Origin of the sequence: Paraglaciecola chathamensis S18K6 (assembly GCA_000314955.1) — a bacterium.
Lineage (GTDB): Bacteria > Pseudomonadota > Gammaproteobacteria > Enterobacterales > Alteromonadaceae > Paraglaciecola > Paraglaciecola chathamensis.
The window spans coordinates 57,672-173,014 of sequence record BAEM01000033.1 but is presented as its reverse complement, the minus strand read 5'-3'; the positions used below and the strand labels follow the sequence as shown (position 1 = coordinate 173,014).

Here is a 115,343-nt window from a genome sequence, read left to right as displayed (position 1 = left end):
AAGCAGGATACGAACGCTGCGTATAAGCACAAGATACAATCACTACGTCGATATCATCTGCGCTTTTATTTGCCGCTTCAAGAGCCAATTTAGCAGCATTAATTGCCATTTCAGCTTGGTCAGATAACGCTTCTTCTGAGCGCTCGGGAATGGCAGGGCGCATACGATTAATATCAAGAACGCCATCTTTCATATAACAATAACGGCTGCGTATGCCCGATGCTTTTTGAATAAATTCGGCACTGGACAACGGCTTTGCTGTCACAGAACCCGACTCAATCTCATCCGCGTTTTGCTGATTAAACTGCGTAGCATACGCATTGTAAGCATCTACTAACTCTTCGTTTGAAATGCTGTGTGGAGGATTCCATAATCCTGAACCACTGATCACTACAGAATTTGTCATGTTTGTTTTTCCACTTGAAATATCCCCTTAGCTTATCGCTTTGCCAATGAAATGTCATGAATGTTCAATTGTTTAGCAAGCTAGGGGGACGTTTTGTAGCATTTTAATGAGCCACATCGTGTGCCACAGCAGAGTTCTCAGGGGCGTTAGCCTATTCAAAGTGGATAAAAAAACTGTAACAAACAACAAAAAAACAGGTGCTAAGTTGGTATAAATAAACAAAAACACCTGATTGTTTTAGCCAGCAAAACATTATTTATCGACGGCAACCTGATTAAAAGCTACCGGAGCACCGTAAGTAATGTAGCACCAAGGCTAGCATCAGTATCTCAGGCCACTGTCTGTGCATCATGCTGATGGCTTTCATGAGCAACCTCATGCTTTAAGGTCAAAGTAATTAGTAAAATCGCCCCAATACATCCACCGACTAATAACACAAATCCCCCGTCCCAACCGAAATGATCGACTGTGTAACCCAAGGCAATATTCGCGACAACCGCGCCACCTAAATAACCGAATAATCCGGTGAGGCCAGCAGCAGTACCTGCGGCTTTTTTAGGCACCAATTCTAGGGCGAATAAACCAATCAGCATCACAGGGCCGTAAATAAGAAAACCGATTGCCATTAACGCTGCAATATCAATAGTGGGATTACCTGCAGGGTTCAGCCAATAAATCACTACAGCCACAAGTACTAACACCATATACAAGATTGCCGCAGGTGCGCGGCGCCCTTTAAACCAACGATCGCTTATCCAGCCGCACAGCAAAGTGCCAGGAATGCCTGCCCACTCATATGCGAAATAGGCCCAAGAGCTTTTGTCGAATGAGAAGTCTTTCACTTCGTACAGATAGGTCGGGGCCCAATCAAGCACTCCGTAACGAATTAAATATACAAACGCATTTGCGACTGCAATGCACCATAACAATTTATTATTCAGCACAAATTGCATGAATATTTGCTTGGCTGTGAGCTCTACTTCGTGGTTTTTTGAATACTGGGCAGGGTAATCATTACGGTACTCTTCTATCGGTGGTAATCCGCAAGACTGCGGGGTATCTCGCATCACAAAGTAGATAAACACAGCAATCAAGGTTGCCGCGGCAGCGGGCACATAAAATGCGCTGTGCCAGTCATTAAACCACGCCATACCTAATATAAACAAAGGCCCGATTAAACCGCCCCCTACATTGTGGGCAATATTCCAAAAGGATACCGTTTGCCCCCTTTCATTTCCCGAATACCAATGCACCATAGTGCGCCCGCAAGCAGGCCACCCCATACCTTGAGCCCAACCGTTGAGAAACAGTAGAATGAAAATACTGGCCACGCTCTGGGTAGCCCAATCAGCAAAGCCGAACAGAAACATCACGCCTGAGGATATCAACAAGCCAGTCATCAAAAAGTAACGAGGGTTGCTACGATCAGACACACTGCCCATTAAAAATTTACTCAGTCCGTAAGCAATCGATACGGCCGACAACGCAATACCTAATTGCCCTTTGGTAAAGCCTTGCTCTTCAATCAGAAAAGGCATCGCCAATGAGAAGTTTTTGCGCACTAAATAGTAGCCAGCATATCCCACAAAAATACCAATAAAGACTTGCCAACGCAGGGCTTTATATTCTTTATCTATTTTTTCTTTAGGGAGTCGAGGTTGGTGTGAAGCAGGTTTGAAAATACCGAACATAGGTTTACTTTTACTTATAATTTTATTAATTAAACCAGATGTTCGGCGTTAATGATATGTTATGGATACGACAATTGTGTGGCTTTTTAGCCAGTAGCGCCGGTTCAACCTTCATTATATTGGCGCTGCACAAAAACAGCTTTCAACGATTTTAGGCGCTTACAGCCTGAAACTTGCGCATTTTATTAACCTTTAACGCTAACACTAACGCACAAAGACAACCAACAAACATAATGCCCGCCACAAATAGAAAATAGTATCCAAAGCCATCTTGCCCTGCATCTAACATTCGCCCCGAAATCGAAGCGAAGAATATATCTGGGGTAAATCCAAGTACGGATATGATCCCCACCGCTGTGCCTGTTGCTCCCATACGTATCTGACTCTCATCCACCAGTGCGAAGTAAATTCCCCGTAAGGCGAAAACCGCAAAAAAAGTAAATAACAGCATCGCCAACACTAGGGTTATTGCCGCGTCAAAATGTGTCATCCAGGCAATACCTGCAAACGCCAGCCCGAGTGCGGTAAATAAAAAGTAAGTCATTTTACTGGTGCGTAAGCGATCGGCGAGAATTCCAGCGACGAGCGCCGCCACCGGGCGCATATAGCTTGAGAACGTAATAAATTGCGCGCCTTCTACTTGCGACCAGCCATAATGTTGCACCACAAATAGGCTGTAATTATCCAGCGCTTTATAACCACAATAGGCACAAATGACGATGCCCCCTTGCAACCAAACCAAGGGGTTAATGAGCGTTGAACCAAGTGATGATGCTGATGAATTTTGCCCTTGTGGTTGGAAGTCATCTTTTGCGCCCGACTCAGTTTGCACACTAACAAAAAACCAAGTTAGGCCTGCGGCAAGTGCCGTCAAAACCGTGTAATAGATAATAAGCAAACGCATAGCATCAAATGCTTCACCTGCGTCACTAAAGTCACCTTGAGGGTTAAACGTGCCGAAACTTAACAGTAATATTCCCACACTCGCGAATAAGCTCGCTGCTAAGCCACGTCCACCGTCGAGCAAACCAAAAGCAAACCCCTGGCGATGAGACGGAGCCGAAAGCCGTGTGGCTTTGATCATAGCTGCCCAAAAAACCAAAACAGTGGTAGCCCCCCAGTAAGCGAAAAGTAACGTGAGTCCAAAATGGCTGGGGCCGCTAAGTAAATATAGCCCGCCTAGCGCCGTTGCCAGCAGAGAAAAACTCATTAATCGATTTGGGGGGTATTTGTCCGCGATGATGCCACCAGGGAAATAAGACAACATGGCCACAACGCCATACACCGCAAAAATATCACCTAACTGAGTATTGGTAAGCCCAAATGCCTGTAAAAAGGTAGGACGAAAAAAGCGCGCTAAATGAAACGGCAATGCAAAAATGAGCTCCCCCGCCAATATGATAATGAGCATGTGCCCCATTACCGATGTCATCTTGCCTTCACGAACCATAATCAATTAAACGCCTGTTAAATAAGTTTCGGTAGGGTTCCTGTTTTTGCCAATACTGTCAAGAAAGGTGGCAGCACCATAGCTTCTAAACAGTCTGAACTCACTGAGTAGCGTCGCCCAAAACACCCATATTGGGTATTTCAAAGTTGAGTCGCAGCACTGTACAAGGTAAACTGCGCGCCAAAAACAGCTATCCAATCTCTACGCTCTATTTTCAATGGAAATTAGCGTGACTGCCTCAATGGACTCATATGCAAAACACACACTCTAGATGGATTAAAATATTCATCGCCGTCATTCTTGTATGTTCCGGTTGCGCGACCATAGCAAACCTTGATTTCAACAAGCTTTACGGCCACGAAAACACTGAAAACCGTGAAGCAGCCAGTGTCACCCAAGCTTCTCTTGAAAGCCCAGCAACCACCTTTTATCAAACAAAAGTCGCTCCCGTAATCGAAGGGCGTTGCGTGGTATGCCATGCTTGCTACGATGCGCCCTGTCAGCTAAAAATGAGTTCACCCGAAGGGATTGAACGAGGAGCCAATAAAGAAATGGTTTACCATGGCTCACGTATTCTTGCCGCTACGCCCAATCGTTTGTTCATCGATGCATTAGGCGCCGAGCAATGGCGTGATCGCGGCTTTTATCCTGTTCTAAATGAACGTGAACAAAGCCCAAGAGCCAACACGCAATCGTCTGTTTTAGCTAAAATGCTAATGCTTAAAAAGCAACATCCGCTACCTGATGAAAAATTGTTGGACGAACGGTTCGATGTCTCCATCGATCGCAGCCAACAATGTCCTACCGTTGCTGAATTCGACGGCTATGCGAAAAGCCAAGCCTTCGGTGGCATGCCTTACGCATTGCCAGAGCTAACTGATACCGAGCATAATATTCTAATGTCATGGATAGACAGCGGTGCATACATGCCTGCCCGCGCGCCGTTAACTGACGCGCAAGCACAAGCGATAGATTCGTTAGAGCAATTTTTAAATGGCGACAGCTTAAAGATGCAGCTGAGTGCCCGCTATATTTACGAACATTTGTTTAGCTCTCATTTGTATTTCAGTGAAATAACCGAGCCTGGCACACAACCTACTTTTTTCAACCTCGTACGCTCTAGAACCCCTTCAGGGCAAGCCATTGATGTCATTCCTAGTCGTCGCCCGTTTGACGATCCAGGTGTAAAGCGGATTTATTATCGCTTGCAGCCCGTCATGTCGAGTATCGTTAACAAAACGCACCAACCCTATGCTATTCATAAGGAACTTACTGATAAATGGCAGAAATGGTTTGTTGATGCCGACTACAGCGTCACTGAATTACCCAGTTATAAACCAAAAGTAGCTGCGAACCCGTTAACCGCGTTCACGCAACTACCTGAAAATGCACGCTATCGCTTTATGCTAGAGCGGGCACAAAATACCATAATGGGATACATCAAAGGGCCTGTTTGTCGAGGTCAAGTCGCACTAAATGTGATCAATGATCGCTTCTGGGTATACTTCGTTAAACCTGAAGTGGTTGATTCGCCAAAAATCAGCGATTTTTACCAATCGCAAAAAGATAACCTGCGCCTACCGGCTGAGCACGAAAGCACAGCCTTAGCGGTGACTTGGCTTGAATATGCCTCTCGTCAAGGTGATTACATGCGCGCAAGGCACGAATTTATGGCCACAGCATTGGAAGACGGCCAACACTTTACCGAAAACGATATATGGGCCGGCGACGGTGACAACGACAACGCGACTTTAACGGTGTTTCGTCACTTTGATAATGCCACTGTGATTAAGGGCTTAGTGGGCAAACCACCTAAAACGGCTTGGGTGATTGATTATGCCTTACTTGAGCGTATACATTACTTGTTGGTTGCCGGCTTTGATGTATATGGAAATTACGGCCATCAGTTAATGACACGCCTGTATATGGATTTTTTACGCATGGAAGGTGAATCAAACTTCTTAGCGTTTTTACCCCCTGACACACGTCGCAAAGAATTAGCTTCTTGGTATCAACACGCAGGGCCAGAATTAACTGAGTTTGTTGAAGGAAAAATAAACCCATTTGACCAGCCTAGTGGCATGCAATTTAGCACCAAGGATCATAAAAAGGAATTGTACAGTATCTTTGCTGAGCACGTGAAAGATGTACAACCCAGCCGCTACAGGCTACAAGACAGTGAGTTAGGCGACAACAGTAAAGCTCTGCTGGGACAACTAGCAAACATCAAAGGCACCAGCGCCTCGATTTTACCTGAATTAAGTATGATCATGGTCCAGCCCACGGATAGTGACGAGCCTGAAATTTTCACCTTGGTACGCAACAGCGCACACTTCAATGTCAACAGCTTGTTTTCTGAAGATGCAAACAGAGACTACGCTAAGGATGATGTGACCTTAGTGCATGGATTACTCGGTAGTTACCCTGATGTATTCTGGCGAGTCAAAGAAGCTGATTTAGCCAAGTTAGTAGCCAAAGCTCAACAGATCAAAAGTGAACAAGATTACCAAGCATTCTTAGATTTATTTGCAGTGCGGCGCACAGCAAAAGATTTTTGGCAATTCAGTGATAAACTCAATCAAACGTTTATGCATCACAGTCCGATTGAAGGCGGCCTATTAGATTACAACCGATTAGAGAATCGCTAAGGCGCGTAATCGTTACCAATTAAAACGATTCAGGGGCTGTTTTACAGCGCCCTGAATACAAATCCTAAATACAAATTAAGTGAGGCTATGAAAGAGGCTCACTTAATTTGTTGCTTACGTCTGCGCATTCCCGCAAAGCTAAGAGCAAATGCTCCCACAAACAAACAGGCAAAAGTTGAAGGTGCAGGCACCGGAACATCTCCAACGATAATATCGATGGAGCTTCTAGCGAACTCAACGCCATTTGCATCCAACACAAGCAGATTGTAAGTAAACATACCTTCTGTTGCTGCGTCTAAGGTACCGCTAAATCCAAAGCCACGGTTTTGTGAGTTTTGGGCCACGCTGTAGTTCCCATAAACAGCAGCATAATTGCCCGGATCTTCAATCCCTTGTCCATTACCCGTCGTGCTGTCTCCCAATGAGTTATCTGTTTTAAGGGTGATCATATCTGCACTGCTAAATTGAGTACCTGCTGTTGGATCTAAGTCATATTCAAACAAATAGGTGAAATCATCTAACGTGGCCCCAGATGAGTTAGCATCAACATTTACCGCATACTCGAAGTTAAACACTGAACGATTAGCAGGAATTGAACTTAAGGTAGGATCAAAGGTATACGTGCGATCGCCGTCGTAGTTAAAGGTATTTTCTGGGGCGCCAGAAGCGTTATATCGCAGTTTACCGCGCAGTGCGACTTCAACCCCATTGACGGTTTCACCCGTCCACGAACCATTGGCATTGCCACTACCAAAGATAACGTCCGGTGTGATATTACCTGTACCATTTATTGGTGCTGCCATCGCATTAAACGACAGACTCAGTACTGCAGTTAAACTCAGTAATTTGATCACTTTCGTGGCCAAGTTAGAAGGTGTTTTTTTGCTATTATTTTTCTGCATGTGACATTCCTCTTGATAAAGTCACATGCAGTCGAGCAAGATCGACACCATAATTAAATAGAGTTAACTTTCAAATAGTTAACCGAGGACGAAAATTGCGCACTAGCCAATTGTAAATTAATTTGACATTTAATTAACATTTATCACTATCAACACAGTATTACGCAGTGAATATGGACTGAGTCAAAAAATTCACCATTAGACTAAGGTCTAAGTTCAAATAGTGATATTAAGGCTTATCAGTTTGTAATGCTTCTTGGCGTTCACGTTCATACTCTTCAAAACGTTTTGCTTCTATATTTTTACAGTCTTTAAATTGAACATCCGACAGTGCTGCGCGCTCGCACTCACTCTTTTGATAAGACTGCCCTACTTTATATAATTGTTTGTTGGTACATGCCGATAGGGCGAGTAGCAATAAAACTAACGTGGCCGAACGTTTTAGGTAGCGTGGATTTGCGTTCATCATCAATATCCTTTTATCCGTATCAATCTAAGCTTACAGCCCATAAGGTAAAGCTAACCAGCGTTAGAAGCTGTGATGCTGGCAAAAGTTCAGATTACATTTTCAGCATTATTCCCACACATAAGCATGTAACTTTATCCTGGGCTAATGTGCTCTGGTAACATCTCCTTGCCAGCGCAGGGCTAGAAAATCGATAAACGCACGCACCACGTTTTGTTGATGATCACGGGACAGATACACCGCCCATAAATTATGTCCGGGCGCCCGGTACTCGGGTAAAACCTGGGTTAACGCCTGACTGCGTAAATATTGATTAGCCAAGTCACAGGGCAAATTGGCTACGCCTAACCCGCGCAAGGCGGCCTTTAGAATGACGCCCATTTCATTGGCCTGAATGTTTCCTGACACCGAAACCTTCTCATCGCTGGTGGCTGACACAATGCGCCATTGATGATTGCTACTATGAATAAGGCAATTATGCGCGGCTAAGTCACTTGGCTGCTCAAGTGGTGAATCCTGTGTAACCTGTTTTGCAATATAATCAGGTGAAGCGCACAGCACGCTATCGATATGCATGAGTCTTCTTGCAATCAATTGTTGGTGCGGTTGGTCTATGTAACGCAAAGCAATATCAACTCGCTCCTCAACTAATTGGGATAACCCATCAGATAACACCATCTGAATCTGCGCTTTAGGATGTAATGCAACAAATTCTTCTACCGCATCGAACAGCAAGTTTTGCCCTAAACCGATAGGCGTGGCAACACGGATAGTCCCTACTAATTCATGGTTGTGACTGTGAGCACGGCTTTCAAGATCCACTACTGAGCTAAGGATTTTTTTAGCAAATTCAAGCGCTTCTTCGCCTTGCAAGGTTAGGCTCACTTTGCGCGTAGTGCGATGAAACAAACGCAAATTTAACCACTGCTCTACGTCTTGCACATGCCGTGTAACCTGTAAGCGACTCAGCCCAATGATCTCAGCAGCTTTAGTAAAGCTTCCACAATGCGCGACCTCTACAAAGCTTTGTAACGATATGATCCGATCCATTAGCATCCTAAATTGAACTAATTATTATCATAAATGAATATTTATCACTTAAACCGGCACAAGTAAACTGGCTTTACTTTCTTAACGCAATACAACAAATAGTCGGAGTTTGATAATGAAAATAGCAGTATTAGGAGCAACAGGTTGGGTAGGCAGCGCGCTAGTAACAGAAGCCAAAGCACGAGACCACGAAGTGATCGCAATAGTACGTGACCCAGCTAAGTTAACCGCTAAAGGTGTATCAACACGTGCATATGACTTACATAGCAACGGCGACTTCGCACCCGTTGTTGAAGGGGCTGACGTGGTCATTGCCGCAATTAGCGGGCGTGCAGCCGGCAATCACGAACTCGTGGCACAAACCGCCGAGCGTTTGTTGGTCGCGTTAGCTGATACAGGAAAACGCCTGTTGTGGGTCGGCGGCGCAGGAAGCTTAGAGGTCGCGCCTGGTGTAGCGCTTGTGACTTCATCTGAGTTTCCTGTCGAATATAAAGACGAAGCGATAGCACAAGGCGAAGCACTAAAGGTATTTCGTAGCAGTAAATCGAACACCCAGTGGACCTTTGTCAGTCCTGCAGCCGTGCTTTATCCAGGTGATAGTGAAGGCGATTTTCGCATAGGTGGAGATGCATTTTTCACCAACAGTGATGGTGAAAGTAAGATCTCGCTAACTGATTATGCCAAAGCCATGATCGATGAAGCACAGCGCGGTGAATACATTAATCAGCGCATTAGTGTGGCGTACTGATTGCCTGTACATTCAACATAGCGCAACACAAAAAAGTCGCTCAACACGTCACACGGTCGAGCGACTTTTTGATGCTTTACAGCAAGCTTACTTCCATATAACGCCGGATGTTTACTCTTGCACTTTGTCTTTTTTCGGCCCTAAGTTTTCAACGACTTGTCGAGCATCAAAACTGGTACTGGCATCGGGCTGAGCGCCTTTACCCATTTCTATATTTAAAATACTCTCAATTTCACTCTGCTCAGAACCGCCAATGAACACCCCAGTTTCAAATTGACTACGAGGAAATCGTGATGTACGACACGTAAGCGCACCGCAATCTGTAACCGTGGCGTAACGTCGACTGAAGCCAACTTGTGGGCTAACTTGCACGTGTTCTTTGTCTACTAAGGTTTCTCTGTCTGTTACCACAAACCAATCGTATTCTTGCTCTAAGGTTAGCTCTGCTGCACGTAACATGGCGTAATCCATGGCTTTCGATTTGTCCGTCCCGCGAGCTTTAAAATTTACCCGATATTGAGTATCGGTAAATTTACTCTCGGTATACCCGAAGCCCCCTCGAGTGGCCTCGCGATAATCCGGTTGGCTGGCGCAGCCACTAATGAATAAACCGCTGAGTAACAGTGCGCTAAGTAATAGGATGTTATTCGATTTCATTTTCTGTCCTTTTGCATTCGGCGTTAGCCAATATTGCGAATAATGCCCCTGTCGAACTGGGCGTTTCATGACTTTCTTAGTAACCAGTATACCATTGAAGTACAAAGTAGATTTACGCGTTAACTCTTGGCAAAGTTCATTAAGTGACTTGCTAATCGTCCAAATGATTACTTTTTTTCATCTTTACTGTTTTAGCAAAGCGAAAAATACAAAAATTCATAATCGATAAAATGAGCGCTATTTCATAGTTTTGGTAGGCCACGGCAATCCCGATCGCCCCAGTGTTCCAAATCCCTGCGGCAGTGGCCGTTCCACTTGCGCCGTCATCTTGTTTGAAAATAGCGCCACCTCCGATAAAACCGATCCCGGTGATAACGCCGTACATCACTCTTGCTTCGGCTTCTCCGTCTCCTTCAGCGTAGGCGTTCATTGCGATGAGCATAAACGCACATGAGGCTAAAGCCACCAGCGGAAAAGTGCGCAAACCGGCACCTCTAGAACCACTTTCTCGATTTAATGCGATGGGTAAAGCAAACAAAAATGCGAGACCCAACTGAAAAAAGTGATAAATAACGAGTTGTATGTCGATCTCAAAATTAATTAAATGGTCGGGAATAATATCCATACGGTTACCAGCCTTGCTTCTCAACGTTTCTTATTATTGCGCTGCTGGTTAGAAAGCAAAACCGAAGCCATATAAATTTTAATTACAAATCAATAACTTAAAAATTATAAAGCGAAAAGCACAGCGTAATTCGAGCCAGTAAATGTAAATTTTACCGCTGTATTTACTCTTTTGGTTGTGTCAGTTCGGGGCCATTATAAGAAGGTGCGCACGTTTTAAACGCACTCCTCAGGAGCACTCGCGCTTAGGCTTAGGTGATTAGGGTAGCCCCTGAACTTATAGATAAATAAAGGGGCAAAATAGTGACTTATTCGCCCGCAGCTAAACGCTCAAAGCGTAAGCCTTTGGCGGTGCGATTAGGAAAGCCTTTCCAGTAGGTATGCTCTGGCTTAGGGTTACCTTGCTCGTCGAGCGCATAAACGCCGTCATTAGCATTCGGCACAATATCCAAATAAGCCGCTTTGCTAACATCGTTTTTCAAATACTTATCAAGCCACGCTGTCACAAAATGCTGAGCAATATTGTTCATACGTGCGTTGTCCCATACGGCATCGATGTAATGTTCGCTGATGTTAAAACCCAGCTCTTTGTCAAATACATAAGACTCTTCTGGCGCGGGCATTACAGCGCCCGCGTTGTGATTAGCATTGTCATAGGTAAGCAGTGAACGGTTCACATTGGTTGCTCCTTGCCAAATGGCACGAACGCCATTTTCATAACCTGATACGTCATCTTGCGAGCCAGCCACTAACAACATAGGCACACTGATTTCTTGAAGCGTATCATGACTAAACATGTGGTAATTCATTCCCCAAGGTGCGAATGCGATTACCGTCTTCAAACGTTTATCAGTACTGGCTTTTATACCAGTTTGATGACGTTTCAGCGTACCGAAAGGTGCGCCTTGCTGACTCATTGCCGCTTGTTCCGTTACTCCCGCCCCAGCGTTAATCACAGCACCATAACCACCCATGGAATATCCAATTAAGCCAGTATCCGCGGTGTCAACTAAACCATATAAGAATGAGTTTTTGTCTTTCGACATCTCCTCAATTTGCCCCAACACAAAAAGCTGATCCACTGGGCGGTTGACCAAGGTTGACGAAAACGCCGCTTTAGTACGATAAGTAGAATCGGTGTGATCAATAGACACCACCACATAGCCCTTTGAGGCAATATTTTCAGCCAAGTGCGACAGCAAAAAACGATTTCCCGGGTAACCATGAGAAATCAGTACTAGCGGGAATGCTTTGTCAGTCATTTCTGGCTTAGCATCACGCACAGCCTTACCGTGCAAAGCGACTTGGGTTTTACCATCACGCATATAGGCTTTAAGGGTCGTATTGCCCGTGCTACTTTTTAGCGCGGGATACCATACTTCAAGCGTAAGCGGCCTATCATATCGCGGAAGCGTTGCGGGCTCAGGTTCAGTGGAATCGAGTTTTAGCATTTCAATTTGATTTGGGTTTGTCACCTCAAGCTGACGTACACCAATGCTGTGAGTACCATATGCAGCAAGCTCTGGGGCATCAGGGCGCTGGGTATCGATTCGGTTTTCAGCAATCGATGCGCCACTCAAACTCACGGTAAACACCACAAAAGCACTTTTAAGCCACTTGCCATACGTTTTATGGTTGCCCATACGCGTCAAACTCATTTCCTACTCCAAAAAATCTAAAAGGCCATTATGCCCATGAAAATAAGACACCTTGCAGAAAAAAACATGTTTTTTGCAAAGCATCCAAATAAAAGAAAAAGCGTCCTGCTGACTATGACGTCTTAGGTCGCATGATCATACATGTAGCAGAAGCATAGGCGTAAATTTTACCCGCCCCGTCAACTAACCTTCCCTCAGAAACGCCCAGTGAATTAGACATACTAATCACTTTGCCCTGGGCTATTAACGGCGTGTCTTTGGGTACCGCTTTCAGCATTTTTATATTTAAATCGATGGTACCGTAACCTATACCCGCTTCTAACATGCTATGCACTGCACAAGCCGTCACGGAGTCCAGTACGGTTGCGGCAAACCCTCCATGAACACCTCCTAACGGGTTGGTATGCCTATCATCAGCAGTCGCTTCAAACACTGCGAGGCCCTTGTCCACCGAAACAAACTTCATTGGAATGGTTTGCGCCATACTAGGATGCGGCAAGTCACCTCGCGCCACAGCCTGCATCAGTTCAAGACCTGTCATGCTTTCAATATTCATTTTTATACCTTTGTTCGTACTAACAACCAACTGGATCTATTGGGCAAATCACAACAGTATCTTGCCTAACGGTTCGACATAATGATTCAGCTAACAATTTATGGAACGAGCGCATCTATTACCAATCAATGTGGGTGATAGGCATTTATATCAGTGAATTAGTTAAACACTCGGCAATTGCGGTGGCGACAGCACAAGCCCCAAAACAAAAAAGCCGCTACTTCGAAAGAAATAGCGGCGATATAACACCTTATAGGTTGACTAACTCAACCTGAAGTTGCATTGCAAGGCGACAGCTTAAAAAGCATACACTTGAGTGTTTTGCAGTAAACGTTCCTGACTGATTTTGTCTTTTACGCACGCTTGAATATCACTGTGCTTGAATACATATACCCGGTCTTGGCTGCTTTGCTGAGCATGCCTATCTGATGAATCAAAATCACTCAGCACAAAATTTACATATTCTTTGTCATCAAGTGCTTTAAGCCCAGCACCATAGCGACATAACACCTGGCCTAAATTCTGTTCAAAGTTGGCTAAAAAGCGCTTACTTTCTTGTTCGGCAGCCTCTTTTCGTTGTTGTAATTGCGCTTGGCGTTCGGTCTCGGTTTTCGTTTTGTATCGTTCGATCTCTGTGCGCTTTGCTTGAAGCTTTTTAAGCTCAGTGTTTAACTCGCCCAACTGCTCTTCGATGTCCTCTTTACGCTCGTTATCGCTGTTGCTTTTCTCAAACTCTAAATCGCGACGACGGCGCTCATATTCGCGCTGTTCCCAGGAAATCTCTCGTAGCTTTTCACCGAGGGAGCGCAATTTACTGCTAGACTCCCGAGATAAATACTCCGCTCGTTCCATGGCTTCTTCTACCGCATCCTCTATTTCATCTTCGTCCATGTGAATGTCAATATCCCCGTCCTTAAGATGAAACACATTCGGCGCGATCGGCGCAACAGGCACAGATGGGTGACCATCGATAAAGGCAAATACTTGTCTGTAACCATAGCTGTTCATCGTCATTTTAAAGACCACACCTTGGCCATGCAGATACGTATAATCAATATTCCTAACACTCAAACGCCCTCTGGCGCTGTCTTGCTTGAGCGCCGTTTGCAAAATGCTGCTCATAATCTCTAGCTCACCGGTTAGTGCATTCATGTCAGTTTTTGCGGCAATGGGCAAAGCCCACATACTGGCAACTAAGGCGCTAAGAGCACAAATACGTTTAGACATTTTCATAGGGTTACCTCTACTGTTGCGTACCGTCTACTTTGATGCCATTCGCATCCAAGTAAACGTCTTGTTGTAATTGATTGAGTTGGCGAGCATAAAAAAGTTGGTCATCGCTACGCTGTTGATTCACGAACTTAATAAGTTCAGCGAAGTCTTCACGACGCTCTTTGCGACTAGAGGTCAAAAGGTAATTCGTTAGTTGACTCGCACTCTCTAGCTGTTGCTGCTGCAGCGTTTGCGCATACAAGCTAAATGCCTCTTGTTGATTCTGCTTAAAGGTATCTAACTTGCTATCGATCAGTTTGGACATTGCTAGTTGAGACTGTTCGTGGCCAAATCGAATGCGCAGCTCACCGCTTGTCAAAGAGACTTGGGTGCCCGTTAGCACGAGTACAATGGCAAGTGCTGACATGGCAAACGATACACTTGGCAACCATGCCCACCGCTGACGTCGAGCTGAGTACTCAAACGGATTTCGGCTATCCACTCGTTCTTGGCTATTTACCCGTTCTTGACTATTTGCCCGTTCTTGGCTACTTCCTCGTTCTTGACAGTCAAACGTCTTGCCTCTGTCCCATTGGGGGACATCAAAGTCTTGATATCCGTCAGCGTGCAGTTTAATCGTGCTCGCGGCTTCTACTTGCTGTGCGAAATCATCGTCTTGTACGCAGCGCTGTTCAAATATGGTGCGCTGTTCAGGTGTAAGGTTATCTTCTAACCACAAAGCCAGAAGTTCGGCGTTGTCATAGCTCGACATAATCCACCTCCATTAAGGTTTTCAATTTTGCTAACGCGCCATACAACCGAGACTTTGCCGTATTAACAGACATACCGGTTTGTTGGGCGATTTCTTCAAAGGTAAAATGACCAAAAAATTTCAGTTCAACCACAGACTTTTGCGCCAAAGGAAGCTGTTGCATTGCACTGACCAATTGCGCATTGCGTTGAGTATTTTCGATAAGTTGCTCTGCTGGCTGTGCAGTGCAGGGAATTTCCGGCGCATCATCCAGCCCTTGCTGTGGGCGTTTTCGCCGGTAAAACTCAATACAGCGATAATGGGCGATACGAAATAACCAGCCTTTAAAGCTTCCCTCATTTCGATAGGACGACAAATTCCGAAATACCGAAATAAACACGTCTTGCATTAGGTCGAGCGCGTCGGCGTTGTTTCCAGTCATGCGCAGCCCGTAATGATAAACGGGCTTTTCATAGCGTTTGAGTAAGCTGAACCAGGCTTTCTTTTGCCCTTTCAGTGCTTTCTCTATTAGCTGTTCGTCGCTCTTCTCAAACACCAAATTTTTTCCCTATTGTGTTGACTCAATATTAAGTCGAGACGTGGGTTTAAAAAGTTTGATTAAAGTAGAATTATTTTTTCAGGGTGGGGAGCGGTGTCAAAGGAGCCAACAATTCTGCTAGATAGCGAAACAAACGAACACGGGTGGTTGCGTTGCGCCACACCAAACCAATTTCCCGATAAGCACTGTCTTCTGCAGGCAAAGACACCAGCTTGGATGTACTCAGAATATGATTTTGTATCGCTAGTTCAGGCATAAAGGTGAAGCCGAGTTTACTGTTAGCCAGCTGCACTAAGGTATACAAACTGCTGGCAGCCAATGTATTGACCTGCTCTTTGTGACGCAAGTTACAGGCACTGACCGCGTGGCCGGTCATGCAGTGCTCTTGTTGTAGCAAAAATACGCTCTTAGCCGGCAGTGCTGACACATCCATTGGCATAGGTAAGGTATCAACTAAGTCCGAATGTGCAATTAGATGGAAGGGATCATGACCGATAACCAATTGTTTGCAGCCTGGGGTTTCCATGGGCAAGGCTAACACCAATAAATCGAGTACCCCTTCATTCAACTGACTCAGTAAATTGGTGGTGGTATCTTCTTGTAGTTGCAACGATATATCAGGCAAATGCTCTTGTACCGCACCAATTAACCCTTCAAAAAAGAACGGGGCAATCGTGGGAATAACCCCTATTTTCAAATTTCCCGATTGCCAATTTCCTGCCGTTTGGGCGAAATCCACCAGCTCATTTGCCTCGTTTAGCAAACGGCGGCTGCGCTCAACCAACTCCAAACCAAAAGGGGTGAACACAAAGGTTTTATGTTCTCGTTCCAGTAACTGACAGCCAAATTGCTCTTCTAAATTCTGAATAGCAGTACTAAGAGTTGATTGACTCACATGGCAGTGATCAGCAGCACGGTGAAAGTGTTGTTCTTGATGGAGTGTGACGAGGTAATGTAGATGCTTTAGATTAGGCCATTTCATATAAAACTCATTAACAAAAACGATTGATTCGCCAAGTTTAAATCAAATATGCAGACGTTTCTCGGCGATCTTGCATTCTTTTTGCCAACGATTAAGCCCCGTCGAATTGGTATTAGCTACCTCGCTATCTTCGGCAAAAGGGTTAAAAGCCAATTTGCCCTCTAATACCCAATACATTCACCGAGAAATTGTCTGGCGCTCCCTGCTCAATATCAAGGGCATCTGAATAAGACAAATGACCGTAATTAAGTATCAGGCGCACGTCATTTACCGGTGTCCAAATCAGGGATGCCATATAGGCATCTTGCGTTCCACCGACTATGCCCGCATCGACTAAATCGAGTCTGTCAAAACGAAAGTTAACTTGCCAAGCGCCTAGCCCGCCGTTACTAACAGGTTGATTCACCTTAACGCCTTTAAATACCCCACCTTCGTATTCACGTTTATCTTGTGTGATAAAAAATCCCGCTTCGATTGAGCCCCCAAAAAAGGTCGGATCCGCATAGGCTGTTCGCGTGACGTTTAACCAATGAGTCTCGCCAACGAGATGAAAACGCCCAGCAATAATCGCCGCTTCAAGACCAAAACTCGTTTCATCGCTGGCTCCAACAATTTCCTCGGTATTGATAAAGCGCGTATCAACACTATGTATGTGCGGTCGTTGGCGATAACGAACGCTATCTATTTCATCACCTAAATCACGGATATGAACTGAGCTACCGAGATGGATAAGCGCGTCGTGAATAGTCGTTGCGTAGCTAACACGGCCATCGACACTAAATGAATTATTTCCGCCCCCGATATCGTCGATGTTATCAGTGAACACTCCCCCCTCAAGCAAAAAGTCGTGCAACTTGTAAGTAGCCGAAAGGCCGACTCTGCGCTCAAACCCAAAGGCATCAGTATACGCTGCACGCTCTGTGAAACTGGTATCGTTACTGCTCGACAGCTCTTCGAGCCCCTGAAAGGTATTGTGTTGCCCTAGGGTTAACGTTAAATCACCCTCTTTAAAGCTCACAAAGGCATCGGTGAAGATGACATCATCAGCATAATCAGCGATAACTTTATAGCCAAAACCGCCCGGAGCAGTTCCCTGAAGGCCAAAACGAAGACGTCGCGCTTCGCTGCTACCACCGTCTTCGGCGTTAGTAATACTTGAAGGGACAGAGGATAGCTCATTGAAATCATAAAGCGCCCTCCCCCTAGGCTTAACACTCCATCCGCTGTTTGGCTTTTCATCTAAGATAACCTGATCGCTAGCGGATGCTCCAGTCACGGGCTCCAATTCGTCTTCAAGGTCGACGGTTTGTGTGTTTTGTTGTTTGAGAGTCTCGGGGGTAGCCTTGCGCTCACTATTTTGCGCACCTACAGCAGCTTGCGTTGCCATCGCGAATGGTTTGCTCGTAAAAATAACGTTCAGCAAACAGATTAAAATTGGGTAAGTTTGACTCTTCATACAAATGCGAATAAAAATCCTATTATGCGATAACAAAATCTCTTCGAACCCCAGATGCTTGCCACGTTTAGGTTCGCTATTCACCTGTGTTTTAACCCTAGCATCTCGTGAGGCTCGCTAAAACGCTTTCGTCACTGACAACATCAAGGCAGATTTTGTTTCGTCATTAGTTAAATGAGTAGTCAGTCAACACGCTCGAATTAAGCCGAGCACGAATAAGACAGGCCCTCAAAGTATTTGCGCGCAATGTATGATATTTTCAAGGGCAATGCATCAAAAGATGACAAATTTGTGACATATTTATGACTAAGGAATTTAGCTAGAAGAGGTTTTAATCTATAAGGCTTTACAGTGAACATTTACCGCTATTAAAAATAGCTAAAAAAGTAAGAAACATCAGTAGCCTCTAGATTACCTACCAAAAGCACATAATCTAGCGACTGATTTATGGCTAAGATTTATTTAATCTTTTCTCTATTTCATGCACGCTCGTATGACGAACATCATATCCTTTAACCAGATAAATAATATGTTCAGCAATGTTACGGGCATGATCGCCAATGCGCTCTATAGAACGCAGAGCCCAAAGAATATTCATTACCCGGCCAATAGAGCGTGGATCTTCCATCATATAGGTAACGATTTCTCGCATGGCTGACTTGTACTCTCTGTCGACCTGCGTATCTGCGCGGGCAACGTCTAACGCCTTGTCAGCGTCAAACCGAGCGAACGCATCAAGTACTGAATTCACCATTTTCTGGACTAACGCCCCCATATGGCGAATTTCTTCGTAACCACCAGGCGCTGCACCATCATCACTTAGAGCAATGGCCATCTGGGCAATTTTCTGTGCTTCATCGCCCATTCTTTCCAAGTCGCGGGTCATTTTCGTCACCGACAGCACCATACGTAAGTCAGATGCTGCAGGTTGGCGACAAGCTAAAATCATGGTGCAGTTTTCATCGAGTAACACTTCTCGGCGATCAACATCATTTTCGACTTCCAGCACATGTTCCGCTAAAGGTCTGTTGACAGATTCAATGGCTTTGACTGAATCAATAATTTGCTGCTCTACTATCCCGCCCATTTCAAGGACTTGGCTTTTCAGCGCTTCTAAGTCAGAGTCAAAGCGCTGAGAAATATGGCGTTCCATACTGTTCTCCTTAGGTTAACCGAATCGGCCTGTAATATAGGCTTCGGTAAGCTCATGCTCTGGATTGGTAAATACACGACGCGTATCATTCACTTCGATTAGTCGTCCCATATGAAAATAAGCAGTTCGCGTAGATACTCGCGCTGCTTGCTGCATTGAATGTGTGACAATTGCAATGGTGAAGTTTTGGCTAAGTTCAGCCATCAACTCTTCAATTCTAGCCGTCGCTATTGGGTCGAGAGCCGAACAGGGCTCATCCATTAAAATCACTTCTGGACTCACCGCTATGGTGCGAGCGATACACAAACGTTGCTGCTGCCCACCCGATAAGTCAGTGCCAGGTGAAAACAAACGATCTTTCACCTCATCCCACAGGCTCGCTTTACGCAAGCTATCTTCCACTATCTCGTCTAGTTGTGCCCGACGTGACACCAAACCATGTATTTTGGGACCATACGCGACATTCTCATATATCGATTTTGGAAACGGGTTTGGTTTTTGAAATACAATCCCAACACGAGCGCGCAGAGGCACCACGTCTTGCTTACGATGATAGATATTCTTTTCATCAAGGGTGACTTCTCCCTCAACCTTGCAATTATCTATGGTGTCGTTCATACGGTTTAAACAACGCAAAAAAGTTGATTTACCACAACCGGATGGCCCAATCATCGCCATAACTTCATTGCGGTTTATATCTAAGCTGACGTCATGAATGGCTTGTTTATCGTCATAGTACACATTCAAATTACGCACTGACATCTTGGCTTTTTCAGAAAAGGGGTTCCCCACTGTTCTTTGCCCAAGTCCATGTTGCGCAAAATCTAAAGGTTGCCCAGTCTCAGCCATGGGGTCAAATAATCGGTTGTAACCTGAATTCGAATTCACTACCTATTCCTACTATTATTGGCCGCGGCCAAGACGATGACGCAACCAAACCGCTAGACCATTCATCGTAATTAAAAAGGCTAATAACACCATAATGGCAGCAGATGTGCGCTCAATAAATGCTCGCTCTGGGCTGTCGGCCCACAAAAAGATTTGTACTGGCAAGGCGCTCGACGGATCTAATAAGTCTGCCGGAACATCCACAATAAAGGCAACCATACCGATCATCAACAAGGGAGCCGTTTCACCCAGTGCTTGAGCAAAACCAATAATAGCGCCAGTTAGCATACCAGGCATAGCGAGAGGCACAACGTGATGTAAAACGACCTGCATTTTAGATGCCCCGAGCCCAAAAGCTGCATCACGTATGGATGACGGAACCGCTTTAATGGCCGCACGACTTGATATAATAATGGTTGGCAAGGTCATTAAGGTCAACACTAATCCCCCCACGAGTGGAATTGACCTGGGCATATCGAAAAACCCAATAAAGATAGCCAAACCCAGCAAACCGAAGATGATCGAAGGCACGGCGGCCAAGTTGTTTATGTTCACTTCAATAAAGTCAGTTAAACGGTTTCTCGGCGCATATTCTTCGAGATATACCGCAGCCGATATCCCTATCGGAAATGATAAGCCGATTGTCACGAGCAGCATGTACAACGAGCCCATTAACGCACTACGGATCCCCGCTTGTTCTGGTTCCCGAGAATCACCTTCAGTAAAAAAGGTTGTGTTAAACGTTTGCCGTACTTGGCCATTTTCGACCCAGCGCTCGACCCACTTTTGCTGCTGAAGACTTAGCCGGCCACTAAAGCCTTGGCCGTCACGTCCTATGCTTTTAACGTAATTATCTACATCGTCATCAGCCGTCAGCCAAATCGAAACCGTTTGGTTGAGAGTTTCAGGCGCATTTTTTAACACCGTCTTTAAGCTGTACACTGCGCCTGTACTGACTAAACTCAACAATTGGCGCTTCTCAAGCGCAGGCAGCTCAGCGTCTAACAAAGCGCCATTATCACGCAACAGGGCATTTTCAATAACAGCGTCGTAATTTGCGTTATCTAGCTGAGTTTTAGATGTTGGGTCCGTTATTTGTAGTTGCTGAGCATTAAATCGAACCTGCAATTGAATCTGTGTTTGAAAAAAAGCGCCGTGTCCCTTGCCGATAATATCGCTGAAAAGAATCAATAAGCAGGCAAAACCAAATAAGATTGCCCCAATACCATAGAAACGAAAACGCCTTTCAGCACGCTTGCGTTTCGCAAGATTACGGTTCACTAGATCCATGGTAGTTAGGCGTTTGCTAGCCGAGGATTTAACACTTACCTTACTCATGGTTATTCATACTCTTCTCGGTATTGGCGAACCACGTACAAAGCAACATAATTAAGTACCAAAGTGACCATAAATAACATTAGCCCTAAAGCGAATGCCGATAAGGTTTTAGGACTATCAAATTCTTGATCCCCTACCAATAAAGTGACGATTTGCACTGTGATGGTTGTCACCGACTCAAGTGGATTAGCCGTTAAATGCGCGGCCAATCCAGCCGCCATGACGACTATCATGGTTTCACCAATCGCCCGTGACGCCGCGAGCAATACTCCGCTTATTATGCCGGGCAAGGCTGCCGGGATAACCACCCTCTTTATGGTTTCTGACTGTGTTGCCCCTAACCCCAAAGAGCCATCACGTAAAGATTGTGGCACGGCTTTTAATACGTCATCTGACAATGACGACACAAACGGAATGATCATGACCCCCATCACCAAGCCTGCAGCCAACGCACTTTCAGACGACACCTCGAGCCCCAAAAAACCGCCGCTATCACGAATAAACGGAGCGACCGTTAACGCTGCAAAAAAGCCATAAACCACCGAGGGGATCCCGGCCAATATTTCCAGCATGGGTTTTACCACAGCCCTGAGTTTTGGCGTGGCATATTCAGACAAATAAATAGCTGACATTAAGCCAACGGGTACAGCAATTAACATAGCGATAAAAGAAATCAGCAAAGTACCAACAAACAGAGGTACCGCGCCAAACGCGCCCGACGCCCCAACTTGATCAATTCGTAACGCGGTTTGCGGGCTCCAATGGGTCCCAAAGATAAATTCAAAAAAACTTATCGATTGGAAAAAACGCAATGATTCAAATAATACGGATAACACAATCCCTATCGTGGTCAGAATAGCGATACAGGCACACAATAATAGTGTCCACTGAAACACACGCTCAACCTGCTGACGCGCTTTTACTTTGGGCTTTATCCAAATCCAGCTTAGTGAAAAAGCACATACCAAGCTGATTAACACCACCACAGTGAGACTAAGCTGACTAAGTTGCTGCCATCGCAAGTAATCTTGCCCGGCTTGTATTAGGTAATCTGGTGTACTGCTGCTTATGAGTGCATTGGGATATAGCGCAAGATTAATCACTGTATTGACCATTAAGTCAATTTCACTTTCAGGTAAGTTTTGTGCATTTTCAGGCAATAAATTTACAATGGCCGCATGAACCGCATAACCGTCAAGCAAACTCCAGCTTAGTACAATGAACAAACAAGGTAGAGCACACCACAGCGCGCTAAGCAGGCCATAGTAATATGGTAGAGAATGAAGCGTACCTTGTTTGTTACGCGAAGCGATATCCGAGGCGCGATTGCGACCTAAAATGTAAGCTCCTGCAGCACATAATAAGGTGATGATAATCAGTGTGGGGGTTTCCATAGAGCGCATATCTTAACTACTAATGACCATTAGGGCGCAGAGCGTTCATACGCTGCTCTATCGCCTGACGTTGTGACTTAGGCAATGGGATCATCCCCTTGCGCAACAGATAACCACTTTCGCCTGACGCTTTATTACTCACAAACTCTCTTATAAATGCTTCTACCCCAGGGATCATACCGATATGTGCTTTTTTAACGTACATGTATAGCGGACGAGAAATTGGATAGTCACCACTGGATATAGAGCGAAACGAAGGTAAAAAGCCATCTATTTTGGCACTTTTAATACGATCTCTGTTCTGGTCAAGAAAGCTGAAACCTAATAAGCCTAATGCGTTTGGATTAGCATTAAGTTTTTGCACGATCAGATTGTCATTTTCGCCAGCATCAATGTAAGCGCCGTCTTCGCGGAGCATACGGCACAAGCGTTTTTGTTTATTTAGCAAAGCTTTTTTTTCTTTTACATCACGCTTAACTGCGCTTTGTGGTTGGCTCATTTGTGCCAACCATTCAAAGGTATGGCAGCCATAATCTAAGACCAATTCAGAAAAGGCATCGCGCGTACCTGATGTTGGCGGTGGGCCAAATACATTGATCTTTATCTTAGGCAAACTTGGCGTAATATCGTGCCAAGTCTTGTATGGATTTTCTATCGTCGTTTTACTACCGTCAGGGTTTGGAACACGTTTAGCGAGAGCAAGATAAAGTTCACGTCTTGTCAATTCAACGTTAACGCCTAATTTACTTTGGGCAAGCACTATCCCATCAAAGCCAATAAGTATTTCAATCACCTCATGTACCCCGTTTTGTTGGCACAAGTCTAATTCGGAGGCTTTGATGCGACGCGACGAGTTTGCAATATCCGGGAACTTCATTCCTACCCCTTGGCAGAATAGCTTTAATCCACCGCCTGACCCCGTAGATTCAATTTTAGGCGTACGAAACACTGAAGATTTGCCAAAACGCTCTGCCACGACAGTGGAAAACGCATACACAGTAGATGAGCCGACGACATCAATATAGTCACGCATAGCCGTAGCTGGGGCACTAAACATGCTCCAGAAACAGACTAATATTGACCAAATTGCACTCGATTTCATTCAACCACTTTACTAATTTAACGAGATTTGGCGCTTATAATATGACACTTTTATAACGGTTATATTACAGTCGCAATCATGTGCTCTATTTTTAAATTTCAGGTATAAAAAAACAGAACCCGTACCGACCTTTATCCAAGAAAAGTACGTAAGTTCTGCTTTTTAGGTGACGATTCACCAACCTTTCGGTTTATGGTGCAAAAATACCTTTAAGCACAAAGAAGAATAATATCGACAACCCTGCACCTGCTGGCAGTGTAACCACCCAAGAAACAACGATGTTTCGTACAACTCCTAGGTTAATCGCAGCGATACCACGGGCCATTCCTACACCTAAAACCGCGCCAACCAAGGTTTGCGTGGTCGAGATAGGTAAACCAGTACCAGAAGCTAACACTACGGTACACGCTGCAGCCAGTTCAGCGGCAAAGCCTCGGCTTGGCGTTAAGTGGGTGATGCCGTTACCAATGGTAGCGATTACGCGATGACCAAATAATGCCAAACCGGCCACGATGCCTAAACCACCTAAAGGTAGTATCCACCATACTAATCCTGCTTTATTACTGATTTCACCGTCACTATGGATAATACTAACAACCGCAGCCAACGGCCCAATGGCGTTAGCGACGTCATTCGAACCATGTGCAAACGCCATACAACACGCGGTGACAATCATCAAAATGGCGAATATTTTTTCAACATTTGCGAAATGGGTACGCTTGTCAGCTTTTGAGTCATATTGCACACGACTTATTGCGTACTTACCTACAATTCCTACTAAGATTGCGATGGCAATAGCGATGTAATAACCATCGGCTGGCTCAATATGTAAACCAACGTGCTTCAACCCTTTTTTGATCGTCACTAACGACATAACGAAACCCGCAAGGCCCATATAAAATGGCACATAACGTCTCGCGTTATCAAACGGCTTGTCGGTATCAAAAATCAATTTCTGTGCGCTTTGGAATATCAAAAAAGCAATAAAACCCGATATCGCAGGTGTTATAACCCAACTACCAACAATCCCTCCTACCGCGCTCCATTCTACAGCATCGGCACTTACGCCTACTGCTGCAAAGCCGACCAATGCACCGACAATAGAGTGTGTGGTAGAAACCGGCCAGCCCAAATAAGACGCAAAGCCTAACCAAATGCCCGCTGCGAGTAATGCAGATATCATCCCGTAAACAAGTAATTCAGGGCTATCAATGAAGAACGTAGAGTCCAATATACCTTTGCGGATGGTAGAGGTTACCTCGCCCCCCGCTAAGTAAGCGCCAGCAAATTCAAACACCATAGCAATCAATATCGCTTGTTTGATGGTTAGCGCCTTGGAGCCAACAGATGTGCCCATGGCATTGGCTACATCATTTGCACCAATACCCCATGCCATGAGGAAACCGACTAGAGCAGCTACCACAATAAGTGTGAAGCCGTATGTTTGTAAAATATCCATTAATGCTATCTCTTAATTGGCCAACATGAGTTCGAGTCTTGAACCAACTCGCTCTGAAATATCAGCCAACTCCCCAACCCATTCAATAATGCTATACAAGAACATTACATCAACTGGGTTGAGCTGTGACTCCAGATCCAATAACTCTCTGCGCACAGCAACTTGCATTACGTCAGTGTCATCTTCTATTTTATCTAAATCGACGATCATATCTTCTACTAGGCGCACCTCGCGGCCGCGAAACCCAGTTTCAAGTAAATCATCAAGCTCGTTTATTACGCGTTTGGCTTGCTTGGTGGCATCTAGGCAGCGCTCCAAGTAGGTCATGAAACTTTCTCGCATGACCACTGGAATGTCCATACGGCGACCTAAAACTCGACCAGAAATATCCTTAGCTTTATTCGCAATTTTGTCTTGCTGGGTTAATAGCTCAAGGACATCTTGCCGCTGAATAGGCATGAAAATACCACGGGGCAGACTAATTCGAAGATCTCGTTTAAGCGTATCGGCTTGCTTCTCTAGATTAGAAATTTCTTTCTGAAATAGAGCTGCTTTTTCCCAATCACCTGCGAAAACAGAATTAAAAAATGGAAGCAGCCCTTGGCTACATTTATTCACCACTTTTATATGATCTTCAAGTGGCTTTAGGGGAGATTTTGCGAAAACCCCAAGAAATGTGTTTGTTGGCATACGTTAAGTATCTCTATGGTTTAAATACTACAATTCGAATTTAATCGTCGCGCATGATACCTGAAGAAAAATGACAGTAACATGACAGTGACGTGCTTTTCGTATCAGTTTTACAACACATGGTAATAATAGCGCTCAATTGCCAATACAATAAACTGTCACATTACCCCTGACTAATTGGGGTAAAAATAGGAGGTTTTATTTATTCTATCAATTGATTATTAAGGAAAAATTACAAACATTCCGCCTGATAGTGCGCTATGCTAAATCTCAATACTCAGAGCATCACTTTAACGCGAGGTTCATTAATATGAAATCATTGATTTTTACACTTGTTGGAAAAGACAAGCGTGGCTTAGTCGATTCACTTGCTCAATCCGTGTTCAAATTGGGCGGAAATTGGCTAGGCAGTAACTTGTCATATATGGCTGGTCACTTCGCAGGCTTTGTCGAAATTCAATTACCTGAAGAAAAACAAGCCTCCTTAATAGAGCAATTTTCTACTCACCCTGACTTATCAATAAACTTGGTTGAAGGAGACAATAACCTTCCTCCTCAAACTCACAGTGTGCAAATCGATATTATGGGTAACGATAAACCCGGTATCGTGCAAGAACTCACCGCCATTTTAAACCGTTTTAATCTAAATATAATCAAGTTTGACTCGACCTGCGATAGCGCCCCTAATTGGGGAGGGTTATTGTTTAAAGCCAAAGCCTTAGTGGCTGTCGAAGAAGGGTTTGATTTAGATGAGCTAAGCGATGAATTAGAATCCATTGCAAATGATTTAGTCGTTGATATCAGCTCAACGAGCAAAGTCTAGCTTCTTCTAGGGCTTTGCTTGTAGGTAAAGCCCGTATTTTCAAAGACAAAAGTGTACGATGGTGGGATATAGCTGTCATAAATTCGTCATACACAATTGACACTATATCGCACAAATTTTTCTTATTTGACATTAAGATACAATGACTGCTCAACCTAATATCTATTTTTCTCGCGAAATCAGCTGGCTTTCGTTTAATCAACGCGTACTTCAAGAAGCAGCCGATCGCAAAAACCCTATTGTTGAGCGGATTCGATTCCTCGGTATTTACTCAAGTAATATGGATGAGTTTTACCGCGTTCGAGTGGCGGATGTTAAACGAAAAATTTACATCCACTTGGATGAGGGAGAAACAGAAAAAGCAGACAAAACCAAGCTACTCATGGAGCAAATCCAAGAAAAAGTCGTTGGCATGACAGAGGATTTCGAACGCGTCCGTGAAGATGTGGTTGCTCGTTTAGCGCGCTACAATATCTTTTTGCTCGAAGATGAAAAACTATCGGAATACCAAACCACCTGGTTAAAGAACTACTTTAAGAATAAAATTTTGCGTCACATCGCACCAATTTTACTGCATAGCAAAGTAAACCTTGTATCCCGTTTAAATGACTCAGCAACTTACCTTTATGTCGCCATTAACAACAGCGGCAAAAACACCCAATACGCTACAATCGAGGTACCGACTAAATCCCTGTCACGCTTTGTGGTCATCCCTCCGGAAAATAGCCGTAAGAAAAAATACATTATCTTGTTAGACGACATCATTCGCCACAACCTTGAGAGTATATTTAAAGGCTTCGTGGACTTTGAATCAGGTGAGGCCTATTCCTTTAAGATGACCCGGGACTCTGAATATTCTATTAACGACGAGATAGATGAAAGTTACGTCGATAAAATGTCAGAAAGCATGAAGCAACGATTAATCGCTGAGCCCGTTCGCGTAGTTTATGACGAGCAAATGCCAAGCGACATGGTGCGCAACTTAAAGAAACGCTTAAAAATATCATCATACGACAGCTTAATTGCAGGTGGTACTTACCGTAACTTTAAGGATTTTATTGGCTTTCCAAACGTTGGGCGAGACTATTTAGAAAACCCCAAATTACCCGCTGTCACATCAAGTGATTTCGCAGCACATAACACGGTATTCGACGCTATCAGCGAAAAAGATATACTGCTGTATTACCCTTATCACCGTTTTTTACACGTAACGGAGTTTGTGCGCCAAGCGGCTTTTGACCCTAAAGTTAAGCAAATAAAGTTGAATATATATCGCGTGGCGAAGAATTCGCGCATTATCGATTCCCTTATTGATGCTGTCGATAACGGTAAAAAAGTCACTGTGGTGGTTGAGTTACGGGCTCGCTTTGACGAAGAAGCGAACATTAGCTGGTCTAAAACCATGACCGATGCCGGCATTAAAGTCGTATTTGGTATGCACGCGCTGAAAATCCACAGCAAGTTATGCTTAGTCAGCCGTGAAGAAAAGGGTGAGCTGATCCACTACGCTCACTTCGGTACAGGCAACTTCAACGAAAAAACCGCTAAAATTTATACTGATTTCAGTTTATTTACCCGCAATCAAGAATTGGCATTAGAAGCAGAAAACGTTTTTAACTTTATTCAACAGCCTTATCGTCGCCAGAAATTCCAGCATTTACAAATATCCCCTATTAACGCCCGAACCAAGATACAGCTTTTGATTAGACAGGAAATACAGAACGTCAAAGAAGGCTTGAGCGCTGGGATTACGCTAAAATTGAATAACTTGGATGACCAACTGTTAATCGATGACTTGTACAAAGCCAGTCAAGCTGGGGTAAAAGTACGTTTGATCATTCGCGGCATGTGCTCTCTCGTACCTGGGGTTAAAGGCTTAAGTGAAAATATCTCTGTTATCAGCATCGTTGACCGCTTTTTAGAACACCCGCGCGTAATGGTATTCGAAAATGCCGGTGACAAACGTGTGTTTATTTCATCTGCAGATTGGATGACCCGTAATATGGACTTTAGAATTGAGGTGGGTTGCCCAATCTATGAGCCGAAACTTATCAAGCAAATTCTAGATATTCTCGAAATTCAATTTCAAGATACGCTGAAAGCCCGTATTATTGATCAACATCAGTCCAATAAGTATGTGCGCCGTGGCAACCGTAAAAAGTTACGCTCTCAAATAGAAACATACGAATACATAAAGCAGCAGGAAAAAAAGAAAGATGCCCAATGATAATGCGCCATTTGATGGTGTGGAAGTAAGAGACACCAGCAAAATTGCCGCATTAGATATTGGCTCAAACAGTTTCCATTTAGTGGTTGCAAGAGTCGTTGCAGGCTCAGTGCAAATATTGCACAGAGTCAAACAAAAAGTACGTTTAGCCCAAGGTTTAAACAGCGATTACCAGCTTGATGATGAAGCACAGCAGCGTGGCTTAGATGCATTAAACGTAGTCGCTGAAAGCCTGCAAGACTTCCCAGCTGAAAATGTACGTATCGTTGCCACTTACACACTACGCAAGGCACGCAATGCCAAAGGCTTTATTCGTGCTGCACGAGACATTCTACCCTACCCCATTGAAGTGATAGGGGGAGCTGAAGAAGCTCGCTTAATTTATTTAGGCGTCGCCCATACCAACCATGACAATGGCCAACGTTTGGTGGTCGATATTGGTGGCGGCTCTACAGAGTTTATTATCGGGCAAGGCTTCGAGCCCAAAATGTTGCGCAGCTTGCAGATGGGCTGTGTAAGTTACACTAAGAAATTCTTTAAAAACGATGAACTAAAAAGCAAATCATTTGAACGCGCCATAACTGCCGCCCAGCAAGAACTGGAGATGATTGACAAAGCCTATTTACGAGCCGGTTGGAAAAGCTGTATCGGCACCTCAGGCACTATTCGCAATATTATTCAAATCGCCCAAAATGACAGTGTGAAATCCACTGAAGGCAAAGTCACCCTGTCACAACTGACCCGTTTGATGAAAATATGCTGCGAAGCAGGCACAGTAAATAAACTCAATATCAGCCAAATGAGTGAGGATCGTAAACCCGTTTTCGCTGCGGGCTTAGCCATTTTGATTGCGATTTTTAAAAGCTTAGACATCGAGCATATGGTGTTTTCCACAGCGGCCCTGCGCGAAGGGGTTTTATACGAAATGGAAACGCAATTAACCCACCCAGATGTGCGACAGCGCTCAGCGGAAAGTTTGGCCACACGCTACGATGTAGATATTGAGCAAGCTAGACGTGTGCATAGCGTGACCATGGATATCTATCAGCAATGTAAAGACAGTTGGAATATCGCCTCAAAAGAGCTCAAGAGCATGCTAGGTTGGTCGGCGCTGCTCCACGAAGTGGGCTTGCAAATTAATACCCATGGTACTCAGCGTCATTCTGCGTACATATTGCAAAACATTGATCTACCTGGCTTCAATCAAGAACAACAAACCTTAATGGCAACACTCGTGCGTTATTATCGTAAAAAAATTCGCCCAAGTGAGATTGCTGACTTCACGCTGCATCCGGCGGATCATGTACACAAATTAATTGCGATTTTACGTCTCGGCGTACTGTTAAACATAAAACGCCAAGATGACATACTGCCGCCCATAGACATAAAAGTAAAATCGGCTAGTATCCGCGTTACATTTCCTGAAGGTTGGCTTGAAAACAAGCCCATTTTTAGTGCTGATCTCGCCACAGAAGAGCGCTACTTGCAGGCGCTAGATCTACAATTGCGCTATGAGTAAGACCTGCTTTCACATCTGAGCTGTAAAGCATATAACAGAAAATAAAAGCATAACCCCTTGTAATTGTTAATAAAAAAGCCTTATAGTTAACCCGCTATATTGTATATATCGATATGGTATTTCAAATCGTTAACTGCGTTTTAATATTTAATAACAAGGAAGGTATATTATGAAGGATCTTTTCTTCTTCGATTCAATGCTCACCCCAAAAATCATCACTTTCGTTTACTGGCTGATGCTATTAGCTGCTGTGGCGTCTGGTGTCACGACTATGTTTAATGCATACAGTGGAGGCTTTATCAGTGGTTTGGGTATACTCATTGCTGGTGTAATAGGTGCCAGAATATGGTGCGAGTTGTTGATCGTATTATTTAAAATTCACGAAAATTTGAAAAAAATCGCTGACAGAAACGAAACCAGCGAGCTTTAATACACTTTAGGCGGTTGCCAACTGGCAGCTGCCTTTTTCTACAGCTAGGACTCCGTAAAACATGCACGATCTTACCGCTCAAATAGCCTTCATGCTTGAAATAGACAAACTCAAAGCGGTGTACCGCAAGACTGTGGTTGAAGCTGATAACAACCGTCACGAAAACAGCGCAGAGCACAGTTGGCACATCGCCTTGTTAGCCCAAGTCATGGCTGATTACGCTAGTGAGCCAGTAGATATATTGCGCGTGACAAAAATGTTGCTTATTCACGATATCGTGGAAATTGATGCAGGGGATTTATTTGCATTTGCAGAAGTTCAAGATCATCAAGCACAAGAGCAAAAAGAATTAGACGCAGCCAAACGTATTTTTGGTTTACTGCCAGAGCCGTCAGGTCAAGACATGCTGAATCTTTGGCTTGAGTTTGAACAAGGGCAGTCAGCGGATGCCCAGTATGCCAAAGCAATGGATAGAGTATTACCTGTTCTGCAAAACATGAGTAATCACGGCGGTAGTTGGAAAACTAACAAGGTTAAAAAAAGCCAAGTGTTAAAACGAAATACGTATTTACAAACCATCGCCCCAAAGCTGTGGGATTACGTTATCGAGCAAGTGGATATTGCGGTGGGTAATGCTTGGCTGGTAGAGGATTAACGTCCTAAATACTGATCAATCAAGTCAGCTAGTTTTTCGTGAAAATGCGCTTCGAATGTATCTAGTTCTTGCTCGAATGCGCTTAGATATTGCCGCGCCTTAGTGTGATCCAGGCGTTTATTATTGGTTTTATATTCTGTTTCTGGCAAGCTTTTGTCATAACGAGGCACAATACGCCAACGTACAAAATCACTATACAACGAAGAAACATGTTGTTTAGCAAACTGGCAAAAACCTTCAATATGCTCGCTTCCGTCGGGCCCCAAGCATCCGGGTTCAACTCTAAAAGTCACCGCTAATTTCTTGTACAATGGCAAAGGCAAAGTGACTTGCATATTAGCTCCGTATTTTTATACCAATTCCATTAAATTTTCGCTGAGTGGTTAATTATATATTGTAATTGGTATTATTTAACGTTTTGATAAATATGAATTTATGATGTTAAATCAGCTGTTAGTTTTTAGATTACACTAGCAAGCATCATCAAATCTACTAGGCAAAGGTCTAGAGCGGTATTGACTATCGCAAAAACAAAAAAACCAAGCGAACGCTTGGTTTTTATACCGTATTTAGCAAATCATTAGCTCACAGAAGCTTGATATATACCTTCGATGGCTTCGTCTAACGTGGCGTTAAACTCATCATCTGATTGCTTAGCATTCACCCCTTCCGTTAGTGCGCGAGAGAAGCTGGCAATCATGCCTGTATTTTGTGATAAGCGGCGGTTCGCTTCCTGACGATTATAACCACCAGATAACGCAACCACTTTCAACACTTTAGGATGTTCCACTAACTCACTGTAGAAGTTTGTTTCTTCTGGTAGAGTCAATTTAAGCATTACGGTTTGATCAGCGTCTAAGGCATCAAGCTGGGCTAAAATAGCCGCTTTTAACAAGGCTTCAGCTTGTGCTTTTTCAGGGCTATTGATATCCACTTCAGGCTCAATAATAGGCATCAAACCCGCTGCTAAAATTTGCTTACCCACTTCAAACTGCTGGGCAACGATAGCGTCAATACCTGCTTTGTTGCCAAGTTTAACCACTGAGCGCATTTTAGTACCAAATACGTCCTGTGCGTTGGCTTTAGCGAGCAAACTGTCTAAATCGGCGATGGGTTTCATCAATTGAACACCATCAGCTTCATCTTGCAAACCTTTGTCTACTTTCAAGAAAGGAACCACGTTCTTTTCTTGCCATAGAAAGTGTGCAGATGATTTGCCGCTAATTTCACGATCTAATGTATTTTCAAATAAGATCGCGCCCAAGACACGCTTTCCGTTAAAGGCCGGGCTTGTCACAATACGCGTACGCATCAAATGAACTTGCGTGAACATCTCATCATCATTTGTGTATTCAGTTTCTTCAACACCATATAAGCGCAAAGCTTTAGGCGTACTGCCACCACTTTGGTCAAGGGCCGCGATAAATCCATTATCACTTTTTATTTTTTTTAGCATATCCAATTGTGCTTGTGATGCCATGAGCAACACTCCTTAATTGTGTTGTAAGCCGATGGGCATAACGGCTTGTAGGTTACAAAGGTTAACGGAAGCTTATGCTTCTCTTGTTATTTTTCGTGAAGTTATTAAGCCCCCCGAGCCTCTAACATAGTGACTGCGGGTAGCTCTTTACCTTCTAGAAACTCTAAAAATGCTCCACCACCTGTGGAGATATACGATATCTTATCTTCGATAGCGTATTTGTCTACTGCTGCTAACGTATCACCACCACCAGCAATAGAAAACGCGTTACTTTGCGCAATTGCCAAAGCAATGGCTTTGGTGCCTTCGCCAAATTGATCAAATTCAAACACGCCAACAGGGCCATTCCACACAATAGTACCTGCATTTTTAATTAATTCTGCAAGTTCAGCAGCGGTTTTAGGCCCGATGTCAAAAATCATATCATCTTCGGCCACATCACTTACGTCTTTTAACGTCGCTTGCGCTTGCTCAGAAAACTCTTTACCTGTCACCACGTCAACAGGGACCGGAATATTGCCGCCAGCGTCTTTTGCTGCCGCAAGTAAACGATTCGCTTCAGGGATTAAATCAGCTTCATATAAAGACTTACCCACATTGTTACCCGTCGCAGCAATAAAGGTATTGGCAATGCCGCCACCCACGATAAGCTGATCCACTTTATTTGATAAAGACTCAAGTACCGTTAACTTAGTCGATACTTTAGAGCCGCCAACAATCGCTAGCATAGGTCGTGCTGGGTTATGTAACGCCTTACCAAGAGCTTCAAGCTCGCCTGCTAATAATGGGCCGGCACACGCCACAGGCGCGTATTTGCCCGCACCATGGGTTGATGCTTGAGCACGATGAGCAGTACCAAAGGCATCCATCACATACACATCGCACAGGGCCGCATACTGTTTAGATAACACTTCATCGTCTTTCTTCTCGCCTTCATTGAAGCGTACGTTTTCAAGTACGACTAGCTCGCCGGCTTTCACTTCAACGCCGTCTAAATAATCTTGTGCTAGGGTGACAGAGCAATCTAATACGTCGTTTAGGTAATCAACCACAGGCTGTAATGAAAAGTCTTGATCGAACTGACCTTCAGTTGGGCGACCTAAATGCGACATGACCATCACTTTTGCGCCCGCTTCGAGTGCGTGTTTAATGGTTCCTAGCGATGCTTTGATACGGGCATCTGATGTCACTTTACCGTCTTTTACAGGTACGTTTAGATCCTGACGAATAAGTACTCGTTTCCCTGCTAACTCTAAATCAGTCATGTTGATTATTGACATATTTCCCCCATTTGACGTGTTAAACGTGAATTACAAATTAAAAATAAATTGGCTAACGCTTTTAATTGGCTAAAGCTTTCATTAGCTAAAGCGATAAATTAGCTGGCTGTTGTGTTAAGTGCCAATCGGTTCATTACATTGACGGTATCAATCATACGATTTGAAAAACCCCATTCGTTGTCACACCATACCAGCAACTTTACCAGTTGCTTATGACTCACTCGGGTTTGTGTACCATCGACAATGCACGAGTGCGCATCGTGATTAAAATCGACTGACACCAAAGGCTCTTCCGTGAAATCTAATATACCGCTCAAACGCCCATTTTTGGCGGTCTTTAAAGCTTGATTGACCTCTTCTATCGTGACCTTAGCATCGAGCGTTACGCTTAAATCCATCGCAGTCACATTGATAGTGGGCACGCGCACGGCAATCGCTTCAAATTTCCCCGCGAACTTGGGCAAAATGCGCTCTATTCCCCGGGCTAATTTAGTGTCTACTGGAATGATTGACTGACTCGCTGCTCGCGTACGACGAAGATCAGGATGATAAGCATCAATCACTTGCTGGTCATGCATGGATGAATGGATAGTCGTGATAGTGCCACTGGAGACAGAAAAGGCTTCATCAAGCACCTGAATCACAGGCACGATGCAGTTAGTGGTACATGAGCCAGCAGACACTATGCTGTCACTGGCTTTTAGAGATTCTTCGTTGATCCCCATAATAATGGTTGCATCAACATCTGGTCCACAAGGCTGAGAGAACAACACCTTTTTCGCCCCTTGAGCGATATGTTGTTCACCATGGGCGCGCTCGTTATTGACACCCGTACATTCTAACACCACATCAATATCAAGCTCGCCCCAAGGCAAATCTTCAATATTAGCCTGTTGCAATAAGGTGATGTGGTCACCGGCTACCACTAGCTGTTGTTTGTCTAACACAACAGGAAAACGGAAACGCCCGTGGGCAGTATCATATTTTAATAAATGTGCTACGCCTTCTGGCTCGGCGAGTTCATTGATCGCCACAATTTGAATTTGTTTGTTTTGCCCCGTTTCGTATAACGCACGTAGTACATTGCGACCAATACGACCAAAACCATTAATTGCTACTCGTATCATTTGGCTCTTACTGAAATTTAAAACACTCTTAAAACGCTATTTAAAATACTAAAACTGCGTCACTAAAATGACTAAGGCGCTCGAAAGCGCCTTAGATTATAGTTTTATTGTTTCAACTGAAAGGCATTTCCTAACAATTCAACAATCCTTGTGCTTTCTCAGCCACAGCATCAGCCGTGATACCGAAGTGCTTAAGCAGTGCCGCACCTGGTGCAGACTCACCAAAGGTAGACATGCCCACTACTGCACCATCGAAACCAACATACTTGCTCCAGTAATCTACATGAGCTGCTTCAACCGCTACTCGAGCAGTAACTGCTCTTGGCAGTACTGATTCACGATAGCTGTCATCTTGCTGGTCAAACACAGAGGTGCTTGGCATAGACACAACTCGCACAGCAACACCTTTGGCGCTAAGTTGCTCAGCGGCTTCCATGGCAACGCCTACTTCAGAGCCCGTACCAATTAAGATAACTTGAGGTGTACCTTCGCAATCTTTTAGCACGTAGCCGCCTTTAGCCACGTTGGCTAATTGCTCAGCATTACGCGCTTGAGCAGGCAAACCTTGACGACTGAAGACTAGGGCACTTGGGCCATTTTTACGCTCTAAAGCGGATTTCCATGCAACGGCGGTTTCAGCGCCGTCACATGGACGCCACGTAGCGAGATTCGGGGTTAAACGCAAGTTAGCCAATTGCTCGATAGGCTGATGCGTTGGGCCGTCTTCTCCTTGACCAATTGAGTCATGGGTATACACGAAGATATTAGGAATGCCCATCAATGAAGCCATACGAACCGCATTACGTGCATATTCCATAAACATAAGGAAGGTCGCACCAAATGGACGGAAACCACCATGCAAACCAATACCGTTCATGATGCCGCTCATGCCGAACTCACGCACACCGTAGTATAAGTAATTACCGCTGGCATCGTCAGCTGTCACGCCTTTAGAGTTTGACCAAAGGGTTAAGTTTGAACCAGCTAAGTCAGCTGAGCCCCCTAAAATTTCCGGCATGATCGCAGCAAATGCTTCAATTGAATTTTGTGACGCCTTACGACTTGCCACATTTTCCGCTTTTTCCTGAGATTGCTCGATGAACGCTTGGGCTTTTTCTGCGAAATCAGCAGGTAAATCACCGTTTAAACGACGCGTTAATTCAGCCGCTAATTCTGGGTGAGCTTTCTCGTATGCTGCGAGTTGTTCATTCCACTCTTGCTCTAACTCAGAGCCTGATGCTTTTGCATCCCACCCTGCATAAATATCTTCTGGAACTTCAAATGCAGCATGAGGCCATTTTAAAAATTCGCGGGTAGCGGTGATTTCATCAACCCCTAAAGGCGAGCCGTGAGAGTCATGGCTACCTGATTTATTCGGTGAACCGAAACCTATAACCGTTTTACAGCAAATCAATGTTGGCTGAGTGGTATTGGCTTTTGCTGTTTCAACCGCTGCTTTAATCGCTTCTGGATCGTGTCCATCAACATCAGCAATGACCTGCCAACCATAAGATTCAAAACGCGCAGGCGTATTATCCGTAAACCAGCCTTCTACATGCCCATCAATAGAAATACCATTGTCATCCCAAAACGCAACCAACTTGCCTAGGCCTAACGTACCCGCCAGAGAGCACGCTTCATGAGAGATACCTTCCATCAAACAGCCATCGCCTAAGAAGCAATAAGTGAAATGGTCAACAATATCGAAGTTCTCTTGATTAAATTGCGCCGCCAATACTTTTTCGGCTATCGCCATACCAACCGCATTGCTAATACCTTGGCCTAACGGGCCTGTTGTGGTTTCTACGCCAGGCGCATAACCATACTCAGGGTGACCTGGTGTTTTTGAATGCAATTGACGGAAATTCTTTAACTCTTCAATCGGTAATTCATAACCCGTTAAATGCAGCAACGAATAAACTAACATCGAACCATGGCCGTTAGACATAATAAAGCGGTCACGGTTAGCCCAATTTGGGTTCGCAGGATTGTGCTTTAAAAAATCGTTCCACAATACTTCGGCTATATCTGCCATGCCCATAGGGGCGCCTGGGTGTCCTGAATTAGCCTGTTGTACTGCATCCATACTAAGCGCACGTATTGCGTTAGCGAGTTGTTGACGTGAAGGCATGTGGTCTCCTGATTATTAATGACTGGTTGACGCTCGCTGTTAAAAGAATCCATCAAAATGTAAGCTAGCGATCGATAGCGCTACATTCTGGCTTAGGGCTGGCCTAACTGCAACGACAAAACTTAACGAAAGCCCATTTGTGATTGACTTTTTTTATTGGAACGGTTCGTTTACGCCCAGCCGTTTGGACGTCTAGAAGTAAAGACTGGTATTTTTGATCTTAATCAGTAAAATGTCACTATATTCATCAGACCATTTTATTTTATAAGGATCCTACATGACTAAGCATCTTTTTACTTCTGAGTCGGTATCCGAAGGGCACCCAGATAAAATCGCAGATCAAATCTCTGACGCAGTACTCGATGCCATTCTCGCGCAAGATCCCAAAGCTCGGGTCGCTTGCGAAACATACGTAAAAACTGGCATGGTCATGGTAGGCGGTGAAGTCACAACCAATGCATGGGTTGATATCGAAGAGCTCACTCGCAATACCGTGCGTGAAATAGGCTACACCCATTCAGATATGGGTTTTGACGCAGATTCATGTGCTGTGCTAAATGCCATCGGTAAGCAATCGCCTGACATTAACCAAGGTGTAGACCGCACTCGCCCTGAAGATCAAGGCGCTGGAGATCAGGGGTTAATGTTCGGTTACGCCAGTGATGAAACCGACGTACTGATGCCTGCACCTGTAACTTATGCACATCGCTTGGTAAAGCGTCAAGCTGAAATCCGTAAAAGTGGTCAACTAGATTGGTTGCGTCCTGATGCGAAGAGTCAAGTTACCTTCGTCTACGAAGACAACGTACCTGTCGGCATTGACGCCGTTGTTCTTTCAACACAGCATTGTGATTCTGTTAGTACTGAGCAGTTACGTGAAGCCGTAATGGAAGAAATCATTAAGCCCGTGTTACCGGCTAAGTGGCTCACAGCACAAACAAAATACTTCATTAATCCTACCGGTCGTTTTGTGATTGGTGGCCCAATGGGTGACTGTGGCCTGACGGGACGTAAAATTATCGTGGATACATACGGCGGTATGGCGCGTCATGGCGGCGGTGCTTTTTCCGGTAAAGATCCATCAAAAGTAGACCGCAGCGCAGCATACGCTGGGCGCTATGTAGCGAAAAACATTGTTGCCGCTGGTCTAGCAAAACGTTGTGAAATTCAAATTTCTTATGCCATTGGGGTGGCTGAGCCGACCTCTATTAACGTTGAAACCTTTGGTACAGCTCAAGTATCAGACGAAGCCTTGACAGCATTAGTGCGCGAGCACTTTGAGCTTCGTCCTTATGGTTTAATCAAGATGCTTGATTTAGAGCGCCCAATTTACCAAGCTACTGCTGCCTATGGTCACTTTGGCCGTGAAGAGTTTCCTTGGGAAAAAACCGACAAGGCCGAGGCCTTGCGTGCGGCTGCAAATTTGTAGTCAGAAAGAAGTTTGCTGACAGCAGTTCAGCTGTTAATCCAAATAGCCAGAAAAACGTATCATGCTAGTGCTGATACGTTTTTTTTTGCTCTAAGGACTTCATGAGTATCTCAAGAAATACTCAGGCGCTGCTAAAGAGTTACTCGGGAGTTACTCGGGAGTTACTCAAGAGTGGCTATTAACCCAAACGACATAACAAGGTAGTATCACACTTATTCCATTTACATTAATTTACAGGAAGTACGCTATGACATTTTCGTTAAATAAAGTACTCACCGCCGTCTGTGTTTCCACACTACTATTAACCAGCTGTGCTAAATCACCATTAGGGCGCAACCAACTCAAGCTGTATTCATCTGATCAGTTAGCTAATATGGGCCAACAAACCTTTGATGGCATGAAATCAGAACAAAAAGTCTCACAAACCCCAGTTACAAATCAGTTCGTATCCTGTGTAGCCGATGCCATTACCAAGCATGTGCCTCAATCTGTGTTTTCTGGCGAGTGGGAGTTGGTGGTATTTGACGAGCCTCAGGTCAACGCTTTTGCGCTTCCAGGCGGTAAAATTGGTGTATATACCGGATTACTCGAGGTGGCCGAAAACCAAGATCAGTTAGCGGCTGTTATCGGGCACGAAATCGGACATGTCATCGCAGAACATGGTAATGAAAGAATGTCTAGTAGCACACTGATAGGCATAGGTATGGAAGCAACCAATCAGTTACTACAAGCCAATCAAATTGCCAATAACAATATGATCATGGCAGCCATTGGTATGGGGGTACAAGTAGGGGTGCAATTACCTTTTAGCCGAACGCACGAAACCGAAGCAGACCTTATTGGCTTACAGTTAATGGCCAAATCAGGCTTTAACCCTCAGCAATCCGTCAATTTGTGGGAAAACATGGACAAAGCCAGCGGCGATAACCGCCAAGCAGAAATCTTATCAACCCACCCTGCTCCGCAAAGCAGAATAGAAAAGTTAGGTGAAAACATGGCACCCGCTTTGGCTATGTATCGCCAGACGAGTGAGCGCCCACAGTGCAAAAAGTCATAGAGTTTGCAACGCCTAAGCACTTAGCAACAGACATAAAAAATGCCGCTGAATAAGCGGCATTTTTTTAAGGCACAGAAGTTTATTCTGCGTCTTTGTGAAGATGCACATCCATTTGCGGGAATGGAATTGAAATACCTTCTTGGTCGAAACGTAATTTAACCGCTTCAGTAAAGTCGAATTTAACTGCCCAGAAATCCGCCGCTTTTACCCAAGGGCGTACGACAAAATTAACACTGCTATCAGCAAGCTCAGCAACAGCAATCGTTGGCGCTGGATCTTGAAGTATACGAGAGTCTGCAGCGGCTAATTCTTTTAACACTTCTTTGGCACGCTTAAGATCTGCGTCGTAACCAATACCCACTACCATATCAACACGACGTGTTTCTTTCGCAGAGTAATTAGTGATAGTGCCGCTATAAATTTGCCCATTAGGTACGATAATTTCTTTATTATCACCACTGGTCATAATAGTCGTGAAGATACTGATGCTTTTAACCACACCGGCTGCACCGCCAGCTTCAACAAAATCACCTGCTTTAAATGGACGAAATACCAATAACATAACGCCAGCAGCGAAGTTTTGTAATGAACCTTGTAAAGATAAACCGATGGCTAAACCAGCGGCACCTAAGATAGCGACAAGAGACGTTGTATCAACACCTAATTCGTTTAACGATGCGATGATGACGAACAGCATGAGTATCGCGTTCAATATCGCTTTGATAAAGTCAACCAACATATCGTCGTATTTAGAACGCTGCATTACCTTGCCGAACACGTTAATAATAATGCCAACGACTATTTTACCTACGATATAAATCAAGATGGCCATTACGATATTAATTCCCCAAGGAATTACGTAAGTGTCCATCATTTGGGACATCTGTTCTGAGTCAAATTCAAACATATATTTCTCCATTTGTTTCATTATTTTTCAATGGCTACTCCGATTCCTCAAGCCACCACACCTAGCATAACCGTGCAGGTATTATTCAATATTACATATCGATTAAATAACACTAATTCAGTGCTTTTTAAGCACGCTTAATATACCTGTAATTTTAATTAATTATATTGTTTTTGTTTACAACTTTTGGCTACTACCCTTTAGTTGTAAGCGTTTAATGAAATATTGTTGTCTTTTTTGAACATGCTTTAACGTTGATGATATACTCATCGGGTCGATTCGCTCGACTAGGCATAATATTTTTAAAGGAATTGAAAATGATGCTACTCGTAATACTTGCGACAATCGTTGCAGCACTCTTGGCTTATTCGTTATTTAAAGATACGGGTAAGAATACAAAACATGCACGCAAGGGGGCTAACGCCATAGCTCAGACGTCATCTTTAGGTGCTGGTGAGGTTGCAGAAGTAAACTAAATTAAATACTCGATAGGCTTGAACCCCCTATCGAGTATTGTTCTCGCAAAATCCCCTTAATTTAATCCTCTTATTAAATTGCAGTTTACCTGCGCCGACACACTTCCCTCATACAAAGACTCCTTGATACCATAGGCGCAAACTGACTAACTGTTTGAACTATGCGAATTTCAAGAATTTACCACCCGGGGGCTCTGCACTCAGATCAAGAGCTGGAATTAACATCCGACGCCAGCAATCATGTTGCTAATGTTTTACGCTCAAAAGTAGGTCAACCCGTTGTTCTCTTCAATGGCGATGGCAATGAATACAGCGGTGAGTTTATTGATGTTTCAAAGCGCAAGGTGCGAGTGCAAATCGACGCAAAACTCAGTATCAGTCTTGAGTCGCCGTTAAGCATCCATTTAGGCCAAGGTATTTCACGCGGCGACAGAATGGATCTAGTGCTGCAAAAGTCAGTTGAACTCGGAGTGGCTGAGATAACACCACTGATCACTGAACGCTGCGGAGTAAAACTAGACGCACAGCGCTGGCAAAAGAAACACGCCCAGTGGCAAAAAATTATCATTGCAGCATGTGAGCAATGCGGACGAAATGTTATCCCGACACTGCACATGCCTACCGAATTTCAAAGCTGGGTGAATCAATCCACTCCGGCGCTGCGCTTAACACTGCACCCTAGAGCCGAAAAGAGCTTTCGTCATACGGCAGTAGGAAGTGACGGCGTGAGGCTGCTTATTGGCCCTGAAGGTGGCTTTTCAGATCAGGAGCTATACCAAACAGAGCAAGGCGGATTCCACACGGTACAACTAGGGCCACGCGTTTTACGTACAGAAACCGCTGCAATCACCGCTATTAGCGCCCTTCAAGCGATTTACGGCGACTTGTAACCATTAACACTTTCTTTACTTGAGGCCTTAATGTGCTATTTTGAGCATTCCAAACGCGATGAAAATACGCTAAATGGCAATACAAAAAACAATGTGCATTGACGATGCATTTTAAATCAAAGAGGTTTAGGCTGTCGCTCTGCATGTAGATAGCCTTAGATGTAAAAACCCAGATGTTGAGGTAAGGTAACGTGATGAAGCATATAACGATTAGAGCGCATAACCTTGGCGACTGATATCTTCAAATCACAAGTGCTTGATGCCCTTTTATCTAAAAGCTCATCCGCTGTAAGCAGCTTGGTCATATTGCTGCAAGAAACCCTTGAGGCGCAATACACTGTGCTATGGCGCACTGAGCAATACGTTAGTGTGTCAGTTGAACTCGCTTTAACAACTCCCCCTACGCTAATCGATGCCATTTTGGCGTTAAATGATACTCAAGCGAAAAGTGCTCCTCATTGCGTGCTTAAACACAGGCGCAGTGAACTGACAACGCAAATTAGCGGTCATGCTGATTGGGCCCAACTGCATAGCTGTGCAGCAGATTTAGCCATTGAAAACTGTTTAGCACTACCCATTACAGACAACGTAGAAAGCATACTGGGGGTTGTCACCCTGTTTAATGTTGCGCACACCGAGTTGACCGAGCAACAACAAAAGCGCATAGAAATATTATGTTCTGCTATTTCTCAAGTACTCCAACAAGTCGCATCTGAGCGACATTTGAAATCACTGCAGGATGCCCATAACGCACGCGCTGCTGAGCAACGAGTAGAACTGAATGAATCGAATTTATTGCTCAAAAAAGCCATTAATCAACGCAATCGTATTCAAGAGCAATTAGTTGAAATGGAAAGCATGGCTGCATTAACCACTATGCTATCTAGCTTAACCCATGAAATGAACACGCCTCTTGGAGCTGCTATCACTGCCACTTCGCATTTGCAGGAATTGAGCGCTCAATCTGAAGCGAAATTTGAAAATAGTAATCTTAAAAAATCTGATCTGAAAAAACTTTATCAAGACACAACAGACGCGCTCGCTATCGTGCAGCGCAATGTATTGCGCGCAGATCAACTCATGCGTAATTTCGAGCAACTAGTTAAAGACCAACATCATCATACTTCTCGTGAGATAAACCTTTGTCATTACATGACGGAAGTATTGTTATCCCTTAAACCAAAACTAAAAACCACTCAGCATCGATTTTGTTTAGATGTTCCCAGTGATTTAACGCTCGTGTGTCACCCAGGAGCAATTGGCCAAGTTTTAACACATTTGATCTTAAACTCGATTGAACATGCCTTTACACATGAACAGTCGGGCAAGATCAGTATTCAAGCATATAAAACCCACGTCGATTCTGGCGCTTCATTAACCATTATTTATTCAGATAATGGGCAAGGTATGGAGCCAGAGCGCGTCGCTAATCTGTATAAGCCGTTTTTCAGCCTAGTTAATGGCAGTAGCGAAAATGGGCTTGGCATGCATATCTGCTACAACATAGTGGTAAAACTCTTAAAAGGCACAATTGACTGCCATTCTTCAACAAACAATGGCGTGCACTTTGAAATCAATTTTCCATTAAATACCAATCCGCATTAATAAGTGACCGCCTCAGAATGCGTCCAGCGGTTTTTGATTAAGGCGTCGCTATGTAGTAATGGTATAACACACCACTAAGCAAAAACGAGCTTGTTATTCAAAATTGCAACTCGGTCCTGCACGCTCATTTGTATGTACTGCTTGCCTCCCACGCTATCTAACAGGGCCAAGGCCCTTTCTTTGTCATCTTCGTTTAATAGCTGGAATGTGTCTAACACCCTTTGCAACTTATACTGATGAAAACTAGATATTGCCCGTTGCTCTGAAACGCCGCCAACATGAAAGCTGTGTTGCCCTATACTACGTGGAATAACCTGCTCATCAGAATGCGTTTTTCGCCACTCACTCAGTTTACTCTCTGTGTCACTTAGTACCGGCCATTGTTGCTCAAACATGTCTTGTAGCAAAGGCAACAAGGTATCAGGAATATCATCGTCAGCGATAAACTCCCCTAACGGCACATTCGATTGATTCATTCGTTCAACCCAAGCAACTACATGGGGCGCTATGCGTTTCATCAGCTTGCCCGGAGCAGGATCTCGATATAGGTGAGCGTATAATGGCCCCATTAATGCAAAATCCCCGACACACGGGCGACTGCCCAATAAATAGTCATGCTCAGCAAAATGACGATTCAAATGATGCAGCACGGTGTTTTCATACCAGTTTTCTATACTGGGAATGGTTTGCGCAGTGATACCTAATATCGGGACAAAACCACTGAATTTTTTCGCCAGTTTCTTGCCAAAATACGCACGAATAAAACGCGGGAATTTGGCGGCAACCACTTGGCCAAACTCTTGATATATAAAAGGGAAGTTCTCTTTGTTCCAGCGATAATGCATTGCTGGGATAACCAACCATTCGTCACTCCACAAGGCGAATAATTCGCTGACTAAGTTCTGCGTAGACCCAGTTGAAATAACCGTTCTTTGTGAGTTATGCGTTTCTAAATATTCGATAATACGGGCGGTATCTTGTAGGTATTGACCGTTAGGTGTTTTCACAACCGGAATAAACGTCACACCTGTATTAGGACGTATTATTTTTTTATACACGCCGATAGTACTAAGAACCTCTTTGAAAGGCAGTTGCTTAAAGCGTAAATAAGCGCGAATTTTTCCCGTATAAAGAGAGACTTCAGAGCCATACAGAGTATACATATTCAATTACCCACAAAAAATGAAGGTATTAGACTAATACGTAAGTGCGACAGTTATTATTTTGTTCATTGATAGTAAAATATAACTATCCCTTGAGCATTTGTTTCACATCAGGCGCTACAGCGTAACAGGAGCGCCTCTGCGGAATAAGGCGCCCGCTGCGGAATAAGGCACCCGCTGCGGAATAAGGCGCTCGCTGCGGAATAAGGCGCCCCGGCGAGTAATAGAGAGCATCTGAGTAAATGGCCTCGCATCACCAAGCCATACAAAGGTTAGTACTGTCGAATAAACTCGTTCATTGCCTCAAGCATTTCTGCATGCTGTGGGTTCGCACTGGGAATACTGCAAGGTAAAATCTCAGTCACTTGGCTTTCGTCAAAGTTCATCTGTTTAATTTGCGCTTCGTTTACCACAACGTCGGCATGACATACATCAAACTCCTTATCCACAAGAAATAAAGTGTTCTGCCCTTTATTGTATGCCATTAAATCTTTGACACCAGAAATGGGCGTAGTGTTGTCTGCTTCAGAGTGCGCCGCGAAAATAGCAATATCTAGCGGCTTTTGCTGCTTTATCAAATCACGTACCGAGAATATGACATCGGTCAACTGAAACGCGGAATAACGCGCCACACTGGGATACTTAAACGGGTTAGGGCCCATAGATTGATAATCGCCGTCTAAAGTTTTGGCTAACCACTTAATACCCCATATGCTCGCCATGGTTTCTACACTTGAATCTAGGGCCAGTGCACCTGAAAAAAGCAATAACCCTTTCACTTCCCCCGGATGCTCCAGAATGTATTCGGCAGACAACGCACCGCCAGTTGAAAAGCCCCCTAAATACAACTGTTCGCCAAACTCAGGAGCCAGAGCAATCATTTCTTGTACGTTACTGCGCCAACGCGCCGCTAATTCAGGATCTTGCATATCTTGATCTGCATCTTTTTTACCATGCCCAGGTAAAAGCGCGACTAAAACGTTGTGGCCTTGCTTATGTATAGCTTGCGCCACCGTTGTTAGAAAAAAAGGGGAATCACTTAGGCCATGAAAGAGCACGAATACTTTTTCGGTTTTATGAGTGTGATGCAGCACAAAGGGAGCATTGCCTTCGTTTTTCAATTGACTCGAGCAGGTAGCATGACGCGATTCGGTTTGAGATTGACAGCTTACTACGCCACCGAGCTCAGTTTGGTACAACTGATCAAAGTGAGTTAAACCAGTGTCGAGCGAGGCATCCGCGTGAGAGGCGAACGAAACGCTAACAGCGGCGATTAAAAAGGGTAAAAATACTGAGTGAATCAATCTCATAGGGTACACGTCTGAGCAGTTAGTCTTAGCCTTATCATATCTGGCAGCGCCAATGATTGCTACGCTTAGAATGTAAGCAACTTCCATAAAAAAAGGGCTAACATTGTTAGCCCTTTAAGCATCTATTTAATAATAAACTTACTTGTTAAGGAAGGTAGCTAAATCATCACTACCACCAATGTGTTGGCCATTGATGAAAACTTGCGGCCATGTGTCATTGCCTGAAATAGCTTTCATACCTGTGAAAGTGATTTCTTTACCCATGACTAGCTCTTCAAACTCATAACCTTTTTCTGTTAGCAACGCTTTGGCTTTTGCACAGAATGGGCAGCCTGGTTTGGTAAAAATTGCCGCAGGAGCTGGTTTTGTTGCATTAGGGGCAACGTATTCCAGCATAGTATCAGCGTCAGATACTTCAAACGGGTCGCCAGGTAAGTCAGGCTCAATAAACATCTTGTCTACTACGCCGTCTTTTACCAACATAGAATAACGCCAGCTGCGCTTGCCGAAACCAAGGTCAGCTTTGTCTACTAATAAGCCCATACCATCGGTGAACTCACAGTTACCATCAGGCAACAAGCTAATGTTTTGTGCTTCTTGGTCTTGTGCCCAAGCATTCATAACAAAGGTATCGTTTACAGAAACACATACGATTTCATCAACGCCATTGGCTTTAAATACTTTCGCCAGTTCATTGTAACGCGGTAAGTGTGTGGAAGAACACGTAGGCGTGAACGCACCTGGAAGAGAGAATACTACGACCGTTTTTCCAGCAAAAATTTCATCCGAAGTGCGTTTTTCCCACTCGTCATTCACGCGAATTGGGAAAGTTACATTAGGGACACGTTGACCTGATTTATCTTCAAAGTTTGGATTAGACATAATATCTCCAGTTGTTTAAGGGGTTAATTATTTTGATGGGGCTAATATAGCTCAGCCGATTGAATATAAAAAACAATTAAAATCTATCGATGAAATCTAATAAAGCGATTAAGGGCAGTATGCCCTCTCACACCGATGTACTTTGCCTAGCATCACTGTTTAAAAAAGTCATCGCTTTGCTCACTGAGCATCGCTTCAATCTCTTCTATATCAGGTAATTGTGACATTTCTGCGTCTTTCGACGGACCACAAGGGATCGCTTTTTGTTCATCAGCCCACTCACCTAAATCAATAAGTTGACATTTTTTACTGCAAAAAGGCCTAAATGGACTTGCTTGATTCCACTCAACAGACGTTTTACAAGTCGGGCAATTGACCTTCATCACCAGCTCCTTTCTTCAACACTTATTATGACTAACAACAGGCTAACTTACAGGTCACCTGTTCATCAACTGTGGTGCCACCTTGTATATTCGGTGTGAACAACATAAACCGAATAGCGTAGCGATATTTGTTGCCACTTAACATAGGGTAATAACCTTGGTCTGTAGCGCTTATCACTCGGATCAGCTCATTCTTGTCATCAGCGACCCCTTGATAAAACCCTTTAGCTGCTTCTATTGTACTAAAGCGCCCTCGTTCACGTAAAAATGCCAATATGATTTGTAAACCTCGGTCGATCAAATCGATCTCAGACATCCACCCTTTAATATCATTTTGAATACGTTCGTGAGGTTGCTGTAACCAGTAATGCAGGCTGGGTAAATCAAAGCTGCACGTTCCACCGGGTATGGCAAAACGCTGACGAATAGCCGCTAAAAACCGATCTTCCTTAAGATCGGAGCCAAACTTTTTGGCACTTTTGAGCTCTTCGCGCAGCCGAAGAATTTGTTGTAGCGCAGATTGCAACGCATCATTATCAATATTCGGATGCTGAGACCATAACACCAAGTTTTTCTCATGCGCCTCAATATCTTTCAACACATCAGTGCGTAAATCTAAGCGTTCGAGCAAATCTAGTAAGGTGAATAAGGAAGATAAAAAGTGGATATATTGCCCATTTTCAGTGGCTTGTTTCACCTGGTTTAATTGTTGAAAAAGTTGCTCTAGGCGCAGATAGGTTCTGACCTTTTCATTGAGCGGAAATTCATAAATAGCTTGGGGCATCACTCTCTCAAAAAGTTGTGTGAATATAGGTAAGCGAAACGACACTAACAATTTGACAACTAAATAGGCAAATTGTTTAGTTTTAGATTTAACCCGTCGACACTGCTAAAAGACGTCGTTTATCAGCGTTAAATCAAGACTGGGCGACAGCGTTGGCAAACTGTAAATAACGCTGATGGAGCGCTAGTACTTGTTTTGTCAACTCACTTTCGTTGCCACTATTATCTATCACGTCATCAGCAACCTCAAGTCGTTGTTGACGGCTCGCTTGCGATGCCATAATAGATTTTATTAATGCTTCTTCTGCTTTATCTCGCGCCATGCTTCGGGTTAGCTGAATTGACTCGGGCACGTCGACGATTAAAACACGATCGACATTTTTGTAACTTCCGTTTTCAATCAGCAAGGGTACGCTCAACATACAATACGCTGACGTAGCATCTATGGTCTGACGCAAGGTTTCTTGCCTAATCAAAGGATGCAGTAGTTCGTTCAACCAACTTTTGGCCTGCTCGTCACTAAAAATAATTTCTCGTAACGCTCTTCTATTCAAACATTGGCCTTGATCCAGTATCTGTGAGCCAAACTTATCTACAATGGCACGTAGGCCCTTCGTTCCAGGGGCAACAACGTCTCTGGCAATAACATCTGCATCGATAATATCCACATTCAGTTTGGCAAATGCATTGGTCACCGTTGTTTTGCCACTACCAATGCCACCACTAACACCCACAACAAACTGACTCATAAACCTACCCACTGCCAATATTTAGTTGAAATCCAATCCCCGTAAAGCAGGGTCAACCAACCGGCAATCGCTAAATAAGGACCAAACGGGATCGCCTGTCCTTTATCTTTGCCCTGAAAACTCAAAACACTTATGCCGATCACTGCCCCAACCAAAGAGGACATCAAAACGACAATGGCTAAATACTGCCACCCCATCCACGCACCCAGCGCGGCAAGTAACTTAAAGTCACCGTAACCCATGCCCTCCTTACCCGTAAGCAGCTTAAAGGCCCAGTACACAGACCAAAGGCTCAAGTACCCAACGGTTGCTCCAATGATCGAATCGGCACTGCTTACGGCTGGGTTTACTATGCTAAATAGTAACCCCATCCACAGTAGCGGTAAGGTGAGTTGATCCGGTAAAAGCATGGTATCAATATCGATAAAAATCAGCGCCACTAAGATCCAGGTCATTACAACACCCGCTAACGCTGACCATGAATAGCCAAAGTGCCACGCAATCCATACTGAGCAAAGTGCTGTACCTAACTCGATAAGCGGGTAACGAATAGAAATAGCATTTTTACATTGACTGCACTTTCCTCTGAGCAGCAGCCAACTTATCACAGGGATATTTTCCCAGGCGCGAATTTTATGCTGACATTTAGGACATGTAGAATCAGGTTTAATCAGATTGAAGGGGGTTGACTCCGTCGAGTCAGTATTCGAGCCTAGAGTGGATACATCTGTTTCAAAATGCGCTTGAAAGTCCGCTTTCCAGCTTCGCTCCATCATAACCGGTAACCGATAGATCACGACGTTCAAAAAGCTGCCTACCATCAAGCTGACGATGAACACAAAACTGAGAAAAAATAGCGGTGAGTCAGCCATCAGCTGAAAAATAGCATCCATTACACAAAGCTTTTAAAGGCGATTAATGTGGGCTAGCTTGCCAGAAAAGGTCATACGAAACTAGGCCTTAGGATACTTTGCGTAACCGTTGCTGGCTTTTTAACCTTAAACTACATTGCCCATTTCAAAAATAGGGAGATACATAGCGACAATTAAACCGCCAATGACCACGCCTAACACCGCCATTATCATAGGTTCAAGTAAGCTAGTGAGACCATCTACCATATCATCAACTTCTGCTTCGTAAATGGTGGCAATTTTGCTCAGCATATCATCAACAGCCCCGGCTTCTTCACCGATAGCCACCATTTGGGTCACCATATCGGGAAACACTGCTGTGGCGCGCATAGCAGTATTCATTTGTGTACCACCGGCCACCTCTTTTTTAACAAACAAAATAGCGTCCCGGAAAACCGCATTTCCCGAGGCGCCTGCAGCAGAATCTAACGCCCCTATTAACGGCACGCCCGCAGCAAATGTCGTCGCTAAGGTACGACTAAAACGGGCCACTGATGCTTTTTTAAGGATTTCGCCAATCACGGGGATTTTTAGCATTTTGCTGTCAAGGCTGTCTCGCAGACGTTTTGATTTTTTATAGGTTTTGCTAAACAAAATCCCAGCCACCACTAAACCTGCAGCGACAAATAATCCGTAATCTTGCAGAAAACGAGATATGGCTAAAACAAATTGGGTGAAGGCCGGCAACTCGGCACCAAAACTACTAAAAATCTCTTCAAACTGCGGCACCACAAATATGAGCAAGATAGTGGTTACGATAAAAGCCACCACTATTACCGCCACAGGATAGAACATGGCTTTTTTAATTTTCGACTTTAGCGCTTCTGCTTTTTCTTTGTAGGTGGCGATGCGGTCATAAATGGTTTCTAGCGCACCGGATTGCTCCCCTGTGGAGACCAAATCACAGTATAAATCGTCAAATTGGTCTGGGTGTTTACGCAGCGCGGTTGAAAAGGGATTACCGGCTTTCACTTCGCCCCCAATTTCACCAAGCATTTTACGCATATTGGGGTTGTTATGACCGGTCGCAATCATGTCTATGGTTTGAATCAAGGTCACACCGGCGCTTAGCATAGTGGCAATCTGACGAGAAATAATACTGATGTCCACTGGCTTGATTTTTTGCCCACCGAAGAAAGGCTTTGCCAGCTTTTTCACTTTCTTGGCTGAAACGCCTTGTCGGCGCAGTAGGTTTTTTGCCTCTAAAACCGATACCGCACTGATCTCCCCTTTTACAGTTTGACCTTTACGGTTCGCTCCGCTCCAAGCAAAGGTAGTGGTGGCTTTAGGCATAGGGCACTCTCTTAAATGAAAAAGCCCAGCGAAAGGCTGGGCGAAAAAATCATTACACTAGCGGATTAACATAAGTTAGCAGCAGTACAGCCGCCTGATGTCGCCCAATTAACAGAGCCTGCTGCAACGGTACCAGTAAGCACGTAAGTTTCAGCTGCGGTCACGCCCGACTGTACATTAGCGTTAGGTGTTACTGTCACAACATAACCAGCGGCTTCGGTTCCAGTGATAGCGACTGAATTGACTAAATCACCTGACGCCCAACCGGCTTGATCTGCAATATCGTCACAGTTCGCCGGGATACCGGTTTGCACACAAATCTCCACCGCTGTTTTAGCTGGGCCTGCTGCTGATACCACTTCACTGAAACCCGCTTTTGCTGTGTAGGTTTGATACGCAGGTAAAGCAATCATGGCCAAAATACCGATAATGGCGACCACAATCATTAATTCAATTAAAGTAAAACCACCTTGTTTTTTTGTCGCTACTGTATTCATATCAATTGTGTTCATGAAGCTCTCCTGCACTCGTTCGGTGCATATGTCGTTAAGTTGGCCTTAGTCACCAATTTGTAACAAGGCGTGTTGTAATTTCAAAATTAGTATAGAACGCTCCGACCATCTGACAAGTATGCAGGGCTATACCTAGGTGTATGAAATTAGTAACTTAACTATTTGAGCTGGCTCATTTGATAATCATCACAGTGGATAACAAAAATTACCCTACCACGCGCAAGGACAAATCAATGGCCTGCACATGTTTGGTGAGCGCACCACTGGAAATATAATCTACTCCCACTTGCGCCAATTCAGCAATGCGCTCCTTGGTGATATTGCCAGAGACTTCTAGCTTACTTTTACCCTTGGTTAACACCACCGCTTGACGAGTATCATCTAGGGTAAAATTGTCTAGCATGATGATGTCAGCATTGGCATCTAATGCTTGGCTGAGTTCATCTAGGTTTTCAACCTCAACTTCCACTGGAATGTCTGGATGCATTTGACGGGCTTTTTCGATGGCGTTGGCAATCGAACCACACGCTAAAATATGATTTTCTTTGATCAAATACGCATCGTACAGCCCAATACGGTGATTTTTACCGCCACCGCAGGTAACAGCGTACTTTTGTGCTAAGCGCATACCTGGCAAAGTTTTGCGTGTATCTAATAATTTGGTTTCACTGTCGCCGAGGGCCTTCACGTAATCCGCCACAACGGTTGCTGTACCACTGAGGGTTTGTAAGAAATTGAGCGCGGTACGTTCTCCCGTTAAAATCATCCGCGCATTACCACTGATTTCACATAAAACAGTGTCGGCTTTAACGTGCTGTGCATCCTCTACTTTCCAGTCAATTTTAATGCCTTTATCAAGTTGTTGAAATGTGGCATTTACCCATTCTTTTCCCGCTACAACGCAGTCTTCACGGGTGATGATATTCACTTTAATATGCTGCGGCTCTGGAATAAGGTTCGCTGTAATATCTCCGACGATGCACTCTGAGCCGCCTAAATCTTCGAGTAATGCAGCCTTAACGGCTTGTTGAATAGCGTGTTGTAACATATTGACTCTTTATATAAATATGAAATATTAACCAATGAAGAAAGCGTGAATTCCTGCGCAAGTTCTATCACTCGCTACGCAGTATCAGTTGCTCACCTCGTTGAGCGAATTCTACTTGTTTCAGGGCACTCATCCCAAGCAATATCTCATTGCCCATCATGCCTGGATTTAAATGTGCAGAGACGTTTCGCAAAACAATCCCACCAATTTGTAACTCATCAATGCTGGTTTGAGCAACGCGTAAGCGCCCATTGGCCGTTTGCACCCATGCTTGCCGGCCGGGCGTTAAGCCAAGTGAAGGCCCAAGTGCGCTGGGAATTGACACATTTGTAGCACCTGTATCGAGCATAAAGACAACAGGCTGGGCGTTGATCAAACCACTGGTGACATAATGGCCATAGCGATTTTGCTGCAGTTGTACCTCTATACGCTCACCGCGTATCTGGCTTTTTGGAGAGCTATTCGGGTTCAACTGCTGCGCAAGTTGTTTGTGAAACAATAAGGTCAATAGCCCAAGTCCAGCGGCCCAGGCGAGTATCAACATCCATTTCCCCATGGGGCTTTGGCTCGCTTGAGCGGCCTGCGATGATCCATCTTTTGACATATTCGATTCGACTTTTACCGTGTGACGTTAAATAATACCAACCTTATTGAGATTTAACAGGGCTGCTGTGTTGTCTTCCCCATTGCCAAACGAATTTCCCTACGCATTTACCATCAACCAGCACGAGCTGCTCGATGTACGCCAACTCACGACCACACATAAAGATCAACGCCCTGATCCCCGCGATATTTCTTTGCTGGTTATTCACAATATTTCATTGCCGCCTAATCAATTTGATACGCCCTACATTGAAGACTTTTTTGCCGGCAAACTTGACCCCAAGGCGCATCCGTATTTTCAAGTGATACATGAAATGCGCGTATCTGCACACTGTGTTATCAAACGTGATGGAGAACTGATTCAATTCGTGCCCTTTGATGAACGTGCTTGGCACGCCGGCCTTTCTAGTTTTCAAGGACGCCAGCGATGCAACGACTACGCAATAGGCGTTGAATTAGAAGGGGCTGATCACATCCCTTACACAAATCAGCAATACACTGCTTTGCTCAAATTAAGCCAAATACTTATGCATACTTACCCTAAAATCACCCTTGGGCGAATAGTAGGCCATAATGATATTGCTCCTGGGCGTAAAACCGATCCAGGGGTTGCGTTCGACTGGCAACGCTTTCGGCAAGGTTTGGGTTTGCTTTAAAACGTAAAAATAACAATAACTAAAACAAAAAAAGAGGAATTAAACATGACCTTGATCAGTTTACTGCTGGTACTGTTTGTGGAGCGTGTTACAACGAAATCCCGCTATTGGCAGGCGGATTTCTACAGTGCAAAATACTTAGCAGGCTGGCAAAGACGTGACGGATTAGCGGGGGAAACCTCTGTACTCTTACTGCTGCTTATCATCGCGCTTCCTGCGATTATTGTATTTTGCATACTAACCTTTGCTGTTGGGCAGATTATCGCGTTCATTCTTAGCACGGGTATACTCATGGTATGCGTGGGCTGCCCTAACGTTCGCGCCACGTATAAATGTTATCTACAAGCGGCTAATCGCGGTGACATTGAAGCCTGTAGCTTATACGAAGATCAAATCTGTGAAAATCAGAATATCCCCGCCACTTTCGGTCAAAATCTCGTCTGGCAGAACTATCGCCATTATGCTGCTGTGATTTTATTCTTTGTGATATTCGGTGCCGCCGGCGCTGTATTTTATGTATTGGCGCGGGCCGTTCAATCGCAAATCGGTAACGAAAACCCACACGCCAATCAAATCATCCACGTACTGGATTGGCTTCCAGTACGCATTACCTCCCTTGGCTTTTTGTTAGTTGGGCACTTTTCTAGAGCACTGCCAATTTGGCTAGGACACTTCTTTGCAGTCAATCTTTCTGCCAAAAAATTGCTTGTTGATGTCACCCAAGCGGCAGAAGAAATAGAACCAGATGAGCGCGATTACACAGAAGAGCCCTGCACCTTAGTTAAATTAGCAAAAAGAAATATTTTGTTCTTAATGGCTGTTATTTCAGGATTAACCTTAGGTGGCTGGCTGAGCTAACAACTCAGACCAGTCAGTGCAAAACGGCTAAAACTCCCGCAATTTGGGTAGTCCGTCAGCTTTTTTTTACTTTATTCAGCACTTTTAAAGCAATTAGACATTTACCCAATGGCGATACTGCTCTAAGCTATTGGGTTAATTGGTCTTACCAATTGTCCAATTTGTATATTTAGCGTCTAAATGTACGGTTTAAAAGACAGGAGCGGTGAAGCGACATGCAGCATGTTCGTACAAAAAAATTGTCTGACGAAATAATGGAACAAATAGAATCCATGTTGATCGACGGCACTTTTCTTTCTGGACAAAAAATGCCGTCGGAACGTGAACTTGCACTCAAGTTCGCTGTGTCACGCCCTTCCGTTCGAGAAGCCATACAAAAATTGGAAGCCAAAGGATTAGTTGAACGAAAGCAAGGCGGTGGTACGTTTGTAAAACGCCGGATGAACACCTTGATCACTGACCCGTTAATGGCCCTGTTAACCACTCGTCCTGAAACGCAATTTGATTTATTGGAATTTCGTCACGCCCTCGAAGGAATGGCTGCTTATTATGCTGCGCTACGAGGACAGCAAAGTGATTACGATGCGCTGCAAGATGCACTAGAAAACTTACCTAGCGCAACCCAGCAAAGCGATCACAATAGAGAAGCTGAAGCACTGGTTGAATTTTATCTTACGATGGCTGTCGCAGCACATAACGTGGTGTTGTTACATGTTATGCGCAGCTTCGAAGCGCTATTGAAAGATAATATTTATCGGAACTTGGTTTTTTTATCCGCTTACCCTGAAGCTCAACTGATGATTAACTCTCAGCGCAAAAACATCGTGCAAGCCATCATTAAGCGCGATCCTGAATTGGCGCGTGAGGCAAGTAACGAACACCTTGGATACATTGAAAAAACTTTGTTAGACATTAACCGTCAAGACATGCGTATGCAAAGAGCGTTACGCAGAATAGAAGTAAAAGAGTAATCGTTTTAAGTAAACAATGAATCGCTTTTTGTCTTCAATTAACGCGAAAATCGCCACACTGAAGTCAAAAATAAATTTAATAAACAACTTTTAATATAGGAGAGCACCATGGCTGATATGATGCATCCGGATGTGGATCCACAAGAAACGCAAGAATGGTTAGATGCCCTTGACGCAGTACTAGAAGAGGAAGGCATTGACCGTGCGCACTATTTGCTAGAAAGCTTAATCGAAAAAGCCCGTCGCAGTGGTGCTCACTTGCCCTATGATGCGACCACAGCATATATCAATACGATCCCAGCAGGTCAAGAACCTACCATGCCTGGCGATCAAACCATTGAAGCTAAAATCCGCAATGCCATTCGTTGGAATGCGATGATGATGGTGCTTCGCGGCTCTAAGAAAGATTTAGAGTTAGGCGGCCATATTTCAAGTTTTGCCTCTTCAGCCATGCTGTACGATGTTGGCTTCAACCACTTCTTCCGTGCACCTAACGAAAAAGATGGTGGTGACTACTTGTTCGTACAAGGTCACGTTTCACCAGGCATATATTCACGTGCGTTCATTGAAGGGCGTTTAAGCGAAGACCAACTTGATGGTTTCCGTCAAGAAGTCGATGGGCAAGGCGTATCGTCTTATCCGCATCCGAAATTAATGCCTGATTTCTGGCAGTTCCCAACTGTATCTATGGGCTTGGGCCCGATGCAGGCGATTTATCTAGCACGCTTCCTTAAGTATCTTACCAGCCGCGGTCTTAAAGACTGTTCAGAGCAACGCGTATGGTGCTTTATGGGTGACGGTGAAGTAGATGAGCCAGAAAGCTTGGGAGCAATTGGTCTTGCGTCTCGTGAAGGCCTAGACAACCTTACGTTTGTCATCAACTGTAACCTTCAGCGTTTGGATGGTCCGGTACGTGGTAATGGCAAAATAATCCAAGAGCTGGAAGGTACGTTCCGCGGCGCAGGCTGGGAAGTATTGAAGGTTATTTGGGGACGCTACTGGGATCCACTCTTAGCGCGTGACTCATCAGGTAAATTACTTGATTTGATGAACGAAACGGTAGATGGCGAATACCAAAACTACAAAGCGAAAGGCGGTGCTTACACTCGCGAAAACTTCTTTGGTAAATACCCTGAACTAAAAGACATGGTGTCAAACATGTCAGACGACGACATTTGGCGTCTGAACCGTGGGGGTCACGATCCAGTTAAAGTTTACGCAGCTTATAAGCGTGCTACTGAAACCAAGGGTCGTCCTCAGGTTATCCTAGCGAAAACCGTTAAAGGTTATGGCATGGGTGCAGCTGGCGAAGGTAAAAACATCGCTCACAACGTTAAGAAAATGGACGTTGAATCTGTTCGCGAATATCGCGACCGTTTCAATATCCCTGTTGCTGATGAAGACGTAGCAAACCTGCCTTACTACAAATTCCCTGAAGACAGCGAAGAAATGAAGTACATGCGCGCACGTCGTGACTCGCTTCATGGTTACATGCCGGTTCGTCTTGCGAAAAGCTCTGAAGACTTACCCGCGCCACCCATTAAAGCGTTTGAGTCGATAACCAAAGGCTCAGGTGATCGTGAAATTTCGACCACTATGGCATTTGTTCGCGTATTGACCGTGATGCTTAAAGACAAAAAAGTCGGTTCTCGCGTTGTTCCTATCATTCCAGATGAGGCCCGTACCTTTGGTATGGAAGGCTTGTTCCGTCAAGTAGGTATTTACTCGAACGGCGGCCAAAAATACGTTCCTCAGGATAAAGACCAAGTCGCGTATTATCGTGAAGATGAAAAAGGGCAAGTACTTCAAGAAGGTATTAATGAGCTAGGCGCAATGGCTTCTTGGGTTGCTGCCGGTACATCATACTCGACAAACGACTTACCCATGATCCCAGTTTACATCTACTACTCTATGTTCGGTTTCCAACGTGTTGGTGACATGGCATGGGCAGCGGGCGATAGCCAGACACGTGGTTTCTTAGTTGGCGGTACAGCCGGCAGAACGACCTTGAATGGTGAAGGCTTACAACACCAAGATGGTCACAGCCATATCCAAGCAGGCTTAATCCCTAACTGTATCTCTTATGACCCCACTTATGGTTATGAAATTGCAGTGATTGTGCAAGACGGTATGCGTCGTATGTTTGAAGAACAAGAAAACGTCTTCTACTACCTAACCGTAATGAATGAAAACTATGTTCAACCAGCTATGCCAGATAACGTTACCGAAGGTATCGTTAAAGGTATCTACAAGCTTGAGCATCAAGGTAATGCCAACAACAAGACTAAAGTGAAGTTACTTGGTTCAGGCACAATCTTAGAGCAAGTACGTGAAGCCGCTAAGATATTACATGACAAATTCTCTGTTGCTTCAGAAGTATACAGTGTGACCTCGTTCAACGAACTAGGCCGTGATGGTATTGACTGTGAGCACTTTAACTTGTTGAACCCTGAGCAAGATCAGCGCATTCCTTACATCACTAAGGTATTGAATGACGGTTTTGACGGCCCAACCATTGCAGCAACAGATTACATGAAGAGTTATGTAGACCAAGTGCGCGCATTTGTTCCTGGTCAATACAAAGTGTTGGGTACAGACGGTTTTGGCCGCTCTGATAGCCGTGCGAACTTGCGTCATCATTTCGAAGTAGACGCAAAATTTGTGGTTATTGCAGCCCTTCGTGAGTTGGTTACTGCTGGTGACATCGACAAAAAAGTGCTGGTAGATGCCATTGCTGAGTTCGGTATTGACCAAAACAAAATTAACCCGCTTTACGCATAACCATTGAGGATTAAATCAAAATGTCAGATATGAAAGATGTATTGGTACCCGATGTTGGTGGCGAAGAAGTAGAAGTCATTGAAGTACTTGTCGCCGTTGGTGACGATGTTGACGCAGAAGCATCCCTGATCACAGTGGAAAGCGACAAAGCGAGCATGGATATTCCTGCTCCTTTCGCTGGCACAATCAGCGATATTTCAGTCAAGGTTGGTGACAAAATTAGCCAAGACCAATTGATCATGAAAATGTCCAGTGGTGCTGATGCACCACAGGAAGAAGAAGTACCAGAGCCAGCGAAAACAGAAGCAAAATCTGAAGAGCCAGCACCCGCTAAAGAAGAGGCTCAATCGTCTTCATCAGCTTCTCAAGTGATTGAAGTGACTGTCCCAGATATTGGTGGCGACACTGATGTTGAAGTCATTGAAATTCTCGTAAGCGCTGGTGATAGTATCGAAGAAGAAACTGGCCTTGTTACCCTAGAAACAGACAAAGCAACAATGGATGTCCCTTCACCTAAAGCGGGTGTAGTGAAAGAAGTTAAGCTGAGTACCGGTGACAAAGTATCGGAAGGCTCGCTTGTGATATTGCTAGAAGTAGCAGGTAGTGCACCAGCACAAACCGAATCAGCTTCTCAAGAAACACAAGCAGCCCCAGCTCAAGAGCAAAAGCAAGAGCAAGCTGCCAGTGCCCCTGACGAAGAAGAACAAGCGTCTGGTGAGCCAGAAACGATTGAAGTGACGGTACCTGATATCGGTGGTGACACCGATGTTGAAGTGATCGAAGTACTTGTAGCGGTTGGCGATAAAATCGAAGAAGAAACCGGTTTAATCACACTTGAAACAGATAAAGCCACTATGGACGTTCCGGCCCCTAAAGCCGGTGTCGTCAAAGAGCTTAAAATCAATGTCGGCGACAAAGTTTCCGAAGGCTCAGTAGTGCTTATGCTAGAAGTGGCTGGAAGTGCACCAAAAGCAGCACCAAAGACTGAAAGCAAAGCCCCTGCTCAGCAAGCCGCTCAGACATCTGCTCCCGCTCAGAATACGCCTAAATCAGCGCCTGTTCCTCATCACCCATCAGCGGGTGAACGTGGTAAAGCAGGTAAAGTACATGCATCGCCTTCAGTTCGCCGTGTTGCCCGTGAATTCGGTGTTGATTTGACCCAAGTGAAAGGTACAGGCCCGAAAAACCGCGTCCTTAAAGAAGATGTTCAATCGTATGTTAAATATGAATTGTCTCGTCCTAAGATGACTGCTGGTTCTTCTGTCAATAACGGTGGCGGCGGTTTACAAGTGCTTGCGCCACCTAAAGTTGATTTCAGCAAGTTCGGCGAAGTGGAAGAAATTCCGTTAACCCGTATCCAGAAAATCTCTGGACCAAACTTGCATCGTAACTGGGTCACTATCCCACACGTAACACAGTTTGAAGAAGCCGATATCACAGATTTAGAAGCCTTCCGTAAGCAGCAAAACGCCGTTGCCGAAAAGAAAAAGCTTGGCTTTAAAATAACGCCATTGGTTTTCATGATGAAAGCTGTAGCAGACGCGCTCAAAGCGTACCCTGTGTTTAACTCTTCACTGTCTGAGTCCGGCGAAAGCTTGATCCAGAAGAAGTATTTCCACGTGGGTATTGCGGTAGAAACACCGAACGGTTTGGTAGTGCCTGTTGTACGTGATGTAGATAAGAAAGGTATCTACGATCTATCAAAAGAATTGATGGAAATCAGTATCAAGGCGCGTGACGGAAAACTTAAAGCCGCTGACATGCAAGGCAGTTGTTTCACCATTTCTAGCTTAGGCGGAATTGGCGGAACAGCATTTACACCTATTGTAAATGCACCAGATGTCGCCATATTAGGTGTGTCTAAAAGTGAAATGAAGCCGAAATGGAACGGTAAAGACTTCGAGCCAAGGCTAATGCTGCCTTTATCATTGTCTTACGATCACCGAGTCATTGATGGCGCAGTTGCTGCACGCTTCGCTGTTCACTTGGGCAAAGTCCTAGGTGACTTGCGCGAAATGTTACTGTAACGAACAGCTAGGCGATAATGTATAAAAAGTTATCGCCTTTTCTTTGCTAACCAGACACCGGCTAGGTAGAATTTCCCGGAGTCTGGAAGAAAATCAATAGATTGAGGTCAAAATGAGTGAAATTAAAACTCAGTTGGTAGTGCTTGGTGCGGGCCCTGGTGGTTATTCCGCAGCTTTCCGCGCTGCTGACTTAGGAATCGAAACAGTAATTGTTGACGTAAACAGTAAACTGGGTGGCGTGTGCTTAAACGTAGGATGTATTCCTTCGAAAGCCTTGCTTCACGTTGCTAAAGTGATCGAAGAAGCCAAAGCATTATCTGCCCACGGCGTTGATTTTGGCGCGCCAAAGTTTGATCTCGATAAAATTCGTGACTGGAAAGACAGCGTAGTCGATAAGCTTACTGGCGGCCTTGCTGGTATGTCTAAAATGCGTAAAGTGAAGCACGTTCAAGGCTACGGCAAATTCACTGGTAGCAATACCCTTGAAGTTGAAGGCAAGGATGGTAAAACCACTATCTCTTTCGACAACGCCATTATTGCTGCTGGTTCAGAGCCTGTTAGCTTACCTTTCATCCCTCAAGATGACCCTCGTGTAATTGACTCAACTGGCGCGCTAGAGATGAAAGACATCCCTGGTAAAATGCTTGTTTTGGGTGGTGGTATTATCGGCCTTGAAATGGGTACGGTGTACAGCGCACTAGGCACACAGATTGACGTCGTTGAGTTTTTGGACCAACTTGTTCCTGCGGCCGACAAAGACATTGTTAAAATTTACCAGAAAACCGTTAAAGACAAATTCAACATCATGCTTGAAACCAAAGTGACTGCGGTTGAAGCAAAAGATGACGGTTTGTACGTAACCTTTGAAGGTAAACAAGCGCCATCTGAGCCCGTTAAATACGACAAAGTATTAGTGGCTGTTGGTCGTCGCCCTAACGGTAAGTTAGTCGATGCTGATAAAGCAGGCGTAACGGTTGACGAGCGTGGCTTTATCAATGTTGATAAGCAAATGCGTACTAATGTTAGCAGCATCTTCGCTATTGGTGACTTAGTGGGTCAGCCTATGCTTGCTCATAAAGCGGTGCATGAAGGTCATGTGGCTGCTGAAGTCATTTCAGGTATGAAGCACTACTTCGATCCAAAATGCATTCCTTCTGTTGCCTACACAGAGCCAGAAATGGCTTGGGTTGGCTTAACAGAAAAAGAAGCGAAGGAACAAGGTATTAGTTTTGAAACAGCTAGCTTCCCTTGGGCTGCATCGGGCCGAGCAATTGCCTCAGCTGCAACCAATGGTATGACGAAGCTTATTTTCGACAAAGACACACACCGTGTTATAGGTGGTGCGATTGTAGGAACGAACGCTGGCGAAATGCTTGGTGAGATCGGTCTTGCTATCGAGATGGGTGCTGATGCAGAAGATATCGCATTGACTATCCATGCTCACCCAACGCTAAACGAGTCTATCGGCTTAGCGGCTGAAATGTACGAAGGTAGCATTACAGATTTACCAAATCCGAAAGCTAAGAAGAAAAAGTAAGCAATACTTTACATCTTTCTAGTAATTTCTTGAAAAGGGCCGTTAGGCCCTTTTTTTATGATGCCCTCGCCTGCCACACTTCTGTTTAAATACCGCTTTCTTCTGACAAAATGCGCTGAAATAGCTTGAAATTCAGCTAAATGTCGTATGTTACAAATTATCACACTTATTCAATCAAGGATTTTGCACTTATCGTTAGGAGTCATTAGACTGCTCAGTGCCTAAACGACAGAATGAAAGTGAGTACACCCCACCAAACGGAACTTTAGGCGTAACTGTGTATCATCACTTCACAAGGAAAAATATGAAAAAGCTATCTTTAGTGGCAATGAGTGTCTGCATTGCATTGGGTTTAAGTGCATGCAGTCCAGGCCCAGAAAAAGACTCTGAAACCAAACAAGAAACAACCACTAGCACTGAGAAAAAAGCACCTGAACTTTCAGGCATTGACTTAACGGCCATTGATGAAACAGTACGCCCTCAAGACGATCTGTTCCGTCACGTAAATGGTGCATGGCTCGAAAGCACTGAAATTCCGGGCGATAAATCTCGTTACGGCGTATTTAACGTCCTTTATGATGATACCCAAGAGCGTCTCAAAAGCATGATACAAGAAGCCGCTGACACTGACGCCAAGCAAGGTACAAACACCCAAAAATTAGGTGACATGTACAACAGCTACATGAACGTTGAACTAGCCAATCAGCTAGGCCTTTCTCCGTTACAAGCTGAGCTAGATAGCATCAAAAACATCAGTGATATCCAGCAAGTATCCGCTAAATTTGGTGAGCTATACACCAAAGGTGTTGGTGGGATATTTAACTTTTATGTATCACCTGATGCCAAAAACCCTGGTGTAGTCGGCATGTATTTGGTCCAAGGCGGGCTAACATTACCCGATCGCGATTATTACAGTAAAGACGAAGAAAAATTCGTTAAATTCCGTGATGCAACTCAGACCTACATGGCCGCTTTGTTGTCAAAAGCCGGCATCGCCAACCCCGAGCAAGCCGCTACTGAGTTAATGGATTTAGAAAAAGACATTGCTTCTAAGCACATCTCTCGTGTTGAAAGCCGTGATGCAGAAAAGAACTACAATAAACGCAGCGCACAAGAAGTGAAAAGCCTTATGGGCAGCAGCTTTGACTGGCAAGCTTACGCTGATGAAAGCGGCATTGGCAGCGTTGATGAAATCATAGTACGCAACTTACCTTACTTCGAAGCGGTCGGCGAAATATACGCGAACCACGACGTACAAGTATGGAAAAACTACCTGACCTATAACCTCATCGACGCCTACGCCACCCGCTTAGATGAAGAGTTAGTTAACCTGCATTTTGATTTTCACTCAAAGACCCTTAACGGTATTCCTGAGCAGCAACCCCGTTGGAAACGTGCCGTAGCCGCGACCAGTGGCGTATTAGGGGAAGTATTAGGCCAACAATACGTTGAACGTTACTTCACCCCAGAAGCAAAAGCCAAAATGGATGAGCTGGTTAAAAACCTAACCAAAGCTTACGGTGAAAGCATTGATCAACTTGAATGGATGACGCCTGAAACTAAAAAGGCCGCGCGTGAGAAGTTAGCTAAATTCACACCAAAGATCGGTTACCCTGATAAATGGTTAAACTACGATGATTTAACCATAGCTGCAGACGATCTTGTGGGAAATTACGTTCGTTACTTTGAGTTTGACCACGCTGTTGATGTCGAAAAAATTGGCAAGCCAGTGGATAAAGCCGATTGGGGTATGACGCCGCAAACAATCAATGCTTATTACAGTCCAGTACGTAATGAAATCGTATTTCCAGCAGGTATCTTGCAATCACCATTTTTCGATATGACCGCAGACGACGCAGTCAATTATGGTGCTATCGGAGCGGTTATAGGACACGAAATTGGCCATGGCTTTGACGACCAAGGTTCAAAATATGACGGCGAAGGCAATTTACGCAGTTGGTGGAGTGACGAAGATCGCGCCGCGTTCGACGTGCTTGGTAAAAAGTTGGTTGATCAATTTAATGCGTACGAACCTATTCCAGGACAAAACGTCAACGGGGAATTAACACTAGGTGAAAACATTGGTGATTTAGCCGGCGTAACCATTGGCTACAAGGCTTACCATATGTCACTTGGTGATGAAGAAGGCAAAGTGATTGACGGCCTGACAGGGGATCAACGCTTCTTTATGGGTTATGCCCAGGTATGGCGTAGTAAAATGCGTGAAGATGCCTTACGCGCACGTTTACTTAGTGACCCGCATTCGCCTGGCGAGTATCGAGTAAATGGCATAGTCGGAAACGTTGACGCTTTCTATGAAGCATTTGATGTCAAAGAAGGTGACAACATGTATTTGAAACCTGAAGATCGCGTAAAAATTTGGTAACGCAAACCTCAAGGTTTTAAACAACACTATTGTCAAAAAGCCACCTAGGTTTCACAGCCTAGTTGGCTTTTTAGTATCTTGCCAACCGGTTTGTGTCACCTAAACAGTACCAATTCCTGCTCACTCGACGTAAACTTTATCCATCCGTAATAGTTGAGAGTCGTGCATGCAGCAACTTGAAATATTCCAAATAGAAAGCCCCTGTATCGGCGTTTGCCAAGCGGGCCCTCGTGGATATTGCTTAGGTTGTTATCGCTCAAGAGAAGAGCGTTTGCATTGGGTCAAATTAGAGGATGAGGTGAAAAGCAAAATCGTTAAAGCCTGCGCACTTCGTAAAAAGCGTGCGTTTGCTCGCAAGCGCAGTCAAGATCCTCTCTCTGTCGACACGCCCACCCAAGGCAGTTTATTAGACTAACGTTCGTTGCTGGCCCTGATATTTAGCGCTAGCTGTGTTATTTCAGCAATTATTGTTGACCAAAGTTCAATGGGTAATGTATGTCCCATACCTTCATATATACATAGCCGAGAACCATATATAGCATTCGCTGTTGCATAACCGTTACTGACCGGCAACATAGGATCGTTTTTACCGTGTATAACTAAAGCCGGCAACGACACGTTTTTGAGGTCATTTGTACGCTCTTTGGCGGCGAGAATAGCGGCAAATTGGCGTAACACTCCTTGAGGGTTGACCCCGCGCTCATAAATTTGCGTTACTAGCTTCTGCGTTCGAATAAAATCAAACGTGTAAAAGTGGCCATGCAGCGTTCGCCAAAACTCGACCATATTAGCAATACTTTTATCTCGTGCCTTGGGCATAGGTTTGAGCAGTTTTAACAACACGTTTTTTTCTGGTTTATGCAAATTTTTGCTGCCCACACTGGACATAATTGAGGTCAGACTAAGCACCCGATCAGGATGCTCAATAGCCAATATTTGGCCAATCATGCCTCCCATCGATGCTCCAACGATATGTGCCTTAGGCAAATTAAGCCATGTCATCAAACTGATAACATCATCGGCCATATCACTGAGAGTATAAGGGATAGAGATTTTAGCCCCCAGGAAGCCACTCGCTGCCAAATGCACTAAACTTGGGGTAAACTGCTCTTCGACAAAAGCGCTTTCGCCTACATCACGATTATCGAACCTTATGACCCAAAAGCCTTGATTTGCAAGCATTTTGCAAAAGGCATCTTCCCATAAAATACGTTGCGCTCCCAACCCCATAATAAGTACCAATGGCGCATCTTCTTGCGAGCCAAATGTATCATACGTCAAGTGAATGTTATCAACATGACGAGTGAGAGTGACCGGTAAACTGTGTGGCATATGTATTACCCTTACTCCAATTCCAATTCCAATTCCAATTCCAATTCCAATTCCAATTCCAATTCCAATAAATAATTAACCACTGGGCGAAAATTTAAAATGACTTAATTAAGGCGTGTGAATGATAGCCCTTTATTAAAAACTAACCTGTGCTCTTTCCTGTTCGAGCCACACAGAGTAAGTCTCTTTGAAACTGGTATTAGTTCCATTTGAGCATAAGCTGTACAAACTTTATACTGATGGAAAATAACAATAATAAAGAGTCTATAATGTTATCTGCTCAGGATTACGCCCTAGGTGCCACGCAGTCATTTGCCTTACCAGAAATTTGTGTGCAAATACGCTCATTGTTGGACAGCAATAATGCGAGCACTGATGATATTGCAAAGCTGGTATCAACTGACCCTGCCCTTAGCTCCAAATTATTACAATTGGCAAACAGCGCTTTGTTTCGTTTTGAATCACAGGTCGATAACATCAGCAAAGCCGTCAATGTTGTGGGAGGGGAAGCCCTATACAACTTAGTGATGGCTGAAACCGCCTGTTCAGCTTTCGAACATTTCAGCAGTGATGTGATTGATCTGAAACGCTTCTGGCTACAAAGCATTTATGCTGCGCTCGTGGCTAAACATTTAGCCAAAATCGCTAAAACTCGAACCAGTGCCCGTTTTTTTGTGATCGGTTTACTGCACAACATTGGTGAGCTGATCGTAGCGGTTCAAACACCTGCACTCGCCATTGCTTGTAATCAATATGACCCACAAATTCCGCCGTGGAAACGGCAAAAGTCGGTATTAGGCTTTCATTACACAGATTGTACGTACGCATTACTTCAACAATGGGGGTTACCTGGCCATTTATATCAAGTATTACCCAATACGAACAACGAATCCGCCGCCTATATGAGTCAAGAAGCCAGTCTGATGTTCACAATCTACCGCATAGCGATTGCCATGGTCGCCCCTGAAAACATGAGTCCGTTGAGCTCGATCCATCCTCTTATTTTGCGCAAAGCGGGGTTGGAAGAGCAAGATATAACGGACGGTATAAAATTCGCTCATATGGAAGCACAAACAATGATAGGTTTACTTAAAGGCTAATCACTAAGAAAACGGCGAAAGTAAAAGGCTAGCAGCGCGTTTTGGGATGCATTTATAATCCCAGTTAGATATACTGCGCAGCATTGTCTTTTAGCCATCTATCATGTTTCGAAGAATAATGCTCAGATATCTAATTTTGCTGGCGCTTTGCTTTCCCTGCCATGCTCAAATAAACATTATGCGCTCGCTTTACATGTCAGACAGCGGTGGAACCCTACCAGCGACTGATAGCAATATATCTGCAACTGGTGAACTGGGCTTACTGTATAACAAAGGCAACACCAATTCTTCTAGCATCAACGCCAAATTTAACATCAGTCAAGAACTCGAGAAATGGAGTTATCAAGCCATTGCTAATACCCGCTATAAAACGTCAAAAGAAGCGGATGACGGTGGTGATGAATATGATGTGACAACGGCCCAAAAGAATTTCATTTCCACCCAGATCGATTTCAAACTCGCCTCTCCTGATGAACGCATATTTATATATGCTGAATATGAGAACGACCGTTTCGACATCTATGACTATCAAACCCTAGTGGCCAGCGGTTGGAGCGAACGCCTGTGGCGCGACGAATTTAGTGAGTTTAAATACAGCGTAGGGCCAGGTTATGCGATTGCCGAAGCCAAAAACGATGAAGATAACGACGATTTACAAGGTGTTATTTTACGTACTGCGTTGGAATACACATTAGAAATCTCAAAGTCAGCACAATTTCGTCAGTTCATCAGTACGGAAACCGACCCTGAATACACCAGAACAAAATCAGAAACATCACTTTCCACTAAGATATTTGGCTCTTTAGCGATGAAGCTATCTTTTATTATGGAACACAACAGTAATGCTGAAGTGACCCAAGAGAGCCTAGACACAGAAACGGCCGTCACCCTCGTATATCAATTTTTCTAATTCGCCATTGCCCTAATACAAATAAATTTTCAACTTAAGGATATGTTTAAATGAAAAAAACGCTTATCGCCACCGGATTACTCCTCACCGGAAATGCCTTCGCCCAGGAAGAAGTCAAACCATTTACTATGGATGGCGAGCTAGGCTTTATCGCTACATCGGGTAATACTGAAACAACTTCTTTAAACGCAAAATTGTCGGCTCATCAGGAGCTTGAACAGTGGAGCAATGATTTCTTGTTTGAAGGACTATACAAGAAAGACGATGTCGCTATCGACGATGAAACCAGTGAAAGCCAAACCACCGCTCAAAAGTATTTCTTATCGGGCCAAGGTAATTACAAGTTAGCCAATCCTGATCATCGTCTATTTTTATTCGGTTCGTACGAAGATGACCGATTCAGCAGCTTTAACTACCAATCAACGCTTGCAGCGGGTTGGAGCCAAAAGTTGTGGGATAATGAAACCACTAAGTTCGAGTACAGTGTGGGTCCTGGTTACTCATTTGCTGAAACCTCTGAAGGAGAAGACGCCGATAGCTTCATCGTTCGTGGGGCATTAGGTTTCAACTGGAAGATTTCAGATACAGCTACGTTTAAACAAACAATGAGTACTGAAGTCGGTGAAGACAACACTAAATCAAAATCAATCAGCTCTTTATCAGCTAAGATAAACAGTTCTTTGTCGATGAAATTGACACTCACCTTCGATCACAACTCAAACGTGACCAGTGACACTGAAAAATTAGACACGCAAACAGCGGTCACCATTGTTTATACTTTCTTCTAAACAAAACTCTGAACAAAAAACGGCAACCTTTAGTTGCCGTTTTTTTGTTTTATAGAGCCTCATTCATCAGCTTAGCGCCATCTAAACTGCACCACAGCTAAGGTTTGCTGTTGATTTTGCTTTGCTGCTTCATCAAGCGTGGTACGAATATCCGCTTTATTTCGGTTAATGTGTTGCTCTAGTCCTACCTGCCAATTTGTATTCAGCTTGTAGCGCCAGGCAATCGTCAAACCTTGGCCACTACTGTTGTTCATATCTTCTGGAATAATGTCGTCTTCTTTTACTTTGAAATCGTCGTAACGCACGCTGAGACGATGTGCCCCCCGTTTATGGCTAATCATCATGTACCAAGCATCAAAATCAATATACACAAATCGCTGCCCCATATGGCTACTACCCGACAACCACTGAGAAATGAAGCGGGTCGACGGGGTAACATCATGAGAAAAGGCCACAGAATGAAACTTCGTGCGCCAGGCGTATAATCGTTGATGATTAACCACAGTTGGCTTGGCTTGATTATCATAAAAATAGTAACGTAGTTGTGTGCGTTTGTAATAACTCAGGTGAACGCCGAAGTAAAAGCCAACGCGGCTGTCTAACTCATGAAAAGGCTCTACATAAGAGGGGTGAAAAATACCGTTTGGGTCAATAACAGATGGGTAATCAGCAAAAACGATTTTATCATTATGTAAGCTTTGTCGGTCATGCATCGCAAAGCCACGCCAACTTAACAGCGTACCAAGGGTGTCATTTCCTTTGAATGCGCCTGCGGTGATTTCCCACGAAAAAGGGCTTCGTCGATTACGCCCTGCGCTAAATAGAGTTCCTTCTAAACCCGCTATTCTAAGTTCTTCACCAAACCAACTGTTGACCGCAGATTGGGTATAGGTGTATGGCGATAACCAACCTAAATCAACATTTTCTAACGACAAACGGGGGTAAAAAAAACCAGCGCGCCCTTTAAAACGAACCTGACTATTTGACAGAGGCTTATATTGAATAGCAGCTTGGGTAATCCCTATATGTTGCTCCCCTAACTGATAAATATTGGCCGTCACATCATATGAGAAAGCAGAAGACAGTTTGTCGGTTATTCTAAGTACGCCCTGTTGCAAATTAACGCTATCATCCTGATAGGCAACAATACCTGTTCCTTTGTCAAGCCAGGGCTTTTGATCATCTGCCTTGACCATATTGACCTGAACCAAGCCGCTGATTTGTTGTGCCGTTGAAGGCAGCACGACAACTATTAAGAATAAAAATGCAATTAACCCATTGTACAAAATCAATCGCGCCACTAAGTTAAACCATTACGTATGAAGTTTTGATACCAAGCGATCAGTTCATCAGCTCGCAGCGCCTTTGTCATATAGTAACCTTGCGCCTTGGTACATCCTATCTCGGTCAAAAATTCCAAAGTGGCAAGATCTTCAACGCCTTCGGCAACCGTGGTAAGCCCTAAATTTTGCGCCAAACTCACTAAGGTTTTCACCATCACCCGGTCGTCTTGGTTTGTAGCCAAATCAAGTACAAATGCCTTATCAATTTTTAGCTCATCAACTGGCATTTTTTTCAACTGAGCCATTGATGAGTATCCGGTACCGAAGTCATCTATTGATAAAGTAATGCCCATATTACGCAGTAAATTTAGTGCTCTTAGGGCGTTATGGGGATCGCTCATAACGGCGCTTTCCGTTACTTCCATGGTGAGTGCACTAGGAGGTAGATCAAACTCCACCAGCAATGACGCTATGCTATCTGGTAGGGATAAATCAACCAAATCAATCGCTGATATGTTTACCGCTACGGTAAAATACACATCTTGCTCTCGCCATTTTTTAAGCTGCGCGCACGCTGTTCTCAAGGCCCATTGGGTAACATGTCGAATTGAACCTGTTTGCTCAGCCAGTGGAATAAAGTCGTCAGGGGGAACAAAACCATGCTCAGGGTGAAACCAGCGTATTAAGCACTCTAATGTTTCAACCTTATGGCTGTGAATTGTTAACTTAGGCTGATAATGCAGCTCTAGCTGCCCCTCAGCTAATGCACTTTTTAGTTCAGACATTAGACTGAGGCGTACCACAGAATGTTTGTTTAAGGCGTCATTATAGACAGCAAACGGGTTATGCTGATCTTTACAACTGTACATAGCAATATCAGCGCACTGCATCAAGCCCTGCAACGATTGCGCATGCTGTGGGTATAAAGCGATACCAACGGAACAATCAACGTCCAACACCACGTTTTCAATTTTAAAAGGCTGCTCGAACACTTTGATTAACTGTTCTGCTGCTTCTTCGGGACTGCTATGCGCCGCTTGATGACTCACTAGTGCATACTCGTCTCCGCCCAAGCGGGCACAAAATCCGTTTTTCGTAGCATAGCCACTCAAACGCCGTGCAATTGTGATCAATAAATCATCACCCAGGTCATGGCCGAGGGTATCATTTATATCTTTAAATCGATCTACGTCTAACGTCAGCACCGTTAGCTGACATTCGGGCTGTTGCTTAAGCATATCCCTTATATGATTGGAAAACTGTATCCGGTTAGGAATATTGGTTAGCTCATCAAAGTAAGCAAGATGATGAATTTGTTCTTCACGATCGCGGATACCCTGCTGCATCTCATCAAAGGCACTGGATAAGCTTTCTACTTCCAAGGTATTAGCACTAGGAAAGGTTTCAACGAACTCGCCTGCACGCATTCTGCGCGCCGCTCTAATTAACTGATGCAGCGGTTTGGTAATTTCTCTGGATAATAACGTCGCTCCTAACAAGCCCAACGTCGCCGCTGATAACAAAATAATAAACAACTGGCCAATTAAACTCTCACTGGAAAGATACGCATCATCTTCACCAGTCGATAGCACTATGTATACCGGATCTTCTCCCCAAGAGCCTAGCTCAATCGTACTGTAAATCGTATTTTTAGACGACAAAGAAACACGATGTAGTCCAGTAGACGCTTCGATTCTACTCAGCATAAGGTCGTTAACAAACGGCGTTTCGGGGGTTGCGCCTAACAGCACATTTTTTTCAAGACTCAGCAAAGAGATTTGCATATTGGTTAGCTCTACCAAATTCTGCGTGAATAAAGTCTCTGCATTTATTCCCATCACCACCCAAGCATTAATTTGCGTCGAATTTTCGACAAACCGAACAGGGGTTGCGCGTATAAGATAGAAATGATTGTTGAATGAAAACCAATGAAGCTCAGGCGTGGCAAAAGAAGGCACAATTTGGCTGCTATTCTCTAGCGGCTCAGACGAGCTAGCCAGGGGTGAAAAATCACGCCCTAAGACCCAAAAAATATCCGCATCTAATCGGTTTTGGTAGTTAGACATAGCTGATTTCAAGGATTGTGAGTCATTACCAGCAGTAGCGATCAATTGTTTAATACTAAAATCTTTAGCCAGAGTAATCATGCCATTATCCAGTGCGCTCGCTCGCCCTTCAAAATTATCTCTAACCACACTGGCTGAAGTTTGAATATGACTAAGCAATTGCGCACTAGAATGCTTGTACGTCGCTCGCTGAACAAAAAATAGCGTTACCAAAACAATAATGGTCAGTAACAGTAAGAAGATGAACGACATCCTCATCTGTAGGGATGTCTTGAAAAACGTTCGTGTATTACTCATATTCGCCGAATTCATCACTGTTATTTTCGTACGCATTCACATCAGGTAACAGTGCAGAAGGCACCTGCATTGTCTCGTGAGAATCTCCTTGAACAGGCATAGTCTTTTGAAAAGATTCGGGCGTGTCGCTAATGCGTGGATGCCAAGCTCTAATGATATATTCGCCATCAGGTACTTGCATACTGACAGAGCCTTGCTGATCCGTTTTAGCAAAATAAGGGGTATCAACTACATAAATATAGCCCAACATCCAATCATGGACGTTACAGCCCATTTCCACGACGCCTAGCTTATCGAATAATAGCGGGTTAGCGCGCAACCCCTTGTACAGCTCTAATTCGAACGCCTTGGCAGAGGAAAATGAATAAACGTGATGCTGAATAGAATCTGAGTTTGGAAAGCTTACTTGGGTATTTTTCTGAACAGCAAGAATGTGCGGAGCAAACTGGGTATTGACTTGGTCCATAATTGCCATGCTATTGCTGGGCGCTGCCGGAGTATCTTTGCCTAGAAGATAAACCACCACATTAGACATGGGCACCTGCTGATTGTCGGTAACGACAATATTAATGTTACTGCTATGGCTAGCGGTACTTACCAATAACAAGCTCAAGACGAATCTAATCACTGCTACCTCAATTTTTTTAACAAATACTAACTGATTTTTAGCCAATGTATTAAAAATGTCTTGTTTACAACATAGATAATATAAAAAAAACGTCGAAACTCATTCGCTTAATTGACGTTATGCAGCTTATTCTTCTCCTTGTAAGCTGGCTAAGACACGCTTCGCCTCATCAGATTGAGGTGGGTGACCATACTCGATAATATCTTCTAATAACTCTGTGGCAGACTCGGTCTCTCCAATTTCTATATAAGCATGAGCTAAATCCAGTTTAGCACCAAACCCATCGTCGCTGTCCACATCAACATGGTCCGAATCTTCCTTAGCGGTAGAAAATTCGCCCATGATCGACTCTAAATCAAGTGCTTTTTCGGGTAAGGGATCTGCCGTGATGCTATCATTTAGCAAATCATCAACGTCGACAAAGTCGCGTTCCGCGTCATCTGGCGCTTCCTCTTCAAGTAAAGTGGCGATATCCACTGCACTATCAATATTTTGACCAGCTTGGTTAATGTTGCTTGGAGCTTGCTCTTCAACTGAAGCAGACTCAAGGGAGTCGCTCAAGTCATCATCCAGACTTTGCAACATGTCATCAAACGAAGCTGACTCAAGTTCTTCTATAGAATCTGTTTCATCTTCGTCGACTTCATTTAACCAATCTTCGAGTTCCGGAAATTCATCTAACTCATCGTTTTCTTGGGCCTGTGAAGGAGGTAACCTATGATCTGTTGATGCTTCGTCGTCGTTACTCTGCTCATCATCTAAAACAAAATTCTGTAGCGCAGATTCTAGTTCATCGTCATCAAAATCTGCCAAAGCATCAATGTCGCCTAGCTCAGTATCAGTTAATGGCTCTTCAACAGGTTTCGCAGAAGGCGTATTTGATTCGAATTCGTCAGTATCAAAATCAGCTAGCGCTTGCTCTAACGCGTCTTCCTCACTAGCCTCCCCATTTTCACCTGGTTCACTTGCCTCTGGAACAAACTCAAGTTCATCGAGTGAATTTTGCTCAGTCGTGGTTTCTTGCTCGTCGCTATGAATACCAGTAGGGTCAACCTCAGCAGGTTGTGATGTAAGATCTGTTTCGTCTTGCGTTGGGGAGGATGTGGCAGTATCTGGTTCTGCTAATGCTGCATCTTCTTCTGCTGAGGGTTCTTGTTCTGCTGAAGGCTCTTGTTCTGCTGAAGGCTCTTCATCCGCCGCGGGCGCTATGTCAGCTTCTGATACATCCTCTGTCTCTAACGCGTCGTCGAGTTCCAGTGCGCTATCATTTTCGTCTTCTTCGGGTTCATCGGCTTGCTCTGATAGAGATTCATGGTTTTCATGTGTCTCATCATCAGCTTGTTCTGATAGAAGCGTTTCATCTGCCGCAGGCGCTTCATCCGCCATGGGCGTTTCATCCGCCGCAGGCTCTTTATCCGCTGAAGGCTCTTTATCCGCTGAAGGCTCTTGTTCTGCTGAAGGCTCTTTATCCGCCACGGGCGCTACATCAGCTTCTGGTACATCCTCTGTCTCTAACGCGTCGTCGAGTTCCAGTGCGCTATCATTTTCATCTTCATCGGCTTGCTCTGTTAGAGATTCATGGTTTTCATGTGTCTCATCATCAGCTTGTTCTGATAGAAGCGCTTCATCAGCCGTGAGCGTTTCGTCTGCCGCAGGCGCTTGTTCTGCTGAAGGCTCTTTATCCGCTGTGGGCGCTACGTCAGCTTCTGATACATCCTCTGTCTCTAACGCGTCGTCGCGTTCTAGTGCACTATTGTTTTCATCTTCTTCGGATTCATTGACCTGCTCCGATAGCGGTTGTTGTTTTTCTAACGGCGCATCAGGCTGCTCAGATAAAGGTGCGAGTGCGTCCAAATTAGACTCGTCAGGTTCAGAATTTGAGCTTTCTGCATCAGCGTCAGCAAAAATGTCACCTAAATCTTCGGTAATTTTATCTAATTGCTGAATATCGCGCTGTGGGGTGCCTGTAAACTCAGGCTCTGCTTTCTCTTCCCCTTCTGGCAGCATATCCTGCATCATTTCAACTTGTTCAAGCTCGTCAATCAGATTACTAGTAATGTTATCTAGCTCTTCACTTTGCGATGCAATCTCTTTATCAAGCTGCTCTAGCATATCCTCGTTAATGGGATCGTCTGCATTTACTTCTGACGATTCTGGAAGCTCAGGTTTAGGCTCAACCAGTAAATCATCAATATTAATTTCCGGCTGTTCATCAGCATCTTCAACAGGAGAAATATCATTAATATCGCTTTGAACGTCTTGAGCTGAGTCTGTTGGAGTGTCCACTTCACTTTCAGCATCATCTATTTCAGAAGCAAGCTCTTCTTCAAGGGCTTCTTCTGGCCCTTCATCTATCATTACCTCACTATCAGTGCCTAATTCATCCAGCGCATCTAAATCGTCTACATCTAACCCCAAAGACGCATCTTGCTCATCGGGAACAGACTCTTCTTTATCAGTATTTTCTGCTACATCCAATTCGATTTCGTCAACTTGACTGTCGTCGCTATTATCCTGTTCTTCATCGTCTGACAAACTGATGTTATCCATCTCATCATCAATTTCAGCCAACAAGTCATCTTCGTCTTCAAATAAGTTGTCTAGATCGTCTTGATCAAGCTCATCGCTTCCGGCTTCAAAGTCTTCTGTTGGATTGAGTTCACTATCTGGCACCAACATATCATCGCCAAGATCATCAAACTCTTCCTTGTCATGTAGACCATCCTTCTCGTCAAATGACTCTTTTAACTCCTCGGCTAATACGTCATCTCCAACGCTCTGGTCGCCAAACAAGTTTTCGTCATCTAACTCTGAGCTTAATTCTTCGCTTAAGGCATCAGATAAATCGTCCATTTCACTGGCTACATAGGTATCAGCGGGTTCGTCTTTCGTTGCCAGTAAATCTAGATCCATCTCTTGTGGCTTTTTACGCTTTATTAACCAGTAAGCAAAACCACCTAAGATGAAAAGAGACACTAAGATTGAAGTAATAATTAGGGTGAGTGGCTTCATCAGCCAATCGGTAAAGCCACCTTTTTGCTGTTCGGCTAACGCCTTTGCCTCGGCGTCTCGAGATTTAGCCAGTAGCTCATCAATGCTTTTACCCATCTGCACTATTTGCTCATCTCTCAGTGCTTCTTGACTGCGTATTTCAGCTAAGTCTTTATTTACCGAGTCTAGGCTTTCGAACACTCTTTGATTTTCATTCAGAATACTTTGAACACTGAGAATCGACTCGGCAAACTGTTGCCGGATTTGCTGGAATTGACGATTTTGTTCCTCATCAATGGCCCCTAAGCGTTTTTCAATGATATCTTTTGTTTCATCTAGGTCGTCCTTGCTGGCCAAAGTCTTATTGGCGTTAACTCCGGCACCGCTGCCAGCGTCTTCACCGCCTAAATTGAGCAATTGATTATCATAGCGGACCTTCGCAATCGCCTGGGCTTCATTCACTCTGCTCACATACCCAGAAGCGGGCAGGCGCAAGATAGCGCCGTCTCGCATCAGATTTATATTATCGCGTTCAAAAGCGTCTGGGTTTAGCTCATACGTGGCGAGCATCACCTGATATATGGAATGACTAGTGTTTTGTCTTGCTTCGCTGGCGATGCGCCAAAGTGTGTCAGAAGAGGTTATCGGGCCATAAGTTTGGCCAGAGAAATCCGAATCGCTATTTTTAGGCCCTTTAATACGGATTTGTTGAAAATCGGCTGCTTCAAGACCGATAGCAAAAGTTAGTGTGAGGCTCGCTACAAATAAAAGGGCTAGCGTTCGCAAATTCATTGATCCTTTATGCCTCAAAATTAGGGTAAATAACCCGCCATCAGGGGTATTTACAAAATCATTTATTCTTATTGATACGCGCACTTGCATATTACAACAAATGAGAGCAAAAAATATTCCACAAGTACATATATCAAGTGGATAACGTCTTCATATCTTACTATAAACCAGAAGGTTAAGATGATCTAGAATGGCATTTTAGTGACGTTTTTCCCTTGTTTCACAAAGGGCATGTATCCTAAATTTTTCTTGATTTACGCTAAGACTATAAAAGGCTATCGGCACTTCCAATTAAAATATGAATATATAAGTGGCTAAACTAAAAGTGAATATTCAAAGTGGCTTGCTTTAAAAACAATTAACCCACGGGCATAAAATACGCACCGTGGGTTAATTTTATTATGTTCGTTGATTACATGTAATCGCGGATCAGTACCTCAGCAATCTGAATGCTGTTGGTAGCAGCGCCTTTGCGCACATTATCAGAAACAACCCACATGTTTAATCCATTAGGGTGACTGATATCATTACGTACACGGCCAACAAAAACATCATCATTGCCGCTTGCATCACCTACTTGAGTAGGAAAGTCCGCAGGGTCTGCTTTTAAAACAATACCAGGGGCTTGCGCTAACAGATTTTTCGCATCTTGCGCATCTATGGGCGTACGAGTTTCGATATGAATAGCTTCACCGTGACCATAAAACACGGGCACTCTTACTGCGGTGGCGTTAACACGGATGCTTTCGTCACCTAAAATTTTCTGAGTTTCCCACACCATTTTCATTTCTTCTTTGGTGTAATCATTGTCTAAAAACACATCAATTTGAGGGATAACGTTAAACGCAATTTGACGACTAAAGGCTTCAGGTTTTGCTTCCTGACCGTTCAATAAGGCAGCAGTTTGTTTTGCTAACTCATCCATAGACTCTTTGCCGCCACCAGAAACAGACTGATAAGTACTAACGTTAATACGATCAATACCTACCGCGTCGTGAATAGGCTTAAGGGCGACCATCATCTGAATCGTTGAGCAATTAGGGTTAGCAATGATGTTGCGATTACGAAAATCGGCTAGCGCGTGGGCGTTAACTTCTGGTACCACTAACGGGATATCAGGTTCGTAACGGTAGTGCGATGTATTATCGATAACAACGCAACCTGCTTCTGCAGCAATCGGGGCGAACTTTTCAGAAACACTGCCACCGGCCGAGAAGAAACCTAATTGTACTAAACTCCAATCAAAGGTATCTGCGTCTAACACAGTTACTTCTTCACCCTTAAACGTCACCGTACCACCAGCAGAACGTGAACTTGCCAATGGGTAAAGTTTGTTGACTGGAAATCCTCTTTGTTCAAGAATTTCAATCATGTGTTGTCCTACTAAACCAGTAGCACCCAACACGGCGACATCAAAAGACCGAGACATGTAGCATAACTCCTAAAAAATGTTTATTTGTTTAAGTAACTTATTTACGGTTGAATCCGAGTGCGTAGATTGCCTCTGATCCAGGATAATTTCCAGTATTTACGCTAAGTGCAGCGAATTCTCTTCGAATAGAATAGTTTTTTCGGATATATCTAAATTGATCTGGTTGCGCAATGGTGTTTTTAAATTGCGCTGAGTCCATACGGATATCATAAACACTGAGCACCAACGCACTGAGTAGCGCCTGCCCTTCAAGGGTTTCATCAAGGTTAATACAGTTCGGCTGTGGTGACGGTAAATAGTCACTAAGCTTCTTCGTCGCATCAAACCCAAACTGCTCACAAACTTGTTGATAGAGCATTTCAGTACCACGGGCTTTTCCTTCAACGGTATGCCCAGCAATGTGCGCGGTGGCTAATGCAATATACGGCACAAGCGCTTGGTCGATATCTGGCTCGTTCTCCCAAACATCTAATACGATATTCAGTTTACGGCCTGCTACAAAACTCGCTAATAGCGCTTTGTTATCAATCACTTCACCTCGACAAGCGTTAATCAAAAGCTGGTCTTCCCGCAACTGAGCGATGCGAGACGTGTCAAACATGTGCTCTGTGTTGTACTTACCGCCTTCAATAAGGGGAACATGTAGACTAATAATATCGCACTGCATGATGGTATCCATCGTAACGAAGTCCCTACTGTCACCGGCATCTGCCAATGGGGGATCGCATAAATAATACTGAATACCAAGCGCGGTCAATTTCTCGCTTAAGCGAGTGCCGACATGCCCTGCCCCTACTATACCAACGGTTTTATCGGTTAGCTGCCAATCGAGTTTTTCCGCCATTACAAATAAAGCGCTCAACACATATTCGGCAACCGCAACAGCATTGCATCCCGCTGCAGATTGAACGGCTAAGCCACGACTTTGCAGATAGGCTTTATCTAAATGGTTAGTGCCGGCGGTTGCGGTGCCTACGTATTTGATAGCTTTATTAGCATCAAGAAGCGCTGCATTAACCTTAGTGGTCGAACGTACCAATAGCACATCGGCGTCTGCGACAAGTTCGGCATTGACATCTTTATGAGAAAAAACCTGGCTATCACCTAGTCCTGCAAAAAATTCAGCAGCGTAAGGTAGACTGTCTTCATAATAAATTTTCACCAGATAGGCTCCATGACACGCCAGCGAAATAGCGCTGCGCCCGAATACGCGTTAGGTTCAGGCTTAAAAAAAGAGCGCAAGTATGCCACGGCAGGACCAGAAGCTAAATGCCCAGAAAGAATTTTATGTACTGATTTGACAATGGTCTAATCACTTTCCTCTTGGTCCGTAATTTTACAATCCTGTGGTTTACTATTCGTCTAAGCCCTATTTATCTAAGGACTATTTGGATAATGCCTAGTTACTATCTAAGTGCGGGCTAGTTGCTATCTAGCTTCGGATTAGTTGCTATCTAGCTGCTATCTAGCTGCTATCTAGCTGCTATCTAAGTGCTCGCTAGCCAAGATGATTGACGAATGCTAGGTAGAGAGCGGTGACCTCTTTTGGCGCTTCAAGTTGAGGATAATGACCGACTTGCAAGGCATAAGTTTGCGCATGGGGTAATAGGTGTTCAAACTGGTTCAACATATGTTGGCCCGATATTGGATCATGCACACCATTAATAAAACACTGGGGCACCGATGTGTGTTGCATGGCGTTAATCCAGCGAGAGGCCTGAGCTTTACGCTCATCTATATATTTCAATAAATGTGGAAGCACACGTTTTCCCTGTTTCCATTCCAGCAACGCATACAAGATCGCAATGTGCGCAGCGTCAGGCGGGCTACTAGGGCCAAATATTTTAGCGAAACTGCGGTGCAAACTACTTTGACTCATGAACCTTGCCATAAGCGGCCCCAAAGGGCTTTTAAGCAGTTTTTGCGTTAACAGTGGACGGTGACAATCAGCGAATAATCCGCCATTCAAATAACAGACACTTTGAATACTCAAATTTGAGCGCTTTTCAGCATGGCGAGTCAATAACTCTTGTGCCACTGAATCACCGTAATCATGGGCTAAAATATGGCATCGCTTAATATGCAATTGCGCCAACAGCACTTCGAGAATATCCGCTTGCTCAAGTAAACTGTAATCGTGTTTATTGGGTTTATCTGACAGCCCGAAGCCCAGAAGATCGAGACACACTAAGCGATATTTTGGGCGTAATACGTGCCATTGATTGTGCCAATCCCAAGCAGCACTGGGGAAACCATGGATCAATAAAACCCACGGCTCGTCATTTTCAACCGCCACTGCATCTTGTGCAGTCCAGTATGCGATTTTGTGTTCACCAATTTGCGCGTAACTGGCACTCGCTTGATACTGCTCAAAATTGGGAAAGCGCTCCATTATTGGTCATAACCAGGATTGGTTCGATCGAGTTGACGTAAAATACCCGGCCAAGCAAGCGCGCCGCCAGCAGAGCGAGTAACTTGTTGTGCTTGGGCTCGAATGCCCGCCAATATTTGTTCAGGGATGGGTATCAGTTCTTGACCAGACGCTTGTGCTTGTAGTTGTATTTCACACGAGCGCTGCAGTAAAAACATTCCCAAAAATGCATCCGCGATAGAATCAGCGCACGTCAGCAAGCCGTGGTTGCGTAATATCATGAAATTAGTGCTGCCAAGGTCAGCCACCAGACGCTTTTTCTCATCAGGGTTTAACGCAACCCCTTCATACTCATGATACGACATAGAAGACAGCGCAAATAAAGACTGCTGACTTAAAGGTAAAAGCCCTTGTTTCTGGGTCGAGACCGCGATACCGGCCGTTGTGTGCAAATGCATAACACATTGCGCATCTTCGCGTGCTTCATGCACCGCACTGTGGATCACAAAACCTGCCGGATTAATATCATAATCAGACTCCATGACCTTTTCGCCTTGCAAGTTCACTTTAACTAAACTTGAAGCCGTTACTTCGTCAAACATCATACCGTAGGGGTTAATTAAAAAATGATGTTCTGGCCCCGGCACACGGGCTGAGATATGAGTAAAAATCAAATCATCCCAACCATAATGGGCCACCATACGATACGCAGCCGCTAAGTCGACTCTGGCTTTCCACTCTTGCTCACTAACCTGTTGCTTTACTGCTGACATAAATTTGCTTCTTTAGATTGTTAAATTTGTGTCAACAACTTAATCTACAGGTAAGTTACAAACTGTCGCTAATACGACAATTCAAGATAATTCCTATGCATTTAGACACAATTAGACCCATTCTTAGTCAGAGCCCTTGGTTTAAATCACTTCCGCAAGACATTATCGAGCAACTCGTCACGGCAGCGAAATTAAAGCGCCTTGAAACAGGGCAACTTGTTTATCAGAAACATGATTTAGGTGACGGTTTGTACTGCGTAATGTCAGGTAAGGTCCGTTTGAGTAATGTAACCCTTGAAGGCAAAGAGCTAATTTTAACCTGGATGCAACCAGGGAATTGGTTTGGCGAAATATCCTTGTTCGACGGATTGCCCCGTGCTCATGATGCGCATGCTGAAACACCCTGTGAGCTATTGAAAATATCTAGCCATGACTTCAAAGCACTATTGGTAGAACACCCAACACTGTACCCGCATTTCATGCGCCTGCTTTGCCAACGCATTCGCACCACATTTTCGTTTATCGATGAAACCGGAAGCTTATCGTTAAAAGGCAAATTGTGTGGACGAATTCTGTTATTAGCCGAGGGGTTAGAACATCAGGCACCCATCGAAAATGGTACCACCTTACGCATCTCCCAAGAATCGCTTGCCTTAATGCTTCACAGCTCTAGACAAACCGTGAATAAATTACTCCAAGAGCTGCAAGCGCAAGATGTTATTCAAGTTCACTATGGCCAAATGACGATTATTGACTACATGAAACTTAAAACCCTGTGTCAAATATAACGTGGCCGTACCTCGCAGCGAAGTGCTGAGGATAAAACCACAGATTCACAAACTAAAAGTTGGCGATAAAACCAAGTCTGATTTATATCTATGTCTAATATGAAAAAGTAAGTTGGCCAGCTAGAGTTAAACCTGTGCACATGACCTAGATTGACAAGCATCAAGTATTCACGAGCAAAGCGGTTCAACTTATAATTAAAAAGCATATATTTGCTTGGGTAGAATATTAAGGAAAGTAGTATTTCATGCAGATTTTTTTCCCCGGGCCTCAACACATTCTTGCTCTTTTTTTAAGCTGCATTCCATTTATCCTCAATGCCGAGAACCTCGGTAGCGACTTGCTGGGAGACAACGCGCGCTGGTCTGTTGATGCGTCTGCTAGACTCAATCGCAACACAGATACCCAGCACAATGCCTTTACTTATGTATTAGGGCTAGACGTGCACAAGGTGTTCAGCCATAAAAATAGGGACATAGGCACCCTGATGTTTCAACCGTACTTGGTATCATTAAATAACGCTTCGTCTGTGCCATTCTTCTTCGACGATGGTGATGATACTCAACTGACTTGGCGCATCACCAACTTTAATTTTACGGCCTTAGCTCAAGGCAGACTCAATATAAAACTAGGCCATTTCGAAATTCCTTATGGCTTAGAGTATCAGGAAGATACCAATGGAACGTTACGGCAATTCACATTTGGTGACCGAGGGATAAAAGCCGATTGGGGGATGTCAGTGAACGGTATTTTGCCTTATCTAGAATATGAAATCGCATTCACCAGAGGCTCAGGAAACGAGCTAACCAGCTCCCATAACCCGCACATTTTTTCAGGTCGTATTGGTTCACCGAGTCAGAAAAATATAACGGCAGGTTTTTCTTGGTTTTACGGAGATGTGTTGACTGGTTCAGGCACTACCGAGCATAAAAAGTTAGGGGTAGATGCTTCATATTTTTACTATCAGTGGCAATTTATGTTTGAGTCATCTATTGGCCAAAAAGCAGGGAACGATACCCAAAATAGCTTCGCCGAAATTGCTTGGATAGGCGCCAAAGAGCAATTTAAAAGTTATATGCAACTGGGTTATCAAAACATTAAACAAATGAATAAAAAAGATTCTGCCAGTTACTGGGTAGTGGGTATGCAATGGCAAAATGCGTACGGTTTTGACATAAGCGCACAGTTTAAACATAAATTAAACGCAGCACCTACACTTAACATAGAGCCTGACTTAAGCATTCAAATGAGATACAGATTGTAATGGCAAACATTCAAGTAAAAAAACCAGCAGATCTTGCAAAGGCAAGTCTGGCAAAATTAGCGGCTTTTTTTGCGCTTACATTTTTTATGCTCACAATAACATTTCCCTCTCAGGCCGCGTTCTGCTCATTGCGCGATCCCATCTCGGCTATCCAAGCTTTATACAGTCAAGAGTATCAATTTAGAACTGTGGTAACCGATGTTACCGAAGCAGATCGTGAGCAAATGAAGCAGCAGCTACCCTTCACTATCCATCAAAGCGAAGTCGCTAAGCACACCTTATACGTCTTGTATAAAGACCAAAAAGCAGAAGGTTTTTTACAAGCACGTTCTGAATGGGCAAAGTGGGGGCTCGTTGAAATCGCTTGGGCTATCAATTTAGACAGGACCTTAAAAGGGTTTTATTTCCAGCGCTGCAGAAGCCCACAATGTAATGACACAGTGACCCGAAGCATCAGTCATGTAATTCAAGGCAAATCATTTTCTCAATTAAAAAGCTTATTAAGTGACGATGGGGAAACGCTTTCCGCTTACGGTCAGTCAGTATTTCCCATCGCACCTAGATTAGCATTGCTTACCTTGCGATCAGCACTAAAAACGCTTGCCATTACCGATATCAGTTGGAGAAAAGATCTACAAAATCTAGCCATAGCGCATTAACCGAAGGACAAAAATGAGAATAAGAAGTTACCTCGCCCTATTAGTCTGCGCATGTTTGCTGGGCGCTTATATACTAGAGCAAGTCTTAGCTTATCGCTTTAACAGCGTGCAAACTCTAGAGAGTGAGCACAATGAAAGTTTGTTGTGGCAAAAGGATCTTCAACGGATAGAAAACACCACTTCACAATTCTTAGTTTCTGCAGACCTTGTTATCGGCTCAGGTAACACATACCTGATTTTTGGCGCTAAAAATATGGGTGACTACCTCATAAAAGAACTTGCGCAAATGCAAAGCCATAACCGATTCCCGCCATTGTCAAAAAAGATATCAGAATCTGAGACCTTAGTGGCAAATATCAACGATGTATTAGTCGAAGTGCTAGACCTCCCCCCGAATGACCTGCAACAAAGCCTAGGCCAATTACTGGAGCAATATGATCCTATCAGCCTTTTACTTTCGCGAAACATCCAGTTTTTAACACAGGAAACCAGTAATACTATTGAAAACGAAGCGCGGTTTTTGCAGGCGGAAAAACAGCGAATGGAAGAAGTCAGTTGGATCACCAGAATAGGCTTCTTTCTGGCGATTATCGCCCTATGGTGGTGGGCTAACAGCAGGATCTGTAAGCCATTAAATGGCTTGATTTATTCATCTCATCGAGCACTAGCCGGCCATGATTTTGAGGCGACCAAGCGGGCCCCGACTGAAATATTAGAGCTAAGCAACGATTTCAAACACTTAACAGAGACCTTATTTCACCAAGCGTCACACGATCCCTTAACCGAGCTACAAAATAGGCGAGCATTCGAGCGCAACCTCAAACAAGTTATTCAGGACAATCAGCACAACTACTTTTTATGTTTTATCGATTTAGATTATTTTAAAACAATTAATGATACGTGTGGTCATGCTGCAGGAGATGAGATCCTCGTTAGCGTTGCGCGTATTTTAAAAAGTAATGTGCGCAGCAATGATATAGTTGCGCGTCTCGGGGGAGATGAGTTTGCTATTCTCATTTTAGATTGTCCCTTTGAAAAGGCCCTGCAAATTGCAAATAATATCAAAGAAAATATACGTACTCTAACCTATCACTGGGAAGGTGAAACCTTTCATTTAAGTGCCAGTATCGGCGTCGCCCCAAAAGTAAAGCATAACAGCACCACAGATTTATTAAATGCCGCGGATGTAGCCTGTGGTTTAGCAAAAAGTGCAGGACGCAATACAGTGCGTCTATACGATGCAAGCCAAGAGAAGGCCAATAACAAACAACAGGATATCCTATCGGTACATCAAATTAATAACGCCTTAAAAAATGACCAATTCATCCTTTATAAGCAGGATATTCTGCCCTTACAAGACAACCAGAGTGGCCACTATTTTGAAATATTGCTGCGCATGAAAGGGGTTGATGGAAAGGTCATTAGCCCTGCAAGCTTCTTGCCCATCGCTGAACGCTATCGATTAACAAGCCAAATCGATACTTGGGTGGTCAGCGCCGTTTTCGCGCATTTTCGTCAACACCAAGATCAACTTGAAAATATCTATATGATTTCTATCAACCTGTCTGGTCATTCAATGAATGATCACGAATTAGAAACCTTCATTATCGACAAAGTTAAAAAAGGCGGGATCCCCGCCCATAAGTTGTGTTTTGAGGTGACCGAGACGGTGGCAATTGCCAATATCAAGCGCGCTAAACTATTTATAGAAAACATAAAAAAACTTGGCTGTAGCTTTGCATTAGATGATTTTGGTAGCGGCCACTCTTCCTATGCCTATCTGAAGGAGCTGCCCACAGAGAAAATAAAGATCGACGGTACAATTATCGCGAATATGATGGACAACCCGTTAGATTACACCACAGTTAAATCTATTTGTGAGATCGCCAAAGCAGCCAATCAAGAAATTATTGCCGAATTCGTCGAAAACGAAAAAACCGTAGACGCATTAAAGAAACTAGGAGTTGATTTTGCTCAGGGCTATCATTTTAACCGCCCAAGTGAATTACGCTAAATCGTGCGTATTACCCATGGACACAATTGAAAAAGCCGCGACATGAAAAACATGCTGCGGCCGGGGATGATACGACAGTTCACTAGGCTGTCGAAAGGTTAGTCGCTAAAAATAGGCAGAAAGTTTAATTGAAATTAAAAAAAATATTTTGCTGAAGATTTAATTACCCTAACTCAGCCTTCAATCAAGTAATTTTTTTACCTCCAGTAAGAATGACTTATCTCTGTATTAGACTAAATATCAATACTTTTCAGAGATTTACTTTTTGAATAATCTGTTATTACGTTTTAGACTGATTGAATACAAAGTAATAATTTTTCGCCCAAATCGATACCATCGAGAGAAATGAAAATACGTTTTTATCTCTCCAATCCACAACCAAGAGAGCATTATGTCAAACAGTACTTTTCGACTCATCACCCGCAGCGATTTTGACGGCTTAGTATGTGCCGCTTTGCTGAAAGATATGAACATGATTGACGATATTAAATTCGTTCACCCCAAAGACATGCAAGACGGCAAAATTGAGGTAGGGCCTAGAGATATTCTCACTAACTTGCCCTATGTAGCAGGTTGCCATATGTGTTTTGATCACCATCACAGTGAAACGATGCGTAACGAAGCACACGACAATCATGTCATTGACCCATCGGCCCCTTCTGCTGCTCGCGTGGTATATGATTACTATGGCGGTAAGAGCAAGTTCCCGAAAATTACTGATGAGCTGATGGATGCTGTTGACAAGGGAGATTCAGCCAACTTTAACCAGCAAGAAGTCCTTGACCCTCAAGGCTGGGACTTAATGAACTTCTTAATGGATGCGCGCACCGGCCTAGGACGTTTCCGAGAATTCACCATTTCTAATTACAATTTAATGATGGAGCTTATCGACTGCTGTTTAGATCTCAGCGTTGATGAAATTATTCAGCTTCCTGATGTGCAAGAGCGCATCAAAATCTATCAAGAACATCGCCCACTTGCGATTGAACAAATTAAACGTTGTGCGACGATAAAAGATAACTTAGTAATTTTAGATTTAAAAGACGAAGACCCAATATACGCCACCAACCGTTTTATGATTTATGCCCTATTCCCTGAGTGCAATATTTCTATTCACAAAATGTGGGGCTTCCAAAAACAAAACGTGGTTTTAGCGATCGGCAAGTCTATTCTGAATAAAAGCTCCAACACTAATATTGGTGAAGTGTGCTTAAAGTATGGTGGTGGCGGGCACGAAAACGCCGGCACTTGCCAAATTCCGACGGATAAAGCGGACGAGGTATTACAAGAAATTACACAAAAAATTAATCAAGACGGTTAGTAAAAGCCTCCCCAAATTAGGCCTGCATTTGCAGGCCTATTTCTTCCAGCAAATCAAAAATGCCGGTTTCATCGACTTTAATTTCATTATTCAAATCACTTCTGTGCTCTGCATAACGATTTGCATATCGCGTTTGAGTATAGGTATCACTATTTTCAAATATCTCATCATCGATATGAAACGCATCATTGTGCAACGACAATGGCTGGGGGTGCATTGCTAACCACAACTGAGCATTACGAATGCCATCACCATGCAAAATCTCAGTAGTGGTATCAGCCAAAAGCCAGTCTTGGGCAAGTGCTTGTAGATGGCTTTCTGGGTAGTATGAAGTCACTTCATCTTCGGGCCAGCTGGCTTCAGCGTTTACCGGGCCAATACGCGGGCGAGCCAATATATCTTGCTGCAGCATTGATAACAGCAAAGCGAACTTTTCTCCTTGCTGCGACGCACGGTTAAGCGCTCCGCTAAATTCAAGATCTAACGCGGCCTGATTAACAGCTTGCTTATTTTGTGTTGCTTGTGTTTCCTGCAAACCTAGCTCACCAATGGCTCCCTCGGTGAAAACGGGGGATACGAGAATGATTAATTAATTAGGTTATCGCTCGAGCGGGCTAATTCTTGAGGGGCACAACTGGGGAAGTTGTAAATGAAGCGTTTAAATTCACGAAAGCACACGCCAGTCAGTAAACCTGACTAACGATTCGCTTCTTTAGCGTTTAGGGACTAATAACGCTGGATCAATTCGCACATTCATCCAGTTCATTCGCCAATCTAAGTGCGCACCAGTGACGCGGCCTGTGGCGCCTATTTCAGCCACTAATTGTCCCTGCTTTACGTTGTCCCCTGCTTGCACTAACCCTTTGCTTAAATGCAAAAAAGTAGAAGAAACACCTAGCCCATGGTCGATAATCATCGTACCGCCTGAATAATACATATCAGGCACAAACAGGGTAACTACGCCATCAGCTGGGGCGTAAACAGGTGTGCCCGTTGGCGCAGCCACATCCACACCGTAATGGGGGCGTTTCGGCTGACCGTTGAGCACTCTTTGACTGCCATACACCCCGCTAATTGGGCCTTGAGCAGGCCATATAAAATCTTGAGAGAAATCAGTCCGCACGTCACGACGTGACCGTGCAGAAGCAACTTGCACATTATCTTGACGAATTTTATCCAATACTTCTTGAGGCGGTGAAACCATTTTACTAGGTAATCCCTCAATACGCTGTATATCGTATTCTCGTGAGGTTAACTTAATGTTTTTCTCATGTTTATTGCCTTCTGGGTCACGCCATGTGAGCTGATGTTCTAACTCAGCATCACGGCTAAACCCAAAAGCAAAGTGACCATCATCACTTATCAATATTGGCTTGCCGTCTAGCCAGATTTCACTGCCAGAAGGAGCGCTGCCTCTAAGTAAACTGCCTTGGGTTAACTCCCCTCGTAGCTCTAGCATCTCGGCCTGCGCGCCCATCATAAACATTAGGTTGATAAACGCCCCAAAGATATATTTATGCATAAGCAATGGCACCTTTACCGACGCCTTCAAACGCAAACACCTTAAATTCACTGTCGGGCACTAAACGCTTTTGTTCATCAGCAATGTACTGTGCAAGGCATTCAACCGTGGTATCCGTGTCGACCATTTCTGTTTCAGCTTTAGGAATAGCTAACTCAAACCAGCCCTGGGAAGACTCATAGCCAAATAAGAAATGCTCTGAAAAGTCAGTATCACTTTTCACAAAGTTAACCTTGTCAGCGCTAACTAAATCTTCGTTAGAGCCTACGTATATATCGCACCAGCGCTCTGCCCAGTATTGTTGCCACTCTTGGCTTTCATGTTGGTTCTCCACAATAGTAATTTTCGAGCGATGTCCGTGGGCTATCCGCTGGCAATTACCATCGTGTTTCTTCAAACCGTGGGTATAGTGGTAGTACGGCGTCGTTATGACTTCAGCGCGTAATGCCAACTCTAGCCCTGCAACATTGTCAGGCAAATGCGTGGCAATAACTTGTTTTAGATATTGGCTAACTGATGACATGGTCACGTGCTTGGAGTACACAAAAGCATATGCTTCTGAGGGGCAGTTAAGATGGATAGAGCGGCCATCTGGGCGCATAAAATCCACACTGACTCTGTCATTCTTTTCATCTCGCAGAATATGGCTATATTCATGCTCAACGGGGATCAGCAATTTATGGTCGACATATTCGTCAATCAAGTGCTTAAGCTGCTTTTTAACCTTAGAAAAATCGAGCACCATGCTCTCTTCATTTAAATCGCCGTCTAATACGACGTCGACTATCCAACTTTCTCCCACCATGCCGCGCTTAGGGCACAAATAGGAAAAATCCATAACGGTTAAATCGTTAACGAATAATTGCATAAAACAGACTAAATACCTTAGTTAACACAATGAGTGTTGAGAAAATGAGTAGTTTATTACGAGCTTAGTATATCGCGGGTATGAAACTTTATCATGTGTTTACACCAGCCATGCTTTTCAGGCTGGTGTATTTTCGACCTAAATAATGGTTACTTTTGAGCCTTTAGCAACTGATCTTTCAAATTTGGCGGAATACCCTTAATCATCAGCGTGTCTGAGCCCGCATCATAATGCACTCGTTCACCATATAAATTACGCTCGAAACTCAAACTAATACCGCCCCCCTGGCCGCTGAATTTTGCTAAGGTTTTCAGCGCACTACGATCCGCTTGAAAGGTTTCTTCAATAGGGGTTTCACTGTTCGCGACAAACTGATAGAAGTCATCTCCTTCCGGCTCTTTCGGCAGCTTATCGGCTAATTCTTTAAGTTGAATGTCTTCACCAGCGTCAAGTTTCTCTTTGTAATACTCAGAAACAGTTTTGCGGGTCGCATTCTTTTCGCTGGCATCCATTTGTTCAGACGCTAAATACTCATCCACCGAGCTAAGCAACTGTTTATTCTGCTGCTTAATATCGACCAATTCTTCACAGCCTAAAAACTGCATAAAGAAATCAGACACCTTGCGTCCCATTCGACCTTTAATAAAGCTGATATATCTATTTTGCTCAGGTGTAGTCGATAGCTGGGTGAGGTCGATACGTACCGCGAGTTGCATTTTAGCTAAATCTAAGTGGTCGCTACTACTCAGCTCTAGTTCACGGTTAATTTCAACGTGTTGCTTGGTGTTTAAAATGGCAATCATCAGGTACTCAGTGGCAAGAAACTCATAATGGCTAAACACCACAAAGCCGGTTTCTATACTTGCCATGTCTGTCATTGTTTTTTTCAGCATCTGGCTACTTTGAATACTAAAATCAACAAAGGTCTCGGGATCGTCAAGCATCGCAGTTAACTGTGCTTGAAACGGACTGACAGGAATATCTTCACCCTCTTCGTCTTTGGCCGGCTCAGCACCTTGCTCTATAAACCCACCAACTCCTTTCCCCGGCTTTGTATTAAAGGCATGGTTAATTTGCTGGGCGAGATCTTCTATTTCAGGGGTAACAGAAAAACAGCTATTACGCGGTACAAGCGTTAGTTGTTGCTGTTCATTAATCGCTAATTGATGTACCACAAAGTGACGAATGAGTGCGCTCACGTTGGCTCCTTTATCTTGGTTAAGGGTCTGCGCTTCAAAAGCATAAACCTAAAATGGTTCTTGTTGGACGAATTACGCCCTTTTCAATGACTATTTATCTACCTACACTGCGCATTACTCGCATTTTGAGCAGACCATTGTTACTATCTCGCCATTACTATTGAGAGAAAAAATATGCCTCAAAATTCTAAATATTCGGATACCCAATTCGAAAACCTTATGCACGACATCATCATCGCACTGGAAAAGCACCAAGCCGGACGAGATTTATCATTGATGGCGCTGGGTAATGTCATCACAAATATTTTTATGCAACAGGTCAACGAAAGTCAGCGTAGTGAAATGGCTGATAAGTTTACACAAGTACTTTTAAAAAGTATCAATGCTAAATAGATAAATTCATGATTTTAACAGAAACGCCTAGACGTAAATTAGTCACGCAGTTAGTTACTTGGGGTCATTGGTTTGCGCTTTCAAATATGATACTGGCGATCGCGATTGCCAGTGTGTACATATTTAGCTCGCCTGCTCCTGAGACGCCATTGGGGATCATTTATTTACTGTCCAACTGGATCAGTCATATAGGGTTTCTGACTTTCTTTGGTTTTATCATTCTCATTCTGCCCCTATGTTATTTGGTGCCAAATGCCCGAACAGTTAAGGTCATTAGTGCAATATTGGCGGCAGTGGCCTTAGCCATGTTGGGTTTTGATGCCCTGCTGTACAACAAGTATGGGGTGCACTTAAGTTTCGCTACCGCAGAGATGCTCAGAAGTGAGGCCAACGTCGCTCGTTCGGTGTTAAGCTGGCAGAGATGGGCGTTCTTTTTTCTGATCTTTTTGTTCTGGTTATCGGCGCAGTTAGTACTTGCTAACGCACTGTGGAAGCGCGTAGCGCGCTTGCAAAAGCGTAAACTCGCCTTGCCCATTAGCAGCTTTTTCGTCGTCTGTTTTGTGTCTAGCCATGCTATGCACATTTGGGCTGACGCGAACTTGTATCACCCTATCGTTCAGCAAGATGATCTGTTCCCTTTGTCTTATCCTGCGACGGCGAAAACATTAATGTCCCGTTATGATTTGCTCGACAGAGACAACTACGAACAGCGTCTTGAGCTACAATTTGATGATAGAGTCAGTCAAATTAACTACCCTTTATCTCCTTTGTATTGCTCAGTTTCAGGGCAAAAGAAAGTCTTAATGTTAGTCAATACTGATGCGCCTGGCAGCGCTTTTCAAGCAGCATTAACCCATAACATACCGCTCTATGCAGGGCAGTCTTCTACGGCTGCTAATCAGCGTAGTTATTTATTTGGCCTGCCCGAGCTTTATCATTCTGTGCTAGCAAAGAAAACACCTATTTTGCTTGATCTGCCTTCAGCGTTAGGGCTTAACGTTGGAATATATGCTAGTGATTTAGACGCGGGCAAACAAAGCAAGCAGTTTAGCCAGCAATGGGCAGACTTTGAACAAGGAGTGACCTCAGCGACAACGCATCTCGCCATTGGTTTTATTAACAGTGAGCAACTCAGCGCCATACTCGCTACCCCACAGGTAATGCGGCAGTATCAGGTGTTAGTCGTAACGCGAAATGAAGCAGGCGGGAATAGCCTATTCAGTAATACTGAACTATTTTCTGACTTTGCCAGCAGCGAAGATTTAGCCCCTACCATATTGAATTTACTGGGTTGCAACGCGCCTACGCAAAATTACAGTACGGGGCGAGATCTAAGTCACCCTGGGCGTGACTGGTTAGTGACAACACATGAGCGCATGGTTATCGTCATGCAAAACGATAAACGCATCGAAGTTTCTAGTAACGGCAACAGCAAAGTGTATAACTTGTTAAGTGGCAAAGAATTAGCTGATGAAGCTGATACACGATTATTAAGCCAAGCCATTAAACGGTTAAGCAGTTTTGCAACAAATCCTTAAGCACTAAACCTTAGGCACTGAACCTTAATAATTTCCTAAGCCTGCAAATGCAGGCTTTTTTGTGCCCTTTATCCGGCTTTGCGTAACAAGCGCAACGAAAAATGCGCACTGACATGCGTTAATAACTCCTTAATGCGCTGGGTATTTTCGACTGATGTCGACCAGTAATATGGTGTCATCATCAGTAGGTTCATGCGCATATCAGGGGTGGCTAAATCAAAGGAAAAGGTTAAGGTCTCTTCATGGGCAAGTTCGAATCCATCTGGCACAGCAGGCGGCGCCTTGTGCTCAGCAGGGGCTGCATACACACACGCTTTTAGCTCAGCCAGATGCTCAGGAGCTGGGTTAACTTGCAACCACAGACCCTTGTCAGCCAAAATGCGTAAAACTTCTTGCTCACTACTTGGCGCGAACACCTGAATCACGCCTTGTTGGCTAGCATCAGGCACGGGAATAGCAAAACTGCTCGCAACACAAAATGCACTTTCAGGGTACTTTTTCGCTGCTTTTTGCACTGCAACCTTAGAAATATCTAACCCAGCGCCGACCACTTTTATACTTGAAGATTCAGCGTTGAGCGTCGTCAAAATGCGCTGTAAATAATAACCTTCACCACAGCCTGCATCGAATAGCGAAGCTGGGGCATTGGGCTCAGTGCTGACGGATGAGTTACTGGCTAAATACGTTGCCAATAATTCGGCCATTTTACTCGCTAATGGTTGGTAATGACCTTGCTCCAGAAATGAGCGTCTAGCGTTGACCATCTGCTTATTATCACCAGGCTCTTTACTGTTTTTATGCTGAGCAAGCAGTAAGTTAACGTAACCTTCCTTTGCCATATCATAGGTATGCCCAGCGTCGCATTTATAAGTACGTTCAGTTAAAAGTAACGGTGACTGACAAGCAGGGCAAATCCACATGGTATTTCTCAGATGTTTAAAAGGCGCAGTGTAGCAGAATATACCTTTGCTTTTGCGCCCAAGTCAGGGTTGTTGATTAATTTACGCCTAGTTTAACCTGAGCAATATGACGCTTAACAAACCGGCTATACGCCCACGTCATCGCCCACAGCCATGCTCCACCGATAGGGATCACCCAGAATGCAGTCACTAGCGGCGCATAATGCGCCCAAAGCCCAGTACTAAATGAAGCGACCTGCACACCAATTGAAGAACCAATAACGCATAGCCCTGAGATAATCGGCCCTTTATCACTGTCTACGTCCATAGCGGCCGAAAGCATTAGCGGGAACAATCCACCTAACCCCAAGCCCAACATGAAATTACCCCATGACATCACCACAGGATCAACCGCTAATTTAATCATAAAGCAGCCTGTTACCATGATGGTGGCCAAAATTAGCATCAAACGATGTGACGTAAGCCATTTAAGTAATAAAGCAAACACAAGCCGACTGACCACCATACCAGCGGTAAAAAAGGCGAATATCAAGCGCGACTGCTCGCCGCTAAAGCCGTGTCCATTTTGTGCGTAACTGACAAACCAATTGGCGTTCCCAAACTCCACCATGCCGTAACCAAAGGCAGCGAGGGCCAAAAATATAAACACTGGACGGCGAATAATGTCGCCATAAGAAAGACTTTTACGGTTCTTCTTCGCCTCCTCTGGGGCAACAAGTTTTTTACCTTGATGGGCCACGCGCCAAGTATACACAGCCAGTACTAACATACCGGCGGCTAATATGCGCAGCGGCCAGCGCCAGTCATGCTCAATTAAATACAAGCCAGAGACAAAAAACGGTGCGGCCAAAGTACCAAGACTAAACATGAAATCCATGAAGCCCATCATGGCAGAGCGCCGCTCAACATGTAGGCGCGCAATCACCGTGTGCCCTATGGTGAACAAGCTCGACGCAAACATCCCTAGCACTAGCGCCCCAATGAGCAACCAAAACCAATGTTGCACAAATGAAATAGCCAGCAACAAGAGCAATACGCACACAAGCAGCACCGCAAAGAGCGACATAAAATCAAATTTTTGTGCGTATTTTCCACCCAATATGGCGCCGAGGATCATGCCTATAGATATCAAAGTAAAAAAGGCGCCACTGACCACTTCATTCATAGCAAGGTTTTGTGCTAAATCGGGCAGCAATACTCCCCATAAAATAAACACCATGCCCAAGAAGAAAAACCCAGCAAAGATGACAGACGTAGCCGCACGGCGATCCATAAATACTCCAGTCTAAAACCCGTTGAATAATGAGAACAAAAGAAAAGCTAAGCCCTGAAACGTAAATTCAAGGTTGCGTTAATTTGATTTAGTTGCGCGCAAGGTAACCAACTTAGCACCACTGTTGCAATGCTAATCTTTCATAATGGGATTGATTTATTCCGTGATTGCAAATTCATAAAATATTGTTAACGCTGTCAGAACAAGTATGCATATTTTCTAACACAAACCAGAGGGTTTCTAGGAGCGTGTAATGCTTTCTCAAGAAGCAAGAAATTGCATTTGAAACCTAATAGCCGATGCCTTAGACATAAAAAAGCCCGCTAAGCGTAGCGGGCTTTCTCATAATTGATGCGCTGGGCTACTAGCCTTTGTAGCGTTGCATCACCAAAGTACAGTTTGTGCCACCAAAGCCGAAGCTATTTGACATAACCGTATTTAACTTGGCATCGCGGGTTTCGGTCACCACGTCCATACCTTGTGCCGCTTCATCTAAGGTTTCAATGTTGATAGAAGGCGCAATAAAGTCGTTTTCCATCATCAATAAACTGTAGATAGCTTCGTTAACGCCGGCAGCGCCTAATGCATGGCCTGTCATCGCTTTTGTTGCACTCAGTGGCGGTACTTTGTCACCGAACACTTCACCGATGGCCCATAGCTCTTTTACATCGCCTACAGGAGTTGAAGTACCATGCGTGTTGATATAATCAATTGGTTCGTCCACGCCGTTCATTGCTTGTTGCATGCAACGAATAGCGCCTTCGCCTGATGGTGCAACCATGTCTGCGCCATCTGAAGTTGCGCCATAACCTACAATTTCGCCGTAAATTTTCGCACCACGGGCCAAGGCATGTTCTAGTTCTTCAACTACAACCATACCGCCACCGCCAGCACCAACGAAACCATCACGGTTTGCATCATAAGTGCGCGATGCCGTGCTTGGGTTGTCATTGTATTTAGTTGAAAGTGCGCCCATGGCGTCAAATTCCATTGATAAAGTCCAGTGCAGCTCTTCACCGCCACCAGCAAAAATAATGTCTTGCTTACCAAGCTGGATTTGCTCTAGAGCATTACCAATACAGTGCGCACTGGTTGAACAGGCTGAACTAATTGAGTAGTTAACACCTTTAATTTTAAACGGTGTGGCTAAACAAGCAGACACAGTACTGCCCATACAGCGCGTGACCATATAAGGGCCAACACGACGTAAACCTTTTTCACGCAAAATATCAACTGCGCCAACTTGATGCTGAGAAGACGCACCGCCTGAGCCGGCAATGATACCGGTGCGAACGTTTGAAACCATTTCTGGTGTCAAACCTGAATCTTCTACCGCTTGCTGCATCGCAATGTACGCATAGCCAGCCGCATCGCCCATGAAGCGTAGCGTTTTACGATCAATATGCTCAGATAGGTCAAGATTAACCTTGCCCCATACATGGCTGCGCATGCCATTTTCAGCAAATTCTTCAGAATAAGTGATGCCAGAACGCCCTTCTCTAAGAGATTTCGTGACTTCAGTTTTGTTGTTACCAATGCTAGAAACAATGCCTAGCCCGGTGATAACCGCTCTTCTCATGATAAACCCTTCAAGCAAAAAATTGCCGCTTTTAAAATTGCCGCATATGGTAACGATTTTCGCGATGTAACTGGTCTGCTCTTTTGCGTAACGCAATTATGCACAGCTGCTGTACAACACATCGTTACCGGTTAGGAATAGCAACGCTATTTGGTTAACACTATTTGGTTTGTGTAGACTGTTTGGCTTGTCCAGATAGTTACCTTAAACTATCGTGCTTTTGAAGACTAGCCCAAGCATACTCGGAGACCCTCACGATTGACCATTAAAACAGCAGATATTCAGTTTAACGCTGACGGCACCCCCGTCGCCACAGATTTCGACGATGTTTATTTCTCTTCGTCTGATGGCGCGCAAGAAACTCAGTACGTATTCTTGCAAAACAATCAGCTTCCATCTCGCTGGCAACACTGGTCAAAGCCGACCTTTGTCATTGCCGAAACAGGATTCGGCACTGGGCTCAATTTATTAGTAACATTGGCTGCATTCAAAGACTACTTAGTCCAAAACCCTGCCAGCACCTTTACTCTGCATTTTATCAGCACCGAGAAATATCCTCTTAACCATGCTGACTTAGTCCAAGCGTTGGGCGCTTTTGTTCAATTCAAAGATAGCGCTAACGCATTAATTGCTCAATATCCGATGCCACTTAACGGCTGCCACAGGATGGCATTTTTGAACAACCGCGTGATAGTCGATTTATGGCTAGGCGATATTCATGACTCATTGCCCCAATGGCATACCAATGAAAACGGCCTAGTCGACGCTTGGTACTTGGACGGTTTTGCGCCAAGTAAAAACCCGCAAATGTGGTCGGCGCAATTGTTTGAACAAATGGCCCGTTTGGCAGCAAAAGACTGCACCTTTGCCACCTTTACCGCAGCGGGCTTTGTAAAACGCGGGTTGCGTGATGCGGGTTTCATCGTAGAAAAGCGCAAAGGTCACGGGCGCAAGCGAGAAATGCTCGCCGGATATATCGCCCCCAAATTCCAAGCGCAAATTAATCGCCAGCAAGCCAGATATTATCAACGTAGCGCGTATGCACATGTTGAAAATATGGATGCCACAGGTGCGAATGCAGCAGATACCAAAAACCGCACCCAAGGCGCCGCAACCGAAAAGCCTAAGGTTGCCATCATAGGGGCTGGCATAGCAGGGGCCACTATCGCCTATGCCATGGCGCAAAAAGGTTATGAGTGTGATGTGTATTTTAAAGAAGCCGAGCCCGCACAAGGCGCTTCGGGTAATCCACAAGCGGGTTTTTACCCGCAACTGAATGTGGATGCCAGCAACGCTAGCCAAATTAACGCCCATAGTTTCGTATATGCCGCGAATCAGTACCGACAACTTTTATCGCAGGGTTTTGACTTCGCCCATCAATGGTGCGGCGTGCTGCAACTTGGTTTTAAACCTGCATTAGCCCAGCGCTATGCAAAACTTACTGACAATCAATTATGGCCCCCTGCCCTTGTACGCTATGTTGAAGCAAACGAAGCAAGCCAGATAGCAAACTGTGAAATCCCCTACGGTGGCCTTTTTATGCCTTTAGGTGGGTGGATAGATCCCCTGCAATTAGTCAATGCGTTATTTAACGCAGCGGCGTGCTTGAGCAAGGTCACATTGCACAGCCATCATTGCTTAAGCAGCCTAGAACAAAAAGCAGAACACACAGAAACATCGCAACTTCAGCCTTGGCAGCTGTGTTTTAACCAAACCGCTGACAAGATAAGCCAAACTAGAGTAAATGCTGATATTGTGATTTTTGCGACGGGAGCGCAAAGCCTCGATATACAACACCTTACTGAGTATCCGCTGCGTATGGTTCGCGGTCAGGTTGAAGCGGTTCCTACTCAGCCTGCTCTCAGTGAACTTAACACAGTGCTGTGCCACAAAGGGTATTTAACCCCCGAATACAATGGGCACCACGCCTTAGGCTCAACCTACATAAAAGACGACTTAAGCACTGAGTACCGGCAAAGCGAGCAAGATAAAAACCTAGCCACTCACTATCAGTCACTGGCGCAGTGCCGCTGGGCACAAGAAGTGGTTGGTAAGGCAGAAGGCCGAGCAGCCGTGCGCTGTAGTTCACCGGATCACCTGCCCCTAGTGGGCGCATTAGCAGATATAAGTAAACAAAAAACAGAATTAAACGATTTATACAAAGCCTTGCCGCTAAACTATTACCCAAAAGGCAGTGATGTGGAGAATCTGTATATGCTCACGGGGCTTGGTTCCCGGGGCCTGACCACCGCACCGTTAATGGCCGAATTGCTCGCCAGTCAAATTAGTGGTCAACCCCTGCCCATGGCCAACAATTTGCTGAACACATTAAATCCGAATCGTTTTTTGATCCGTCAATTGATCCGCCGAGAAATATAGGGAATTTATTTTCACTAAGTCTAAAAGAGCGTGCTGATCTTTACTCTACGAATTTTGGTCTAAATGGAAGCGTTTTAAGCGCGAAACAGTTCTGTGAGCCTAGTCAGCCGATGCGTTAACCGATAACAGCGTCACTGTTATCGGTTAACCTATGGTTTTGGCGGCTACTTATACCAATCCGCATTAATAAGTGACCGCCTCAGAATGCGTCCAGCGGTTTTTGATTAAGGCGTCGCTATGTAGTAATGGTTGTTCCCTTTCAAATAGTGAGAACGCAGAGCAAAAGCCGCTGGGGCATTCCTTGCAGGCGAGTTTTAAAAGGGCTTACACTGCGTTGCATGACTTCGAAAGAGAACAACTATTCATTCACTCATGCGCCTTGTTTAAGCCCTTTTAAACTCTCGCTGAGTCATCACTTATTAACGTGGAATGGTATTACTATCTTCTGGAACAACTTAGCGCTCTGCTTTGGCAAACAACTTGTCCCATAGGGCTGAAACCTGTGCTTGATCTTGGCCTTCAACCTCATTATTGGCATAGGCTTTTTCCAAACTGGTTAGCATGTAGCTATTCAATGTTGCTAATGAATAGTCATCTAATGCCAATGCATTGCTGGTCACAAGCGAAAAGTGGCCAGTTAAATAACTGGCGATAAACAATTCTTGATCACTGCCATCAACGACTACGCTATCGAGGTATTCCTGAGTTGAATCGACAAACTCATCAAAGGTTTGTTTTGCTGCATCACTATTTACGGAGCCACTCATATACTTAGTTCAATTCCTATGGTTGAGTCGGTTTAAAATTTGGCAATAGGGTACAGCACTTGGTCTTTGTACCCCGTGGTAACACTGATGACACCTGCAAGCTGTGCATCTAAGTCTGCGTCCCCAGTATCGGCAATTAAAGGCTTACCGTTTAGCCCTTGGAGTTTACTTTTAGTGGCAACCAACAGGAAATGTTCACGGCCAATTTGTTTGAGTACGTCAGGGCTAAGTTGTTGGTTCCCCCTGCCGAATATATGCCCTTGGCCACCAATTAAGGTAATTACCAAGGTTGTAGCTTGTTTTGTGGTGTATTCGAGCAATGCACTGGCGGTCACGTCATGGGCAACAATTTGCTGGTTCTGTACAAGGTCCACACCAAGCAAGGTATTGCTTAACCCCAACTCCTGCATGATAAAATCCACGGTCGAGCCTGACCCCATCACAAACAAACGTTCAGGGTGTTCTTCCATGAATTCAATAACATGGGCTGCAATATCGCTAAGCACGAGTTCATCAGATTCCTTACCGCCCATTTTCACGGCCTGAATATAGCGAAGTTCACTTGGCACGCGCATTTCACCGTACTGGCGAGCATTCACGCGGCCTTGGCGAAAAAGTGCCTCGTCAATGTCCATCACTTCGGCTTCTTGCAGAGTGACAATTTCCCCCTGAATCATCATCGCTACCACACGACCGGCAGCTTGCGGCGTCACTGCGTACACCCCTGAGTGAATTTTACAACCAGCAGGTACACCGAGCACAGGTAGGGTTTCACCAATGATATGGCAGACATTACGCGCTGTGCCATCACCACCAGCAAACAATAACAAATCAACATTGTGCTGCATTAACTGCCGAGCACAGCGCTCAGTATCTTGGGCTTCACTTTGGGCTGCTTCTTGTTGATATACCACTGTGTAGTCAAAGCCCATCTCGGCAACAAGAGTTTCCCCCATTTCACCGCTCGCCGTATAAATATGCACCTTATCTTTCAAACTAAGGAGTTCTTCAAGTGCCAGGCGTGTGCGCGTGTTTGCTAACTTTATTGCCCCAAGCGCGAGTGCTTTTTCGCGGGTTTCAACACCATCGCTGCCTTTTAGCGCTACGCTGCCGCCAATACCTGCAAACGGGTTGATCACCAAGCCAAGTTTAAAACAGGGAATGCGCATCACAGAAGATCCTCACTTTGGCTATTAGACCACTCATTGGGCAATCTAAACTGCTCGATGTTGAGCGCGGCTGTACCATAAAATTCAGTCAAAGCATCGATAAAAAGCGCCGCACGTGGGGGAAAGCCATCACGCAAGTAACGCAATACTTGCTGATGAACCTCTAAAGTAAACGCTTGGGTGTCGCCCTGTTCACCATTTAGGTTATCCGTGCTGACTCGAAAACGCTTGTTTGCTGCAACTGAAAACGCCCACTCAATGGCTTGCGGCTTCACTTCAACTTTCTCAAATGCTTTTTGCTCGGCTTCATTGCGGCCATCTGGGCAATACCAATAACCATAATCATTTAATAAACGCCGCGCTTTGCCCGCGATGCACCAATGGGCAATCTCATGTAACGCGCTGGCATAGTAACCATGAGCAAAAATAACTTGATGAAAATCGCACTGATCGTTCGCAGGAATATATTCTGGCTCGCCTTCGCCTTTGATCAAGCGCGTATTTTCGCTTTCTTTAAAGGCAGCATCAAATAACGCAACCACATCTTGATAACGATGTAATTCTGCGCTGGGCTCTCGACTTGGCGGCTCGCTAAGGTCGTTTAGATAGGTAGAAGCGGTAGAGGTATTCATTGGGGCGGCATTCTACCTAACCCCTGCCTATAAACTCAAGCGAGGAACAGCCTATTGTGTTAACTACTGCTTTGCGTCAAGCTAAAGAGATTGACTCAGCGTGTTGATTATCACCAACTTAACGCCCTCACCTACAAGGAATTATCATGTTTTCAGGCCTATTAAAATCACTGCTTGTGGCGTCTTTTTTTAGCAGTCTTTCAGCCCACGCGTTCGACGTAACCTACACCTCACAAGCCCCCGTCATTGATGGTGCACAAGAAGCCGTTTGGCAACAAGCGTCTTGGCACGACATGCCTTATTTGATGGATGGTACGTTACCCGAGAAAGCCGATTTCACTGGCCGTTACCGCTTGTTATGGGATGAAAGTTACTTGTACTTACAAGCCGAAATTACTGACGATGTGTTAATTGATACCCATGCAGATCCTCTTGAGCGCTATTGGGATGACGACGCACTGGAAATCTTTGTTGATGGAGACGCATCTGGCGGCATTCATCAGTTCAACCATAGCGCACTGGCCTACCATATTGGCCTTGATAACCAAGCAGCAGACATAGGCGATGATGAAAAAGCTCACCTGTATAATGACCACATAAACAGTCGCTGGAAACGCCAACTAGATGCGCCGAATACCATTTTATGGGAAGTGGCTATTAAGCGTTACCCTAATGACTATACTGATGCCGCCCCCAAAGCGCCTATCCCGCTAGAAAGTGGGGATGTTATGGGGTTCATGTTGGCCTACTGTGACAACGATGGCAGTGAAGTACGCGAACATTTCATGGGCTCCCACGATTTCGCTGCACAAAACGGCAGTAAAAATTTAGGTTTCATTACCGCAGATGTCTTCGGTAAAATCACCTTAAAAAAATAATGCCTTTTCGCAACACAGGGGTTCTTAAGCAGAGCCCCATGGCCGATATGCCATCGTATGACTGACTTAGTTGCTCAGGTATCACGTCATTTGCACCGCGTTCACGCGCTGCAAGAAATGGCGACTGAGGCAAAGCTGTTACCCCTTGTACAAGGGGTGCAGCGCTGGCAAACCTTACGTATGCAAGCAACCCATGAAGGGCATATTAACGACCCTCGAACTGCCGCTGCTTTGGCGTTTTTTGTTGAGCAAATATATGGGCCCCAAGACTTCAGCCAGCGCGACGCGGATATACAGCGCGTTGTACCTAAAATGCACAAATACATGCCTAGCCAAGCGTTGCGCTCATTAGAAAGTGCCCTGCGACTACATGCCTTATCCTATGAACTGGATTATGCGTTAGCTTTGGCACTTAAAAGCATGGCGCAAGCAGCCGATAACCCCTGTGCTAAAACATCCATAGTGATCAACAGTCAAACTTATGCAGCAGCCTACTGCAAAGATAACAATGCCGATTTGCGACAAGAGCAAATTAGCTTATTGATTGAACTCGGGGAAAACCTTAGTCAGGCTGTCGCGATAAAAGGCGTTGCCATGATGCTCTCGCTGTCAAAACACCCAGCTCGCATGAAAGGGCTACAGGCACTGCATCTTTTTTTGCATGACGGCTACAAAGCGTTCAAAAAGATCCCTAACAGCCAACGTTTCATGGATGATATTGTCAGTAAAGAGGCACGACTTGTTGCCATATTGTTTAGCAAGCAATTTTCCGAGCAAGTGTTTAGCCAACAAGTGTTTTCCCAACAAGGTATTAACCCGTTACCTTGTCTTCCCAGTATTGAAATACCTATTGAGGCATAGCCAATGACGCCAGATTCTTCCCCACCCCTTGCATGGCAATTCCCTCATCCGTTTGTTTGCCAATGGCAGATAAGCCCTGAACAAATTGACCATTACAATCATGTGAACAATGTTGCCTATGTAAGCCAATTAGAGCGCACTGCCTGGGCCCACTCAAATGCGTTAGGATTGAGTATTGAACAATACCAAGACCTTGACCGAGGTATGGCGATTAGTCGTCATGAAATAGATTACTTAGCTGCGGCGGTATTGGGTGATACGCTGGCCTGCGCCACGTGGATAGTCGCCTGCGATAACAAATTGAAACTCGCTAGGCAGTTTCATTTTATTCGGGTAAGTGACGGCCTAACCATGCTAAAAGCACGCACTGAATTTGTTTGCATTGCTCTTAGCTCTGGTAAACCCAAGCGTATGCCTAAAATATTTTCTGAAACCTACTTCAACGCCATGCTGACATCGCCTGAAGAATAAGAGTACCAATGCCATGACGAAACTCAATACTGCTCTGATTGTGACGTTAGCTATCTCTGTGACATTCAATGTTTATCAGTATCTGAGCTTTAATGAAAAAGGCGCTTTAGCGCCAATGCCTGCTCCTTCAAATCAGGGGGAGTCCAAAGTGCCTACTCGCCTTCAACCCGGCCTTACTGATGAAGACTCACCCCCTGAAACTGATCAGCCGTTCAATGATCACGACCCACGTTTTGCTACTGACACACCTGCACAAGCCCCAAAGCGCTTTAAAGCAGATCGCCGCGAAGCCTATTTGGCCCAAACTCGGCGCTGGCTTGCAGCACAAGAATACGCCAAGCTTGATGCGTTTTTCCCGCTGTATCTGCGCCAATACCCGCAAGATATCGAATTTTTGCTCCTAGAGGCCGAATATATCGCTCATACACATTTACTCAGCGATGCCATCATTCATTACCACAGCATGCTCAATTTACCCCTTAGCAACGCCCAACAAGCGCAGGTACAAAACACCATTACGCGATTGACCAACGACACCATCACGCAACTGAAGCAAGCTAACTCTTGGGATATTCTGGCGCAATTCGTTGAGCCCTTATTACAAGTTAGTCCAACTGACCGAGGGTTAATTTTAGCCTTGGCCACGGCATATGCTCGCCAGCAACAAGCGGGGTTAATGGAAAACGCCCTAGCGTCAATCCGTTATGATGATCCACAAGCCATGGAGATTCGGCAAATCATTCAACAAAATAATGATGATGTAATAGCCAATAACGATGGTACTGGTTCTGCTAACAGTCACAGGCCTAACACGAATACGCCCGCTGGTGGTATGTCTATTGAGCTACAAAAATATGGCGACCAATACATAGTCGAAACACGGCTTAGCGCGCAGCAGGTACACTTTTTGATTGATACAGGTGCATCGACCACTGCTATTTCGCGGCAGAAATTTAAAGCGTTATTCAAAACCGTTGAAACCAAATTCGTAGGGCAATTCAATGTACAAACGGCTAATGGCGTGGTGCGTTCTCCCATGTATCAGTTCGCCAGCCTTGAGATTGCGCAAGCTAAGGTGAGAAATATCAACGTGATGGTATTACCCTTAGATGAACTAGGGCACAGTGATGGCTTACTCGGGATGAATTTTTTGCGCGAATTTGATTTTCGAATTGATCAGAACAAAGCTCTGTTGCATCTACAGTAAATTATTCAGCTTGATTGAGTTAAGTCGACTGAGTGAGATAAACAGTGAGATAAACAGATTAATAAGGTGTAATACTTGCAGACAAACTCTGGCATTTTAGTTTACCAGCCCTAGTCTTCGTCACTAGGGCCAGCGATACGCGCTTTTCTTGCTTGCTCTTCTTCAAAAGCCGCTTTGATTTCTTCCAGCACAGTATCCACGTCTGCTTCATCATCTGGGAACTCAAAATGCCCGGTCAGTTGGGTATCCGCCTCAAGCTCGCCGGCTTCAAACAAAGACCACATTTCTTCTGCATAATGGCTGTTTTTCAGCTCAGGAGCATATTGTGCATAATATTCAGTCATGTTGCGTACGTCGCGCTGAAGCATGCTAAATGCATTGTTATTTGCTGCGGCATCTACCACTTGCGGCAAATCGATTATTACAGGGCCATAAGCGTCGACTAACACATTGAATTCTGACAAATCCCCATGCACCAAACCGGCCAACAGCATACGCATAACATACACCATGACCACAGCGTGATCTTCTATCGCTTGTTCAGCCGACATAGTGACATCGTTTAAACGTGGTGCCACATCGCCGTCGTCATCGGTGATCAACTCCATCAACAACACACCGTCATAACAACCATAAGGCTCTGGCACGCGTACGCCTGCTTTAGCCAGGGTAAACAAAGCGTCTACCTCTGTATTTTGCCAAGCATCTTCTTGCTGCTTGCGACCGAATTTTGAGCCTTTCTCCATGGCGCGAGCGCGGCGAGAGTTACGTACTTTACGCCCTTCTTGATATTGCGCTGCTTTTTTAAAGCTTCGCTTCATGGCTTCTTTGTAAACCTTCGCGCAGCGCGTTTCATTGCCACAGCGCACAGCATAAACCGTCGCTTCTTTGCCACTCATTAACTGATATAGCACTTCATCGACAAGACCGTCGTCAACTAAAGGTTGAATTCTTTTAGGTATTTTCATGGCGTCGTTATACAGCAGTTAAGGCTTGCTTGGAATAGCAGCAAAAAATTGACATACATTTACTCAATGAAACACCTTAGAGAAGAGATTAGATATGGGTTGCGCACCGACGTTAAACATCGCTCAATACCTGTGACCAACACAGCAAAACCAACAGAACAAAGTAAGCTCAGTCAAAGCCAATACGTAGTGCTTAGCGAACAGATTAATCTGCTAATGTTGCAAATTCAAGTGCTTAAATAATCTGCTTGATAAAACGCGGGGCAGCTGATTAACAACCTGTTTTTGTTATCACATTAGTCTTATTACACAAGGTTAGCGTTTGGTGTTGAACAATCTTTTAGCACCTACACCCGTGATTGTTGCAAGCAAGCACTAAGTGCTATGCTGCATATTCGGTTCAGTTGTTTACGTCATTAGGACCCCAATGAAATTACTCCGGTTACCTTGTATAGTGTTAATCAGTTGCATGTCACTTACCTGTTTGAGTGTTGCTCAAACGCCTTCTCCCCATATATTAGAACAAACCACAGGGCTTAAACGCTTTGATTCCGCTCATCGTTTATCCGGTGAAAATAGTCGTAGCACCTTAGATATTAAACAGATCCATATAGGTGATAATGTGCTTGCCAGCGCCATCCCCTTGTACGACCAAGGCGCTAAATTACATCACATTGCCGGCAGTAGCCGCAGTGATAAAGTCCGTTTGAGCTTTTATCAGCCTTATCAAAATTCTCGTTTAGAACAACGTATAGCGCTGCACTTTAACAAGTTCAACGGCTTTATTACGCAAATTGACAGCTTGTACACCGTTGAAAGTGCCTACGTGGGCATTAAAGATGTGCTCAAAGATGTGTTGTCGTCAGCCATTGCTAAGTACGGCGAGCCTATTAGCCTAGCCGATGCTCGTAAGCAAACGAACACCCCGCAAGGCGATGTCGCGCTAAGTGCTTATATTCAAACCCTGAAACCACGCGACGATGTCGCAAATGAAGTGCTGGCATTTTTCAATGACTTACGGGTTTCACGCAGTGCTAAGTTTGTCGGTGATGAGGCCGGACACGCCCTGTTGCACAGCGGATTTAACCGTTGCTACCTGTGGCAACGCGACAGCTATAACCAAATGCTCACTCTGTGTTTCTTCCCTCCCAATTCGGCAAATTCAGCCAACCGTGGCGTTGAATTACAATTGGTAGATTTTGCAGTACAGAAAAAAATAGCCGCGACACAGAAAATCAGAGACGAACTTTCATTAAGTTTGTAAGCCACAACTGGTCTGAGAAGCTCATGATTAGGGCGAATATTATAATTTATAAGTAAATGGGGGCTGTCAATTAGCGCGTTTCACGCCATAATTCGCCCTCAATTTTTAAACTATCGAAACTAGGAAAGATAAATGACTGTAAAACGTATTGGTCATCGCTACATTGATGCCGCCAGTGGTAAAACGTTAGATGTGTGGTTCCCCCGCGCGAACACCCAAATTGCGCGCAGTTGTCTTGCGCAAAAAGTGGGCGTGATCAACAGCGATTTCGTTGAAGTTGAACTTGAAATCGATGGCGCACCACAAAACATCGAAGACGCTTACCTGCGTTTGCACTTGTTGTCTGAAGGCGCAGTTACCCCAAATAACATTAACCTTGAAGGTATTTTTGGATTACTGACCAATGTCGCTTGGACCTCTGCAGGTCCTGTTCTACCAACCAAGGTAGACGAACTACGCGCTGCAATCGCCAGTGAACATCATCACCTAACCATTAGCTCGATTGATAAATTCCCACGTATGACCGACTACGTTATCCCTGAAGGTGTGCGTATTGGTGATGCAGATCGTGTACGTTTGGGCGCCCACTTAGCATCAGGCTCAACGGTTATGCACGAAGGTTTTGTTAACTTCAATGCTGGCACTTTAGGCAGCTCTATGGTTGAAGGACGTATTTCACAAGGTGTAGTTGTGGGTGACGGTTCTGACATCGGCGGTGGAGCTTCCACTATGGGCACATTGTCTGGTGGTGGCAAAACGATTAACGCCATTGGTAAAAACAGCATGGTTGGCGCGAACGCAGGTATCGGCATTTCATTAGGTGATGATTGCATCGTAGAAGCCGGCTTGTATGTGACTGCAGGCACTAAATTAACGACACCAGACGGCGAAGTTGTCGCTGCGCGTGAGTTATCTGGAATGAATGGTTTGTTGTTCCGTCGTAACAGCCAAAATGGCGCAGTTGAAGCCATTGTTGCTGATTCGTCTAAATGGGGCGGCTTAAACGCCAGCTTACACAGCAACGACTAATTACTAGCGTTCAAAAAGCGCATGGCCAAGGTGCATTCCTATGGCCATGCTTATTACGTGTTATGCCTGTTGAGCTGGAAACCACGCCTTTGTGCGGTTTGCAAAATATACTAACGAAAGCATGACCGGCACTTCTACCAGTACCCCTACCACAGTCGCTAACGCCGCCCCTGAATGTAAGCCAAATAGCGATATTGCCACCGCCACTGCCAATTCAAAAAAGTTAGACGAGCCAATCATACTCGCTGGTGCAGCCACGTTGTGAGGTAAACGCATACGCTTTGCTACGTAATAGGTAATGGCAAAAATGCCATACGTTTGTAGCAATAACGGGATAGCAATCAAAACGATCATTTGCGGCTTATCTAAGATGGTTTGCGCTTGAAAACCAAACAGCAATACCACAGTCGCTAACAAACCAATGATAGACCAAGGCTTAAGCGCAGCAACAAAGCGCGCTATTCTCACTTCCCCATTGTCAGCGCTGCTGTCTAGGTTATTCGCTGTATTATCATGGCGTTTATTCAGCCAAGAGCGCGTCATCGCACCAGCCACTAGCGGCAGTAATACATACAAAACGACCGAGATAATCAGGGTTTCCCATGGCACTTGAATATCGCTCATGCCTAACAGCAATGCGCTGATTGGGGCAAACGCGAAAATCATAATGATATCGTTCACCGAAACTTGGACCAAGGTGTAGTTTGCATCACCCTTAGTCAGTTGGCTCCACACAAATACCATGGCAGTGCACGGCGCAACGCCCAGTAAAATCATGCCCGCTATGTATTCATTTGCGGTTTGAGGGTCAACCCAATCGGCAAACAAACCTTTAAAAAATAGCCAACCTAACGCGGCCATGGTGAATGGCTTAACCAACCAATTGATTACCAGAGTTAACGCTAGCCCTTTGGGTTTGCGCCCTACATCTTTAATCGAAGAAAAATCGATTTGAATCATCATGGGGTAGATCATCAACCAAATAAGGACCGCCACTACTAAGTTAACGTGTGCATACTCAAATCCAGCAACCACGGCAAATACATCCGGGAAAAAGCTGCCTAATATCACACCAGCAGCAATACTCACCGCTACCCAAACCGATAAATAACGCTCAAATAAACCCATTAGATTGACCTCCTTAAATAGAGCGTTGATTAACGCGTTGGCTTAACTGCTCAGCAGACTCAACACGCTCAGAATAACGATCAACCAAGTAATCTTTATTGTCGCGCGTCAGCAAAGTGAACTTCATTAGCTCTTCAAGCACGTCAACAATACGGTTGTAGTAAGAAGAAGGCTTCATGCGGTTGTCATCATCAAATTCCATGAACGCTTTTGCCACAGAAGATTGATTCGGTATGGTCAGCATGCGCATCCAGCGACCTAATACCCGCATTTGATTTACTGCATTAAATGATTGAGAGCCGCCGCTCACTTGCATAACCGCTAAGGTTTTCCCTTGAGTTGGCCGAACTGCGCCCACCGACAGTGGAACCCAATCAATTTGGCTTTTTAAAATACCTGTCATCGAACCGTGACGCTCAGGAGAGCACCATACCTGCCCTTCTGACCACATCATCAACTCGCGCAATTCCGCCACTTTAGGGTTTGATGCGTCATCCCCATCTGGAAGAGGCAATCCTTGTGGGTTAAAAATGCGCGTTTCTGCGCCCATGGCTTGTAATATACGCGCGCTTTCTTCCACCACTAACCGGCTAAATGAACGCTCGCGAAGTGAACCGTATAACAATAAAATACGTGGTTTGTGAGCCGATGGCGTAGTGCTAAACTGCGCAAACTCTGGGGCAGCAAACGACTTACTTTGCACATTTTCAGGTAAAGCGCCCGAGTCTACGATTTTAATATCTGTCATCACTGTGCTCCTATTGCTTTAAACGCTTCGCGCAATGCTTGTTGGTCTTGCGTGTTTACATTTATGCTCAGCATGGCGTTAACACGCTGAGTGATTTCATCGATAGTGCCGCGAAACGCTTGGGCAATTTCCTCTTCACTACCGGTTAATTTTGAAGGGTCGGCTAAGCCCCAATGTACTTTTACACTTTTGCCAAACCAAAGTGGGCAGCTCTCTCCGGCCGCACTGTCGCATACAGTGATCACTACATCGGGGGCGAAACCTTCAAACTCGTTCCACGATTGGCTAATTAAACCTTCGGTGCTAATACCGGCTTCTTGCAAATATTTAATCGACAGCGGATGTACTTCGCCAACAGGTTGGCTGCCCGCACTGCGCGCCTCAATCTTGCCTTGACCAACATGATTCGTAATCGCTTCGGATAAAATGCTACGGCAGCGGTTATGGGTACAAATAAATAAGACTTTCACGATGATCCTCACTTAGCGTTTAAAATGACTCGAATAAAATGACAGTGTTTAGGTTGGCGCTCAGCTAAGAGCAACATTCGCTTTGTTTGGCCATATTCAAATTGGTGATGTGCTCATTCAAATAGGCTTCTGTGTTGTGTGCCGTTAACTCCAGCACTTTCATTGCCCACTCTGGCAGCTTAGGGTTAACCGAGTAATACACCCACTTCCCGCGACGCTCATCAAGCAAAATTTGGCACTTACGTAAATCAGCCAGATGCCTAGAGACCTTAGGTTGGCTCAGCTCAAGCGCGGTTATCAGGTCACAAACACACAATTCTTTTTCAAGGTAAATCAGCATTAACGCCTTCAGCCGCGTGTCGTCAGACAAGCATTTGTAAAACGAAAGGGGTGACAAAATAGGGGTAGACATAAAAACACTCCGCTTTTTAATATACGAAATATCATATATATGTTTAATCGCATGTCAACTAATCAAGAAAAGAATTTGTCTTGCCTGTAGCTTTGACTGGGGACAGACGTTGCGATATGTGTACAGGGGCCCTGTATAACACGGGCAATGAGGTGTAATATCAAGGTATAACAATAAGATATGTGAGAGTTTATGCCTCTTTCCTATGAGCAAACAGCAAGGGAACATCTATGCCTTTAAGCGACAACTTTATCAGCGATTGGCTGCCTGTCATCATCACCTTACTGGTCTTTGGCTTCTTAACTTGGTTAGCGCAATCGTTATTGCTCAATAAGCTTAAGCACACTGGCAACGAAAACATATTCGCCCGACAACTTGGCGTATTAATGTTGATGTTAGTGGGATTGGTCACAGTGGTGATTACCTTACCTTTGACTGAAAACACGGAAGTACAAATTCTCAGTTTAATCGGCTTATTGCTATCAGGTATTTTGGCGTTTTCGTCCACTACTTTGTTTGGTAACTTATTAGCCGGCGCCATGATGCGCTTTACGCAACCCTTTCGCACCGGCGATTTTATTAGTTTCGACACGATTTTTGGCCGCGTAACTGAGCTTGGTTTATTTGACTGCGAAATTCAAACCCAGACCCGTGAATTGATATCAGTGCCCAATAGTTTACTGCTCAATAAACCCGTCAGTGTTATTCGCCGTTCCGGCACCATCATCAGTGCCGAATTATCGTTAGGCTACGACTTACATCACAGTAAAATTGATGAGTTGCTGCTTCAAGCTGCCGAAAAAACGGGGCTTGAAGAACCCTTTGTACACGTTACTCAGCTCGGTGACTTTTCAGTCAATTACAAAGTCAGTGGACTATTAGTTGAGGTGAAAAACATATTAACCGCTCGCTCAAACCTGCACAGACATGTACTTGATTGTTTGCACGACAACGACATCGAAATTATGTCTCCGACCTTTGTTAGCCAACACGCTGGCCCTGATGTGCAGCGGAAAATCGCCCACTCACCGGCATTTAACCAAGTAAAAAGTGACTCCACTGCCGAAGATGTGGTGTTTGATAAAGCTGAGCAAGCCCAGCAGCAGGCCAGTGATAAGGTAGAACTTCTAGCACAAATCAAAACCTTAGAAGAGCAAATGCAAGATGCAGATAAAGACCAGCGTACTGCTATGGAAAAACGCATCGATACCCTAAAACAAGAGCTTGCCGACATAAAAGAAGTGGTCGAGGTTCCAGAAGATGAATAACCCCTAAGGCCAAATTTAGTTCAGCTAAGTTCCGTTCCACTCAACTTAGTTCAGCTCCCTTACCTCTAAAGAGCCTATTAAATTGTTAGTGGCTAAGCTAGATATCAGCGAAGGCACGTGTTAGCTGTATAAGCATTTGGACGTGCTGCTTACAAGCATTAGCTAATATAACTCATAACAATACGAAGACACCCAAGTTAAATCCGATATAAACAACAAGGATAATATGGAGACACCCATGATAAATCCGGTATAAACCAGCAATGTTTAATCCTAAACCAACACCGTTCGCCCCCTTTTAAAAACCACTTTCAAGGTGAGACACATATCGATACACTGCTTTTTTCGTTTAAATGCCAAAGCTAATGACCACGCCGTTTAGTTACTCGACAACCTATGTGTTAGACAAAAGCCACTTCGTAGAAACCTACGATGCCTCTGCTCCACCAGCTACGCCGATAAAAGCCTATACGATAGCAATGGCACTGGGTTTAGCGGGGTTAATGTTGCTGATGTTTACCGAGATAGATCCGTTTGTGGCTTGGTTTGTTGTCGCCTTGGGGGGCCTTGAGGCTTTCAGTGTGCGTTATAAAAAAGCCTGGTGGTTGGGCCGACAACTAATCAGTAAGGCAGCAAACACAGAACTGAAATTAACGGTTGATGAAGAGGGGATCAGTAGCGAGTCGATTCACGTAAAAAGCACATTGCCTTGGGTTGAAATTAAGCAAATTGAATCAACTGAAAACGGCTGGTTGCTTTACCACAAAGGCGGAAAAAATTACTTGTCCGCCAGAGCCTTATCTGAAGAAGCTAAAGTGTTTGTCGTGGCAAAAGCAGAGAAAGTTAACCTTAAAGGGGCTTAATCTTTAGCAAACAATCTATTACGTTTGGCATACATACAGGTCAAAACGAGAAACGTTAAAGTAATCACTCCACATACCAGCAAAAACTGTTCGCCTAATATTTCACGGTATTTCTTTGACCAAAACAACGCAAAAAAACCATGAGACGTAAGCAAAAAGCCACACCAAAAATTCACACGCTTGGCCCACTGGCTCTGAGTTAACCCATACCACGCCATATTCCCAAACAGCACTGTGATTACCAATAATATGGTGGGAATAATATAGTGCTTGCCTATAACAAATGTTTCTAAAACCGCTAAACCCGCTAATAAAGCCAACAGCGCAAAAAACCAATCTAAAGAATTTGCCCAAGTAAGTGATTTTTTCATACCGTTTGCCTTTTATTTTTATTGTCCGCTTTATCCTACTGTAAATTCCAACAACAAAACTAGTATAAATAACAGTACAGTGACACCCATGTTAAAAATGGTTAATTTTCATCCCTAAACTACACTTGATACGTGTTCCACTTTATTGAGTCGACTGTTATGCCTCAGTCACGAAAAAGCCAAATCAGCTTAGTCGATACGCCTTATTACCACTGTGTTTCCCGTTGTGTACGCCAGTCTTTCTTATGTGGTACTAACACGCTGACAGGGCAAAGCTATGAGCATCGTCGTGGTTGGGTAGAGAAGCGTTTGTTGTTTTTATCGACCGTGTTTGCTATCGACATATGCGCTTATGCAGTGATGAGCAATCATACCCATGTGGTGCTTTGTGTGGATAAAACCCTGGCTGATAACTGGGATACCGAATCGGTACTAAAGCGTTATCACATACTTCATAAAGGTACGTTACTCACTCAAAAATTTATAAACGGCGATACCTTAACCCAAGGGGAGTTAATCACCCTTGATGATACCGTTGAAATTTACAGAAAACGCTTGTACGACATTAGCTGGTTTATGCGTGACTTGAATGAATATATTGCCCGTCAAGCCAATCAAGAAGATGACTGCACCGGTAGGTTTTGGGAAGGGCGATTTAAATCTCAAGCCCTATTAGACGAAAGTGCCGTGCTGGCTTGTATGGCCTATGTGGATTTAAACCCAATTAGAGCGAAAATAGCCAAAACACCTGAAACAGCAAAACACACCAGTATCAAAAAGCGCATTCACGCCGCTAAACATCACCACGCTCAACCAAGCACGCTAATGCCCTTTGCGGGAAGCTCAAGGGAAAATATGCCCAAAGGAATAGCTTACTCCCTTAAAGACTACTGTGAGCTTATCGATACCACCGGTCGCTGTATTCGTGATGATAAGTCAGGTTATATCGATAACTCTCAAAGCCCTATTCTAGAAAGACTAGGGTTAGATAGCGCTCAGTGGTTAAGCTTAACCACTGAGTTTGAAAAACACTTCTGCTACGCAGCAGGCGCAGAACAAATGATGAATGCCTTTAAGCGTCACACTCATCATCAACGAATACGAGGGATGGGCAACGCAAAAGAGCTACTGAAACGCGCTTAAACTTAAACTAATCTCAACAAATACACTTAATGCACAGCTTGTGACGCGGGCGCTTGCCTATACTTCATCAATCCACATAAATTCCTTTCTCAACGTTCAATTTTTATCGAATATCTTCAGTTGTTCAGCTCAAAAGTGCAGTTATTTAGTATCTAGGGGAATTCTTACCAATGAACAACAGTGCTGTTGGTTAAAGCGTTTTAAGCAATATTAAACATGGATGTCTTTATAAATTTGATAAAATAAGCGGAGCGCGTCTTAGCATATTGTAACAGTCTCGGTTGAAACACTTACTCTGTTCAAGCAAAGGGTTATCTCTGGATTATTGATTCTCCTGCATCACCTTTCATTGCTTTTCCAACATCGCTGTCATTACTTTTCCAGCACCACTCTCATTACTTTTCCAGCGTCACTTTCATTGCTTCACCAGCATCACTCTTATTACTTTTCCAGCGTCACTTTTATTGCTTCACCAGCATCACCTTTC

The 115,343-nt window shown here is 44.4% G+C and carries 105 protein-coding genes (2 of these 105 cut by a window edge); 40 read left to right on the top strand and 65 right to left on the bottom strand.

Annotated elements, in window-relative coordinates; translation table 11 throughout:
* The 3 genes from GCHA_RS11800 to GCHA_RS11785 all read right to left on the bottom strand — a co-directional run.
* Window positions 1-406: the start of a beta-ketoacyl-ACP synthase III gene (locus tag GCHA_RS11800; protein ID WP_007988429.1), read on the bottom strand. It extends 719 nt beyond the left edge of the window; the window shows 406 of its 1,125 coding nt (coding positions 1-406); it begins with the start codon at window positions 404-406; its stop codon lies beyond the left edge, outside the window.
* Window positions 407-735: 329 nt separating this feature from the next.
* Complete coding sequence (glpT, locus tag GCHA_RS11795; RefSeq protein ID WP_007988427.1) at window positions 736-2,097, bottom strand: glycerol-3-phosphate transporter; 1,362 nt, start codon at window positions 2,095-2,097, stop codon at window positions 736-738.
* 151 nt (window positions 2,098-2,248) lie between these two features.
* On the bottom strand, window positions 2,249-3,547 hold the full coding sequence (locus GCHA_RS11785) for an MFS transporter (RefSeq protein WP_007988423.1): 1,299 nt from the start codon (window positions 3,545-3,547) through the stop codon (window positions 2,249-2,251).
* A 251-nt stretch (window positions 3,548-3,798) separates the two neighbouring features.
* Here GCHA_RS11785 and GCHA_RS11780 point away from each other — a divergent pair, with 251 nt between their 5' ends.
* Window positions 3,799-6,195: a fatty acid cis/trans isomerase gene (locus GCHA_RS11780; protein WP_007988422.1), complete on the top strand. Its 2,397-nt coding sequence runs from the start codon at window positions 3,799-3,801 to the stop codon at window positions 6,193-6,195.
* A gap of 98 nt (window positions 6,196-6,293) precedes the next feature.
* On the opposite strand, the gene GCHA_RS11775 is transcribed toward GCHA_RS11780, so the two are convergent.
* The 3 genes from GCHA_RS11775 to GCHA_RS11765 all read right to left on the bottom strand — a co-directional run bounded on the left by GCHA_RS11775 (window position 6,294) and on the right by GCHA_RS11765 (window position 8,613).
* The gene (locus GCHA_RS11775) at window positions 6,294-7,097 is read right to left on the bottom strand and encodes a PEP-CTERM sorting domain-containing protein (protein WP_007988419.1); all 804 of its coding nucleotides are present in this window, start codon (window positions 7,095-7,097) and stop codon (window positions 6,294-6,296) included.
* 229 nt (window positions 7,098-7,326) lie between these two features.
* On the bottom strand, window positions 7,327-7,566 hold the full coding sequence (locus GCHA_RS11770; RefSeq protein WP_007988417.1) for a hypothetical protein: 240 nt from the start codon (window positions 7,564-7,566) through the stop codon (window positions 7,327-7,329).
* A gap of 141 nt (window positions 7,567-7,707) precedes the next feature.
* Window positions 7,708-8,613 carry a LysR family transcriptional regulator gene (locus GCHA_RS11765; RefSeq protein WP_007988415.1) on the bottom strand — a complete coding sequence of 302 codons (906 nt, stop codon included), beginning with the start codon at window positions 8,611-8,613 and terminating at the stop codon, window positions 7,708-7,710.
* 115 nt (window positions 8,614-8,728) lie between these two features.
* Between GCHA_RS11765 and GCHA_RS11760 the strand changes: the two genes are divergently transcribed.
* Window positions 8,729-9,361 (top strand): NAD(P)-dependent oxidoreductase, encoded by a 633-nt coding sequence (locus GCHA_RS11760; RefSeq protein ID WP_007988414.1) that lies wholly within the window; start codon window positions 8,729-8,731, stop codon window positions 9,359-9,361.
* A 111-nt stretch (window positions 9,362-9,472) separates the two neighbouring features.
* On the opposite strand, the gene GCHA_RS11755 is transcribed toward GCHA_RS11760, so the two are convergent.
* From GCHA_RS11755 to GCHA_RS11680, 16 genes are all read right to left on the bottom strand, one after another.
* Window positions 9,473-10,018, bottom strand: coding sequence for a CC0125/CC1285 family lipoprotein (locus GCHA_RS11755; protein ID WP_039992367.1), 546 nt, complete (start codon window positions 10,016-10,018; stop codon window positions 9,473-9,475).
* Between the two features lie 151 nt (window positions 10,019-10,169).
* Window positions 10,170-10,643 carry an MgtC/SapB family protein gene (locus tag GCHA_RS11750; RefSeq protein ID WP_007988412.1) on the bottom strand — a complete coding sequence of 158 codons (474 nt, stop codon included), beginning with the start codon at window positions 10,641-10,643 and terminating at the stop codon, window positions 10,170-10,172.
* A 307-nt stretch (window positions 10,644-10,950) separates the two neighbouring features.
* Window positions 10,951-12,285 (bottom strand): alpha/beta hydrolase family protein, encoded by a 1,335-nt coding sequence (locus GCHA_RS11745; RefSeq protein WP_007988411.1) that lies wholly within the window; start codon window positions 12,283-12,285, stop codon window positions 10,951-10,953.
* Between the two features lie 127 nt (window positions 12,286-12,412).
* Entirely contained in the window at window positions 12,413-12,856 is a 444-nt protein-coding gene (locus GCHA_RS11740) for a PaaI family thioesterase (RefSeq protein ID WP_007988410.1), read from the bottom strand.
* Between the two features lie 297 nt (window positions 12,857-13,153).
* Window positions 13,154-14,089 carry a coiled-coil domain-containing protein gene (locus tag GCHA_RS11735; protein WP_007988408.1) on the bottom strand — a complete coding sequence of 312 codons (936 nt, stop codon included), beginning with the start codon at window positions 14,087-14,089 and terminating at the stop codon, window positions 13,154-13,156.
* A gap of 10 nt (window positions 14,090-14,099) precedes the next feature.
* On the bottom strand, window positions 14,100-14,840 hold the full coding sequence (locus GCHA_RS11730; protein ID WP_007988407.1) for a hypothetical protein: 741 nt from the start codon (window positions 14,838-14,840) through the stop codon (window positions 14,100-14,102).
* Window positions 14,827-15,375, bottom strand: coding sequence for an RNA polymerase sigma factor (locus tag GCHA_RS11725; RefSeq protein ID WP_013753081.1), 549 nt, complete (start codon window positions 15,373-15,375; stop codon window positions 14,827-14,829). Before GCHA_RS11725 ends, GCHA_RS11730 begins: the two co-directional genes overlap by 14 nt.
* A gap of 73 nt (window positions 15,376-15,448) precedes the next feature.
* The gene (locus GCHA_RS11720; RefSeq protein ID WP_007988404.1) at window positions 15,449-16,360 is read right to left on the bottom strand and encodes a hydrogen peroxide-inducible genes activator; all 912 of its coding nucleotides are present in this window, start codon (window positions 16,358-16,360) and stop codon (window positions 15,449-15,451) included.
* A gap of 142 nt (window positions 16,361-16,502) precedes the next feature.
* Entirely contained in the window at window positions 16,503-17,747 is a 1,245-nt protein-coding gene (locus GCHA_RS11715) for an OprO/OprP family phosphate-selective porin (protein WP_007988400.1), read from the bottom strand.
* Window positions 17,748-18,267: 520 nt separating this feature from the next.
* On the bottom strand, window positions 18,268-18,969 hold the full coding sequence (gene phoU, locus GCHA_RS11710) for a phosphate signaling complex protein PhoU (protein ID WP_007988398.1): 702 nt from the start codon (window positions 18,967-18,969) through the stop codon (window positions 18,268-18,270).
* Between the two features lie 15 nt (window positions 18,970-18,984).
* On the bottom strand, window positions 18,985-19,857 hold the full coding sequence (gene pstB, locus GCHA_RS11705; protein WP_007988396.1) for a phosphate ABC transporter ATP-binding protein PstB: 873 nt from the start codon (window positions 19,855-19,857) through the stop codon (window positions 18,985-18,987).
* Between the two features lie 15 nt (window positions 19,858-19,872).
* Entirely contained in the window at window positions 19,873-21,195 is a 1,323-nt protein-coding gene (pstA, locus tag GCHA_RS11700) for a phosphate ABC transporter permease PstA (RefSeq protein ID WP_007988395.1), read from the bottom strand.
* Between the two features lie 2 nt (window positions 21,196-21,197).
* Window positions 21,198-22,589 carry a phosphate ABC transporter permease subunit PstC gene (gene pstC, locus GCHA_RS11695; protein ID WP_007988393.1) on the bottom strand — a complete coding sequence of 464 codons (1,392 nt, stop codon included), beginning with the start codon at window positions 22,587-22,589 and terminating at the stop codon, window positions 21,198-21,200.
* Window positions 22,590-22,608: 19 nt separating this feature from the next.
* A complete protein-coding gene (locus GCHA_RS11690) occupies window positions 22,609-23,691 on the bottom strand; it encodes a PstS family phosphate ABC transporter substrate-binding protein (protein ID WP_007988391.1) in 1,083 nt (360 codons plus the stop codon).
* A 190-nt stretch (window positions 23,692-23,881) separates the two neighbouring features.
* A complete protein-coding gene (locus GCHA_RS11685) occupies window positions 23,882-25,150 on the bottom strand; it encodes an inorganic phosphate transporter (protein ID WP_007988390.1) in 1,269 nt (422 codons plus the stop codon).
* A 12-nt stretch (window positions 25,151-25,162) separates the two neighbouring features.
* Window positions 25,163-25,840 carry a TIGR00153 family protein gene (locus GCHA_RS11680; protein ID WP_007988388.1) on the bottom strand — a complete coding sequence of 226 codons (678 nt, stop codon included), beginning with the start codon at window positions 25,838-25,840 and terminating at the stop codon, window positions 25,163-25,165.
* 310 nt (window positions 25,841-26,150) lie between these two features.
* Here GCHA_RS11680 and GCHA_RS11675 point away from each other — a divergent pair, with 310 nt between their 5' ends.
* The 5 genes from GCHA_RS11675 to GCHA_RS11655 all read left to right on the top strand — a co-directional run bounded on the left by GCHA_RS11675 (window position 26,151) and on the right by GCHA_RS11655 (window position 31,494).
* Entirely contained in the window at window positions 26,151-26,663 is a 513-nt protein-coding gene (locus GCHA_RS11675; protein WP_007988386.1) for a glycine cleavage system transcriptional repressor, read from the top strand.
* A 142-nt stretch (window positions 26,664-26,805) separates the two neighbouring features.
* The gene (ppk1, locus tag GCHA_RS11670) at window positions 26,806-28,890 is read left to right on the top strand and encodes a polyphosphate kinase 1 (RefSeq protein WP_007988384.1); all 2,085 of its coding nucleotides are present in this window, start codon (window positions 26,806-26,808) and stop codon (window positions 28,888-28,890) included.
* A complete protein-coding gene (gene ppx / locus GCHA_RS11665) occupies window positions 28,880-30,409 on the top strand; it encodes an exopolyphosphatase (RefSeq protein WP_007988381.1) in 1,530 nt (509 codons plus the stop codon). Before ppk1 ends, ppx begins: the two co-directional genes overlap by 11 nt.
* A gap of 169 nt (window positions 30,410-30,578) precedes the next feature.
* A complete protein-coding gene (locus GCHA_RS11660; RefSeq protein WP_007988379.1) occupies window positions 30,579-30,839 on the top strand; it encodes a DUF4282 domain-containing protein in 261 nt (86 codons plus the stop codon).
* A gap of 61 nt (window positions 30,840-30,900) precedes the next feature.
* Entirely contained in the window at window positions 30,901-31,494 is a 594-nt protein-coding gene (locus tag GCHA_RS11655; protein WP_007988376.1) for an HD domain-containing protein, read from the top strand.
* Here the strand turns inward: GCHA_RS11655 and GCHA_RS11650 are convergent.
* From GCHA_RS11650 to tkt, 5 genes are all read right to left on the bottom strand, one after another.
* The gene (locus GCHA_RS11650) at window positions 31,491-31,829 is read right to left on the bottom strand and encodes a hypothetical protein (protein ID WP_007988374.1); all 339 of its coding nucleotides are present in this window, start codon (window positions 31,827-31,829) and stop codon (window positions 31,491-31,493) included. The two genes, GCHA_RS11655 and GCHA_RS11650, sit on opposite strands and share 4 nt — an antisense overlap.
* 245 nt (window positions 31,830-32,074) lie before the next feature.
* Entirely contained in the window at window positions 32,075-32,974 is a 900-nt protein-coding gene (locus tag GCHA_RS11645; RefSeq protein WP_007988372.1) for a fructose bisphosphate aldolase, read from the bottom strand.
* Window positions 32,975-33,078: 104 nt separating this feature from the next.
* The gene (locus tag GCHA_RS11640; RefSeq protein ID WP_007988370.1) at window positions 33,079-34,254 is read right to left on the bottom strand and encodes a phosphoglycerate kinase; all 1,176 of its coding nucleotides are present in this window, start codon (window positions 34,252-34,254) and stop codon (window positions 33,079-33,081) included.
* Between the two features lie 98 nt (window positions 34,255-34,352).
* Window positions 34,353-35,381 (bottom strand): erythrose-4-phosphate dehydrogenase, encoded by a 1,029-nt coding sequence (gene epd, locus GCHA_RS11635; protein ID WP_007988368.1) that lies wholly within the window; start codon window positions 35,379-35,381, stop codon window positions 34,353-34,355.
* A 130-nt stretch (window positions 35,382-35,511) separates the two neighbouring features.
* Window positions 35,512-37,512, bottom strand: a complete 2,001-nt coding sequence (gene tkt, locus GCHA_RS11630; protein WP_007988365.1) for a transketolase — start codon at window positions 37,510-37,512, stop codon at window positions 35,512-35,514.
* Between the two features lie 277 nt (window positions 37,513-37,789).
* Here tkt and metK point away from each other — a divergent pair, with 277 nt between their 5' ends.
* Both metK and GCHA_RS11620 read left to right on the top strand, forming a co-directional pair.
* Window positions 37,790-38,941: a methionine adenosyltransferase gene (gene metK, locus GCHA_RS11625; RefSeq protein ID WP_007988362.1), complete on the top strand. Its 1,152-nt coding sequence runs from the start codon at window positions 37,790-37,792 to the stop codon at window positions 38,939-38,941.
* A 247-nt stretch (window positions 38,942-39,188) separates the two neighbouring features.
* Complete coding sequence (locus GCHA_RS11620) at window positions 39,189-39,998, top strand: M48 family metallopeptidase (protein WP_007988360.1); 810 nt, start codon at window positions 39,189-39,191, stop codon at window positions 39,996-39,998.
* Between the two features lie 79 nt (window positions 39,999-40,077).
* Here the strand turns inward: GCHA_RS11620 and GCHA_RS11615 are convergent, their stop codons facing one another.
* A complete protein-coding gene (locus GCHA_RS11615) occupies window positions 40,078-40,905 on the bottom strand; it encodes a mechanosensitive ion channel family protein (RefSeq protein ID WP_007988358.1) in 828 nt (275 codons plus the stop codon).
* A gap of 317 nt (window positions 40,906-41,222) precedes the next feature.
* On the opposite strand from GCHA_RS11615, the gene GCHA_RS23040 reads away from it, so the two are divergent.
* The 3 genes from GCHA_RS23040 to GCHA_RS11605 all read left to right on the top strand — a co-directional run bounded on the left by GCHA_RS23040 (window position 41,223) and on the right by GCHA_RS11605 (window position 43,876).
* Window positions 41,223-41,381 (top strand): hypothetical protein, encoded by a 159-nt coding sequence (locus GCHA_RS23040; protein WP_007988356.1) that lies wholly within the window; start codon window positions 41,223-41,225, stop codon window positions 41,379-41,381.
* Window positions 41,382-41,542: 161 nt separating this feature from the next.
* Window positions 41,543-42,271, top strand: coding sequence for a 16S rRNA (uracil(1498)-N(3))-methyltransferase (locus GCHA_RS11610; protein WP_007988355.1), 729 nt, complete (start codon window positions 41,543-41,545; stop codon window positions 42,269-42,271).
* Between the two features lie 225 nt (window positions 42,272-42,496).
* Window positions 42,497-43,876: a sensor histidine kinase gene (locus GCHA_RS11605; RefSeq protein ID WP_007988353.1), complete on the top strand. Its 1,380-nt coding sequence runs from the start codon at window positions 42,497-42,499 to the stop codon at window positions 43,874-43,876.
* A 74-nt stretch (window positions 43,877-43,950) separates the two neighbouring features.
* On the opposite strand, the gene GCHA_RS11600 is transcribed toward GCHA_RS11605, so the two are convergent.
* From GCHA_RS11600 to GCHA_RS11550, 11 genes are all read right to left on the bottom strand, one after another.
* Window positions 43,951-45,039, bottom strand: a complete 1,089-nt coding sequence (locus GCHA_RS11600; RefSeq protein WP_007988351.1) for a glutathione S-transferase family protein — start codon at window positions 45,037-45,039, stop codon at window positions 43,951-43,953.
* A 272-nt stretch (window positions 45,040-45,311) separates the two neighbouring features.
* Entirely contained in the window at window positions 45,312-46,421 is a 1,110-nt protein-coding gene (locus GCHA_RS11595; protein WP_039992411.1) for an alpha/beta hydrolase, read from the bottom strand.
* A gap of 66 nt (window positions 46,422-46,487) precedes the next feature.
* The gene (locus GCHA_RS11590) at window positions 46,488-47,231 is read right to left on the bottom strand and encodes a glutathione peroxidase (protein WP_007988347.1); all 744 of its coding nucleotides are present in this window, start codon (window positions 47,229-47,231) and stop codon (window positions 46,488-46,490) included.
* A 152-nt stretch (window positions 47,232-47,383) separates the two neighbouring features.
* Window positions 47,384-47,614, bottom strand: coding sequence for a DNA gyrase inhibitor YacG (yacG, locus tag GCHA_RS11585; protein ID WP_007988346.1), 231 nt, complete (start codon window positions 47,612-47,614; stop codon window positions 47,384-47,386).
* Window positions 47,615-47,645: 31 nt separating this feature from the next.
* Window positions 47,646-48,398: a cell division protein ZapD gene (gene zapD, locus GCHA_RS11580; protein ID WP_007988345.1), complete on the bottom strand. Its 753-nt coding sequence runs from the start codon at window positions 48,396-48,398 to the stop codon at window positions 47,646-47,648.
* A 133-nt stretch (window positions 48,399-48,531) separates the two neighbouring features.
* Entirely contained in the window at window positions 48,532-49,146 is a 615-nt protein-coding gene (gene coaE / locus GCHA_RS11575) for a dephospho-CoA kinase (RefSeq protein WP_007988344.1), read from the bottom strand.
* Entirely contained in the window at window positions 49,143-50,039 is an 897-nt protein-coding gene (locus GCHA_RS11570) for a prepilin peptidase (protein ID WP_007988343.1), read from the bottom strand. Before GCHA_RS11570 ends, coaE begins: the two co-directional genes overlap by 4 nt.
* A gap of 105 nt (window positions 50,040-50,144) precedes the next feature.
* The gene (locus tag GCHA_RS11565) at window positions 50,145-51,350 is read right to left on the bottom strand and encodes a type II secretion system F family protein (protein ID WP_007988342.1); all 1,206 of its coding nucleotides are present in this window, start codon (window positions 51,348-51,350) and stop codon (window positions 50,145-50,147) included.
* 65 nt (window positions 51,351-51,415) lie between these two features.
* Window positions 51,416-51,862 carry a pilin gene (locus GCHA_RS11560; RefSeq protein WP_007988341.1) on the bottom strand — a complete coding sequence of 149 codons (447 nt, stop codon included), beginning with the start codon at window positions 51,860-51,862 and terminating at the stop codon, window positions 51,416-51,418.
* A 205-nt stretch (window positions 51,863-52,067) separates the two neighbouring features.
* Window positions 52,068-52,910, bottom strand: a complete 843-nt coding sequence (nadC, locus tag GCHA_RS11555; RefSeq protein ID WP_007988340.1) for a carboxylating nicotinate-nucleotide diphosphorylase — start codon at window positions 52,908-52,910, stop codon at window positions 52,068-52,070.
* A gap of 67 nt (window positions 52,911-52,977) precedes the next feature.
* Window positions 52,978-53,514 carry a retropepsin-like aspartic protease family protein gene (locus tag GCHA_RS11550; protein ID WP_226992108.1) on the bottom strand — a complete coding sequence of 179 codons (537 nt, stop codon included), beginning with the start codon at window positions 53,512-53,514 and terminating at the stop codon, window positions 52,978-52,980.
* Between the two features lie 67 nt (window positions 53,515-53,581).
* On the opposite strand from GCHA_RS11550, the gene ampD reads away from it, so the two are divergent.
* The 8 genes from ampD to GCHA_RS11510 all read left to right on the top strand — a co-directional run bounded on the left by ampD (window position 53,582) and on the right by GCHA_RS11510 (window position 65,144).
* On the top strand, window positions 53,582-54,169 hold the full coding sequence (gene ampD, locus GCHA_RS11545) for a 1,6-anhydro-N-acetylmuramyl-L-alanine amidase AmpD (RefSeq protein ID WP_007988338.1): 588 nt from the start codon (window positions 53,582-53,584) through the stop codon (window positions 54,167-54,169).
* A 45-nt stretch (window positions 54,170-54,214) separates the two neighbouring features.
* Window positions 54,215-55,027, top strand: coding sequence for a beta-lactamase regulator AmpE (gene ampE / locus GCHA_RS11540; RefSeq protein ID WP_007988336.1), 813 nt, complete (start codon window positions 54,215-54,217; stop codon window positions 55,025-55,027).
* 215 nt (window positions 55,028-55,242) lie between these two features.
* Window positions 55,243-55,998 (top strand): GntR family transcriptional regulator, encoded by a 756-nt coding sequence (locus GCHA_RS11535; protein WP_007988334.1) that lies wholly within the window; start codon window positions 55,243-55,245, stop codon window positions 55,996-55,998.
* A gap of 108 nt (window positions 55,999-56,106) precedes the next feature.
* A complete protein-coding gene (gene aceE, locus GCHA_RS11530; protein ID WP_007988330.1) occupies window positions 56,107-58,779 on the top strand; it encodes a pyruvate dehydrogenase (acetyl-transferring), homodimeric type in 2,673 nt (890 codons plus the stop codon).
* A 20-nt stretch (window positions 58,780-58,799) separates the two neighbouring features.
* Entirely contained in the window at window positions 58,800-60,806 is a 2,007-nt protein-coding gene (gene aceF, locus GCHA_RS11525) for a dihydrolipoyllysine-residue acetyltransferase (protein ID WP_007988328.1), read from the top strand.
* Window positions 60,807-60,918: 112 nt separating this feature from the next.
* Window positions 60,919-62,343: a dihydrolipoyl dehydrogenase gene (gene lpdA, locus GCHA_RS11520; protein WP_007988326.1), complete on the top strand. Its 1,425-nt coding sequence runs from the start codon at window positions 60,919-60,921 to the stop codon at window positions 62,341-62,343.
* Between the two features lie 304 nt (window positions 62,344-62,647).
* A complete protein-coding gene (locus tag GCHA_RS11515; protein ID WP_007988324.1) occupies window positions 62,648-64,729 on the top strand; it encodes a M13 family metallopeptidase in 2,082 nt (693 codons plus the stop codon).
* Window positions 64,730-64,895: 166 nt separating this feature from the next.
* Window positions 64,896-65,144, top strand: a complete 249-nt coding sequence (locus tag GCHA_RS11510) for a DUF1289 domain-containing protein (protein ID WP_007988322.1) — start codon at window positions 64,896-64,898, stop codon at window positions 65,142-65,144.
* On the opposite strand, the gene GCHA_RS11505 is transcribed toward GCHA_RS11510, so the two are convergent.
* Window positions 65,141-66,061, bottom strand: a complete 921-nt coding sequence (locus GCHA_RS11505; protein WP_007988321.1) for an alpha/beta fold hydrolase — start codon at window positions 66,059-66,061, stop codon at window positions 65,141-65,143. The two genes, GCHA_RS11510 and GCHA_RS11505, sit on opposite strands and share 4 nt — an antisense overlap.
* A gap of 269 nt (window positions 66,062-66,330) precedes the next feature.
* On the opposite strand from GCHA_RS11505, the gene GCHA_RS11500 reads away from it, so the two are divergent.
* The 3 genes from GCHA_RS11500 to GCHA_RS11490 all read left to right on the top strand — a co-directional run bounded on the left by GCHA_RS11500 (window position 66,331) and on the right by GCHA_RS11490 (window position 68,859).
* Window positions 66,331-67,161 (top strand): HDOD domain-containing protein, encoded by an 831-nt coding sequence (locus tag GCHA_RS11500; RefSeq protein ID WP_007988320.1) that lies wholly within the window; start codon window positions 66,331-66,333, stop codon window positions 67,159-67,161.
* A gap of 193 nt (window positions 67,162-67,354) precedes the next feature.
* Window positions 67,355-68,071, top strand: a complete 717-nt coding sequence (locus tag GCHA_RS11495; RefSeq protein ID WP_007988319.1) for a DUF481 domain-containing protein — start codon at window positions 67,355-67,357, stop codon at window positions 68,069-68,071.
* A 50-nt stretch (window positions 68,072-68,121) separates the two neighbouring features.
* Entirely contained in the window at window positions 68,122-68,859 is a 738-nt protein-coding gene (locus tag GCHA_RS11490) for a DUF481 domain-containing protein (protein ID WP_007988318.1), read from the top strand.
* Window positions 68,860-68,930: 71 nt separating this feature from the next.
* On the opposite strand, the gene GCHA_RS11485 is transcribed toward GCHA_RS11490, so the two are convergent.
* From GCHA_RS11485 to GCHA_RS11450, 8 genes are all read right to left on the bottom strand, one after another.
* On the bottom strand, window positions 68,931-70,160 hold the full coding sequence (locus GCHA_RS11485; RefSeq protein ID WP_007988317.1) for a hypothetical protein: 1,230 nt from the start codon (window positions 70,158-70,160) through the stop codon (window positions 68,931-68,933).
* Entirely contained in the window at window positions 70,160-72,460 is a 2,301-nt protein-coding gene (locus tag GCHA_RS11480; RefSeq protein ID WP_007988316.1) for a putative bifunctional diguanylate cyclase/phosphodiesterase, read from the bottom strand. Before GCHA_RS11480 ends, GCHA_RS11485 begins: the two co-directional genes overlap by 1 nt.
* A gap of 37 nt (window positions 72,461-72,497) precedes the next feature.
* A complete protein-coding gene (locus tag GCHA_RS11475) occupies window positions 72,498-73,133 on the bottom strand; it encodes a methylamine utilization protein (RefSeq protein ID WP_318248964.1) in 636 nt (211 codons plus the stop codon).
* 126 nt (window positions 73,134-73,259) lie between these two features.
* Complete coding sequence (locus tag GCHA_RS11470; RefSeq protein WP_007988314.1) at window positions 73,260-76,916, bottom strand: FimV/HubP family polar landmark protein; 3,657 nt, start codon at window positions 76,914-76,916, stop codon at window positions 73,260-73,262.
* A gap of 412 nt (window positions 76,917-77,328) precedes the next feature.
* The gene (locus GCHA_RS11465; protein ID WP_007988313.1) at window positions 77,329-78,345 is read right to left on the bottom strand and encodes an aspartate-semialdehyde dehydrogenase; all 1,017 of its coding nucleotides are present in this window, start codon (window positions 78,343-78,345) and stop codon (window positions 77,329-77,331) included.
* Window positions 78,346-78,385: 40 nt separating this feature from the next.
* Window positions 78,386-79,510 carry a 4-phosphoerythronate dehydrogenase gene (locus GCHA_RS11460; RefSeq protein ID WP_007988311.1) on the bottom strand — a complete coding sequence of 375 codons (1,125 nt, stop codon included), beginning with the start codon at window positions 79,508-79,510 and terminating at the stop codon, window positions 78,386-78,388.
* Between the two features lie 336 nt (window positions 79,511-79,846).
* Window positions 79,847-80,740 (bottom strand): alpha/beta fold hydrolase, encoded by an 894-nt coding sequence (locus GCHA_RS11455; RefSeq protein ID WP_007988309.1) that lies wholly within the window; start codon window positions 80,738-80,740, stop codon window positions 79,847-79,849.
* Window positions 80,740-81,492, bottom strand: coding sequence for a class II aldolase/adducin family protein (locus GCHA_RS11450; protein ID WP_007988307.1), 753 nt, complete (start codon window positions 81,490-81,492; stop codon window positions 80,740-80,742). Before GCHA_RS11450 ends, GCHA_RS11455 begins: the two co-directional genes overlap by 1 nt.
* Window positions 81,493-81,587: 95 nt before the next feature.
* On the opposite strand from GCHA_RS11450, the gene GCHA_RS11445 reads away from it, so the two are divergent.
* From GCHA_RS11445 to GCHA_RS11425, 5 genes are all read left to right on the top strand, one after another.
* Window positions 81,588-82,280, top strand: a complete 693-nt coding sequence (locus GCHA_RS11445) for a Crp/Fnr family transcriptional regulator (RefSeq protein WP_007988305.1) — start codon at window positions 81,588-81,590, stop codon at window positions 82,278-82,280.
* A 245-nt stretch (window positions 82,281-82,525) separates the two neighbouring features.
* The gene (locus GCHA_RS11440) at window positions 82,526-83,542 is read left to right on the top strand and encodes a hypothetical protein (RefSeq protein WP_007988304.1); all 1,017 of its coding nucleotides are present in this window, start codon (window positions 82,526-82,528) and stop codon (window positions 83,540-83,542) included.
* The gene (locus tag GCHA_RS11435; protein WP_007988303.1) at window positions 83,542-84,201 is read left to right on the top strand and encodes a hypothetical protein; all 660 of its coding nucleotides are present in this window, start codon (window positions 83,542-83,544) and stop codon (window positions 84,199-84,201) included. The genes GCHA_RS11440 and GCHA_RS11435 overlap by 1 nt, the downstream gene beginning before the upstream one ends.
* Window positions 84,202-84,214: 13 nt before the next feature.
* Window positions 84,215-86,215, top strand: a complete 2,001-nt coding sequence (locus GCHA_RS11430) for a putative bifunctional diguanylate cyclase/phosphodiesterase (RefSeq protein WP_007988302.1) — start codon at window positions 84,215-84,217, stop codon at window positions 86,213-86,215.
* Window positions 86,216-86,606: 391 nt separating this feature from the next.
* The gene (locus GCHA_RS11425; protein ID WP_007988301.1) at window positions 86,607-87,536 is read left to right on the top strand and encodes a DHH family phosphoesterase; all 930 of its coding nucleotides are present in this window, start codon (window positions 86,607-86,609) and stop codon (window positions 87,534-87,536) included.
* A 16-nt stretch (window positions 87,537-87,552) separates the two neighbouring features.
* Here the strand turns inward: GCHA_RS11425 and GCHA_RS11420 are convergent, their stop codons facing one another.
* From GCHA_RS11420 to yejK, 4 genes are all read right to left on the bottom strand, one after another.
* Window positions 87,553-88,071: a VC2046/SO_2500 family protein gene (locus GCHA_RS11420; RefSeq protein WP_007988300.1), complete on the bottom strand. Its 519-nt coding sequence runs from the start codon at window positions 88,069-88,071 to the stop codon at window positions 87,553-87,555.
* 177 nt (window positions 88,072-88,248) lie between these two features.
* Window positions 88,249-89,058 carry a M23 family metallopeptidase gene (locus tag GCHA_RS11415; RefSeq protein WP_007988299.1) on the bottom strand — a complete coding sequence of 270 codons (810 nt, stop codon included), beginning with the start codon at window positions 89,056-89,058 and terminating at the stop codon, window positions 88,249-88,251.
* On the bottom strand, window positions 89,051-89,926 hold the full coding sequence (locus tag GCHA_RS11410; protein ID WP_007988298.1) for a 6-carboxytetrahydropterin synthase: 876 nt from the start codon (window positions 89,924-89,926) through the stop codon (window positions 89,051-89,053). Before GCHA_RS11410 ends, GCHA_RS11415 begins: the two co-directional genes overlap by 8 nt.
* 149 nt (window positions 89,927-90,075) lie before the next feature.
* Window positions 90,076-91,125 (bottom strand): nucleoid-associated protein YejK, encoded by a 1,050-nt coding sequence (gene yejK, locus GCHA_RS11405; RefSeq protein ID WP_007988297.1) that lies wholly within the window; start codon window positions 91,123-91,125, stop codon window positions 90,076-90,078.
* Window positions 91,126-91,299: 174 nt separating this feature from the next.
* On the opposite strand from yejK, the gene GCHA_RS11400 reads away from it, so the two are divergent.
* Together GCHA_RS11400 and GCHA_RS11395 are read left to right on the top strand one after the other, a co-directional pair.
* Window positions 91,300-91,518 carry a YejL family protein gene (locus GCHA_RS11400; RefSeq protein ID WP_007988296.1) on the top strand — a complete coding sequence of 73 codons (219 nt, stop codon included), beginning with the start codon at window positions 91,300-91,302 and terminating at the stop codon, window positions 91,516-91,518.
* 8 nt (window positions 91,519-91,526) lie between these two features.
* Complete coding sequence (locus GCHA_RS11395) at window positions 91,527-93,056, top strand: DUF3413 domain-containing protein (protein ID WP_007988295.1); 1,530 nt, start codon at window positions 91,527-91,529, stop codon at window positions 93,054-93,056.
* A gap of 68 nt (window positions 93,057-93,124) precedes the next feature.
* Here GCHA_RS11395 and GCHA_RS11390 read toward each other — a convergent pair whose 3' ends face one another.
* From GCHA_RS11390 to fabB, 3 genes are all read right to left on the bottom strand, one after another.
* Window positions 93,125-93,976, bottom strand: coding sequence for a putative RNA methyltransferase (locus GCHA_RS11390; protein WP_007988292.1), 852 nt, complete (start codon window positions 93,974-93,976; stop codon window positions 93,125-93,127).
* Between the two features lie 76 nt (window positions 93,977-94,052).
* Complete coding sequence (locus GCHA_RS11385) at window positions 94,053-95,249, bottom strand: MFS transporter (RefSeq protein WP_007988290.1); 1,197 nt, start codon at window positions 95,247-95,249, stop codon at window positions 94,053-94,055.
* A gap of 364 nt (window positions 95,250-95,613) precedes the next feature.
* The gene (gene fabB, locus GCHA_RS11380; protein ID WP_039992407.1) at window positions 95,614-96,828 is read right to left on the bottom strand and encodes a beta-ketoacyl-ACP synthase I; all 1,215 of its coding nucleotides are present in this window, start codon (window positions 96,826-96,828) and stop codon (window positions 95,614-95,616) included.
* Window positions 96,829-97,086: 258 nt separating this feature from the next.
* Between fabB and mnmC the strand changes: the two genes are divergently transcribed.
* Entirely contained in the window at window positions 97,087-99,207 is a 2,121-nt protein-coding gene (gene mnmC, locus GCHA_RS11375; protein ID WP_007988286.1) for a bifunctional tRNA (5-methylaminomethyl-2-thiouridine)(34)-methyltransferase MnmC2/FAD-dependent 5-carboxymethylaminomethyl-2-thiouridine(34) oxidoreductase MnmC1, read from the top strand.
* 455 nt (window positions 99,208-99,662) lie between these two features.
* On the opposite strand, the gene GCHA_RS11370 is transcribed toward mnmC, so the two are convergent.
* Genes GCHA_RS11370 through GCHA_RS11360 form a run of 3 tightly spaced genes read right to left on the bottom strand, consistent with a single transcriptional unit; the run spans window position 99,663 to window position 101,775 of the window.
* On the bottom strand, window positions 99,663-99,974 hold the full coding sequence (locus GCHA_RS11370) for a YfcL family protein (protein WP_007988284.1): 312 nt from the start codon (window positions 99,972-99,974) through the stop codon (window positions 99,663-99,665).
* Between the two features lie 32 nt (window positions 99,975-100,006).
* Window positions 100,007-101,143 (bottom strand): ATP-NAD kinase family protein, encoded by a 1,137-nt coding sequence (locus tag GCHA_RS11365; RefSeq protein ID WP_007988282.1) that lies wholly within the window; start codon window positions 101,141-101,143, stop codon window positions 100,007-100,009.
* Window positions 101,143-101,775, bottom strand: coding sequence for an elongation factor P hydroxylase (locus tag GCHA_RS11360; protein WP_007988280.1), 633 nt, complete (start codon window positions 101,773-101,775; stop codon window positions 101,143-101,145). Before GCHA_RS11360 ends, GCHA_RS11365 begins: the two co-directional genes overlap by 1 nt.
* 146 nt (window positions 101,776-101,921) lie before the next feature.
* On the opposite strand from GCHA_RS11360, the gene GCHA_RS11355 reads away from it, so the two are divergent.
* The 4 genes from GCHA_RS11355 to GCHA_RS11340 are packed head-to-tail and all read left to right on the top strand — an operon-like array spanning window position 101,922 to window position 105,192.
* A complete protein-coding gene (locus GCHA_RS11355) occupies window positions 101,922-102,653 on the top strand; it encodes a CBM9 family sugar-binding protein (RefSeq protein ID WP_007988278.1) in 732 nt (243 codons plus the stop codon).
* 57 nt (window positions 102,654-102,710) lie between these two features.
* Window positions 102,711-103,514 (top strand): FFLEELY motif protein, encoded by an 804-nt coding sequence (locus GCHA_RS11350; protein WP_007988275.1) that lies wholly within the window; start codon window positions 102,711-102,713, stop codon window positions 103,512-103,514.
* A 3-nt stretch (window positions 103,515-103,517) separates the two neighbouring features.
* A complete protein-coding gene (locus GCHA_RS11345) occupies window positions 103,518-103,985 on the top strand; it encodes an acyl-CoA thioesterase (RefSeq protein ID WP_007988273.1) in 468 nt (155 codons plus the stop codon).
* Window positions 103,986-103,998: 13 nt separating this feature from the next.
* The gene (locus tag GCHA_RS11340; protein WP_007988271.1) at window positions 103,999-105,192 is read left to right on the top strand and encodes a retropepsin-like aspartic protease family protein; all 1,194 of its coding nucleotides are present in this window, start codon (window positions 103,999-104,001) and stop codon (window positions 105,190-105,192) included.
* 110 nt (window positions 105,193-105,302) lie between these two features.
* Here GCHA_RS11340 and GCHA_RS11335 read toward each other — a convergent pair whose 3' ends face one another.
* Window positions 105,303-106,160 (bottom strand): PA4780 family RIO1-like protein kinase, encoded by an 858-nt coding sequence (locus tag GCHA_RS11335; RefSeq protein WP_007988269.1) that lies wholly within the window; start codon window positions 106,158-106,160, stop codon window positions 105,303-105,305.
* A gap of 427 nt (window positions 106,161-106,587) precedes the next feature.
* Between GCHA_RS11335 and GCHA_RS11330 the strand changes: the two genes are divergently transcribed.
* Both GCHA_RS11330 and GCHA_RS11325 read left to right on the top strand, forming a co-directional pair.
* Window positions 106,588-107,424: a hypothetical protein gene (locus GCHA_RS11330; protein WP_013753039.1), complete on the top strand. Its 837-nt coding sequence runs from the start codon at window positions 106,588-106,590 to the stop codon at window positions 107,422-107,424.
* Between the two features lie 132 nt (window positions 107,425-107,556).
* Complete coding sequence (locus GCHA_RS11325) at window positions 107,557-108,453, top strand: DapH/DapD/GlmU-related protein (RefSeq protein WP_007988262.1); 897 nt, start codon at window positions 107,557-107,559, stop codon at window positions 108,451-108,453.
* Window positions 108,454-108,513: 60 nt separating this feature from the next.
* Here the strand turns inward: GCHA_RS11325 and arsB are convergent, their stop codons facing one another.
* From arsB to GCHA_RS11305, 4 genes are all read right to left on the bottom strand, one after another.
* Window positions 108,514-109,581, bottom strand: a complete 1,068-nt coding sequence (arsB, locus tag GCHA_RS11320; RefSeq protein WP_007988260.1) for an ACR3 family arsenite efflux transporter — start codon at window positions 109,579-109,581, stop codon at window positions 108,514-108,516.
* A 13-nt stretch (window positions 109,582-109,594) separates the two neighbouring features.
* Window positions 109,595-110,329 (bottom strand): arsenical resistance protein ArsH, encoded by a 735-nt coding sequence (gene arsH, locus GCHA_RS11315; RefSeq protein WP_007988258.1) that lies wholly within the window; start codon window positions 110,327-110,329, stop codon window positions 109,595-109,597.
* Entirely contained in the window at window positions 110,329-110,799 is a 471-nt protein-coding gene (locus GCHA_RS11310) for an arsenate reductase ArsC (protein ID WP_007988256.1), read from the bottom strand. The genes arsH and GCHA_RS11310 overlap by 1 nt, the downstream gene beginning before the upstream one ends.
* A gap of 64 nt (window positions 110,800-110,863) precedes the next feature.
* Window positions 110,864-111,211 (bottom strand): metalloregulator ArsR/SmtB family transcription factor, encoded by a 348-nt coding sequence (locus tag GCHA_RS11305; RefSeq protein WP_007988254.1) that lies wholly within the window; start codon window positions 111,209-111,211, stop codon window positions 110,864-110,866.
* A gap of 230 nt (window positions 111,212-111,441) precedes the next feature.
* On the opposite strand from GCHA_RS11305, the gene GCHA_RS11300 reads away from it, so the two are divergent.
* Window positions 111,442-112,479, top strand: a complete 1,038-nt coding sequence (locus GCHA_RS11300) for a mechanosensitive ion channel family protein (protein WP_007988252.1) — start codon at window positions 111,442-111,444, stop codon at window positions 112,477-112,479.
* A gap of 365 nt (window positions 112,480-112,844) precedes the next feature.
* A complete protein-coding gene (locus GCHA_RS11295) occupies window positions 112,845-113,342 on the top strand; it encodes a YcxB family protein (RefSeq protein ID WP_007988250.1) in 498 nt (165 codons plus the stop codon).
* On the opposite strand, the gene GCHA_RS11290 is transcribed toward GCHA_RS11295, so the two are convergent.
* Entirely contained in the window at window positions 113,339-113,713 is a 375-nt protein-coding gene (locus GCHA_RS11290) for a hypothetical protein (RefSeq protein ID WP_007988248.1), read from the bottom strand. The two genes, GCHA_RS11295 and GCHA_RS11290, sit on opposite strands and share 4 nt — an antisense overlap.
* Window positions 113,714-113,872: 159 nt before the next feature.
* Between GCHA_RS11290 and GCHA_RS11285 the strand changes: the two genes are divergently transcribed.
* A complete protein-coding gene (locus tag GCHA_RS11285; RefSeq protein ID WP_007988246.1) occupies window positions 113,873-114,856 on the top strand; it encodes a hypothetical protein in 984 nt (327 codons plus the stop codon).
* A gap of 461 nt (window positions 114,857-115,317) precedes the next feature.
* Here the strand turns inward: GCHA_RS11285 and GCHA_RS11280 are convergent, their stop codons facing one another.
* A protein-coding gene (locus GCHA_RS11280) for a hypothetical protein (protein WP_007988244.1) crosses the window boundary here: on the bottom strand, window positions 115,318-115,343 show its end. The gene runs 334 nt beyond the window's last position; the window shows 26 of its 360 coding nt (coding positions 335-360); its start codon lies beyond the right edge, outside the window; the stop codon is at window positions 115,318-115,320.

Excerpts from the sequence above, each read along its gene's own strand:
- GCHA_RS11490 (WP_007988318.1), top strand. The coding sequence starts at position 68,122 with ATGAAAAAAACGCTTATCGCCACCGGATTACTCCTCACCGGAAATGCC.
- glpT (WP_007988427.1), bottom strand. The coding sequence starts at position 2,097 with ATGTTCGGTATTTTCAAACCTGCTTCACACCAACCTCGACTCCCTAAA.
- ampE (WP_007988336.1), top strand. The coding sequence starts at position 54,215 with ATGACCTTGATCAGTTTACTGCTGGTACTGTTTGTGGAGCGTGTTACA.
- zapD (WP_007988345.1), bottom strand. The coding sequence starts at position 48,398 with ATGCCCCAAGCTATTTATGAATTTCCGCTCAATGAAAAGGTCAGAACC.
- lpdA (WP_007988326.1), top strand. The coding sequence starts at position 60,919 with ATGAGTGAAATTAAAACTCAGTTGGTAGTGCTTGGTGCGGGCCCTGGT.
- arsB (WP_007988260.1), bottom strand. The coding sequence starts at position 109,581 with ATGGGTTTATTTGAGCGTTATTTATCGGTTTGGGTAGCGGTGAGTATT.
- GCHA_RS11570 (WP_007988343.1), bottom strand. The coding sequence starts at position 50,039 with ATGGATGCTATTTTTCAGCTGATGGCTGACTCACCGCTATTTTTTCTC.
- GCHA_RS11450 (WP_007988307.1), bottom strand. The coding sequence starts at position 81,492 with ATGTCAGCAGTAAAGCAACAGGTTAGTGAGCAAGAGTGGAAAGCCAGA.
- GCHA_RS11640 (WP_007988370.1), bottom strand. The coding sequence starts at position 34,254 with ATGTCAATAATCAACATGACTGATTTAGAGTTAGCAGGGAAACGAGTA.
- GCHA_RS11620 (WP_007988360.1), top strand. The coding sequence starts at position 39,189 with ATGACATTTTCGTTAAATAAAGTACTCACCGCCGTCTGTGTTTCCACA.
- phoU (WP_007988398.1), bottom strand. The coding sequence starts at position 18,969 with ATGGAACGCCATATTTCTCAGCGCTTTGACTCTGACTTAGAAGCGCTG.
- fabB (WP_039992407.1), bottom strand. The coding sequence starts at position 96,828 with ATGAGAAGAGCGGTTATCACCGGGCTAGGCATTGTTTCTAGCATTGGT.
- aceE (WP_007988330.1), top strand. The coding sequence starts at position 56,107 with ATGGCTGATATGATGCATCCGGATGTGGATCCACAAGAAACGCAAGAA.
- GCHA_RS11730 (WP_007988407.1), bottom strand. The coding sequence starts at position 14,840 with ATGTCGAGCTATGACAACGCCGAACTTCTGGCTTTGTGGTTAGAAGAT.
- GCHA_RS11765 (WP_007988415.1), bottom strand. The coding sequence starts at position 8,613 with ATGGATCGGATCATATCGTTACAAAGCTTTGTAGAGGTCGCGCATTGT.
- GCHA_RS11340 (WP_007988271.1), top strand. The coding sequence starts at position 103,999 with ATGACGAAACTCAATACTGCTCTGATTGTGACGTTAGCTATCTCTGTG.
- GCHA_RS11355 (WP_007988278.1), top strand. The coding sequence starts at position 101,922 with ATGTTTTCAGGCCTATTAAAATCACTGCTTGTGGCGTCTTTTTTTAGC.
- GCHA_RS11325 (WP_007988262.1), top strand. The coding sequence starts at position 107,557 with ATGACTGTAAAACGTATTGGTCATCGCTACATTGATGCCGCCAGTGGT.
- GCHA_RS11455 (WP_007988309.1), bottom strand. The coding sequence starts at position 80,740 with ATGGAGCGCTTTCCCAATTTTGAGCAGTATCAAGCGAGTGCCAGTTAC.
- GCHA_RS11785 (WP_007988423.1), bottom strand. The coding sequence starts at position 3,547 with ATGGTTCGTGAAGGCAAGATGACATCGGTAATGGGGCACATGCTCATT.
- GCHA_RS11745 (WP_007988411.1), bottom strand. The coding sequence starts at position 12,285 with ATGGGCAACCATAAAACGTATGGCAAGTGGCTTAAAAGTGCTTTTGTG.
- GCHA_RS11505 (WP_007988321.1), bottom strand. The coding sequence starts at position 66,061 with ATGCCACACAGTTTACCGGTCACTCTCACTCGTCATGTTGATAACATT.
- ppk1 (WP_007988384.1), top strand. The coding sequence starts at position 26,806 with ATGACTGCTCAACCTAATATCTATTTTTCTCGCGAAATCAGCTGGCTT.
- GCHA_RS11770 (WP_007988417.1), bottom strand. The coding sequence starts at position 7,566 with ATGATGAACGCAAATCCACGCTACCTAAAACGTTCGGCCACGTTAGTT.
- GCHA_RS11550 (WP_226992108.1), bottom strand. The coding sequence starts at position 53,514 with ATGTCAAAAGATGGATCATCGCAGGCCGCTCAAGCGAGCCAAAGCCCC.
- GCHA_RS11470 (WP_007988314.1), bottom strand. The coding sequence starts at position 76,916 with ATGAATTTGCGAACGCTAGCCCTTTTATTTGTAGCGAGCCTCACACTA.
- GCHA_RS11615 (WP_007988358.1), bottom strand. The coding sequence starts at position 40,905 with ATGTTTGAATTTGACTCAGAACAGATGTCCCAAATGATGGACACTTAC.
- arsH (WP_007988258.1), bottom strand. The coding sequence starts at position 110,329 with ATGACAGATATTAAAATCGTAGACTCGGGCGCTTTACCTGAAAATGTG.
- GCHA_RS11760 (WP_007988414.1), top strand. The coding sequence starts at position 8,729 with ATGAAAATAGCAGTATTAGGAGCAACAGGTTGGGTAGGCAGCGCGCTA.
- GCHA_RS11435 (WP_007988303.1), top strand. The coding sequence starts at position 83,542 with ATGGCAAACATTCAAGTAAAAAAACCAGCAGATCTTGCAAAGGCAAGT.
- GCHA_RS11300 (WP_007988252.1), top strand. The coding sequence starts at position 111,442 with ATGCCTTTAAGCGACAACTTTATCAGCGATTGGCTGCCTGTCATCATC.
- GCHA_RS11680 (WP_007988388.1), bottom strand. The coding sequence starts at position 25,840 with ATGCCAACAAACACATTTCTTGGGGTTTTCGCAAAATCTCCCCTAAAG.
- nadC (WP_007988340.1), bottom strand. The coding sequence starts at position 52,910 with ATGTTACAACACGCTATTCAACAAGCCGTTAAGGCTGCATTACTCGAA.
- GCHA_RS11425 (WP_007988301.1), top strand. The coding sequence starts at position 86,607 with ATGTCAAACAGTACTTTTCGACTCATCACCCGCAGCGATTTTGACGGC.
- GCHA_RS11495 (WP_007988319.1), top strand. The coding sequence starts at position 67,355 with ATGTCAGACAGCGGTGGAACCCTACCAGCGACTGATAGCAATATATCT.
- ppx (WP_007988381.1), top strand. The coding sequence starts at position 28,880 with ATGCCCAATGATAATGCGCCATTTGATGGTGTGGAAGTAAGAGACACC.
- GCHA_RS11720 (WP_007988404.1), bottom strand. The coding sequence starts at position 16,360 with ATGAAATGGCCTAATCTAAAGCATCTACATTACCTCGTCACACTCCAT.
- GCHA_RS11685 (WP_007988390.1), bottom strand. The coding sequence starts at position 25,150 with ATGGATATTTTACAAACATACGGCTTCACACTTATTGTGGTAGCTGCT.
- GCHA_RS11290 (WP_007988248.1), bottom strand. The coding sequence starts at position 113,713 with ATGAAAAAATCACTTACTTGGGCAAATTCTTTAGATTGGTTTTTTGCG.
- GCHA_RS11645 (WP_007988372.1), bottom strand. The coding sequence starts at position 32,974 with ATGGCATCACAAGCACAATTGGATATGCTAAAAAAAATAAAAAGTGAT.
- GCHA_RS11755 (WP_039992367.1), bottom strand. The coding sequence starts at position 10,018 with ATGAAATCGAATAACATCCTATTACTTAGCGCACTGTTACTCAGCGGT.
- GCHA_RS11780 (WP_007988422.1), top strand. The coding sequence starts at position 3,799 with ATGCAAAACACACACTCTAGATGGATTAAAATATTCATCGCCGTCATT.
- GCHA_RS11295 (WP_007988250.1), top strand. The coding sequence starts at position 112,845 with ATGACCACGCCGTTTAGTTACTCGACAACCTATGTGTTAGACAAAAGC.
- GCHA_RS11385 (WP_007988290.1), bottom strand. The coding sequence starts at position 95,249 with ATGGATCGCCGTGCGGCTACGTCTGTCATCTTTGCTGGGTTTTTCTTC.
- GCHA_RS11600 (WP_007988351.1), bottom strand. The coding sequence starts at position 45,039 with ATGTATACTCTGTATGGCTCTGAAGTCTCTCTTTATACGGGAAAAATT.
- GCHA_RS11430 (WP_007988302.1), top strand. The coding sequence starts at position 84,215 with ATGAGAATAAGAAGTTACCTCGCCCTATTAGTCTGCGCATGTTTGCTG.
- GCHA_RS11775 (WP_007988419.1), bottom strand. The coding sequence starts at position 7,097 with ATGCAGAAAAATAATAGCAAAAAAACACCTTCTAACTTGGCCACGAAA.
- aceF (WP_007988328.1), top strand. The coding sequence starts at position 58,800 with ATGTCAGATATGAAAGATGTATTGGTACCCGATGTTGGTGGCGAAGAA.
- GCHA_RS11345 (WP_007988273.1), top strand. The coding sequence starts at position 103,518 with ATGACGCCAGATTCTTCCCCACCCCTTGCATGGCAATTCCCTCATCCG.
- epd (WP_007988368.1), bottom strand. The coding sequence starts at position 35,381 with ATGATACGAGTAGCAATTAATGGTTTTGGTCGTATTGGTCGCAATGTA.
- GCHA_RS11370 (WP_007988284.1), bottom strand. The coding sequence starts at position 99,974 with ATGAGTGGCTCCGTAAATAGTGATGCAGCAAAACAAACCTTTGATGAG.
- GCHA_RS11675 (WP_007988386.1), top strand. The coding sequence starts at position 26,151 with ATGAAATCATTGATTTTTACACTTGTTGGAAAAGACAAGCGTGGCTTA.
- GCHA_RS11535 (WP_007988334.1), top strand. The coding sequence starts at position 55,243 with ATGCAGCATGTTCGTACAAAAAAATTGTCTGACGAAATAATGGAACAA.
- GCHA_RS11750 (WP_007988412.1), bottom strand. The coding sequence starts at position 10,643 with ATGGATATTATTCCCGACCATTTAATTAATTTTGAGATCGACATACAA.
- GCHA_RS11515 (WP_007988324.1), top strand. The coding sequence starts at position 62,648 with ATGAAAAAGCTATCTTTAGTGGCAATGAGTGTCTGCATTGCATTGGGT.
- GCHA_RS11715 (WP_007988400.1), bottom strand. The coding sequence starts at position 17,747 with ATGGCAACGCAAGCTGCTGTAGGTGCGCAAAATAGTGAGCGCAAGGCT.
- GCHA_RS11415 (WP_007988299.1), bottom strand. The coding sequence starts at position 89,058 with ATGCATAAATATATCTTTGGGGCGTTTATCAACCTAATGTTTATGATG.
- metK (WP_007988362.1), top strand. The coding sequence starts at position 37,790 with ATGACTAAGCATCTTTTTACTTCTGAGTCGGTATCCGAAGGGCACCCA.
- GCHA_RS11395 (WP_007988295.1), top strand. The coding sequence starts at position 91,527 with ATGATTTTAACAGAAACGCCTAGACGTAAATTAGTCACGCAGTTAGTT.
- GCHA_RS11410 (WP_007988298.1), bottom strand. The coding sequence starts at position 89,926 with ATGCAATTATTCGTTAACGATTTAACCGTTATGGATTTTTCCTATTTG.
- GCHA_RS11465 (WP_007988313.1), bottom strand. The coding sequence starts at position 78,345 with ATGTCTCGGTCTTTTGATGTCGCCGTGTTGGGTGCTACTGGTTTAGTA.
- GCHA_RS11655 (WP_007988376.1), top strand. The coding sequence starts at position 30,901 with ATGCACGATCTTACCGCTCAAATAGCCTTCATGCTTGAAATAGACAAA.
- GCHA_RS11360 (WP_007988280.1), bottom strand. The coding sequence starts at position 101,775 with ATGAATACCTCTACCGCTTCTACCTATCTAAACGACCTTAGCGAGCCG.
- GCHA_RS11440 (WP_007988304.1), top strand. The coding sequence starts at position 82,526 with ATGCAGATTTTTTTCCCCGGGCCTCAACACATTCTTGCTCTTTTTTTA.
- GCHA_RS11500 (WP_007988320.1), top strand. The coding sequence starts at position 66,331 with ATGTTATCTGCTCAGGATTACGCCCTAGGTGCCACGCAGTCATTTGCC.
- GCHA_RS11565 (WP_007988342.1), bottom strand. The coding sequence starts at position 51,350 with ATGCCTAAAGCCACCACTACCTTTGCTTGGAGCGGAGCGAACCGTAAA.
- GCHA_RS11610 (WP_007988355.1), top strand. The coding sequence starts at position 41,543 with ATGCGAATTTCAAGAATTTACCACCCGGGGGCTCTGCACTCAGATCAA.
- GCHA_RS11365 (WP_007988282.1), bottom strand. The coding sequence starts at position 101,143 with ATGCGCATTCCCTGTTTTAAACTTGGCTTGGTGATCAACCCGTTTGCA.
- GCHA_RS11660 (WP_007988379.1), top strand. The coding sequence starts at position 30,579 with ATGAAGGATCTTTTCTTCTTCGATTCAATGCTCACCCCAAAAATCATC.
- GCHA_RS11305 (WP_007988254.1), bottom strand. The coding sequence starts at position 111,211 with ATGTCTACCCCTATTTTGTCACCCCTTTCGTTTTACAAATGCTTGTCT.
- GCHA_RS11740 (WP_007988410.1), bottom strand. The coding sequence starts at position 12,856 with ATGAATATTGAAAGCATGACAGGTCTTGAACTGATGCAGGCTGTGGCG.
- GCHA_RS11735 (WP_007988408.1), bottom strand. The coding sequence starts at position 14,089 with ATGAAAATGTCTAAACGTATTTGTGCTCTTAGCGCCTTAGTTGCCAGT.
- GCHA_RS11445 (WP_007988305.1), top strand. The coding sequence starts at position 81,588 with ATGCATTTAGACACAATTAGACCCATTCTTAGTCAGAGCCCTTGGTTT.
- GCHA_RS11690 (WP_007988391.1), bottom strand. The coding sequence starts at position 23,691 with ATGAAATCGAGTGCAATTTGGTCAATATTAGTCTGTTTCTGGAGCATG.
- pstA (WP_007988395.1), bottom strand. The coding sequence starts at position 21,195 with ATGAGTAAGGTAAGTGTTAAATCCTCGGCTAGCAAACGCCTAACTACC.
- GCHA_RS11400 (WP_007988296.1), top strand. The coding sequence starts at position 91,300 with ATGCCTCAAAATTCTAAATATTCGGATACCCAATTCGAAAACCTTATG.
- GCHA_RS11480 (WP_007988316.1), bottom strand. The coding sequence starts at position 72,460 with ATGTCGTTCATCTTCTTACTGTTACTGACCATTATTGTTTTGGTAACG.
- GCHA_RS11285 (WP_007988246.1), top strand. The coding sequence starts at position 113,873 with ATGCCTCAGTCACGAAAAAGCCAAATCAGCTTAGTCGATACGCCTTAT.
- GCHA_RS11390 (WP_007988292.1), bottom strand. The coding sequence starts at position 93,976 with ATGTGGATTTGCCCTGCTTGTCAGTCACCGTTACTTTTAACTGAACGT.
- yacG (WP_007988346.1), bottom strand. The coding sequence starts at position 47,614 with ATGAAGGTCAATTGCCCGACTTGTAAAACGTCTGTTGAGTGGAATCAA.
- GCHA_RS11560 (WP_007988341.1), bottom strand. The coding sequence starts at position 51,862 with ATGAACACAATTGATATGAATACAGTAGCGACAAAAAAACAAGGTGGT.
- GCHA_RS11590 (WP_007988347.1), bottom strand. The coding sequence starts at position 47,231 with ATGTCTAATCCAAACTTTGAAGATAAATCAGGTCAACGTGTCCCTAAT.
- GCHA_RS11350 (WP_007988275.1), top strand. The coding sequence starts at position 102,711 with ATGACTGACTTAGTTGCTCAGGTATCACGTCATTTGCACCGCGTTCAC.
- GCHA_RS23040 (WP_007988356.1), top strand. The coding sequence starts at position 41,223 with ATGATGCTACTCGTAATACTTGCGACAATCGTTGCAGCACTCTTGGCT.
- GCHA_RS11330 (WP_013753039.1), top strand. The coding sequence starts at position 106,588 with ATGAAATTACTCCGGTTACCTTGTATAGTGTTAATCAGTTGCATGTCA.
- GCHA_RS11650 (WP_007988374.1), bottom strand. The coding sequence starts at position 31,829 with ATGCAAGTCACTTTGCCTTTGCCATTGTACAAGAAATTAGCGGTGACT.
- tkt (WP_007988365.1), bottom strand. The coding sequence starts at position 37,512 with ATGCCTTCACGTCAACAACTCGCTAACGCAATACGTGCGCTTAGTATG.
- GCHA_RS11510 (WP_007988322.1), top strand. The coding sequence starts at position 64,896 with ATGCAGCAACTTGAAATATTCCAAATAGAAAGCCCCTGTATCGGCGTT.
- pstC (WP_007988393.1), bottom strand. The coding sequence starts at position 22,589 with ATGGAAACCCCCACACTGATTATCATCACCTTATTATGTGCTGCAGGA.
- coaE (WP_007988344.1), bottom strand. The coding sequence starts at position 49,146 with ATGAGTCAGTTTGTTGTGGGTGTTAGTGGTGGCATTGGTAGTGGCAAA.
- GCHA_RS11335 (WP_007988269.1), bottom strand. The coding sequence starts at position 106,160 with ATGAAAATACCTAAAAGAATTCAACCTTTAGTTGACGACGGTCTTGTC.